This window comes from Streptomyces sp. NPDC059897 (assembly GCF_042730865.1).
In the GTDB taxonomy this organism is placed as follows: Bacteria; Actinomycetota; Actinomycetes; order Streptomycetales; family Streptomycetaceae; genus Streptomyces.
The window spans coordinates 336945-449080 of record NZ_JBHWKQ010000001.1 but is presented as its reverse complement, the minus strand read 5'-3'; the positions used below and the strand labels follow the sequence as shown (position 1 = coordinate 449080).

Here is a 112136-nt window from a genome sequence, read left to right as displayed (position 1 = left end):
CGCACGCCAGCCGAGGAGTTCGGCGAGCAGGCCGCCGGTGGTCGGGCCGAGCGCCTGCCCCGCCCCGTTCGCGGCCGCCCACAACGACAGTGCCCTGCCGCGCCGTTCCTCGCCGAGCACCTGCACGACGAGGACCATCACCACCGGCAGCACGGGCGCCGCCGAGAGGCCCTGGAGCATGCGGAACGCCACGAGCAGCGGCAGGTTCGGGGCGAGCGCCGCGCCCGCCGCGCCGAGGACCATCGAGGCCATCGACGCGCACAGCACCCGACGGTGCCCGAACCGGTCGCCCAGCCACCCGGACAGCGGCATCAGCGCGGCGAGTGTCACCGGAAACGCGGTCGCCACCAGCACACCCCGGCCGAGCGGCGCGTGCAGATCGGCCAGGATCGCCGTCATGGGGACGTTCACCACGGTGTTCGCCATCGTCGTGGTCAACGTCGCGGTGAGCAGGGGAAGCAGACCGAGGCGGGTGGCGATCATGCCCGGAGTGTGCCCGCGCACCCCCGCCGCGAGCCACGTGCAAGGTGCCCCCGATTCCGGTGCGCGGCAGGGCACTTCGCACATGCGCGGCAGGCGGGTCACCGGCCCGAAATCCCTCGGAAACGGGAGGTGTCACGGACCCGCACACTGCACAAATAATGTCGCCGACAATGTGCATCGTCCCCCTGTGGCCTGGCTGCCGGGGTCGTCAGCATGCCCGTCAACCACCCGACAACCAACGGACTTCGGCCCCGCAGCGCCGGGCGCCGGGTAGGGAGTGCGGACGTGGAACTCACTGCTGCGCACTGGACGTATCTCGCGGGGGTAGTAGTCATCATCGGCGTGATGATCGCGCGCCGGAACATCGTCGTCCCGGCCGTCCTCGCCACCTTCCTGACGGCCTGGGCCTACAGCGGCGACCTCGTCAAGGGACTCGCCTCGATCTTCACCGCGAGCCTGACGGCCGCCGGTGAACTCTTCTCCATCTTCCTCATCATCGCCATCATCACCGCGCTGCTCGGCGGCCTGCGCGCGATGGGCGCCGAGCAGCGCATGGTGCGGCCGTTCCGCGGGCTCATGCGGGGCGGCCGGGCCGCGTTCCTGACCATCGCCGCCGCCACGTACTTCATCAGTCTCTTCTTCTGGCCGACGCCCGCCGTGCCCCTCATCGGCGCGATCCTGCTGCCCGCCGCGATCCGTGCCGGGCTGCCCGCGATGACGGCAGGCGCGGTGATGGCCATCGCGGGGCAGGGCATGGCGCTCTCCAGTGACTACGTCATCCAGGTCGCGCCCGGTCTGTCGGCCAAGGCCGCCGGGGTGGGCACCGGCGCGGTCGCCGACCGGGCGATGGTGCTCTCGCTGATCACCGGCGCGGTGGCGCTGACGTACCTGTACCTGCGCGGGCGACGCTCCTTCGGGGTGGCCAGCGCCGAGCACGAACTGCGCTGGCTCGCCCAGAAGAACGGGCTCGACGAGGGCGCAGAGGTGCAGCTCGGCGGCTCGCCCGGGGCACGCGGCATCGGCAAGGGGGCCGCAGCCGCGGCCGCGACCCGCGCCGCCACCGACGGGGACACCGCCACGCAGGTACTCGAACCCGCGCCGGAGGTGTCCGCCGCGCCGCCGAAGCCCGAACCGGTGCGCCGCTCAAGGCTGTTCGCGGTGCTGGTCCCGGTCACCTTCGCCGCCATCGTCGGCTACATGCTCCTCGGCAAGTTCACGAACGTGGTCGGCGAGGTGCAGGGTGACGAGGCCGCCGGGCTCGTCGGCGGTGTCGCGATGCTGCTGCTGTTCGCGGCGGTCTTCAGCATCGACGGCAGCCACGGACTGACCACCGCCGCATCGCACGTCGTGGACGGCCTGGTGTTCGCGTTCAAGGCCATGGGCGTCGTCGTGCCCATCGCGGGCTTCTTCTTCCTGGGGAACGCCGAGTTCATCTCGCAGATCACGGGCGTGCACGAGGCCAAGCCGCCCGCGCTCCTCTTCGACCTGGTGGCCTCGGTCGACCAGCACATCCCCGACAACGGCTTCATGCTGTCGTTCGCCATCCTGGTCATCGGCATGATCACGGGCCTGGAGGGCTCAGGCTTCGCGGGACTGCCGCTCACCGGCTCGCTCGCGGGCGCGCTCGGCCCGGCCGCGCACACCGACCCGGCCACCCTTGCCGCCGTCGGCCAGATGGGCTCGGTGTGGACCGGCGGCGGCACCCTCATCGCCTGGTCCTCGCTGCTCGCCGTCGCCGGCGTGGCACGGGTGCCCGTGCAGGAACTCGTACGCCACTGCTTCCTGCCCGTGGTGGCGGGACTCGCGGCGGCGACGGCGCTCGCCACGGTGCTGTTCTGACGTACTAGGAGCCGTCCGGCACTGTGCACAGAGATCGCCGCGGGGCCTGTGCACAAACACCATCCACCCTTCAACTCGCCCCGCCTACTTTGGAGTCACCCGGAAAGCGGAAAGGACGCCGCAACATGACCGAGCTTCTCTCCAGGGACGAATTCCGCAGCGCTCTCGAAGACGCCATCAAGGGCCGCGAGGCCAAGAACGCCTCCTTCAGCAGGGCATGGGCGGACGGCGAACTCAAGCGGGAGCATTTCGCGCGCTGGGCCGAGAACCACTATCACTACGTCGGCCCCTTCGCCGACTATCTCGGCTACATCTACGGAAACACCCCGGACGAATTCACCGGCGCCAAGGACTTCACCCTCCAGAACATGTACGAGGAGGAGATCGCGGACATCCGCCACACCGACCTCCTCATCCGCTTCGCCGAGGCCTGCGGCACCACCCGCGAGCGCGTCGAGGACCCGTCGAACATGAACGCGGTCACCCGCGGGCTCCAGTCCTGGTGCTACGCCGTGGCGATGCGCGAGCACTTCGTCGTCGCCACCGCCGCGCTCGTCGTCGGCCTCGAATCGCAGGTGCCGAGCATCTACAAGAAGCAGATCATTCCGCTGCGCGGGTCCTACGGATTCACCGAGGACGAGATCGAGTTCTTCGAACTCCACATCACCTCCGATGTCGTGCACGGCGAACGCGGCTACCAGATCGTGCTCGACCACGCCGACACCCCGCAATTGCAGCAGCGCTGCCTGCAATTCGTGCGCTGGGGCGCCGAGATGCGCTTCGCGTACACCAAGGCGCTGTACGACACGTACGTCAGCCCGGACCTGGAGCGGACCGCCGCGGCGTAGCGCGAGGCCGAAAGGGGGCGGCCGGAGCCGCCCCCTTTCGTACCCCGCGGACCCGGACGAACAGAAAAGCAAACAACAGGGAGGGAGCCCATGTCCGACTGGGTGGACGTCGCCGAATTCGCCGATCTCAGCAGGCGCCGCAAGAAACTCGTGACCGTCGGCGACACCCGTATCGCCCTCTTCCACGACGCCGGCGAGGTCTACGCGTTCGCCGATGCCTGCGTGCACAAGGGCAAAGCCCTTTCCCGCGGCACCGTGCTCAACGGCCGCCTCATCTGCCCCGGCCACCAGTGGGCCTTCGACCTGCGCACCGGACAAGCGGACGACCGGGACGAGTGCCAGCCCGGCTATCCGGTACGGGTGGTGGACGGCCGGGTCCAGGTCGACGCGGAGTCCCTCACCGCCGCCGCGGCCCTGCCCGTACAGGAGTGAGCCCCATGCCCGAGCAGTCCGAGACACCCCGCAGCGTGGCCGTCGTCGGCGCCGGCCAGAGCGCCGCCGTCGCCGCCCGCACCCTGCGTCGCCGCGGCTTCACCGGAACCATCACGCTGATCGGCGACGAACCGTACGCCCCCTACCAGCGCCCGCCGCTCAGCAAGGAACTCCTCGACGGCTCGCAGACACCCGAGGACGCCGAGCTGCTCTCCGAGGCCTGGTGTCAGGACAACGACATCGCGCTCCGGCTCGGCGCCGAGGCCCGCCGCATCGACACCACGGCCCGCGCCGTGGAGCTCGCCGACGGCACTCGCGTCCCCGCCGACCGCGTGCTCCTCGCCACCGGGGCCCGCGCCCGCAGGCTGCCGGGCATACCGGAGGACGACGACGAGCGGATCGTGCACCTGCGGGGCATGACGGACGCGCTGCGCCTGCGCGAGCTCCTGCGGCCCGGCGGGCGTGTCGTGATCGTCGGCGCCGGGTTCGTCGGTTCCGAGGTCGCCTCCACGGCGCTCGCCCGGGGTGTCACCCCGGTCGTCCTGGAGCAGGCGCAGGTGCCGCTGGCGGGCGTGCTCGGACCCCGGCTCGGCTCGTTCTGCGCGGACGTGCAGCGCACCAGCGGGGTCGAGCTGCACACCGGCGAGACCGTGAGCACGGTCCGTACGACACCGGACGCCGTCGTGGTCACCACCACGAGCGGTCTCGAGGTGGCGGGCGACGCCGTCGTCGTCGCGGTCGGCGCGCTCCCCAACACGGAGGTGGCCCGCGCCTCGGGCCTGTCCGTCTCCAACGGCGTCCTCGTCGACGAGCACTGCCGCACCAGCGTGCCCGGCGTGTACGCGGCCGGTGACGTCGCCAACCACAAGCACCCGCTGTACGGCCGGTGGGTGCGCGTCGAGCACTTCGACAACGCCAACAAACAGGCGATGGCCGCGGCGAAGAACATCCTGGGCCACAGCGTCGTGCACGACGACCCGCACTGGTTCTGGTCCGACCAGTTCGGCCTCAATCTCCAGCACTGCGGAGACCCGCACGGCTGGGACCGGCTGGTGGTCCGCGGCTCGCTCGACGAGCGCGACTTCATCGCCTTCTACCTGGCCGACGGCGTCCTTCGGGCGGCCTTCGCCGCCGAGCGCGGGGGCGACGTGTACGCGGCGAAGGAACTCGTCGCACGCGGCGCCCGCCCCGACCCCGACCTCCTCGCCGACGAGGACACGGACCTGACGGACCTGATGGAACTCATGGAACGCACGGAGCTCGCGGAGCCGGTCGGCGACGCGGCCGGGACAAGGGGGAACTGACGGTGGAGACGGAACTCGAATACGTGAAGGTGGCCCGCTCGGGACAGGTCCCCGAGGGTGTCGTGCGCCGCTTCTTCGTCGGCGACCTCGAACTCGCGGTGTCCCGCTTCGAGGGCGATGTCTACGTGAGCGCCAACTACTGCACCCACCTCGCCTGCCACCTGTCCGCCGGCAAGGTCACCGAGGACGGCCTGCTCTGCTCCTGCCACGGCAGCGTCTTCGACTTCACCACCGGTGAGCCGCTGTCACCGCCCGCGGTGAAGCCGATCAAGGTCTATCCGGCGCGGGAGGAGAACGGCGAGATCCTCGTGGGAGGCCTGTGACCGAAGCGGAATCGGGCCGCCACGCTCGGTGAGCGGACGGCCCGTCAGGCCCCGTCGTCCACATGATGGACGACCCAACTGGCCGCCACGCGCTGAAACTTGGTGCGCGACACCACGCCCTATGTCGCAAATGTTCACATTTGGGCATTTAATGTGACGGGAGACGTCACCCCACGCGTCGCTCCCAGCACATCAGAACGGGCGTCCCACGGATGAAAATCAGCTTTCTGCTCTTCAACGCCTACGGTATCGGCGGCACCATCCGCTCCACGATGAACCTCGCGGGCGCACTCGCGGCGGCGGGCCACGAAGTGGAGATCGCATCGGTCGTGCGATCCAGGGAACACCCCGCGTTGAAGCCCGCACCCGGAGTGAGGATCCTTCCGCTCGTCGAGGCGCGTCGCGGCTCCACCGGTTTCGACCCGGAACACGATCCGGCGGCCTCCCCCTCGCGCCTCTACCTCCGCGCCGACGGCCCGTACGCCCACTGCAGCACCCTCACTGACCGACGGGTCGTCGAGTGGCTGCGAGGAACCGACGCCGACGTGATCGTCGGGACCCGGCCGGGCATCAACATCATGCTTGCCGAGCACGGCCCCCGCCGGGCCCTGCGCATCGGGCAGGAGCACCTGACGCACAGCATGCACAAGCCGGCCATACAGGCGGCGCAGGACGAGGCCATCTCCGCCCTCGACGCCTTCACCACCGTCTCCTACGCCGACGCCGAGTCCTACCGCGACGCCCTGCCCGGCGTCGACACCGAGATCCGCTGCATCCCCAACGGCATCCCCGTGCCGGACGTCGCCCCGTCGACCGGGCGCAACAAGGTGGTCGTGGCCGCGGGCCGCCTCATCCATGTGAAGAACTACTCCCTGCTCATCGAAGCCTTCGGCCACGTCGTGGCCAAGCGCCCCGACTGGTCGCTGCGGCTGTACGGCCGGGGCCGCCTCGCGGGACGGCTGCGCGCGCAGGTCATGGCGGCGGGCCTGAGCAATCACGTACGGCTCATGGGCGCCGTCGCCCCCATCGAGCCCGAGTGGGCGAAGGGCTCCATCGCGGCGGTCTCCTCGAACGCCGAGTCCTTCGGCATGACCCTCGTCGAGGCCATGCACGCGGGCCTGCCCGTGGTCGCCACCGACTGCCCGTACGGCCCCGGCGAGATCATCGACGACGGCCGTGACGGATACCTGGTGCAGCCCGGCGACCCGAAGGAGTTCGCCGCCGCGCTGCTCGACCTGATCGAGGACGACGAGCGGCGCCACGCGATGGCCGAGGCGGCACGTGCGAAGGCACTCACCTTCACTCCGCGGACGGCGGCCGAACGGTTCCTTGCCCTCGTGTCGGAGCTGGGCGGCCCCGGAGCCCTCGACGTGCCGGTGACACCGGCGCCCGTGCGTCGCCCTGTACGCAGCGTGGTGCGCGCACGCGCCGGTGCCGTCGTCCGCCCTGCCGTGCTCGCCTCCCTGCGCACCCCCGTCCTCGCCCCCGCCGTGCGCACCCTGATGCCTCGCCGCGTCAAGCGTCTCACCCGTGTCCCCGGCTTCCACCCCAGCGCCCGTACACGGGTCACCGCCGACGGCGACATCGTGGTGGACATCGCCGGTGTGCACGCCTCCCGCGCCGCGCTCGTCCTGAAGCAGGGCGACGAGGAGCTGCGACTGCCACTGCGCCCGGAGCCGGAATTCCTGCGCGCCCGCATCGGCCGGGACCAGGCGCTCGGCGAAGGGGAGTGGGGCGTGTACGTCGAGCGCACGGACGACGGCGTACGTCGCCGGGCCGACTCCGTGACCGTGGAGAGCGCCGAACTGGTGCCACGGGCACCGGAGTTGACGGGCGGCCGGGTGGTCTCCCGCATCCCCTTCGCCGCGGACCGGGGACAACTCGCCGTACGGGCCTGGTCCCGCCCCGCACACCTCGAGATCGGCACCGTGGACACGGCGGGGCCCGCCCTCATCGTGGAGGGCCGCACCTTCGGGCGGCAGCTGGGCGACGACACCGTGGTGGTGGCATCGCGGCGCGGCGAGCACACCGCCACCTTCGAGTCGGAGGAGGTCGTGGTCTCCGGCGACCACGTGTGGTTCTCGGTGCCGCACGCCGATTTCGCCGAGCGGTGCGCCGCCACCGGCGAGGACCGCGAGCTCTGGGACCTGCACCTGCTCGACGGCGGCGCCCGGATCCCGGTCGGCCGCATCGGCGGGGACGTCGCCCGGCGCAAGGGGACCGACATCATGCCCCCGGCCCTGCACGAGGGAGCCGGGGGAAAGCAGGTGCGGATCGGCCCCTACTTCACCGGTGGCAACAACCTGGCGGTGACGGTCCGCGAGGTGATTCCGGCGAGGGCCGATCAGCCCCACGTGGCGGTGAACGCGCAGGGCTCGCGCAGGGACGTGAGTGTGGGCGGCTGACGGGGGCTGTGCGAGTACGGCCCCCGTGCGTCGACATCAACGGGGCACGCCGGCCCGCGGCAGCGGTGCGTCCTTACCGGAGCCGTCGGGTGCGGTACCCGTCGGCTCCGGCAGCGTCCGGAACAGCAGCCAGCTCAGCAGCGGCATCAGGATGAGCGGGGTCAGGGCCGTGCGCAGCGACGTCTGGTCGGCGACCGCGCCGATGAGGGGGCTCGCCAGGCCGCCGATGCTCACCGTGAGACCGAGCGTGATGCCGCTCGCCGTGCCGACCCGCGAGGGGAGGTAGTCCTGCCCGAGGGTGACTTGCAGCGAGAACGGCACGTACAGGCCGGCCGAGGTGAGCGCGAGGAAGGCGTAGAGCACCGGGCCCGGCACCCACACCACGCCCGCCACCGACGCGGCCGTCAGCAGGTACGACCAGCGCGACACGGTGACCCGGTCCCAGCGGCCCGCGAGGGCGCCGCCCAAGACGCTGCCGACCGCGCCGCCCACGTAGAGCACGAACAACGCCGCCGTGCCCGCCGCCTCGCTGCCGCCCATGCGCTGCGTCGCGTACAGGGAGACGAAGGTGCTCAGGCCGGTGAAGACGATGGAGCGGCACACCACCGCGAGCGACAGGCGGACGAACGCCGGAACGTCGTCCCTGGCGGGGGCCTGCGTGGTGGCGGACGAGGTGTTCTCGCGGTGGCCCAGCGCGCGCAGCACCGGCAGGCAGATCGCGGCGCCGGCCGCCGCGGGCAGCACCAGCAGGGGAGTGAACCGCAGCCCGCCCGCGGCGACCGCGGCGGCGACCAGGAGCGGGGCCAGCGCGAAACCGACGTTGCCGCCGAGCGAGAACCAGGCCATCGCGCTGTGGCTGCCGCGGCTCGCGAGCCGGGCCACCCGCGCCGACTCCGGGTGGTAGGCGGCCACCCCGATCCCGGACACCGCGACGACGGCGAGCGTGACCGCGTACGAATCGCTCACGCCGCTCAGCGCGATGCCCACGCCCGCCAGCAGGGTGCTCACCGGCAGCAGCCACGGCATCGCCCGACGGTCCGTGAGCAGGCCGAAGACCGGCTGGGCCACCGACGAAAGGAGCGAGGCCGCGAGGACGATGCCGGACACGGCGGCGTAGCTGTAGGCGCGTTCGGCGACGAAGTACGGCACGAGCGAGGCGACGGCGCCCTGGTAGACGTCCACGCAGGCGTGCCCGACAGAAAGCAGAGGAATGGAGGTGTTCTTTCGCACCGGGCCATCGTCGCGAGCGGGCCAGCTGTCCCGCTTCCGATAACCTGCCAGACAATGCCGAAGAACCGCCACGCCGTCCGGCACACCCCCGTGGCTCCCACGTACACGAGACACATGCCGCACGGCGCCGAGATCGACGCGCACCGGCACGACGACCACCAGATCGTCTACGCGGGCCGGGGCGTCGTCGCCGTCACCACCGACGCCGGGTCGTGGGTCGCGCCCGGCACGCGTGCCCTGTGGGTCCCCGCCGACACCGTGCACGCCCATCAGGCCCACGGCAACGTGGAGTTGCACTTCGTGGGCCTGCCCGCGACCGAGAACCCGCTCGGCCTCGACACCCCGGCCGTGCTCGCCGTCGGCCCGCTGCTGCGCGAGCTGATCGTCGAGTACACGCGCACGCCCGAGGCCGAAGGCCCCCAACAGGCGCGGCTGCGTGCGGTGTTGCTCGACCAGCTCAAGCTGTCACCGCAGCAGCCGCTGCACCTGCCGACACCGACCGATCCCCTGCTCCGCTCGGTGTGCGACCTCCTGCACGCGGACCCGGCCGACCGCCGCACGCTGACCGAACTCGGCCGGGAGGTCGGAGCGTCCGACCGCACCCTGTCCCGGCTCTTCCGCGCCGACCTCGGCATGACGTTCCCGCAGTGGCGCACCCAACTGCGCCTGCACCACGCGCTGATCCTGCTCGCGGACCGCACACCGGTGACGACGGTGGCGAACCTGTGCGGCTGGTCGTCGACTAGTGCGTTCATCGATGTGTTCCGGCGCGCGTTCGGACACACGCCGGGTTCGCACGCGCCGCGTGCGCATGGGGGCCCGTCAGGGCCGTAGCGCGTCCGAGATCGACTTGACGCCTCCGTGGGCGGTGAGCCCTCCGTCGACCGGGATCTCGGCGCCGGTGATGAACGAGGCCGCGTCCGAAAGCAGGAACATCACGAGCGGGGCGATCTCCTCGACACCACCGGTGCGGCCGAGTGGTGTCTCGCGGAGGTTCGCCTCGCGGAACGTGGGCGCCGCGGACGCCGTCATCTCCGTCTCGATGTAGCCGGGGTGGACGGTGTTGACCCGGATGCCGAGCGGGCCGAGTTCCAGGGCGGCGGCCTGCGAGAGCCCGCGAAGGCCCCATTTGCTGGCCGTGTACGCCACCGGATAGTGCGCCGTCAGCGCGGCCGACGAGCCCACGTTGACGATCGCGGACCCCGGTGGCATCAACGGACTCAGGTGCTGCATGCCCAGGAGCGGCCCGGTGACATTCACCGTGTGCACGCGCTCGAAGTCCTCGGGCCGTACGTCCCCGAGCCGGGCACGCCAGGTGATGCCCGCGTTGTTGACCAGCCCGTGCACCTCCCCGTAGGTGTCACGGAGTTCGGCCGCGAGGGTCGCCCAGGCCTTCGGGTCGGTGACATCGAGGGCGCGGCAGCCCGGGCCCTCCTGGATGTCGGTCGCGACGACCCGGGCGCCCGCGGAGGCGAGCGCCGCCACCTCGGCGGCGCCCTGCCCCTGTGCCGCGCCGGTGACCACAACCACCTTGCCGGCGAGGCCGGATGGCGACGTGGACCCGGTCACGGGCGCTCCCGCGAGCGGCGGCGCCCGGTCGGCAGCGGGAGCGGCGCGGCGCCGGCGACCACGGTGTTCGTGACGGTGCCGATGCCCTCCACGGTCAGCGAGACGGTGTCGCCGGGCTTCAGCGGCGGCGGTGTCTGCTCACCCCGTACGCCCCAGAGTTCGGCGAGGCAGCCGCCGTTGCCGCAGGTGCCGGAGCCGAGGAGGTCACCGGGGACCACGCGGGTGCCGCGCGAGGCGTATGCCACCATCTCCTCGAAGGTCCAGCTCATGTTGGACAGCAGGTCCTTGCCGACGACCTCCCCGTTGACCTCGGCGGTGAGGGAAAGCCGCAGCAGGCCCTCCTCGTCGCGGTACGGGTCGAGTTCGTCGGCGGTCACCAGGTACGGGCCGAGCGTGGTCGCGGTGTCCTTGCCCTTGCAGGGGCCGAGGCCGACCTTCATCTCGGCGGACTGGAGGTCGCGGGCGGACCAGTCGTTGAACACCGTGTAGCCGATGATGTGGTCGCGGGCCTGCTCGGGGGTGAGGTCGCGGCCCTCGCGGCCGATGACGGCGCCCACCTCCAGCTCGAAGTCGAGCACCGCCGAGCCGGGCGGCATCGGGATGTCGTCGCCCGGCCCGTACACGGCATGCGGGTTGGAGAAGTAGAACGTCGGCGCCGCGTACCACTGCTCGGGCACCCCCGACACCCCGTCGACGGAGCGGCGCACCCCCTCGACGTGCTCCTCAAACGTGACGAAGTCCCGTAGGGAGGGCGGCTGGAGAGGTGCGTGGAGCCGGACGTCGGAGACGTGCGGGCCGGGTGGTGTGTCGAGGGCCGCCTGCCCGAGGGCCAGCAGGTCGGGCAGTCCGGAACCCGCCGTGATGACCTCCGTCAGAGACCGGGTGCCGGGAAGCGGGTGCAGGGTGCCGTCGTCCGCGACGGCGGCGACATGTGTCTCGTGTTCGTACGTGTAGGTGGCGAAGCGCATGGGGACTCCTGGGGGCGGTGCGGGCGGCTCAGACCGGCGGGGCGACGAACACACCGCGGTCGGGGTCGTTGAACGACTCCTTGGCGATCAGCTCGTTCATCGCGTTGGCCGTGCCCCACTGGTCGGTGACCTCGGGCTGCGAGAAGTCGTAGACGTGCGGGTGCCAGGTGTCCTCGTCGAGCTCCTCCAGCTCCGTCGTGTACTCGACGGTGTTGCCGTGCGGGTCCAGGAAGTACGTGAACGTGTTGTCACCGGCCATGTGCCGGCCGGGGCCCCAGATCTTCTTGAAGCCCGCCCGCATGACACGTCCCGAGCCGCGCATGTACTCGTCCAGGCCGCGCATCTCGAACGACACATGGTGCAGCGCGGTGTGCGGGCCCTGCGCGATCGCCATCGAGTGGTGCTGGTTGGAGATCCGCATGAAGTGCATGACCTCGCCCATGTGCGGCGACGACAGGGTGTCGGACAGGGCGAAGCCGAGGTGGCGCTCGTACCACTCCCGGGTCCTGTTCAGGTCGGGCGAGTTGAGGACGACGTGGGAGAGCTTGACCGGGATGGCCTCCTTCTCCTCGATCTTGCGGTGCTGTCGCACCTCGACGTCCGTGGAGACCTCGATGGTGCGCCCGTCGACGTCGAAGAAGCGGAAGCCGTAGCCGCCGCCGGGAGTGTCGACCTTGCCGGGCTGGGAGATCAACTGAACGCCACCAGCAAGGAGTTGCTCGGCGAGCGTGTCGACGTCGGCCGGGTTCGCCGCCCCGTACGAGACGAGGTCGAGGCGCTTCTCCTCCGCCTTGCGGAGCCGGACGACATACTGCTCCGGGGAGCCCTCGGCGGCCAGGAAAGAGATGCCGGAGTCCTCGGCGACCTTGGTGAGGCCCCAGACGCCGGAGTAGAAGTCGAGCTGCTTGTCGTAGTCGGGTACGGCCAGGTCGACATGGCGGAGGTGGGTGAGCAGGCGGGTCATGGCTGATCAGTCCTTCCGGAGGAGGGCGGCGGCGGTGCCGCCCCGGATGGCGTCGAAGTCGACGGTGGGCAGCCCGGCGGCGCGCAGGGCGCCGAGCGGGTCCTCGCTGCCCATGTCGAAGGGGTAGTCGGAGCCGAGCAGCACCCGGTCGGGCCCGGCCGCGCGCACCAACTCCCGCAGTACGTACGGGTCGTGGACGAGTGAGTCGAAGTACAGGCGCCGCAGGTAGCTGCTCGGGCGCTGGTCGCAGCCCGCCGAGGCGTCCGCGCGCGCCGCCCACGCGTGGTCGGCGCGGCCGATGTGCGTGGGCAGGTAGCCGCCGCCGTGCGCCGCGACGATCCGCAGGCCGGGGTGGCGGTCGAGGACGCCGGAGAAGATGAGGTGGGAGAGGGCGACCGCGTTCTCGGTCGGCTGGCCCACGCTGTTGGACAGGTACCACTGGTCGAGCCGCTCGTCGAGCGTGCAGCCGAACGGGTGCAGGAACAGCAGCGCCCCCGTCTCGGCGGCCCGCGCCCACAGCGGCTCGTACGCGGGGTCGGAGAGTTCGCGTCCCGGGGCGTGGCTGGACAGCTCGACGCCCAGGAGCCCGGAGGCCAGGGCGTGGTCGAGTGCTTCGACCGCGAGATCGGGGTGCTGGAGTGGCACAAGTCCGAGGCCGCGCAGTCGGGTTGGGGACTTCGCGCAGTGCGCGGCCACCGACTCGTGCGCAAGGCGGTACACCTTCTCGGCGGTCTCCGCCCCGGCCCAGTAGTGGTAGTGCGAAGGCGACGGGCTGACCAGCTGGATGTCCACGCCCTGCTCGTCCATGACGGAGAGGCGGGCGGTGACATCGGTGAGCCGGGCGAACCGCTCGCGGATCATGGCACCGCTCACGGCGAGCGCGTCCGGGCCGTTGCGGCGGGCTTCCAGCTCCCGCGCCTGCTCCAACCCCGGCTCACCGGAGACGAGTTGCTCGATTTCCGGAAGCAGGATGTGGGCGTGCACATCGATGGTGGGGTGTGGTGTCGTCGGTGTCGTCACGGCAGCTCCCGCAGCATGGTCATGGTGCGGCCCATCAGGCCGGGCACGTCGGCGTCGCGGACCCCGTCGAGCTGCCACTGGCCGAGCTGGACGGACGCCTCCACCACGGGCCGCACGCGAGTGATGCGTCGCTCGTAGTACGCCTGGAAGAGCGCGTCGTCCCAGGTGTCGGAGGCGGTCAGCATCTGGGTGAGCACCCAGGCGTCCTCCATGGACAGGGCCGCGCCCTGGGCGAGGGTCGGCGGGCAGCAGTGGGCGGCGTCGCCGACCAGCACGACGCGGCCGCGGTGCCAGGAGCCCTCGACCAGCATCCGGTCGAACCACGTGTAGTTGACCTGCGCCGGGTCGGTGATGTGCGCGGTGATCTCCGGCCAGTGGCCGCCGTAGGCCGAGGCCAGGCGGCGCATCTCGTCCGCGTAGGAGTCCGCCGGGATCGTCGCGCGGTCGCGGTTGGCCTCCACGACGTACGCGTAGATCGTGGACTCGCTTGTCGGGCAGTAGCCCGCGATGTACGCGGGGCCGCCGTACGCGAGGTCGGTGCGGGTCAGCGCGGCCGGGCGCGGGGTGGCGACCCGCCAGATGGCCATGCCGGTGGGCTCGGGCCGGTCCGTGATGCCGATGGCGGCGCGGGTCGCGGAACCCAGACCGTCGGCGGCGATCACGAGGTCGTAGCGGTGCGTGCTGCCGTCGGTGAGGCGGACGGTGACTCCGTCCGCGTCCTGGTCGAGAGTCTCGGCGCGGACGCCGAGCCGCACGGTGGCGCCGCTCGCGCGCACCGCGTCGATGAGGATGCCCTGCAACTGCGGGCGCTGCATGCCGACGGTCGCGGGCAGCTCGTCGCCGCCGGTGCGCAGGTCCTCGGCGACGTGCAGGACGGTGCCGTCGGGGGCGGTGATGCCGACCGCGCCGAATCCGTACCCGGACTTCTCCACCTGGTCCCACACGCCCAGCTCGCGCAGCACACGCAGCGCGTTGCCCTGGAGGGTGATGCCGGACCCCGCGGTGGCGTTCCAGTCGTCCTTCGCCTCGATCAGGTCGACCGCGATCCCGGCGCGGCGCAGCAGGATCGTCGCCGCGTTGCCGGCCGCGCCGCCACCGATGACGAGGACGGTACGGGGTGTGCTCATAGGGGAACTCCTCTGTTCCTCAAGGCCGTTGAGGCTCACTTGACGGCGACGGGATTGACCGGGGAGCCCACAGCGCCGGTGATCGGCAGCGGCGGGGCGGCCAGCCAGAACTCGTACACACCGTCGCGCACGCAGTCCTCCGCGAGCGCGTCCAGGTCCCACATCTCGCCGATCAGCAGCCCCATGTTGGGGATCGCGACCTGGTGCAGCGGCTGGAAGGCGTGCTCGAACTCGTTGGGCCGCACCTCGAAGCCCCAGGTGTCCGTGGCGATCGCCGCGATCTCCGTACGGTGCAGCCAGCCCGCCGAGGTGAACGACAGGCCGGGCGCCGGGCCGCCCGCGTACTCGCCCCAGCCCTCGCGGCGGGCGCGGGCGAGCCGCCCGGTGCGCACGACCACGATGTCGCCCCGGCCGACCGCCACACCATGCGCCTCGGCGGTCGCGGCCAAGTGGTCCTCGGTGATGGCGAAGCCGTCGGGCAGTTCGCCGTCCTCGCCGACGACACGGCCCACGTCCAGCAGGACGCCACGCCCCGCGACGTGTGCGGCCATGTGCTCGATGCCGGTCACCAGGTCGCCGTCGGAGGTGACGGTGCGGGCCGCGTCGCGGCCGTTCCACGCCTTGCCGTGGTCGAAGATGTGGCCCAGTCCGTCCCACTGCGTGGAGCACTGGAGCGGCATCGCGATGACGTCGTCGGCGCCGCCCATCCCGTGCGGAAAGCCCTGGTTGGCGAGCGCGGCATCGGTGCCGGTGTCGAGCATGGTGTGCACCGGGTTGGTGCGCCTCCGCCAGCCCTTCTGCGGGCCGTCCATGTCGAAGCGCTGCGACAGCGAGAAGCTGGCACCGCGCCGCACGAGCGCCGCACCCTCGCGCCGCTTGGCCTCGTCGAGGAAGTTGAGCGTGCCGAGCACGTCGTCCTCGCCCCAACGCCCCCAGTTCGAGTACGACTTGGCTGCCTCGGCGATCGCGCCCTCGGGGTCGTTCCTGTCCAGGGTCACCGCGCCACCTCCGCGACGCAGTGGGTGCGCTGGGCGCCGAGGCCTGTGATGGAGCCGTCCATCACGTCGCCGTCGCGCAGCAGCCGCCCCCAGTGCATGCCATTACCGGCGGGCGATCCCGTCAACACCAGGTCACCCGGCCGGAGTTCGACGCACTGCGAGGCGTAGGACACCATGCGGGCCACGTTGAAGATCATGTCCTTGGTGGACTCGTTCTGCATGGTCTCGCCGTTCAGCTTCAGGGTGAGCTGAAGATCCGAGGTGTCACCGACGGAGGACGCCGGCACGATCCACGGCCCCAGCGGGGTGAACCCGGGCGCGTTCTTGCTGCGCAGCCAGTCCGTGCCGATCTGCGGCATGTCGCGGCGGAAGACCGTGGCACGGTCCGTGAGGTCGTTGGCGATCGTGTACCCGGCGACGTACTCCAGGGCCTCCTCGACCGACACCCGGTGCGCGGGTCGGCCGACGACGGCCGCCAACTCCAGCTCCCAGTCCGGCTTCTCGGCCCAGGCGGGCAGCGTGACCTCGTCGTACGGGCCGGTGATCGCGCCCGGCAGGCCGATGAACACGTACGGCAGGTCGTCGGCGGCCCGGCGGTCCATGATCTCCGCGGCCTCGGCGCGCCGCTCGTCCTCGGGGCGCTCGTCGCCCGGGGCCTTGTGCGCGACGTGCAGATCGATGACGTGCTGCCGGTAGTTGGCACCCGACTGCAGCACCTGGCGGGGCGCGATCGGGGCGTGCACCCGGAACGCGTCGACAGTGGGCCTGTCCGCCGGGGCCCCGGCCGCGAGGGCGGCGAAGCGCGGCTCCAACTCCTGCCACCGGTCGAGGACTTCGAGCATGGTGAGGCGGGTGTCGTCGAGCGCGGCGCGCAGATCGACGACCGCGCCGTCGCTGCGGACAAGGGCCGGGAACACGGGGCGTTCGGCGTCGGACAGCGTCCCCAGGGCGTAGGGACCGGCGAAGAGCGGGGCAGCTGCTTCAGATTTCACAGGTATGTCCTCCAGACGGCGTCAGGTCCAATCTCACCCCTCCACCCCCGATCAGGGAAATAGATTGTGTGAATGCCTTGCATCCACCCGACGGATGCCCGTCGTAGAGTGGCCGCAGCCGCCGTCGAGCCCCCTAGGACCCGCCGTGAACCTGTCCCGCCTGGACCTCAACCTCGTCGTCGCCCTCCGCGCCCTCCTCGAGGAACGCAACGTGACACGGGCAGGCCAGCGCGTCGGCCTCAGCCAGCCCGCCATGAGCGCGGCCCTGTCCCGGCTGCGCCGCCACTTCGGCGACGAACTCCTCGCCCGCAACGGCGGCCAGTACGAACTCACCGCCCTCGGCCAGGTCCTCCTCGAGCGCACCTCGACCGCGTACGACCTCCTGGAACGCCTCTTCAGCAGCCAGGCCGACTTCGACCCCGCCACCGAGAGCCGCACGTTCACGCTGATGGCCTCCGACTACGCCGTCGCCGTCTTCGGCACCGCCCTCGCCCGCCGCATCCACACCGAGGCGCCGCACGTCAGGCTCCGCTTCACCCGGACACCGCCCACCGTCGTCGAGGACCTCGGTGTGCTGCTCAGCACCACGGACGGGCTGCTGATGCCGCACGGCGTCGTCAGCGACATGCCACGCACCGACCTGTTCGCCGACGAGTGGGTGTTCCTGGTGGCCGACAGCAACGACGAGGTCGGCGAGCGCCTCACCCTGGACGACCTCTCGCGGTTGCCCTGGGTCACGTACCAGCGCACCTACGACGCCCCGGCCGTACGCCAGTTGGGCATGCTCGGCATCGAACCCCGCGTGGAGGTCTCCGTCGACCACTTCGCGATGCTGCCCTTCCTGGTCGCGGGCACCGACCGCATCGCGCTCGTCCAGCGCCGCCTCGCCGAACTGCTTGGCTCGGCGGCCCCGGTCCGCATCATGGCACCGCCCTACGAGTCGGTGCCGCTCCAGGAAGCCCTGTGGTGGCACCCCGTGCACACGCACGACCCGACGCACATCTGGCTCAGGGAGGTGGCCGAGGAGATCGGTGCGGAGGTCGCCTCTTGACGATGATGGCCGGGTGAGGACATGGCTACGGGCATCGGGACGCCCTGCCCGTCCGCGTCCGGCCCGCCGCCTGAGGGAGCGGAGAGGTCACTGCCGTGGCGCCGACGCCAGCTCGTCCCGCAGCAGCGCGGCCTCGCCGACCTGGCCCGTGCGATACGCGGCCCGAGCCACCAAGTGGGCCGCGACCGCGCTGGTCAGGAGTTGGAAGAAGGCGACCAGCGCGAGCGTGCCCAGGTCGACGCCCGAGCGCAGACGCAGGGCGACGCCCGCAACCAGCAGCAGCATGCCGAGGGTCTGCGGATTGGTCGCGGCGTGGCTGCGGGTCAGCACGTCGGGCAGCCGCAGCATGCCGATGACGCCGGTCAGACAGACCGCCGCGCCGAGGAACAGCAGCGCGGACCCGGCGAGATCGGTGACGTCGTGCCAGTTCACGGGCGCTCCTTGGGGCCTTGGTTCTTCTTGAGGGAGATGGCGCCGGACCTCGGCCGGATGCCCGGCCGGTCACGTGCCGCGATGAAGCGGGCGATGGCCACGGAACTCGTGAAGCCGAGGAAGGCGATCACCAACATGATCGACAGGTAGTAACTGGTGCGTGTGATGGCGGCGTTGACCCCGATCCCGGCGATGATGAGCACCGCCGCGATGTCGACCGACACGGCCCGGTCCAGCATCGAGGGTCCCCGCCAGATCCGCACCAGCAGCAGCGCGCCGGCCAGGACGATCAGCACCAGCGCGCCGTTGAGCAGGATGTCGTTGGCCAGCTTCATGCGTCGGGCGGCCTTTCCTCGGAAGTCTCGGGACCGCGAGGTGTCTCCGGCGGCTCGGAATCCGTGAGCCGCGCGATCTCCTCGCGCGTTCCGAAGGCCCGTACGACGAGGGTCTCCAGGCGCCGCACGTCGGCGCGGGCCCGGTCCACCGCCCGCGGGTCGTCGGCGTGCACGACGTGCAGGAACAGGGTGGCGGTGGAGCCGTTGACCTCCACGAGCGCGCCGCCGGGGACGCTGGACACGGCGACGGCGGTCGCCGCGATCATCAGGTCGGTGCGGCAGCGCAGCGGGACCGCGATCACGGCGGCGGGCCCCGGCTTTCCGCGCAGTGTCTGCCAGGTCACGGTGACCGTGGACGAGGTCATGTCGTACAGGAGGTAGCCGGCGAGCCGGACGATGCCGACCGGGCGCAGCCGCAGGTCGAGTTCGACGGCGGGCAGCGGGAAGACCAGGCAGAGCAGGACCGCGACGACGACGCCGCTGATGACGTTGCCCCAGCTGAGGCCGGTCCACAGCAGCGTCCAGATGACCGTGAGCCAGGCGATCAGCGGCAGGTCGATGCGGCGCCAACGGGTCCTGTGTCCGGAGGAGTTCACTGGTCGAGCACCGCCTCTACGTAGGGCGTACGGGCGAGGAGTTCGGCGGCCGAGCGGTCGGCGAGGCCGGTCAGCGGGGTGGCCAGCAGGGTGTAGGAGAGGCCGAGGGCGACCGCGGCGGCCGTCGCAGCGGTCATGACGCGGGGGACCCGCATGGTGGTGCGTACGCTCACGGCGGTCGCCACCGCGCCGCCGCCACCGCTGTCCTCCGGCGCCGAGTCGGGATCGTCGCTCTCCTCCAGCACGTCGTCCTCGGACGGCGGCTGGGCGGGGGCGGCCCGCCAGAACACCAGGTTCCACACCTTCGCCATCACGTACAGCGTCAGCAGGCTCGTCACGGCGGCCGCGGCGAGCAGTGTGTACGACCACGCGCCGCCGGCCGCCGCGCCCGCCCGCATCAGGCCCAGCTTGCCGAGGAACCCGGACAGGGGTGGGATCCCGGCGAGGTTCATGGCGGGCACGAACCAGAGCGCGGCGAGCAGTGGCGCCGAGCGCATGGTGCCGCCGAGGCGGGTCAACTCCGTTGTGCCGTAGCGCTTTTCGAGCAGTCCTGCTGCCAGGAACAGGGTCGTCTGTACGGTGATGTGGTGCGCCGTGTAGACGATGGCGCCGCCGATGCCGCCCGGGGTGCCGAGCGCGAGCCCGTACAGCATGAAGCCGATGTGGCTGACGAGGGTGAAGGACAGCAGACGCTTGAGGTCGGTCTGGGCGACCGCGCCGAGAATGCCGATGATCATCGAGGCGAACGCCACCGCCATCAGCGCTCCCGAGAGCCGGTTGCCCGGGAAGAACAACGTGTCCGCGCGGATCATCGAGTACACGCCGACCTTGGTGAGAAGGCCGGCGAACACGGCCGTCACCGGTGCGGGCGCCGTCGGGTACGAGTCGGGCAGCCACGCCGCGACGGGGAACGCCGCCGCCTTCACCCCGAACACCGTGAGCAGCAGCACCTCCGCCAACGTGCTCACCCCCAGCGGGAGTTCGGGCATCCGCTGGGCGAGCTGCGCGAAGTTGACGGTGCCCACCGCCGCGTAGGTCACGGCGATCCCGCACAGGAACACCAGGGACGAGACGAGGGAGACGACGACGTACGTCGATCCGGCGCGCACCCGTGGCTCCGTGGCGCCCACCGTGAGCAGCACGAAGCTGGCCATCAGCATGATCTCGAAGCCGACGTAGAGGTTCACGAGGTCGCCCGCGAGGAAGGTGAGCGACACCCCGGCGACCAGGACCAGGTACGCCGGGTGGAACACGGCGATCGGTGCCCGCTCCTCGCGGTCGGCCATGCCCTGGCTCATCGCGTAGATCAGGACGATGAAGGTGACGGCGCCCGACACCAGGAGCATCAGCGCGGCGAGCCGGTCGGCGACCAGGGTGACACCGAGCGGCGGCCCGAAGTCGCCGAGGTGCACGACGAGCGGGCCCGTGCGGTCGGCCTCGACGAGCAGGACGACATCGACCGCGACGACCGCCGCGAGCACCCCGACGGTGATGAGCCGGTGCAGCCAGCGCAGCCGCGGCCCGATGAACAGGGTCAGCCCGCACACCACCAGGGGCAGCACGACGGGCAGCGGGACGAGGGAGTTCACCGGGTCTCCTCCGGGCGGGTCTCGGTGGGATCGGCCGGGTCGGCGGGGCTCGACCCCGGCGGGTCCGCGCCGAGCACGTCGTCCCACAGGTCGCCGTCCGCGTCCCGGGCACGCGCCTGGTAGGCGCGGTCGGCGCGCAGCCTGCGGCGCTGCTCGCGGCGTTCGTCCCGCCAGGCGCTCGGGCCCTCGCCGCGGTGGATCTCGCGCAGCTCGGCCCGCTCGGCGGCGATCTCCGCGCGCAGCACGACCCGCCGGTCCGCGACGTCGTCCGGCACGAAGTCCGAACCGGTCAGCTGGCTGCTGCGGTACGCCATCGCCAGCACGAACGCCGTGGTGGCGAGGGTGATGACGACGGCGGTGAGGATGATGGCCTGCGGCAGCGGATCGGTGATCCTGGCCGCGTCGACGCCCGGGTAGAGCAGCGGTGGGAACCCGGCCGCGCCCGTCGAGGCGAGGACGAAGAGATTGACGCCGTTGCCGCACACGATGATGCCGACCAGGACCCGGGTGAGGCTGCGCGTGTGGATGAGGATCCCGCCTGCGCTGGTCAGCACGACCGCGCAGACCAGCAGGGTGAGACTGACGGTCACGAGTTCTGGGCCTCCCCGGCGAGCGCGAGACTCGCCCTGTACTCGGTCTGCTGGTCGATCTTCGAGCCGAGCGCCCGGACGACGTCCAGGACCACCCCGAGGACCAGCAGGTACACCCCGAGGTCGAAGATGACGGCGGTGCCCGCGTGCCAGTCGCCGATCAGCGGCAGGTGTCCGTGCCAGGTCCAGCCGTGCAGCACCGTGCCGTCGGCGAGCCCGCCGAGTGCGACCGTCGTCGAAAGGGTCAGGCCGAGCCCGGTGAAGAAGCCCGGATGGACCGGCGCCGCGACCGTCAACTCGTGCCGCCCGCCCGCCAGATAACGGATCGTCAGCGCGACCCCGGCGACGAGCCCGCCGACGAATCCGCCGCCCGGCAGGTTCTCCGCGCACAGCAGCAGGTACACCGACAGCATCAGGATCGGGTGGAACACGAGCCGGGCGACCACCTCGAAGACGACCGAGCGGTGTTCCGGCGCGAGGGTGTCACCGGCCACCAGCCAGCTGCGTTCCGGCGCGCCCTGCTGGTACTTGGCGGGCACCTTCAGCTTCGAGGTGGCCAGCGACCAGGCGGTCACCCCGCCCGGCAGCCGGGGCGGCGGCGCGGTCGCCCGGCCCTGGCGCCGGTGCACGTACAGCAGGCTGGTGACACCGAGGACGGCGACGGCGAGGACGGCCGACTCGCCCATGGTGTCCCAGGCCCGGAAGTCCACGAGGATCGTCGCGACGACGTCCTTGAGGCCGTGGTGTGCCGTCTCCTCGATGTGCGCCGCGCCCGCGGGCTCGGCGGTGCGCGCACCCGTCGCGAGCCACACCGCGCACGCCACCGCCACGCTGCTGCCGAGCGCGAGCAGCATGCTCACACCCCAGCGCCAGGTCCGCTGCGTGTCACCGAAGAACACCGGGAGGCGCCGCAGAACGAGGACGAGCACCACGGTCGACACCGTCTCCACGCCGAACTGGGTGAGCGCCAGGTCGGGCGCGCCCTGCACGACGTACAGGAGCGCCGTGCCGTACCCGGTCAGGCCCGCGAGCACCGCCGCCTTCATGCGCCGCTGCACCACCAGACACATCAGTGCGCACGCACAGGTCAGCGCGCCGACGCCCGCCTGCATCGGGTGGTCCCACAGGCGCGGTGCGGGTGTGCCGTGCCAGGGCCGGTCGGTGGCGAGGACAGCGATCAGCCCGACGAACATGACACCAAGGACGGTCGCCACGTACGAGGGCAGCGAGCCCTTCTGGACCGCGCCGGTGATCTGGAGGGCGGAGCGTTCGAGGCCGAGGACGGTGCGGCCGAACGCCTCGTCCGCCTTCGGCCAGGCGAACCGCCGCCCGAGCCCCACCACCGGCTCCCGCGCCAGGAACAGCACCGCGCCGCCCGCCCACGCGAGCACGGACAGGCCGAGCGCCGTGCCGAATCCGTGCCAGAGCGCCAGGTGGTAGGGGTGTGCGGGGACCGGGTACTGCTTCGCGTACTGCTCGAAGAGGTGTGACGTCCAGTCGATGCCCGGACCGAGCACCAGCCCGGCGAGGGCGAGCAGCGCGGGCGGCGCGAGGAAGGCGACGCCGACGCGGTGCACGGGGGTGTCGGCGACCCCGGGCTTGCGCGCGAACGCGCCCCACAGGAAGCGCAGGGTGTACGCGGTGGTGAGCGCGGAGCCGACGACGATGCAGGCGAGTACCCACCGGTCGCCCACACTGCCGTGCAGCAGCGCGTCGAACGCGGCCTCCTTCGCGGCGAACCCGAGCAGCGGCGGCAGCGCCGCCATCGACGCGCCCGCGAGGACGGCGGTGCCCGCCACCCACGGGAGCCGCCGCCCCACCCCCGAGAGCCGTCTCAGGTCACGGGTGCCACTCGCGTGGTCGACGATCCCCGTCACGAGGAACAGCGGCGCCTTGAACAGCGCGTGCCCGAGCAGCATCGCGATGGCGGCGAGCGCGGCGTTGTACGAACCGGCGCCCGCGAGCACCACGAGGAAGCCGAGCTGGCTGACGGTCCCGTAGGCGAGCACCAGTTTGAGGTCGTTCAGCCGCAGCGCGCGCCACCCGCCGAGCAGCATCGTCAGCGCGCCCAGGGTGAGGAGCACGGGCCGCCACGGCGCGACATCGGCGAACGCGGGAGCGAATCGCGCCACCAGATACACGCCCGCCTTCACCATCGCGGCGGCGTGCAGATAGGCGCTGACGGGGGTGGGCGCCGCCATCGCGTTCGGCAGCCACATGCTCAGGGGCCAGATCGCCGACTTGGCGAGCGCCCCGCACAGGATCAGGGCGAGCGCGGCCGACAGGGTGCCGCTCGCGGCGGGCGGCGACTGGAGGATGTGCGAGATCCGGTACGTGCCCGCCAGGTGACCCAGCATCAGGAATCCGACGAACATCGCGAGCCCGCCGACCGAGGTCACCGTCAGCGCCTGCAGCGCGCAGCGGCGGCTGGCGCGTTTCTCGCTGTCGTAGCCGATGAGCAGGAACGACAGGACGGTGGTGAGTTCCCAGAACAGGTAGAGCGTCATGAGGTCGTCGGCCAGGACGAGCCCGAGCATCGCGCCCGCGAACGCGAGGAGGTTGCCGCCGAACGAGCCCAACTGCCGGGCGCCGCCGTCGAAGTAGCGCACGCAGTACAGCAGCACGAGCGCCCCGATGCCGGCCGCGAGCAGCACCATGACCAGGGACAGCGCGTCGAGCCTGAACGCGATCTCGACGTCGTAGTCCCTGATCCACCACCAGGCCTCCTCGCTCGCCCCGCCGCCGCTCACCTCGCCCCAGCGGGACAGCGCCCACCCGAGGGCGGCGGCCGGCGGCAGCGCGAGCAGCACGAACGCGCGGGACCCCACCCGGTGGATCAGCGGGGCAGCGCAGAGCGCGACGACGAAGTGTGCGAGGACCAGTGCGGTCATACACGATACATATCGGGTGAAAAGGCGTACGCCGGGTGGGGCGCGCCGGGGGAGCCCCACCCGGTCCGTTACGGGGCGGGGCGCCGTGCTTCGTCAGTGCCGACCGGCCCCGTCAGGCTTGAGGCGTACGGGGAGGGAGGTGTGCCCGTTGCTGATCAGCGTCGGCGACGGCGCCAGGTCCGTCACGGGGACGGCGAGCTCGATGCCGGGGAACCGGTCGAACAGCATGCGCAGGGCGGTCTCGACCTCCAGGCGGGCGAGCGGGGCGCCGAGGCAGAAGTGCACACCATGGCCGAACGCGAGGTGTTCCTTGGAGGGGCGGGTGGCGTCGAACGCGTCGGCGGTGTCGCCGTGCAGCGAGGGGTGCCGGTTGGCGGCGGCGTACGAGGCGAGGATCGCGTCACCGGTCCTGATCACCTGGCCGTCCGGGAGCGGGACGTCCTGGAGCGCGTAGCGCAGCGGGAGGTGCTTGACCGCGGGTTCGTGGCGCAGGGTCTCCTCGACGATGTCGTGCCAGGTGCAGCGGCCGGTCCTGACATGGGCGAGCTGGGCCGGGTCGGAGAGCAGCGAGGTGACGGCCTGGTCGATGACGTTGACGGTCGTCTCGTAACCGGCGCTGATCATCAGCAGCAGCGTGTCGCGCAGTTCGACGTCGGACAGCTTGCCGCCGTCGCCCTCCTCGTCGCGGGTCGCGATGAGCAGCGACGTCATGTCGTCCCCCGGCCGGGCCCGCTTGGACGCGATGAGCTCGTCCAGGAGGTCGTAGACGGCGGCCGTGTTCTTCGCGGCCTCCTCGGCGGAGAGCGTGGTGGCGAACACCCGGTCCACCAGCGTGCGGAACTGCTCCCGGTGCTCCTCCGGCACCCCCATCAGACGGCTGACCACGGCGATCGGCAGCGGGTAGGCCAGACGCTCGCGCAGGTCGACGACCGTGCCGGCGGGGAGGGCGTCGAGCGCGTCGAGGATGCCGGTGACGAGCGTTTCGATGTCCGCCTGTAAGGCCGTGACGCGGCGGGCCGAGAAGGCGGGGGCGATCATGCGGCGCAGGCGGCGGTGATCGCTGCCGTACGCGGTGAACATGTTGTCGACGGCCACCCACAGCGCGAGTGGCCAGGTCGCGAGCGCGTCGGCGAATCCAGGCCAGTGGGCGCGGGCGTTCTTGGAGATGTGCGGGCTGGTGAGGAGTTCCTTGAGGAGCGCGGGGTCGGAGACGGACCAGGCGGTGACACCGAGCAGGTCGACGCGGCTGGCGGGGCCGCGGGCGCGCAGGGCGCGGTGTTCGGCGTGGTGGTCGGAGGCGGTGGGGTCGAGGGTGAGGACCGGTTCGTCGGCCATGGCTGCTCCTTGGTGGGGAGGGTTCGCCACTGAGCCTCCTGCCGGGGCGTCGGCGCGTCCAGGGGTGCTTCTCGGCCATGCGGGGGCTGGTTGCGAGAGCCGTTCCTACGCCTCGGGGCTCCGCCCCGGACCCCGCTGCTCAAGCGCCGCAGGGGCTTGATTGGCTCAGTCGGCGCCGGGGCTCGAAGGTGGTGTCCGGCGCTGGGGCTCGAAGGGCCGCCGATGCCGGGATGCCACCGACACCCATGGCGACCACCACAGGCTTGGACATGGACTTCCTCCTCGCTGACCGGATATTGCACTGCATTACGCTGCCAACGTGACGAACCCCTCCGAGCCCGACCGGGCCCGCCCGGCCAACCAAGGCCGGCGGGTCGCCGCCCGCAATCGCGCCGCCCTCATCGCCGCCGCCCGCGAGGTCTTCGCGGAGCAGGGGCTGAACGCGCCGCTGTCGACGGTCGCGCGCCGGGCCGGCGTCGGGCAGGGGAGCCTGTACCGGCACTTCGCCGACCGGATGGCCCTGGCCTCGGCGGTGCTCGACGAGAACGTGCGGCAGATCGAGACGGCCGCCGCCGAGCCGGACGCCACCCTCACGTCCGTGCTCGGCGTCGTCACCTGGCACATCACCCGCTCCACCGCCTTCGTCGACCTGCTGCGCGTACGCGGGGCCGACGAGCAGGGCCGGGAGCTGTCGGCGCGGGTGCGCGGCGTGCTCGACGGGTGCACGTCCGCCGGGCGCGGGCGGTCCGCCGACGAGTTGATGCTCGCCATCGCGATGGTCTCCGGCGCGGTCGCGGGCCCCACTCTCGCCGAGCGCGAGCGGCTGGCACTCGCGGCCTGGGGGCTGCTTGGCGTCGAGGTGGGGCCGCTGCGGTCCGTCGACCTGGCGGAGGGCTGAGCGTCAGCCGCCGTCGCCGGCGGAGGGCCGGGCGTCAGCCGCCGTTGGACAGGCGGATGCCCTTGGCCAGCGCGTCGAACTCGTAGACGTACCCGCCCTGCGGCCCGCTGACCGTCATGTACGCGGCCCGGCCGCCCGGCGTGATCGCGACATTCGTCGCCGACTGCAGGCCCTTGGCCTCCTTCGCGGGCACCTCCACCGTGCCGAGACGTTCGCCGTACTTGCTGAAGACCGCCATGGCGGGCCGGCCGTGCAGCGCCTGGTAGAGGTTGCCCTCGGCGTCCACGGCGATGGAGTCCGTCTGCGCGACGCCGCCGTCGACGTGGATGGCCTCGTGCTGAGTGGTCACCGTGGTCTTGTCGGCGTCGAGCAGCAGATACGAGACGGTGTCCGTGGCCAGCTCGCTGATCCACAGGCCCTTCTGCTCGGGGTCGAACATCACACCGTTGGGGTGCGCGAGCTTGTCGGCGAGGATGGTGGTCTTCTCGCCGTCGCGGTCGATGCGCACGATGCGGCCCTCGGCCTCGCCCGTCTTCATGCCGTGCAGATCGCTGACGTAGAGATTGCCGTCGTCGTCGAACGCGATGTCGTCGGGGTTCATCGGGGACCCGTCGACCTTGCCGGAGAAGAACGTCCGCGGGTCCGAGCCGTCCTGCGCGATGCTGACGATGTCGCCCGACTGGTACTCCGTCAGATGCACGCGGCCGTCGTGCGGGCTGATCTGCGCGGAGGTGTAGGCGCCGGTCTTGTCCGTGTAGACGCCCTTGTGGTCACCGGTCTTCACGTCGACGGAGATCACCTTGGGCTCGCCGGGAGGGGCGGTGACGTCGACGAGTCGCAGGTCACCGTCCTTGGCGAGGACCGGCCCTTCGAGGAGTGTCATGCCGGTGGCTTGGTGCGGGGTGGTGACGTGGGAGAGCTGGGTGGCGCGGATGGTGTGTCCCTCGCCGGAGGCGGGGTGGGCGTCGGAGGAGGCGCCGGCCTTCTCGGTGCCGCAGCCGGTGAGGGCGAGGAGGCCGAGGGCGGCGACAGCGGCGAGCGTGTGCGTTCTGGCGGGCATGTGGGGTGCACCTTCCGTACGGGGATGGGGGGGGCAGGTCCGGGTACTTCAGGCCACCGACCAGCCCCCGTCCGACGGCAGCACGACCCCGTTGAGGTTCACCGCGTCGCGGCTGAGCAGGAACGTGACGGACGCCGCCAGTTCCTCCGCCATCGCGAGACCGGGGATCGCCACCCGCATCTTCGCGGTGCGCGCCGAACCGTAGGGCGCGCCCGCCGGTACCTGAATACCGGTGGCGACGGCGCCCGGCGCGACCGCGTTGACCTGAACTCCCGTACCCGCGTACTGGTACGCCGAGGACTTCGTCAGCCCGACGAGGGCGTGCTTCGACGTCGTGTACGCGGCGCCGGCCGCCGAGCCGCGCAGCGCCGCCTCGGACACGATGTTCACGATCCGGCCGCCGCCCGCCGCGAGCATGCCCGGTACGACGGCGCGCATCAGGTACATGGGTCCGTCGACGTTGATGCGCATGACGCGCTGCCAGATCTTGTCGTCGACCTCGTGCACGGCGGCGTCGTCGTCCATCACGCCCGCGACGTTCGCCAGCGCGTCGACGCGCCCGCCCGCGGCGGCGAGCACGGTGTCGGCGGCCGTGGGCTCGGTGATGTCCGCGGTGACCGGCACGAGCGCCTCGCCCAACTCCGCTGCCACGTCGGCCAGTTTGTCGCCCGACACGTCGACGGCGACGACCCGACCGCCCTCGCGCACGACGCGCGAGGCGACGGCCCGGCCGATGCCGGAGGCGGCGCCGGTGACGATGACGGTCTGGCCGGCGAACCGTCCGGAGGTGAGCTGCTCGGTCCACGGCTCGGGGGTGCCGATCTCGATGCCCGGCTCCGTCGCGGCGGTGGCGGCCGGGGCCGGGGGAGCGGTGGGCAGACCCTCCGGTATCTCACCGGTCCGGGCGGCGGTGACCAGCACATCCACCAGTTCCGAGGGGAACTTCCCGCCGGACATCTTCACGAGCTGCTCCAACGGCAGACCGAGCGCGGGGGCCAGGGCCTCCTCGCTCTGCCCCTGCGAGGCGAGCATGCCGCGCAGGATCTGTCCGGCGGCCGGATCGGCGAGCCAGTCGCGCAGCGGGGAGGCGGGGGTGAGGTTCGACATCGAGGGCCTTTCGCGTCGGGTCACGTCGGGGTCGGGCCGCACCCGCCCCCTACCGGACAATGTTGTCCGGTTGTTGGGTTACGGTACCCGTGACGGTCCGGAAGTCCCAGCGAGGGCGTCCCTCCGCCGCATGCCCCCCCCACGAGAGGAAGCCGTCGCATGACCCTGCCGAAGTGCGCCACGCCCCCCACCCCGCAGGAGACGGCGGAGCTGCGCGAGCGCTACCGCGCTGAACGCGAGCGCCGTGTCCGCCCCGACGCCACGGCCCAATACCGTTCCACGACCGCCGAGTTCGGCTACTTCGCCGCCGACCCGTACGCGGGCGAGATCCCTGAGCGCGAGCCGCTGCGCGACACGGTGGACGTCGCGATCGTCGGCGGCGGGTTCGGCGGCATCCTGGCGGGCGCGCGGATGCGGCAGCAGGGCGTGGCGAAGGTTCGGGTGGTCGAGCAGGGCGGCGACTTCGGCGGCACCTGGTACTGGAACCGCTATCCCGGCATCCACTGCGACATCGAGGCACACGTCTACCTGCCGATGCTGGACGAGACCGGCTACGTACCCGAGTGGAAGTACGCGCCGGGCGACGAGATCCGACGCCACGCGGTGCGCATGGCCGAGCACTTCGACCTGTACGAGAACGCCCTCTTCTCGACGGCGGTCACCGCCCTGACGTGGGACGAGTCCGCCCACCAGTGGCTCGTCGCAACCGACCGCGGCGACGCGTTCCACGCCACGTACGTCGTCACCGCGACCGGCACCCTCTCCGAGCCCAAGCTGCCCGGCATCCCCGGCATCGAGGACTTCAAGGGCCACACCTTCCACACCTCGCGCTGGGACTACGGCTACACCGGCGGCGGCCCCGAGGGCGGCATGACGGGCCTCGCGGACAAGCGCGTCGGCGTCGTCGGCACGGGCGCCACGGGCGTTCAGGCCATCCCCAAACTGGCCGAGGACGCCGGCCAGTTGTACGTCTTCCAGCGCACGCCGTCCGCCGTCGACACGCGCGGTCAGCGCCGCATGACCCCGCAGGACGTCGGGGCGGACAGGCCGGGCTGGGCGGGCGAACGCCGCGAGAACTTCCTGCGGATCGTCTCGGGAGAGGACGCGGACCGCGACCTGGTGGCCGACCGCTGGACGGAATCAGCGGCCCTCCTCGAAAAGCTCCTCCCGAGCTTCCGTCGCGACGGCGAACCGGACTTCGAGGCGGCGTACGAGGCCGCCGACCACGCCACGATGAACCAGATCCGCGACCGCGTCGCCGCGGAGGTCACCGACCCGGCCACCGCCGAGGCCCTCAAGCCCTGGTACCGCTACGCCTGCAAACGCCCTACGTTCTCCGACCTGTACCTCCCCGCCTTCAACCGCGAGAACGTGACACTCGTCGACACGGCGGACACCCACGGCATCGAGCGGATGACGGAACGCGGGGTGGTCGTCGGCGGCGTCGAGTACGAGATCGACTGCCTGATCTTCGCGACGGGCTTCTCGGTCGGCGTCTCCGGCGTCACATCCGGCAAACTCCCGGTAACAGGCCGCAACGGCCTCCAACTCCTCTCCACCCTGGCCGAGTTCGGCCCCCGCACCCTCCACGGCTTCACGACCCCCGGCTTCCCCAACCTGATCCAACTGGGCCCGATGCAGAACTCCTCCAGCGTCAACTTCAGCCACATCCTGGACGAACAGGCCATCCACGCCGCGGCGTTGGTCGCAGCCGCCGAGCGCGACGACGCACTCCTGGAACCATCCTCGGAAGCGGTCGCCGCCTGGCGCGCAACGTGCTCCCATGGCGCCCCCGACCACGAGTGGTTCCACGCGGAATGCACCCCCGGCTACTACAACCGCGAGGGCCGCGGCCGCCCGAACGGCCCGAACGCGTACCCGCATGGCGCGGTGGCCTTCCACGAACTGCTGCGGAAGTGGCGGGAGGAGAGGGTGGGGGAGGTGCTGCGGAAGAAGGGGTGAGGCAACGCTCGCGGTCTGCCTTGCGGCGGCTGCTGGGCGGTGCTTTTTCTCGTCTACTGCCGCCGGCCGTCAGAGCATCTCCCGCATGGCCTCGATGACCTCCTGGAGGGTGGGGCGTTCGGCGGGCTTGTAGGCGAGCATCTGCTCGACCAGCTCGCCGAACGCCCCCTCGATGTTCACTGGTCTCCGGTTTCCCTCGACGACGGCCCGGCGCTGTTCGTCCCTGGGAGCGTCGTCGGGGTAGATGACGGCACGCCGTTGCCGGGCAGCCATCAGCAGGCTCGCACCGAGGCCGTAGACATCGCTCGCCTGGGTCGGTGATGCCTGCCCTTCTTCGAGTACCTGTCTCGACAGTTCGGGAGCCTCGTAGTGGACGAGGCAGCCCCGGTGCGGAAAGTCGACCTCCTCGGGGAGGGGCTTGCCCTGAGCAAGGGCAAGGTCGATGAGGTGGGTGCGCCAGGGGCCGATCAGGAAGTGCATCGGCTGTACGTCGCCGTGCGCCCAGCCTTCAGCGTGGAGGCGTGCGAGAGCGCTGGCGCACTCCAGTGCCGTCACCACGCTGGGCGCCGAGCCGTCCACGCGATGCCTCTCCCAGAGCTGTTGCAGATCGGGTCCCTCGTGCCACGGCTGGATGCACCATGTACCCCTCTCCCACCTACCAGTGGGCACCGGGGCGCCGAGGTGTTGGAGGACGGCCGCTTCCCGTCCGGGCGCGAGCGCGGTCCATGGCTGGCCAGAATGTTCGTCGGTCGCAGCGATCGGGTACCCCAGCTTGACCGCGTAGCGAGCCATGTCGGTCCGGACGTCCCACAGTGTCGAGCCGCGCCGGTTGGCGACGCGTGCGGCCTCGACGATGGGAGGGAGCGAGTTCGTGATCTGGTCGGGAAGCTGCACGGAGGTGCGGTCCTTTTCAGATGCCGTAGTCGCGACCGTCGTCCGAGTCGCACTGGGCAAAATCCTCGCCGTCGGCGGTCCACAGTTCATCGAATACGCGGAATCCGGCGGCCTTCATGGCGGGGGCGGGGGCTGCGACCTATGGCCGAGGGCGAGGGCCTGTCGCGGTCGGACCTCTAGCCGCACATCGCAGTGCGTGACCAAGGTCCGCGACGTGGGGGACATCTACCGCGTACCGCCGGGAAACGCTCTGGTCCTGGCGGCAATTGGCGGAGGTCACCGCCCCGATGAGGCCAGTAGGGTGGGCTCATGCCGAAGCGTGAACCGTTCATGATCGACGGAGTCACTTACGAGCGGGATTCAGCTCTGGGAGAGGGCGGGTCAGCCGTGGTGTGGAAGGCCCGCCGTAAGCCCGACGGCCAGGTGTTCGCAGTCAAACGGATCGAGAAGGACCGAGACGCGGACTCCGCCCGAAACAAGCGTTTCAAGCAGGAGATCGAGTACGGGCAGACATCGAGCCATCCGAACGTCGTGAGTATCCACGCGCGCTCAGAGGACGCGAACTTCTTCTACTACGTCATGGACTTCTACCCGATGACGCTGCGAAACGTGATCAACGTCGAAACCGAAGCTGACGTGCTTCTCGACTACGTGCGCCAGCTCTGCGATGCGCTCGCGTACGTGCACGGCGACGGCATAGTGCATCGCGACCTCAAACCTGAGAATGTCCTCGTCGACCCTGACGCGCGTCGGCTCGTGCTGGCCGACTTCGGTATCGCGCATTTCAAGGACTCCTTGCTCACGAAGCGCGGGGACCTCTTAGTGAACCGGAACTACCTTGCTCCCGAGCAGATGGTGAGGAACAACGCCCTCAGTATCGGGAAACCGGCGGACATCTTTGCGCTCGGTCTCGTCATCACCGAGATGTTCACGAAGCAGAACGCCCGAGGGCGACGACACGCACTTGTGCGCGACCGCTACCCCTTCCTGGCGGACCTCGACCTGATCATTGAACAGATGCTGCTCCAGGACGAGGCGCAGCGGCTCCGCATCGACACCGTACGCGGCCTGTTTCGGGTAACCCTTCACCGGCGCGACTCGACAATCGAGGATATCTCCGATGATCTGCGCCCCGACGAAGCGTCCGCAGACGGCTCGTCCGGCGAGATCGAGCGGATCCTCGGCCGTGCCGCGAGAGACGTTCTGTCTGCGAAGCACGTCTTCGAGCGGGTCGCCGACAGAGAGCTCGACCGGTTCAATCTCAACTATCACTGCGAGGTTGCGTACCGGGTGAGCACGGAGCTGTTCAATACATGTGCTCAAGCCGTTGTATATGCCTTGTGCAAGGCGAAGTTCGACTATGAGAGCGCCAGGCCGTGGGACGAGTACGACGACGCTCTCGTGGTGTCGGCCGCCAAGCCGGGACTCCAACGCGATCTGGAGACGATTCTGGCTGATTTCCCCCTCCCTCGGTCTTCGCGCTGGGGCGGTCTGCCACGGCGGTCGGCTCACTTGTTCCGGTTCTGCAAGGACTACCACTGCGAAGAGCTACTGACGAGCATCCGCGAATCTGTCTACGGTGAAGGCAGTCGTTCACTGCGGGCGAATCTGATCAACGCGCCGATCCTCTGGATCACCCGCTGGCTGCGTAGGTATCTGAACACCGATTACCTGGAGTTCGACAGAACAGTTCGGGAGGACATCGGTTTCGAGCGCCACCTCTCGGTGCTCTGGGACGAGACGCTTCCGCTGGATTCGACCCGAGAAGCGGTGGGAGCGGATCTGTTGACCGAGCCGCTCAACGCCGGCGCCATTGCGGGCACACTGCAGGCACTTGAAGCGAAATGGGATGTCTCCGTGGGAGAGCTCGTAGACGGTGGGTACTCGGTCATATTCCGGTCACGCAAGACGTACCGCTGCTTCCGTGACGAGGCACTCGACCTCGCAGAACCGGGCTCAGTATTCGAAGGCGACGTCCTCAATCTACTCCGCCCCGAGGTGGAGTTCGACGACCTCGTCGCACTCACATGGGATCGGGACTTTGACGTGGCCATCACGCTCGGGAAGGTCCTCGGCACCCTCACGCGCTAGTGTCCTGAGTCCAAAGTTCGAGGGCGGTCATAAGCGGACGGCGTCTGGCGTTGGTATTGCGGTCGAGCATCGTGCTGGCGTGTGCGGAGGGTCGGTCGAACGCGGAGGCCCGATCGATCTGGGTGTCTCGCGGGAGACGGTGCGCAAGAGCCGGGCCCGATTTCTTGGCGAATCGGCTGGCCGGCCGCACCCCAAAGGCGAGGCTCGGAGCTGTGTGAGCCTGGCGAGATTATGGTTATGGACCCATGAGCCACGAATCCAATGAGGCCCCGGCAGAGAGCACGCGCGTCACCACGGTGACCGACGGCGTCGCAGAGGTCTTTACCTGGGAAGAAGGCGCACGGATTGAGGTTCGGAACCTCGGGAGCACGGTGGTCGTCGAGGCGAATGCAGAGGGCCGCAGGACATTGGCCGGCCACCTGCTCGCCCTCGCGAAGAACGGCGTACCCGACGGGAGCCACCTTCACTTGGAGGACGGCAACGGCCTTGCGGAAGGCTCCGTTGAACTGGTTCTGGAGCGGTGTGACGATGAGGCATGAGGACGCTCCCGGGGGCGGTGGTGTCGACCCTGCCCTGTTGAAGCCGCCCGTCGAATGCGTGTCGAAGCGGACTGGATCCGCTGATGCCGCCGCGCGAACAGGATGGTCAAAGCCCCAGATAGCCGGAATGATCCAGGCGCCTTCTAGGTGCTTGTACTTCGAGTCGGCATCAGCCTTAGCGATCACTCGCAACGCAATCCCCGCAGCCGTGGTCCGTCACGCCAGACGCAACGAGGCCCGCGAACTGCCATCCGTCGAGGTAGACCGCGTCAGCTAAGGTGTCGGCCGGGCCGTCCCTGGGCCGTCCGAGGCTGCTCAGCGACGGCCAACGACGACAAGCAGGGACAGATCAACTACGGCCTCTGTACCGGCTCCAGATCCGCTCGGAACGAATGGTGGTCCGAGTACTCGCTCGGATGCACCGCATGGTCGTGCGCCTCGAAGCCGCGCAGGAAGATGTAGTCGAACTTGCTGTGCCAGTCCGTGGTTGTCTCGCAGGCCGCACCGGCCCTCGGGTGGCACTCGGGGGATGCGTCCTTCGCCAGGGACCACATCGGGGCCAGCTCGGGAGCCTCCGGCGTCGCGTTGAAGTCGCCCAGGGCGATGGTGCGTTCGTGGCGGGCGAACGCCTTGGCGAAGAAGGTGAGCTGCTTTTCGCGGAACGGTGCTTGTTGGCGTTGTGCGAGGTGGGTGTTGAAGACGCGGACCGGGCGGTCGCCCACCGTGGTCGTCACCGCCAGGTAGCCGCGGTCCTCGGAGCCGCCGTCCGGGTACTCCACGGTGTCGGCGTCGGTCATCGGTGTTGCGGAGAGGATCGCTTGGCCGTAGCCGCCCGCCCGCCACGGGAGGCCTCCGCAGCGGCTCCAGTTGCGCAGGACCGAGCCGTACTCGACGTGGTAGGTCAGGCCGTAGAAGGTCCTTAGGTAGGCGCGGATTTCCTCGACGTCGCGGACGCAGGCCTCCTGGAGGCCGATGACCTGTGGCGCGTACGTCGCGATGTCCGCCGCCCGGCCGAGGTTCTGGCTGCTGCCGCAGGGGTTGCAGATGTTCCACGTCATGACGCGGTTCGGGACGATGTCCTTCGCGGCGCCGACAGGGAGGGGGATGGGTTCGGAGACGAGGGCGCCGCTGGGCGTGCTCGGGCCGATGAGTGCCACGCAGATCGCCGCCGTGGCCACTGCCGACCACCGTTTGCCCCGTCCGAACACCGGCACCGCACCTCCTCAGGGTGATCCTGTCATCGCACCGTCGTCGTCTGGAGCAGTTCGCGGGCCATTTCCCGCGCGGGCGCCTCGGTTTGTTGGGCGATGCGGTGGAACGTCTCCTGGGCGCGGCGCGCCGGCCAGTCGTGCGGGAGGTGGCAGGACGGCAGCCGGGGGTCGGCCCGGATCGTGTCGAGCCACTCGCTGACGAGCCGCAGACGGGCGCCGAGGGGGTCGGCGGACCCCGCACCCGCCTGACCGCTTGGGCCGTCGCTCCACCGCTCCTCGAACGAGCGGTAGCGGGCCGCGATGCTCTCCAGGTCCCAGGTGTCGCGGATCATCTCCTCGATGTCCGTGGCCACCCCGGCCTCCCCGTGGAAGACCTTGACGTTCTTGGCGAGGTCGAGCTCCGCGACCACCGCCGATACGTCGACCTGCCCCGGCGCGATCCACAACCCGCTGTACAGAGCGCCGAACCCGGACCAGGCGAGGCGCGAACGCAGCTCGTGGCGCTGACGCTTCCAGGCGTCGGGGAGGGAGAAGGCGAGCAGCGTCCAGGTGCCGTCCCAGTCGTCGTTGACCGCGCCCTGCTTCCAGACGCGGGCACCCCCGTCGTACAGCACCCGCTTCGCCTGCTCGGTCAGGCCGAAGTGCATGCGGCGGCCCTCGCGCCGGCGCTCCAGCAGGCCCCGGTTGACCATCCGCGTCAGCGTCGAACGCACCGCCTGTTCGCCGACGCCGACCCGGCCGAGCACCTCGATGATGCTGCCCGAGTACACGTACAGGTCCCCTGCCTCCAGCACGTGGTTGCCGAAGAAGGCGAGCAGGAGCGACTGCGGGCGGGGTTGTGAGATGTCCGCCGCGCCGCTGGTCGGGTCGTCATCGATGCCGGTGTCCTCCACGGCGCCAAGACTACGGGCGCCCACCGACAACGCGGCGGGCGCCCGTCCCGGATCACCGTCCATCGGCGGGATGCGCACGGTCGTACGGCCGGAGATACTCGGTGGGGTGGTAGGGGGCGTAGCGCGCAGGGTCGGTGGGGTTTGCCTTCGCAGCAAGGGAGTTGAGGGAGGCCGCGTCCGTGCCGTGCCACGCCCCGGAAGCGATGCGGTCCTCCAGGGTGTGCAGCGCGGCGAGCTGTTCCGCTGCACTGAACGTGCAGTGCCCGGCGTTGTCGGTGTAGGCCTGCCGCAGCAGGGAGGAGGAGCCGGCGGCGGTGACGGCGCGGCGCAGTGCGCTCTCCGTCTGTACGGGGACGAGCGGGTCGCCGGTGGTGTGCACGTCGAACTGGGGCTTGGTGAGCTTGCCGGTGAACGTGCTGGTGCGGCGCATCCAGGACACTGCGTCCGGGTCGGCGGTGATGCGCGGGGCGCGGTCGAGGGCGGCGAGGTCGCCGCGCAGGGAGAGGCCCGCCTCGCGGTACAGCTCGCCGACCTCCTTGCGCACGGAGGACCGGGCGAGCAGCCGGGCGTAGTCGACGCCGGTGTTCCAGGAGGTGTTGCCGCCAGAGTGTGCCTCGGAGTCCTGGCGCCGGTTGAACGCGGCCACCTTCAGGAGGCCCTTGACGGCCGTGTACTGGTTGGCCTGTTGGGCGTTCCAGTCGTCCGGCGCGGGGCGTGCCTGCGACTCCTGGTTCCAGCCGGGGATGTTGTGCAGGGCGGCGGCGAGCGCGATCCGGGCGCGCCCGGTGGGGGAGGCCTGTGCCTTGTCGACGGCGGCGACCATGGTGTCCGCCGCGCGCGTGGCCGTCTGCTGGTCCGGCAGGTCGACCAGGGGGACGTCGGAGCCCGGCGCGAGGAGGGTCTTGAGGGCGAAGACGGGGTCGAGCGTGTTGTTCCAGTTGGCGACGCCGCCGTGGACCAGGCCGCACAGGGAGAGCGAGCCGTCGATGCGCCCGGGGTGCCGTTCCGCGATCGCGGTGGTGACCATCCCGCCGTAACTGCGGCCCCAGGCGACGGTGCGCCGGGCCGCGCCGAACCGCTCCGTGAACGCCGACAGGGTGGCGAGCTGGTCGTTGACCGCGCCCGGCATCGACCAGCCCGTGGTGGCGTACGAGGAGCCGATCAGGGCGTAACCCTGCTTCAGGAGAAGGGACTTGGTGGCGTCGTCCGGGGCGTTCTCGGCCGGGTTGGGCGCGCCGACGTCGTTGTAGCCGTGGCTGAAGAGCAGGACCGTGCCGTTCCAGGTGGCGGGTACGTCCATCACGTACGCGGCGCCGGAGGGCAGGGCGCCCTCCACGTGCCCGGTGTCGGGGGAGGCCGCCAGGGCGGCCGGGGCAGGCAGCGCGGTGGCGGCCAGGGCGAGGGCCGCGGCGCAGGCGATACGTGTCCGGGAACCGGGTGTCCTCATGCGGAGGCCTCCTTGGCGGGCGCGGCGGGGGCGGCGGGCGCGGCGGGGTTGGTGGGCTGATCCGTGGTGTGCGTGAGCGCGTCCTTGCCGGTCTCGCGGACGAACCACAGCGAGACCGCGGTGATCAGCGAACCGCCGCACATCAGCAGGGCGATGGGTGTGCCGTTGCCGCTGCCTGCCACGAGAGCGCCCGCGATCATCGGGGAGAAGCCCGCGCCGATCAGAGTGGCGCCCTGGTAGCCGAGCGAGGCGCCGGTGTAGCGCACGCGCGTGCCGAACATTTCGCTGAACAGGGCGCCCAGGGGGCCGTACATCATCGACTGCGCGATGCCGTGTCCCAGTACCACGGCCAGGATCAGCAGGCCGGGCGAGCCGGAGTCCACGAGTGCGAGGACGGGGAAGGCGAGCGCCGCCGAGAGCAGTGCTCCGGCGAGGACGACCGGGCGGCGGCCGATCCGGTCCGAGAGCACGGAGGCGCAGGGCAGCACCACCAGCGCGACTGACGAGGACACCGTGAGCGCGGTGAGCGCCTGCGGGCGCGCGTAGCCGATGCCGGTGGCGTAGGAGATCAGGTAACTGGTCAGCAGGGACTGCGTGGTGAAGGCCCCGATGCCGACGCAGCACGCCAGCAGGACGGGGCGCGGTCGGCGCAGCACGTCCAGGATCGGCAGCCGCGCCGTGCCGCGCTCCTGCTTCACCTCGGCGAACAGCGGGCTCTCGACGACCTTCAGCCGTACGAAGAGGCCGACACCGAGCAGCACCACACTCAACAGGAACGGCACCCGCCAGCCCCATTGCATGAACTCTTCTTTAGGAAGCGTGACGACAAGGGCGACCACGGCAGCGGACAGCAGGGAGCCGAGCGGCGCCCCCAACTGCGTGAAACTGGACCACAGTCCGCGCCGCCGCGCCCCCGCGTGCTCGACCACCATGAGCGTCGCGCCGCCCCACTCGCCGCCGATGGCGATGCCCTGCACGACGCGCAGGGTGATCAGCAGCAGCGGCGCCCAGACACCTACGGTGTCGTACGTCGGCAGCAGCCCGATGAGGAAGCTGGCGCCGCCCATCAGGCCCATCGTGAGCAGCAGCATCGACTTGCGGCCGAGCCGGTCGCCGAAGTGCCCGAAGACGATGCCGCCGAGCGGGCGGGCGACGTATCCGGCGGCGAAGGTGCCGAACGCGGCGATGGTGCCGACGGCCGGGTCGGCGCCGGGGAAGAACAGCTCACCGAAGGCGACGGCGGCGACGGTGCCGTAGACGAGGAAGTCGTAGAACTCGACGGCGGTCCCGAGCAGCCCGGAGAGGGCAACTCGTCTTAGTTGCTTGGTGCGTTGGGACATCGCGGGCTCCCTGGGGCGGGGGAAGGGTGCCCGTGAATGTATGCGTGTTGGTTACTGCGGTCAATAAAGTGCACAACATCGGGGATGGGTGGGCCGGTGAGTCGGTGAGTCGGTGAGTCGGTGCGTCGCCGGCCCGGCGGGTCAGTGGGTCAGTCCGGCAGCGGGCGGTTCGTGACCACGTTCTTCATCACGAGCGTGGAGTTGAGGCGCTGCACCCCCGGAAGGCGCGCGAGCTGCTGGTCGTAGAGCTGCTGAAAGGCGGTCAGGTCGGCGGCGGCCACCCGCAGCAGATAGTCCGGGTCGCCGAACAGGCGCTGCGCCTGGAGCACATGCGGCACCGCGGCGACCGCCTCCTCGAACGAGGCGACCGTGTCCCGGTCCTCCCAGCCCAGGGTGACGAAGACCAGCGCCTCGAAGTCCAGGCCGAGGGCGGAGGGGTCCACGACGGCGCGGTAGCCGCGGATCGCCCCCGAACGCTCCAGGTCACGCAGCCGGCGGTGGCACGGCGAGACGCTCAGCTTCACGCGGGCGGCCAGCTCGGTGATGGTGAGACGGCCGTCCATCTGCAGCTCGGTAAGAATTTTCCGGTCCATGGCGTCCATGGGGAAGATTCTCCCTCATGTCTGCCGGTAGTGGAGAAAAGAAGGGAACACCTTCGGGCGGATTCCGCCTAGCCTTCCTCGCGTACAACTGCACGTGAGAGGGATCGGCAACACATGGACACGACCACGCTGGCGGCATTTCTGGCGGTGGACCTTCTGCTGGTGTTCACACCGGGCGCGGACTGGGCCTACGCGATCTCGGCCGGACTGCGGGACCGCTCGGTCGTCCCGGCGGTGGCCGGGCTGATAACCGGCTACGTGGGATACACGCTGCTCGCCGTCGCGGGCCTGGCGGTGCTGGTGGCGAGTTCGGCGACCCTGCTCACGGTGCTGACCGTCGCCGGGGCCGGCTACCTGGTGTGGCTCGGCTGCAATGTGTTGCGGCAGCCCGCCGTGCTGACCGCCGACGAAGAGCCCGTCGGTGCCTCCCGCCGCCAGGTCATGCTCAAAGGCATCGGTATCAGCGGCCTCAACCCCAAGGCGCTGCTGCTGTACCTGTCCCTCTTCCCCCAGTTCATCCACCCGGCGACGGGCTGGCCCGTGGCCGTGCAGACCGGCGTGCTCGGCACCCTCCACATGACCGCCTGCGCGGTCGTCTACCTCGGCGTCGGCGTGCTGGCCCGCACCGTACTGAAGACGCGGCCCACGGCGGCGCGGGCAGTGACACGGGTGTCCGGCGTCATGATGATCGCGATCGGTGGTTTCCTGTTGGCGGAGCAGTTGGCGTAGGTGGACTGCCAGTTGCCCGGCTGCCCAGTTACCCAGTTGCCCTGTTGCAACCGGAGTGCGAGGAGTGCGCGTGAACGAGGTGTCCGCCTTCACCACCGACCGGCTGGCCATGGTGCCGCTGCGCGTCGAGCACGCCGAAGAGACCCGGACATCGCATGGCTCGGGGAGCAGGGGATCGGCGCGTTCGTCGCGTACATCCGCCCCGACCACCACGCCTCCGCCGCCGTCGCCACCGCCTGCGGGCTGACGCCCACGGACGAGTGGCACGACGGCGAGGTCAAGTGGGGGCTCAGCGGAAGGCCGGAAGCCCCGTCAGGGTCTTGCCGATGACCAGCGAGTGGACCTCGCTCGTGCCCTCATAAGTCAGCACCGACTCGAGGTTGTTGGCGTGGCGCAGCACCGGGTATTCGAGGGTGATGCCGTTCGCGCCGAGGATCGTGCGGCACTCGCGGGCGATCTTGATGGCCTCGCGCACGTTGTTGAGCTTGCCGACGCTGATCTGCTCCGGCGTGCCGCGGCCCTCGTCCTTGAGGCGGCCGAGGCGCAGCGCGAGCAGCATGCCCTTGTCGAGTTCGAGGGTCATGTCGGCGAGCTTCTGCTGGGTGAGCTGGTACGAGGCCAGGGGACGCTCGAACACCGTGCGGTCACCGGCGTAGGAGATCGCCGCCTCCAGGCAGTCGCGGGCGGCGCCGATCGCGCCGAACACGATGCCGAAGCGGGCCTCGTTGAGGCAGCCGAGCGGGCCCGACAGGCCGCGCGCGTTCGGCAGCATCGCGTCGGCGGGCAGGCGGACGTCCTCCAGGACCAGCTCGCTGGTGACGCTGGCTCGCAGGGACAGCTTGCGCTTGATCTCCGGCGCCGAGAAGCCGGGGGTGTCGGTCGGCACGACGAAGCCGCGCACACCCTCCTCGGTGCGGGCCCAGACGACGGCGACGTCCGCCACCGAACCGTTGGTGATCCACATCTTGGTGCCGTTGAGGACCCAGTCCGCGCCGTCGCGCTTGGCGTTCGTACGCATCGAGCCGGGGTCGGAACCCGCGTCGGGCTCGGTCAGGCCGAAGCAGCCGATCTTCTCGCCCGCCGCCATGCCCGGCAGCCACTGCTGCTTCTGCTCCTCGGAGCCGTACTTCCAGATCGCGTACATCGCGAGCGAACCCTGTACGGAGACGAGGCTGCGCAGGCCCGAGTCGACCGCCTCCAGCTCCATGCAGGCGAGCCCGTACGAGACGGCGCTGGTGCCCGCGCAGCCGTAGCCCTCCAGGTGCATGCCGAGGACGCCGAGGCCGCCCAGTTCACGGGCGAGCTCGCGGGCGGGGATGGCGCCGGCCTCGAACCACTCGGCCACCTTCGGGCGCAGCTCGCGCTCGCCCATGGTGCGCACGGTGTCGCGGATGGCGCGCTCCTCGTCGCTCAGCATGCCGTCGATGTCGACAAGGTCGAAGGGGTGGAGGTGAGTTGAGGACGAGGGCGAGGACGACGGCATCGCGGGCTCCTTGGCTGCTGACAAGTGCATGAGGTGACGCTAGGGTGCGGATATTGCGGATATCGGATTTTGGATCCAACTTCTTCGAGTCCTCGGATCGTAGCCGCACGCCCACCGCTTGCCAAGATTCCACAAGGTTCCACAAGGAGAGCCGTATGCCGGCCACAAGGCCCGTCGCCCAGGGAGCCCTCGCGGGGCTCGTCGTCGCCGACTTCGGCCGTGTCCTCGCGGCCCCGTATCTGACGATGCTCCTCGCCGACCTCGGCGCGGAGGTCATCAAGGTCGAGCGCCCGGGAGCCGGTGACGAGACCCGTTCCTGGGGCCCGCCGTTCGCCGACGGCGAGGCCACCTACTTCCTCGGCGTCAACCGCAACAAGCGCTCCGTCGCCCTCGACCTCACCGAGGACTCCGGCCGCGAGGCCGCCCGCGCCATCGCCGCCCGCGCGGACGTCCTCGTGGAGAACTTCCGGCCCGGCACCATGGACAAGCTCGGCCTCGGCTACGAGGAGCTGAGCACGCTCAACCCGGGCCTCGTGTACTGCTCGGTCACCGGGTTCGGCACGGCCGAGGGAGCCGCGCTGCCCGGCTACGACCTCCTCGTACAGGCCATGGGCGGACTGATGAGCGTCACCGGGGAGCCGGGCGGCCAGGGCACCAAGGCCGGCGTCGCGCTCGTCGACGTCATCACGGGGATGCACGCGGGCCTCGGCGTCATGGCCGCGCTGCGCCACCGCGAGCGCACCGGCGAGGGGCAGAAGGTCGAGGTCTCCCTGCTCACCTCGCTGCTCTCCGCGCTCACCAACCAGGCCTCCGCCCATGTGGCCGGGGGAGTGGTGCCCCGCGCGATGGGCAACAAGCACCCCAGCATCGCCCCGTACGAGGTGGTGGACGCCAAGGACCGGCCGCTGGCGCTCGCCGTCGGCAACGACCGGCAGTTCGGCGCGCTGTGCGCCGAGTTGGGGGTGCCCGCGCTCGCCGAAGACCCGCGCTTCGCGAGCAACACCGCGCGCGTGGCGCACCGCGACGAACTCCTCGCCGAACTCACCGAACGCCTCCGCGAGCGCGGCGCCGACGAGTGGTTCGAGACACTGACAGCCGTCGGCGTGCCCTGCGGCCCGATCAACGACCTCGGCGAGGCCTTCGCCTTCGCGGAACGCCTCGGCCTCGACCCCCGCGTGCACATCGACGACCCGAACCGCGAGGCCCCGGCCGCGCAGGTCGCCAATCCGATCCGGCTGAGCGCGGCCCCCGCCGCGTATGTCACGGCTCCGCCGCGGCTCGGGGAGCACACCGAGCAGATCCTCGCCGAGCTGGGGCTGTCGGGGAATTCCGCCGCAGGTGAAGCGGGCGATGTCAGTGACGCTCCGTAGGATGGGCGGCGTTCACCACGTGCTGCCGACGACGCCCGGCAGAGAGGACAAGGAGCCGTCATGACCACGCCCGCGAGCAGGCGGCGGCCCCCCACGGCGCAGCAGTTCGTCCTCGAGGAGCTGCGCCGCGCCATCACCAGCGGTGAGATCAGACCGGGCATGCCGATCCGGCAGGACGCCCTCGCCGAACAGCTCGGCGTGAGCCGGGTGCCGTTGCGCGAGGCGCTCAAGACGCTGGAGGGCCAGTCCCTCGTCGTGCACCACGCGCACCGCGGCTACTTCGTCGCCGAGCTGTCCCTGGCCGAGCTGCGCGAGGTGTACCGCATCCGGGAGATCCTGGAGGCCGAGGCCGTACGCGAGGCGATGCGCGCGGGCGGCGCCGTCCTCGACGCCCTGGAGGAAGCCCAGGGGGAGGTGGAGGCGCAGGCCGCGGCGGCCGACGTGGCGGCGATGGCGGCGGCCAACCGCCGCTTCCACTTCGTCCTCTTCGAGGCCTCCGGAATGACCCGCCTGGTGCGCCTCATCGCCACCCTCTGGGACGCCACCGACGCCTACCGCTCCCTCTACTACGCGGACTCGATCAGCCGCGAGCACGTCCTCGTCGAACACCGGGCGGTGCTCGACGCGCTGCGCGAGGGCCGCACGGAGGACGCGGTACGGCTGCTCGACGGACACCGGGAGCACGCGGTGGCGGCGCTGGAGGGGCTGCTCGGCGAGGGGGCGGGCGCGTAATTCGGTGGAGACGCGGAACCGGAGCGCCTACGGTGGCCGGGTTCACGACCCATACGTTCCGAACGATCAAACGAGGTGTGCTTGATGACGGTCCGAGCTACGACTGCCGACTCCGGTCGACTGTCCTTCGCGGAAGCCCTGACCTCATCGAACGTAAGGAACACCCCTCGTGGATCTGCCACGCATCTTCACCATTCGCGAAAGTAGCCACCGCATCCACAACCCGTTCACCCCGGGCAAGCTCGCCGCCCTGGGACGGGCGCTGCACCTGGCGCCCGGCACCCGCGTGCTCGACCTCGCCAGCGGTTCGGGCGAGATGCTGTGCACCTGGGCCCGCGACCATCAGGTCACCGGGACTGGAGTGGACATCAGCACGGTGTTCACCGAGGAGGCCCGCGCCCGCGCCGCCGAACTCGGTGTCGCCGACCGGATCTCCTTCGTCCACGGCGACGCCTCCGGGTACGTCGCGGACGAGCCGGTCGATCTCGCCTCGTGCGTCGGGGCGACCTGGATCGGGAACGGGGTGGCCGGCACCGTCGACCTCCTCGCCCGGAGCCTGCGCCCCGGCGGCCTGATGCTCATCGGCGAGCCGTACTGGCGCCGGGAGGTGCCGGACGAGGAGACCGCCAAGGCCTGCCACGCCACCAGCAAGACGGACTTCCTGCTGCTGCCGGAACTCATCGAGAGCTTCGGCGACCTCGGGTACGACGTCGTGGAAATGGTGCTGGCCGACCAGGACAGCTGGGACCGGTACCAGGCGGCGCAGTGGCTCAACATGCGCCGCTGGCTCGACGAGAACCCCGGTGACGAGCTGGCCGCCGAGGTACGGGCCGAGCTCACCACCGAGCCCGCCCGCTACACGCGCTACCAGCGCGAATATCTCGGGTGGGGAGTCTTCGCGCTGATGGCGCGCTGACGCACGTACGAGAGAACACGTACGAGAGAACACGTACGAGAGAACACGTACGAGAGAACACGTACGAGAGCGGGCCCGGGGAACACGCTCCCCGGGCCCGCTTTCCTCGTGCTGACTGTCCTACGGAGTCAGCACACGCTGTCCGACGGCTTCGGGTTGCCGAGGCCGAACAGCGGGCGCAGCCGCAGACCGGCCCAGGTGCCGAGGATGGCGACGGCGCCCCAGATCCAGCCGTGCAGCGAGCCGGAGACGATGCCCGCGAGGTACGCGCCGATGTTGCAGCCGCCCGCGAGGCGCGCGCCGATGCCCATCAGGATGCCGCCGAGGACCGCGGCGACGGCCGTACGGGCGGGGATGCCGCGATGCAGCTTCCACACGCCGCCCGCCGCTGCGGCGACCGCCGCGCCGACCATGATGCCGATGTCGGTGAGGCTCGTCTTGTCGGCGAGGACCGGGCCCGCCAACTGCTCGGCGCTGCCGGGCTGCTGCCAGAACGCCCACGTCTCGGGGGACCCGCCGAGCGCGCCCACGACCTTCGAGCCCCACAGCGAGAACGCGCTGGTCACGCCCCAGGCGCCACCGGACACGAGCAGCACGCCCGCGCCGAGCACCGCGAGGACGACCGCGCCCGCCGCCAGCGGCCAGGAGCCGCGGACCGTACGCAGCAGCGCGCCCTTCGCCGACGGCGGCGTGCCGACGGGCGGGGGGTTGCGGCGGGCCTGCACGGTGCGCGCGACGAACCAGATGGCGGCGAGGGCGACGATGGTGATTGCCCAGGAGCCGAACCAGCCGACGTGGTCGGACAGCAGGTACGGGTCGAGCGCCGGCAGATCGCCCCAGAGTCCGAACTGCCAGGCGGCGAGGGTGGAACCGACGATGAACCCGAAGAGGGTGAGGACGATCGAGGTCTGGCCCGAGCCGACGGCGAACAGCGTTCCGGAGGCGCAGGCGCCGCCGAGCTGCATGCCGACCGCGAACACGAACGACCCGACGATGAGCCCGATGCCGATCGGCCCCGCGCTCGGCGCGGGCACCGAACCGAACAGTCCGGTGCCGGTGCCGATGATCAGCGCGAAGAGCGTCGCCGTGCTGCCGAGCAGCAGGGTGTGCGCCCGCAGCCCGGTGCCATTGCCGACGGCCACGAGCTGCCGCCAGGCGGAGGTGAACCCGAACCGCGAGTGGAACAGCGCGAATCCGAGCCCGAGGCCGAGCAGCAGCAGGACGCCGGGCTTGGCGCCGTGCTGCACGAACACGTAGGCGGCGAGCGCCGCGCCGATGACACCGGAGCCGACGAGCGGCCCCCACCGGGTGGGCGGCGCGGCCTCGGCGACCGGGGCGGGCGAGGAGGTCGGGGACGGGGTGAGCAGGGCGGCGCGCGGCGGCGCCCCGGCGGGGGGAGCGGTGGTCACGGCAGATCTCCGGCAGGTGGAGTGGGAGTTGTTCGGGCGCGGTGGGAGAACGTCAGCGACGACAGAGCGCGTCGTCGACACTCCACGTCGTGGCCGCGAAGAGCGCGAGAGCCAGGTGCCGAGCGGGTCCGAACATGTGCGCCACTTTAGGCCGCGCATCGGGATTCGTGAGACGGCGTCTCACATCGCGAGCGCAGACATGTCCAGGTTTTGGCGGTGCGTGCCGGTGGCTGTCGCGGTCCTCGCCGGTCACCGAGGCTGTGCTCGCCGGTCACTGTCGCGGTGCGCGCCGGTCAGAGAGGCCGTGCGGCAAGGAAATACCGGACGTCGGCCGCCAGGGACGCCATCTGCTCTCCCGCCTCCAGCACGGTGGTCACCGAGGCGCTCCAACCGCCGCTGCCCCACGGCCGAGGCCGCACTGTCCAGGTCAGCGCGACGTGGCCACCGGGCCGAAAGGTGGCTGACACCATGAGGGCACGCTCGTCGTTCTGCCACACCCGTGCGTCGCTCCACCCCCGGAAGTCCGTGGCGAGCTCTTCCAGGAAGGCGACCAGATCGCTGTCCCAGACCCAGGCGACGACCTCGTCGTTCCGGGCGGACAGGCCGGGAGCTTCCAGTTCGACGGCGTAGTGCACCGAGTCCTGGTCGAAGCTGAAGCGGTCGCTGAAGCGCACACTCACCGTCAGGTCGTCCCGGCAGCGGATCGTCAGGCCGGACTCGTCGTCGGTACCGGCATCCGGGATGGTCATGGGAGGAACGCTAGGTGCGCGGCAGGGCCCGCGTCACGCCGGATACGCGTGCGTCTGCGTCGCCTTCACCGTTGCCCATATCTCCGCCCCGAGGTGCAGGCCCAGCTCCGCCGCTGCCACGGTCGTGAGGTCCGCGGCCAGCGGAAGCTCGCCGGACAGGGCCGCGCGGATCTGGTCACCGTGTGTCTCCATGCCGCTCACCTCGCAGCGCCACAGGTTGCGGGCGCTGGAACCCGTGGGCCGCTCGCGGTGCAGCGTCACCGCGCTCGGCGGGAACGCGACGAAGACCGGGCCGTCCAGGTGCTCCGTCGTCGTGATCGCGGGACCTGAGTCGTCCACGTGGACGGTGTGGCCCTCCGCCCGGCCCCGGTACAGGTTCAGGCCGACGAGTTGCGCGATGTAGTCCGTGCGCGGGCGGCGTGCGACGTCCGACGGTGCGCCCTCCTGGACGACGCTGCCGTGCTCGATGACGACGAGCCGGTCCGCCAGCACCATCGCGTCCAGCGGGTCGTGCGTGACCAGGACCGCGACCGCCTCGAACTCGGCCAGGTGGTGGCGGAGTTGGGCCCTTACGTCGAGGCGGGTGCGAGCGTCGAGTGCGGCGAGCGGCTCGTCGAGGAGCAGTAGCCGCGGCCGCGTGGCGAGGGCGCGGGCGAGTGCCACGCGCTGGGCCTGGCCGCCGGACAGGCGACGCGGCTTCGCCCCGGCGTGCTCGGCGAGCCCCATCCGGTCGAGCCAGGCCTGCGCCCGCGTACGGGACTCGGCCTTCGTGGCGCCCTGGCAGCGCGGCCCGAACGCCACGTTGTCGAGCGCGGTCAGGTGCGGGAACAGGAGGTAGTCCTGGAACACCACGCCCACCGGGCGGGACTCGGGCGGCGTGCCGTCGAGCGCAGCCCCGTCCAGCGTCAGGTGCCCGGCGTCCAGCGGCGTCAGGCCCGCCAGGGCGCGCAGCGCCGTCGTCTTCCCGGCCCCGTTCGGGCCGAGCAGCGCGACGACCTCACCGGGTTCGGCGGTGAGTGCGACGTCGAGCCGGAAGTCGCCGCGGTCGACGACGAGCCGCGCGTCGAGCCCGGCCCCCGCCACGTCCTCGGGCGCCACCGTCTTCTGAAGGTCGGTCATGAGGCGGTCATCCAACGGTCGCGCAGGCCCGCCAGGACCGTGATCGACACGGCCAGCAGCACCAGGCTGAGGGAGATCGCCGCCGCCGGATCGCTCTGCATGGCGAGATAGACGGCGAGCGGCATGGTCTGGGTGCGGCCGGGGAAGTTGCCGGCAAAGGTGATCGTCGCCCCGAACTCGCCGAGCGCCCGCGCCCACGCGAGCACCGCGCCGGCCGCGATACCGGGCGCGATCAGCGGCAGCGTCACCCGCCGGAACGCGGTGAACCGGGAGGCACCGAGCGTCGTGGCCGCCTCCTCGTAGCGCGGATCGGCCGCCCGCAGCGTGCCCTCGACGCTGATCACGAGGAACGGCATCGCCACGAACGCCTCCGCGATCACGACCCCCGTCGTGGTGAACGGCAGCGTGATCCCGAACCAGGAGTCGAGGTACTGGCCGACGACACCGTTCCTGCCGAGTGCCGTGAGCAGCGCGACGCCGCCCACCACGGGCGGCAGCACCAGCGGCAGCGTCACCAACGCCCGTACGAGACCGCGCCCCGGGAACTCCGTGCGTGCCAGCAGCCACGCCAGCGGCACCCCGAGCACCAGACTCACCAGCGTCGCCAACGTGGCGCACACCAGCGACAGTTGGAGCGCCTGCCACACCTCGGGACTGGTCAACTGCTCGGGCAGCTGCGCCCACGGGGCCCGTACGAGCAGTGCGATCAGCGGCACCACCAGGAACGCCAGGCCCACGAGCGCGGGTACGAGCAGCGGCAGCGGAGGGACGCGGCCACGGCGCCGCCGCGACCCACCCTCCACGGTGTCCTTGTCCTGTGCCGCCACTGTCACGGCTTCAGGAACCCGGCGTCGGTCAGCGCCCTCTGCCCGTCCGCGGACTTGACCAGCTCGATGAACGCCTTGCCCGCCGCGGCGTTCGGTGCCTTCTTCAGCGGGGCGATCGGGTAGTCGTTGATGGCGTCCTCGGACTCGGGGAATTCCACGCCTTCCACCTTGTCACCCGCCGCGTGCACATCGGTCTTGTACACGACCGCCGCGTCCGCCTCCTTCAGCTCCACCTTCGTCAGGGCGCTCTTCACGTCCTGCTCGTACGAGACCGGGGTGAGGTTCAGCTTGCTCGCGCTGAGGGCCGTCTGAGCGGCGGCGCCGCACGGCACCTCCTTCGCGCACAGCACGACCTTCTGGCCGGGCTTCGTCAGGTCCTTCAGCGACGACACCTTGTGCGGGTTGCCGGGGAGGGTGGCGATCTCCAGCTGGTTGCGGACGAAGGTGCTCGGCTCGCCCTCGGCGTCACCCGCGTCGGTCACCGTCTTCATCGTCTTGGGGCTCGCGGCCGCGAACACATCGGCGGGCGCGCCGCCGGTGATGCCCGCGGCGAGGCTGTCGCTGCCGCCGAAGTTGAAGGTGACCTTGGTGCCGGGGTGCTCCTTCTCGAACTGCTTGCCCAGCTTCGTGAAGCTCTCCTTGAGGGAGGCGGCGGCGAACACGTTCACCGTCCCGGAGAGCTTCTTGCCGCTGGACGAGTCCGCGGCGGACGAGCCGGAGCCGGACGATCCGCAGGCGCTCAGCGTCAGCACCGCCGCCGTCCCGATGCCGGTCACCTGCAGCACGCGGCGGGTCGTGGTCCTGCGCGCGGAACGGGTTGTCACGGTTCAGCTCCCCTGCTGTGTCCTGGAACGCTTACGGCGACCATACTGCCGCATCTGCCAGGCAGGAGTCCCCTGTGGGTTCGCATGATCCCGGCTGGTGGGCGGTATGGGTGCGCATGTGCGTTCGTACGGGAACGGTGCGGCGCGGGGCGGCACGACAGGGCACGGCGCGGCGCGGCACGGGGAGGGTCAGGTGCGGTCGATATGGACATTCGTCGACTTCACGCGGGCCGTGGCCTCCATGCCGACCTCAAGGCCCAGCTCCTCCACCGCCTCCCGCGTGAGCAGCGAGACCAGCCGGTGCGGACCGGCCTGGATCTCCACCTGGGCGGCGACGTCGCCGAGCTTCACGGCGGTGACGATGCCGGGGAACGCGTTGCGCACGGAGGTGTACGAGGGGTGGTCGTCGGCGTCGTCGCCCGCGGCCAGCTCCACGGAGAACGCGGCGAGGTCCTTGCCCTGGACGACCCGGCGCCCGCTCGCGTCGCGCTCCGTGGTGATCCGCCCGGCGTCCGCCCACCGCCTCGCGGTGTCGGCGCTGACGCCGAGCAGCCGTGCGGCCTGGCCGATTGTGTAGGACTGCATGCGGCAAAGATTAACTTCGGCCGCTGCGCGGAGATCGCTCGGCGCACCTGCCCACAAGGCCGCGGTGCCCCGCCTACATGCGCGCGAACAGCTCCTCCAGCGGCGCGGGCACGCACCCGGCGTCGCACGCCGCCTCCGTCAGCAGCCGCCCGTAACGGATCTTGCGGCCTGCCTTGGTGCCCATGAAGCGGCGCAGCCGGCGGTGCGGGGTCCAGTCCCGCTGGGCGGGCTGGCGGGCGAAGGTCTGCCAGGGGGACCACCCGCCGGCCTCCCGGATCAGCTCCTCGACGCGTACGACGCCGAGCGCGCGGATGAACTCGTCCTCAAGGTCCGCGACGCACACGAAGACGGTGTCCATGGCCGCGTCCGTGGCCGTGCCCGTGCCCGTGCCCGTGCCCGTGCCCGTGGCCGTGTCCGTGCCCGTGGCTGTGTCCGTGATCAGCGCCCGGTCGTAGTACCGCCGTTCGCGCTCGTCGCACAGCCCGGTCAGCCGCAGCCCCAGCCCCTCCGGCCCGAGCAGCCGGGCGTACCGGCCGACGTTCATCGCGCCACCCATGGACACGACGCACACACCCTCCGCCGCGAGGTCGCGCCCGCGCCGCTCGGCGAGCGCGTCAACCGCTGCGGCGTCGCTCAGCCCTTCGAGGAGCACCGCGCCGCGCACCCGCAGCCGCCCGGCCAGCGCGCGCACCGGCTCGCCGGGACCACCCGCGGCCCACGCGCCGACCGCCTCGTGGAACGCCTTCATGCCCGCCGTGTCCGTCGTCTCCGTCACGCGCTCAATCCTCCGATGGAAGGGCCGGGAGCCCAACCGAGTATCACGGCGGGGAGGAATCTCGGTCGAACCGCTCCCGCGCCGCACGACGCCGGCACTAGCCTCGAAGTCCGTTCAAAGCGCCTATGTGTGCCATGGGCACATTCCACGGGTCGTTTCTCCAGGCACGTACCGCGACCCGCACAAATCCAACGCCAGTCCACGCAAGCTCGCACAACCCCATATAAGGCGACCCCCAGGGACCCGCATGGACGCCACACCTCCAGGACCCCGTCTCTTCGAGCGCGACCTCGAAATGGCCGCCGCGACCCGGGCGTTGGACGCGCTGTGCGGTGCGCGGCGCACCGGCGGTGTCGTCGTCTACCGGGGTGAGGCGGGCGTAGGGAAGACCGCGCTGCTCACCCGGATCGCGGACGCCGCCCGCACCCGCTGCACGGTGTACGTGGCCCGGTCCGGCGAAGCCACCACGCATCAGCCGTTCCACATGGTGCGGCACCTCCTCGGCCCCGCGCTCGGCCCGGCCACGTCACAAACCGGTCCCGCTCTCGACGTCGCGGGGCCCGCCCTCGGCCTCACCGCACCCGGCGCCCGCCCCGCCGACCCGCAAGGCGTCCGCGACGCGCTCGACACCCTCCTCGCCGAACTGGCCCGCGAGCGGATCGCCGCCCCGGACGGCCCGAAGCCCCTCGTGCTGCTCGCCGACGACGCCCACTGGGCCGACGGCGAGAGCCTCACGTGGCTCGCCTCGCTGGCGCCGCGCCTCGCCGGACTGCCGGTCCTGCTCGTCGTCGCGCACCGCCCCGAAGAACTCGCGGACACCTCGCGCGAGGCCGCGGGGAACCTCGCCGCGCTCGCCCGCGCCGCCCGCCTGCACGTCACCCTCCAGTCCCTCACCCAGGAGGCCACCGGCGACCTGGTGCGGGGTGTGCTGGGCGACGCGGCCGACGACGTGTTCTGTCGCGAGGTGTGGGCGGTGACCACCGGGAACCCGTACGAGGCCGTGGAGTTGCTCGCCAAGTGCAGCGCGAGCGGCCTCGCTCCGACGCAGGACGCCGCGCCCGTGCTGCGCGCCTTCGGCACCACGGCGCGCGGCGGCGGCATCGTGGCCCGGCTCGGCGAACTCGACGCGGACTGCAACCGGTTGGCGTGGGCCGCGGCCGTCCTCGGCACCGACATCACGTTCGCCTCGGCGGCCGGTCTCGCGGGCCTGCCGCCGGAGCGGGCCACCCTCTGCGTACAACTGCTGCGCGAGGCCCGCATCCTGGCCCCCGACGGGGCGCCGGGCGGCCCGCGCCCGCCCGCCTTCGGCGAGGTCCTCGACCCCTCCGAGCCGCTCGACTTCCAGCACCCCCTCGTCGGCACCGCCGTCTACCGCGGCATCCCGACCGCCACCCGCACCGCCCTGCACGGCCAGGCCGCCTGGACGCTGACCCGGCGCGGCCACGGGCCCGCGGCGATCTCCCGGCACCTCCTGGAGGTGCACCCCGACGACGACCACGAGGCGGTCCGCCTGCTGCGCGAGGCCGCCGCCGAACACCTCGCGGTCGGCGCCCCCGAAGCGGCCCGCCGCTGCCTGGAGCGCGCCCTGCGCGAACCGCCGTCCGTCGTCAACCGCGCCCAAGTGCTCTACGAACTCGGCTGCGCCTGCCTCCTCTCCTCGCCCGCCACCACCGTCAAGCACCTGCGCGCGGCCCTCCAACTGCCCGGCCTCACCCAGCAGTTGCGCATCGACGCCACCCTGCGCCTCGCCCAGGCCCTCGCCCACGGCAACGACATGCGGGACGCCGCGCGCTGCGTCGCCGACGCGGCCGCCGCCACCCCGGCCGGAACCCAGCAACTGCGGCTGCTGGCCGCCCGGTTCATGTACGAGGCGTTCCTCGCCGAGGAGGACGACGGGCCCGCACGCTCCGAGCAACTCGTCCTGCTCGCCGACGCGTTGCCGGGCGCGGACAACGCCGAGCGCGCCCTGCTGACCCTGCGCGCCTTCGACGCGATGCTGCGCGGCGAGCCCGCCGACCACATCTCGGACCTGTGCGACCGCGTCCTCGTCGACGGCCGGCTCCCGCCCGGACTCGGCTGGACCGACACCGAATGGGGCTTCGAGATCCCCGCCCTGCTCGGCATCACGCTCGCCTACATCGACCGGCTGCACGACGCGGAGGGCCTGTTCAGCGAGGCGTTGCGGACCTTCGAGCTGGGTGGCTGGAGCGGCGCCCACCTGGCGTTCGCGCACATCCTGTGCGGAGCCGTAGAGCGCAGGCGGGGCCGCCTCGTGGAGGCCGAGGCGTACCTGCGCGAGGGCCTGCGGCTCGCGGGGCGGATCGGCGACCGGGCCACCGTCCAGTGGGACGCGCTCTGCCTACTGATCGACACACTTCTCGCCCGCGGCCACGTCGACAAGGCCCAGCAGCTCGCCGACGACCACGGGTTCTGCCCGCCCTACCCGGACGCCCTGATCCTCCCCGACGTCCGCTCGGTCCGCGGCCGCCTGCTGCGCGCGCTCGGCCGCGCCAAGGACGCCAGGGCCGAACTCGAGGGCACGGCCGCCTCGACGACGAAGCGTGGCCGCCACAACGTGCAGTGGGCGCCCTGGCCCTACGATCTCGCGGACCTGGTCGCCGACGACGACCCCGACCGCGCCGCCGCCCTGCTTGCCGACGCGCGCCACTGCGCGCGCGTGCTCGGCACCCACAGCGCCGTCGGTGAGTCCCTGCGCCGCGCCGCCGCGTCGACCCCACCGGAACAGGCCCGCGCCCTGCTCACGGAGGCGGTCCGGGAACTCGCCGCGTCCCCGGCGGCGTACGAGGAGGCCGCCGCGCGCCTCGACCTGGCCGAAGCCACAGCCGACCCCAACCAGGCCCGCCGCGCCCTCACCCTGGCGGAAACCTGCGGCGCGGCCGGCTTGGCGGAACGGGCGCGGATGCTGCTGGGGGCGATCTAGTGCCGCATCAGGCAATGCTCCTCCCGAGCCCCGGACCACGCGGCCAAGAGGGGGCTCATGGAGCTCAGTTCGGGGCTGCCGCCGTGATGTGGCTCAGCACGCACAGCCAGCGGCCGTTCCGGTTCACGAACACATCGGTCGTCCACTCGTCGGCGTCGAAGCGTTGGCCCTTGTAGTGGGCCGTGTTCGTCATCCGCCCTGTGAAGACCGCGGTATCGCCGTACACCCGGATCCTCGGCGGGCTGATGCTGGTCATGGCCGAGTGGGTCAACTCCCCAGAGTCGACGAGCGACAGAAACTGCTCCTTGGCGGAGACGCCCGACTCGGAAACGATGACCCATTCATCGGCCATGAAGCTACCGATCCGGGAGGCATCGTTGGAGACGATGGCATCCGCCCAGCCCTTCGCGAGGGCGATGAGCCGGGTGTGGACAGGGTCGACCTCTGAGCACTTCCGGGGTCTGCCAGCGCTGTCGCCCATCGTTCGAATCTAACAGGGAATGCCGGCTCCCACTGTCTGCCGACAGGGCGAACGTTGCCTGATAAGGCACTGCGGGGTCTCGGGCCGCCCGAGGGTGACATGGGTTCAGTTCATGTGTCTGTCGAACCAGTCGAGCAGCTGCTCGGGGTGTTCGGGGAAGTAGGTGTAGCCGGACCAGCGGGCGGTGCTGCCCTCGATCCAGAACAGCTTCTTGTCGGCGACGGGGATCGCGTCGAAGATCGCCTGTACGTCCTCGGGCCGGGTGAGTACGTCGTCGCGGACCTGGGTGATGAAGGTGGGCACCTGGCAGCTTTTCGCGTACTCGATGGGCGACACCTGGTCGATGGTGCAGCTGGTGATCAGCTGGAACGCCCGGTCGAAGTCGTCGATCCGGTCCGCGATGCCCATCGCGGCGAGGGCCTGTCCCGCCATCACGCGCAGGGAGACCGGCTGCGGGGTGACCAGGCAGCGGACGTCCTCGAAGAGTTCGGGGTGGCGGGCCATCGCGACATAGGTGGAGTTGCCGCCCATGCAGCGGCTGAGCAGACCGAGCGTCATGCCGGCGGTGTCGGGCCGGGACTTGACGTACTTGAGCGAGCCGGCGACGTCACGGGACTCGAACAGGCCCCAGGTGAAGAGCTCGCCGTTGGCGGCACCGCTGTGGCCGTGGTTGCGGGCGTCGTAGGTCAGGATGTTGTAGCCCGCGTCGTGCAGGGCCTTGTACTCCGGCAGGAAGTTGACCTCGAAGTCGTTGCCGCCGGGAACCATCTGGCTCCACGGCTCCAGGTGCGAGGGGAAGCCGTAGCGGTTCATCGGCAGCGGATGGTTGGCGACGATGAGCCTGTCCGAGCCGGGGGCGGGGATCCACCACGCCTCCAGTGGGGTGCCGTCCAGGGACGGGAAGGTGACGTCCTCGTAGGCCATCCCGTACTCGTCCGGGGTGTGCAGGAGCGGTGCCCGGACCGGGTGGGTGAACATCCCGCCGACCAGTCCGTCGATCATTTCCGAGGTGTCGGCCATGACAGTCTCACCTTCACTTTCTCCCTCATGGCGAAATCGCCCGATATACCCCTCCCTCACAAGGAACCTAGCGTCCGGACTCGGGGGAAGCCACTGTCCAAGGGTGTACTGGCATTACACCCCTGCGTGGCTCTTCCGTACCCCGCTCCACCAGGTGAATCCCCCTAACCTGGCTCCCGTGGACCATGCAGCCGAGACCCGGGCGTTCCTGACCTCCCGCCGCGCCGGAATCAGCCCCCAGGAGGCGGGACTGCCCGCCCCCGGCCCCCGACGGGTACCGGGGCTGCGGCGCGCCGAGGTCGCCCGGCTCGCCGGGATCAGCGTCGAGTACTACGCCCGGCTGGAGCGCGGCAACCTGTCCGGGGTGTCGGACCAGGTCCTGGACGCCCTTGCCCGGGTGCTGCGGCTGAGCAAGCACGACCGCACCCATCTGGAGCGCCTCGCCCGCGCTGCCGGGGCGGGACACCGGCGCCGGCGCGGTCCGGCTCCCGCTGCCACGGTGCGGCCGAATGTTCAACACCTTCTGGACTCCATGACCGGCCCGGCCTTCGTCGTGAACGGCTGCGGTGACGTGCTGGCCGCCAACGCCGTGGGCCGCGTCCTCTACGCCCCCATGATCGAGTCCGCAGGGGGTGGCACCCCCAACCACGCCCGGTTCACTTTCCTCGACCCCCGCTCCCACCAGTTCTGGGGCGACTGGGAGAGCGCGGCAGACAACCTCGTCGCCCTCCTGCACGCCCAGGTCGGCCGCGACCCGTACGACAAGGCCCTTACCGATCTCATCGCGGACCTGACCACCCGCAGCCAGGCGTTCCGCACCCGCTGGGCCGGCCACGGCATCCTCCAGTTCCACCAAGGCGCCAAGGTCATCCGTCATCCCGATGCCGGCCTTCTCCACCTCTCCTACGAAACACTCGACCTGCCCGGCGACGATCTGATCCTCTTCACCTACGGCGCCGAGCCCGGCAGCGAATCCGAAGACGCCCTGCGCATCCTGGCCGGCCGTGCCGCGGATCAGTGCTGAGAGGCATCATGCGGAGCTGATCGGGCTGGTCAGGGCCGGGGCATCCGTGTGTCACGGCCGTCCGGTCGACTCGCGGATCGGCAATCCAGGGCACCCATCAGTAGCCGATCGGATGACATGCCCGCCCCGATACCGCCCATAGCGTCGAGGACATGAACATCACTCGCATCTCCCGCCGTCCCGCTCTCACCGCGTCCGCCATCGCGATCGCCGTGTCCGCCCTGGTCCCCGTCTCGGCCATGGCCGCCGAGGCACCTGCCGCACCGGCACCCGCATCGGCGTCCGCGGCGCAGAAGGACGCGACCCCGTCCGACCTGCTCGCCTCGACCCCGTGGAAGACCACCAGCGCCGTCGACCAGGACGGCAACCGCGTCGCCCTCGACGACCCGGCCGTGTCGAACTTCGTGGGCTGGGCGTACTTCGACGCCGACGGCACGTACACCATGTACAACCTCGACGACAGCCCGAAGATGAACGGTGACTGGACCGTCAACGCCGACGGCTCCGAGCGCTGGATCAACTCGAAGGACGCGGACGGCGACGTGCTCTTCGAGCGCACCGTTCCGATCACCCAGCTCGACAAGAACACGTTCACCTACCGCGTCGTCCCGAACGCCGACGAGCCCAACGTGTACTACGACATCGTGCACACCAAGACCAACCACGCCGAGCCCGGCACCGACGACCGCGGCCCCGGCGCGAACGGCAACCAGGGTGGCAACGGCGAGTACCACTTCAACAACGGCAACGCCCGCTGATCGCGATCCGCCGGAGCGGTTCGGCCCCCCGTCGCCAACGGGGGGCCGAACCGCTCCGGCGCGTCACCCGGTGACCGGCTCCGTCAAATGCCGCCACGTACGCACCAGTTGGCTGAACTCCTTCACCTGCACGAGCACGTGCTCCCGCGCCGCCTCCTCCGCCCGGTCCGCCGCGCCGGAGGCAATCGCGTCGGCGATCGCCCGGTGCTCCGCCAAGGACCGCCGCATCCGGTCCGGCACCCGCAACTGCAGCCGCCGGTACGGCTGGAGGGCCCGCTTGAGGGCGTGGGCCTGCTGCCGCAGATACTCGTTGCCGCACGAGTCGTAGACGACGCCGTGGAAGCGGGCGTTGGCGTAGTAGTACGGGTCGGCGTCGCCCGCGTGCGCGTGCTCCTCGCACTCCTTCAGAGCGTCCTCCAGCTCGGCGAGCGCCTCCCGCTCGATGCGCCGCGCCGAGAGCCGCGCCGCCATCCCCTCCAGCTCGGCCATGACCTCGAAGCGCTCGGCCAGCTCGGACACGCTCAGCTCGGTCACGTACGTGCCCTGCTTCGGGCGGATCTGCACGAGCCCGGACCGCTCGAGCGCCTGCAACGCCTCGCGCACCGGCGTGCGCGAGCAGCCGAATTCGCGCTCCAGCTCCGCCGGGTCCAGGCGCTCGCCCGGCCGGTACCGGCCGTCCACGACCGCGTTCTCCAGGGCATCACGCACGCGCCTGGCCTCAGGGACTCGAGCCATCTCCACCTCCGATTGCCCAGATTATCGGCCTGCTCCAGGGGGTAGCGCCGGTGCTTCCCGTCATCTACGGTGCGCTTGTTATATACATCACGGTCAATGATGCATATCAAGCCTGTGCGGCCCGATGGACGGACGGCTGGACGGCCGGATGCCCCGACCGCCGGATGGCATGTGGGGAAACGTGGAGAGAGGAGCGGCGATGGACCGGCACGACGGCTGGCTGCTGTCCGACCTGTACCGGGCTCTCGGGGAGCGGCGCACCGGCCGCCCGGAGCCCGATGCCCCGCTCGACCAGTTGCTCGCGGCCTGCGAGGTCCTGATGAGCGACGTCGGCGAGGCCTCCATGCGCGCCGTCGCGGCCCGCGCCCTCGCCGCGTACGACGCGCTCGACGACGCGGGCAGGATCGCCTTCTTCGCCCACATCACCAAGACCTACGACGCAGACGCCGACCAGGTCCGTGCCGCCTACCGCCGCTGGGAGGAGGCCCGCGCCGCCGGCTCCCAGGGCGAGGCGGAGCTCGTCGGCCTCTTCGACGTCGTCGAACCGGCCCGCCAGCAGCTCCTGCGCCGCATGAACCACGCGCCCGACGCCACCCTCGCCCTGGTCCACATGCGTGCCGACCTGCGCCGCCTGCTGCCCGCCCACCCCGAACTGCGGCCCCTGGATCACGACTTCCTCCACCTGCTGACGTCCTGGTTCAACCGCGGCTTCCTGCGCATGCAGGAGGTCACCGTGGACTCGCCGCCGGAGCTGCACCACCATCTGCTGCGCGGCGAGCGGGTGCACCCGATGGCGAACGAGGCCGAACTGCGGCGCCGCATCGAGCCCGAGGACCGCCGCGTCTACGCCTTCTTCCACCCGGCCACCGGCGACGTACCCCTGATCTTCGTGGAGGTCGCCCTCGTCCGCGGGTTGCCCGACAGCATTGCCCCGCTGCTGGAACCCGGCCCCGTGCTCAGCCCCGCGCAGGCGGACACGGCGGCGCTCTACTCCATCAACAACGCGCTCGACGGCCTCGCCGGAGTCTCCTTCGGCAGCTTCCTCATCAAGCAGGTCATCGAGCAGGTCGGCGAACAGCTCCCGCACCTGACACAGTTCGCGACGCTGTCACCGATCCCCGGATTCCGGGCGTGGCTGGAGGGTCAGGCAGAGCGCGATCCCGAACTCGCCGCTCTGGCTGCGGAGTTGAGCGCCCCGGACGCCGCCGCCGAGGGCGGCACGGCCGACCGCATCCGCCCCCGCCTCCTCCCGGTCCTCGCCCGCTACATCACCTCCGAGCGGCGCCCCGACGGCCGTCCTCTCGACCCGGTCGCCCGCTTCCACCTCGGAAACGGCGCCGCCGCCTGGCAGTTGGACTGGCCCGCCAACGCCTCACCCGACGCCTGGCGCCAGTCCTACGGCGCAATGATCAACTACCGCTACGAACCGGACCAGTTGGAGCGCCGCCACGAGGACTTCGTGCGCCGCGGCTCCGTCGCGGTCGGCGGCCCGCTGGCGACCGGCAACACCCTCAAGAAAGGAACCACCTCGATGACCACCCCGACAGGCACGCGCGAGAGCGATCCGGCGGCACCCTTCCGCACCATCCACCGGTCCTTCGCCGCGCAGGTGGAACTCCGCCCGGACAAGGCGCTCTTCGAGCTGCCCGGCGGGCGGTCCGTGACCTACCGCGAGACCGCGGACCTCGTGCGGCGCATCGCCGCGCGCCTCGTCGCCGACGGTGTCACCCCCGGCGACCGTGTCGCCATGCAGGTCGACAAGTCGGTCGAGGCCATCGCCCTCTACCTGGCGACGCTGCAGATCGGTGGTGTGTTCCTGCCGCTCAACACGGCCTACACCGGCGCCGAGATCGACTATTTCATCGGCGACGCCGAGCCCCGCGTCCTCGTCTGCCCGCCCGAGCGCCGCGCCGACCACGCCCACCGCGAGGGCCCGAACCTCGTCGTCGAGACCCTCGGCGTCGCGGGCGACGGCAGCCTCCTCGAAGGCGACGCCCACCACGACGACGTACACGAGTCGACAGCCGACGACCCGGCGGCCATCCTCTACACCTCCGGCACCACCGGCCGCTCCAAGGGTGCGATCCTGACCCACCAGAACCTGGCGTCCAACTGCGAAGCCCTCCTGGGCAGTTGGCAGTTCACGTCCGAGGACCGGCTGATCCACGCCCTGCCGATCTTCCACGTGCACGGCCTCTTCGTCGCCGCCAACATGGTGCTCGCCTCGGGCGCCTCCATGTTCTACCTGCCGAAGTTCGACGCCGACACCATCGCGGAGCTGTTGCCGCGCGCCACCGTGCTCATGGGCGTGCCCACCTTCTACACGCGGCTCCTCAAGCACGAGAAGGTCACCCCGGAGACCTGCGCGTCCATGCGCCTGTTCGTCTCCGGCTCGGCGCCGCTGCTGGCCAGCGACCACGAGGCGTTCGAGGCCCGTACCGGACACGCCATCCTCGAGCGCTACGGCATGACCGAGACCGGCATGAACACCACCAACCCGTACGAGGGCGGCCCCCGCAAGCCCGGCACCGTCGGCAAGGCGCTGCCCGGCACGGAGATCCGCGTGGTCGACGCCGAGACCGGAAAGCCGCTGCCCGACGGGGAGGTCGGCAGCGTCGAGGTCCGCGGCCCCAACGTCTTCGCCGGCTACTGGCAGATGCCCGAGAAGACCGCCTCCGAGTTCCGCGAGGACGGCTTCTTCATCACCGGCGACCTCGGACTCATCGACGAGGACGGCTACCTCTGCATCTCCGGGCGCGGCAAGGACCTGATCATCTCGGGCGGCTTCAACGTCTACCCCAAGGAGATCGAGAGCCTCCTCGACGCCCACCCCGCGGTCCTCGAATCCGCCGTGATCGGCGTCCCGCACCCGGACTTCGGCGAGACGGTCGTCGCCGTGGTCGTCGCCGCGCCCGGCCAGGAGCCGCAGGAGCGGGAGCTCATCGACGCCATCTCCGCCGACCTCGCCCGCTTCAAGCACCCGCGCGCCGTACGCGTCGTGGAGTCGCTGCCCCGCAATGTCATGGGCAAGGTCCAGAAGGCTGAACTCCGCAAGAGGTACGCGGACTTGTTCACGACGTCCTGACCCTCACCCACCCTCCCCATTCCTCGTTCCCCCCCCCACGTGCTCGCTTACTTACTTCCCGGTCTCTCAATGTGGAGAAGACGATGGTCCTCTATGGAGTGGCAGCGCTGGCGGTGTGCATGCTCACGGGCACGCTCGTCGGTGAATACCTGGGCGAGGCGCTCGGCGTCGACGCCAATGTCGGCGGCGTCGGCTTCGCCATGATCATGCTCGTGTTCGCGACCCACTGGCTGCGCCAGAAGGGGAAGTTCCCCGAGGCCAGCGAACAGGGCGTGCTCTTCTGGAGCGCGATGTACATCCCCATCGTGATCGCGATGGCGTCGACGCAGAACGTGTACAAGGGCGTCACCGGCGGCCCGATGGCCTTGCTGGCCGGGCTGCTCGCGCTCGTCGCGGGTTTCGCCCTGGTGCCGGTGATCGCGCGGATCGGAGGGCGCGGGGAACCGCTCCCGGACCCGGACGAAGCTCCCGCATCCGAGGTCGGCGCCGCCACCGCGAAGCAGGGGGTCTGACGTGGATACGTTCGTCTCCGTCTGCAAGGACAACGGACTCATAGTCGCCTTCGCCCTGGTCGGCACGTTGATGCTGGTCTCGGCCTGGGTGTCCAAGAAACTGACCCGAGGGCGGCTCCAGGGCTCCGCCATCGCCATCGTGCTCGGCCTCGCGCTCGCCTACTGGGGCGGCTCGGCGACCGGGGGAGAGGCGGGCGTCGCCGACATCGCCGCGCTCTCCGGGATGAGCCTGATGGGCGGGGCGATGCTCCGTGACTTCGCGATCGTCTCCACCGCGTACGGCGTCGACCTGAAGGAGATCAAGGGCGCGGGCCCCGCCGGGGCGCTCTCGATTCTGCTGGGCGTCGTCGTCTCCTTCGTCGCGGGCGCGCTCGTCGCCGCGCTCTTCGGCTACCGGGACGCGGCCTCGCTCGCGACCATCGGCGCGGGCGCGGCCACGTACATCGTGGGTCCCGTCACGGGCACCGCGGTGGGCGCGAGTTCGGACGTGATCGCGCTGTCGGTCGCCGCGGGTCTGGTCAAGTCCGTGGTGGTGATGGTGGGTACGCCGTTCGCCGCGCGGCTGATCGGCCTGAACAACGCCAAGTCGGCGATGGCCTTCGGCGGCCTGCTCGGCACCACGTCCGGCGTCGCCGGCGGCCTCGCGGCCACCGACAAGCGCCTCGTCCCGTACGGGGCGATGACCGCGACCTTCTACACGGGCGTCGGCTGCCTCCTGGGCCCTTCGCTCTTCTACGTGTCGCTGAGAGCGCTCGTCGGCGGGTGACGGCTCCCTGCCCAAAGGCTTCGGGATTTGCCTAAAGGGTTTAGCTAGGTGCACACTCGACATAGGTAATGGCGAGTGGGTGCAAGGGGAGGTCGTACGGACATGGCGCGCGTCGGACTCACCACGGAGCGGCTCGCGCGGGCCGGGGCCGAGCTCGCGGACGAGGTCGGCTTCGAGCATGTGACCGTCTCCGCGCTGGCCCGCCAGTTCGACGTGAAGGTCGCGAGCCTGTACTCGCACGTCAAGAACTCGCACGACCTGAAGACGCGGATCGCCCTGATCGCCCTCCAGGAGATGGCCGACCGGGCCGCCGACGCCCTCGCGGGACGGTCCGGGAAGGACGCGCTCGTCGCGCTCGGCAACGTCTTCCGGGACTACGCCCGCGAGCACCCCGGCCGCTACGCCGCCGGCCAGTACCGGCTCGACCCGGAGACGGCGGCGGCGAGCGCGGGTGTGCGGCACGCGCAGATGACGCGCGCGGTGCTGCGCGGCTACGACCTCACCGAACCCGACCAGACCCACGCCGTCCGGCTCCTGGGCAGCGTCTTCCACGGCTACGTGAGCCTGGAGGCGGCGGGCGGCTTCAGCCACAGCGCACCCGACTCGGACGAGAGCTGGGCGCGGTCCCTGGACGCGCTCGACGCGACCCTGCGGAACTGGCCCGCGAAGCCCTGACCGCCACGCGGCCCGCGCACGCGCACCCGTTCCCCACCCCGACGAACAGGTTTGGGCACCACCATGAATCACCCCGGCACTCCCGCGTCCGCCAGCGACCCGACGGCCGTGGACGTACCCATCACCGACGACCTCGTCCGCGGTGCGATCGACATCGAACGCACCGCGCGCGGCGGCCTCCTGCCCCACCGCCTCCCGGCCCGGGCCCGCGCCCAGAACCGGGACGGCCAGCTGGCCATGGCCGAGTCGCAGCCCGCGGGCGTCCGCCTCGCGTTCCGCACTCGCGCCACGGTCATCGAACTCGACACGGTGCCGACCAAGCGCGCCTACGTAGGCGTGCCGCCGCGCCCCGACGGCCTCTACGACCTGCTGGTCGACGGGACGCTCGCCGCGCAGGGGAGTGTGACCGGCGGAGACACCCTCACCATCGACATGTCGGCGGGCACCTTCGAGCACACGGCCGGACAGCCCGGCACCGTCCGCTTCGAGGGCCTGCCGGGAGACGCCAAGACCGTCGAGATCTGGCTGCCGCACAACGAGACGACCGAACTCGTCGCCCTGCGCGCCGACGCCCCGGTCGAGCCGGTCCCGGCGTCCGGCCGCAAGGTGTGGCTGCACCACGGCAGCTCCATCAGCCACGGCTCCGACGCCGCGAGCCCGACCGAGACCTGGCCCGCGCTCGCCGCGTCCCTCGGCGGCGTCGAGCTGGTCAACCTGGGGTTCGGCGGCGGCGCCCTGCTCGACCCGTTCACCGCGCGCACCCTGCGCGACACCCCGGCCGACGTGATCAGCGTCAAGATGGGGATCAACATCGTCAATGCGGACCTGATGCGCATGCGGGCCTTCACCCCCGCCGTGCACGGCTTCCTCGACACCATCCGCGAGGGGCACCCGGACACCCCGCTCCTCGTCGTCTCGCCGATCCTGTGCCCGATCCACGAGAAGACGCCCGGGCCCGGCGCCCCCGACTTCAGCAGCATCGCCACCGGTCAGCTGCGCTTCGTCGCCATGGGCGACCCGGCGGAGACGGCCCAGGGCAAGCTCACCCTCGAAACCATCCGCGAGGAACTGGCCCGCATCGTCGCCCAGCGCGCGGCCGACGACCCGCACCTGCACTACCTCGACGGCCGTGAGCTGTACGGCGAGAAGGACCACGAGGAGCTCCCGCTGCCCGACTCGCTGCACCCCGACGCGGAGGCCCACCGCCGCATCGGCGAGCGCTTCGCGGACCTGGGAATCGGCCCCCTGATCGATCACCCGAATGGGCGGGTTACCATTTGAGCGCCGCCTAGCTCGAAAGAGACGCACGTGACTGTCAACGACGACTCGTTCACCAACTGGAAGCACCGCGAGGAGACCGCGGAGGCAATGATCCCGATCATCGGGAAGCTGCACCGCGAGCGGGACGTGAACGTCCTGCTGCACAGCCGCTCCTTGGTGAACAAGTCGGTGGTCAGCCTGCTCAAGGCCCACCGATTCGCCCGCCAGATCGCCGGCGAGGAGCTCTCGGTCACCGAGACGATGCCCTTCCTGAAGGCTCTCGCCGAGCTCGACCTCGGGCCCTCCCAGATCGACCTCGGCATCCTCGCCATGACGTACAAGACCGACGACCGGGGCTTGAGCGTCGAGGAGTTCACCGCCGAGGCCGTCGCCGGTGCCACCGGAGCCCTGAAGCTGGAGCGCGGTGAGGGCCGCGATGTCGTCCTCTACGGCTTCGGCCGCATCGGCCGCCTCGTCGCCCGCCTGCTCATCGAGAAGGCGGGGTCCGGCAACGGCCTGCGCCTGCGCGCCATCGTGGTGCGCGGCGGCGGTGAGCAGGACCTCGTGAAGCGTGCCTCGCTGCTGCGCCGCGACTCGATCCACGGCCAGTTCCAGGGCACGATCACCGTTGACGAGGCGAACAGCACGATCAACGCCAACGGCAACGCGATCAAGGTGATCTACGCCAACGACCCGTCGGAGATCGACTACACGGCGTACGGCATCAAGGACGCCATCCTGATCGACAACACCGGCAAGTGGCGCGACCGCGCGGGCCTCTCCGAGCACCTGCGTCCCGGTATCGACAAGGTCGTCCTCACCGCGCCCGGCAAGGGTGACGTGCCGAACATCGTGCACGGCGTCAACCACGACACGATCAAGCCGGACGAGCAGATCCTGTCCTGCGCCTCCTGCACCACGAACGCGATCGTGCCGCCGCTCAAGGCGATGGCCGAGGAGTACGGCGTGGAGCGCGGTCACGTGGAGACCGTCCACTCGTTCACGAACGACCAGAACCTGCTGGACAACTACCACAAGGCCGACCGTCGCGGCCGCTCCGCGCCGCTCAACATGGTCATCACCGAGACGGGCGCCGCCTCCGCCGTCGCGAAGGCCCTGCCGGACCTCAAGGCGCCGATCACCGGCTCCTCGATCCGCGTGCCCGTCCCCGACGTCTCGATCGCGATCCTCAGCCTGCGGCTGGGCCGCGAGACCACTCGCGACGAGGTCCTCGACCACCTGCGCGACGTCTCGCTGAACTCGCCGCTGCGCCGCCAGATCGACTTCACGGACTCGCCGGACGCGGTCTCCAGCGACTTCCTCGGCTCGCGGCACGCCTCGATCGTCGACGCGGGCGCGACCAAGGTCGACGGCGACAACGCGATCCTCTACCTCTGGTACGACAACGAGTTCGGCTACTCGTGCCAGGTGATCCGCGTCGTCCAGCACGTCTCCGGCGTCGAGTACCCGACGTTCCCGGCGCCCACCGCCTGACGTACGGCACATGTCCCGAGGCCGGTCCCGCATCGTGCGGGGCCGGCCTCGCGGCACTTGACGGGATGATCAAGTGGGGCGCAGGATGGGGCACATGTTGACGTCTCGCACCCTCGCATCCGGAACGGCCCCCGTTCCGGACCGATGTGGTTGCGGGCGCAGCGGCTTGTAGCGGGCTTGTAGACCCCTCGCCGCCTGTCCCGTACGTCTCGTAGCAGTCGGCGCCCTGTCGCAGGGTGTCGGCCACCCACGTTCCGCACGTACGGATCTCTCTCACGTTCAGCGTGTTCAGCGCGTTCCCCCGTCACCGCGTGCCTGTGGAGGCTCCCCTTGTCCGTGACCGAAATGCCCCCTTCTCTCTCGCTGCGCCCCGCCCAGATTCCCGCCGACGGCCTCTACGAGGGGCGCCGCGTGCTGCGCCGCATGCCCGAGGACTGGCAGGACCGCCCCTACGAGCTGTTCGAGCTCGTCCCGCAGGGCGCCACCATCGGCGCCGAGATCCGCGGCCTCGACCTGAGCCGGCCGCTCTCCCCGGAGCTGCGCGAGGAGCTGAACCGGGCCCTGCTCGAATGGAAGGTCCTCTTCTTCCGCGGCCAGCACCTCACCAGCGAGAGCCAGCGCGACTTCGCCCGCAACTGGGGCGAGTTGGAGACCAATCCGCTCCTGGAGCGCGGCGACAGCGAGGACGTCGTCCGCTTCGACAAGGGCGCGGGCGGTGTCCCCAGCTACGAGAACGTGTGGCACACCGACGTCACCTTCCGCGAACGCCCCGCCCTCGGCGCCGTGCTGCAGCTGCGCGAGGTACCGCCGTTCGGCGGCGACACCATGTGGGCCGACATGGCGGCCGCGTACGACAACCTCTCGGACGAGGTGAAGGCGCGTATCGAGGGCGCCGAGGCCGAGCACGACTTCCTGCCCGGCTTCCGCCGCTTCTACGGTCCCGAACGGCTCGCCCAGTGGCAGGAGTTGTTCCCGCCGGTCACCCACCCCGTCGTGCGCCGCCACCCGGAGACCGGGCGCCGCATGCTCTTCGTGAACACGTCCTTCACCACCCGGATCCTCGGCATGGAGCGTGCCGAGAGCGACCGGCTGCTGCGGCTTCTGTACCAGCAGGCCCACGTGCCGGAGTTCCAGGTCCGGTTCCACTGGCAGCCGGGCGACATCGCCTTCTGGGACAACCGCGCCACCCAGCACTACGCGGTGGCCGACTACGGCGACGCCCGCCGGGTCGCCGAACGCGTCGCCATCGCGGGGGACCGGCCCTTCTAGGGAACTCTTCCGGTCCGGTGCGGGCGGCCCGAAATCCCTCTCGCCGGTGAGGTGTTGACCGGGTCGCCCCTCGATACTGGCCCCGCGGAGCCGACGCCGCTCCGCGCAGGGACCAGGCCACGAGGAGCCGCACCATGCGTCTGCCGCGCCGCACCAGCCCGTACCTCGTCGACGGGGCGCTGGCCGCCCTCGTCCTGTTCGCCGTCTCCCTGCAGTTCCTGTTCCCCGACGAGGGCGACGACCCACTGTCCTGGCAGGGCTTCCTGCTGGGCGCGGGCACGGCAGTGCCTCTGGTGTGGCGCAGGCGCGCGCCGATCCTGTGCGCTAGCGCGATCTCGTGCGCCACCCCGGCCATGGCGCTGTACCACGCGCCGCCGCCCGACGTCGTCTACGGCGGGCTCGTCGTGCTCTTCACGCTGGCGGCCTACGCGGAGCCCGCGCCGCGCCGCCTCATGCTCGTCGGCTGGGTGATCGGCGCCTCGGCGACGATGTCCATGAAGGAGCACGCCGCACCCTTCGAGTACGCCTTCCACCTGCTCAGCCTCCTCAGCGCCTACGGATTCGGGCTCCTCGCCCGCACCCAGCGCGCGTACACCGCCGCCCTGGAGGAGCGCGCCCGCGCCCTGGAACGGGAGCGCGAGATCGACCGGGACCGCGCCGTCACCAGCGAACGCGCCCGGATCGCCCGCGACATGCACGACGTGGTCGGCCACGCGGTCAGCCTGATGGTCGTCCAGGCCGAGGCGGGCCCCGTCGTCGTGCGCAGCAACCCCGCGCGCGCCGAGGCGGCGTTCGACGCGATAGCGGGCGCCGGCCGCGAGGCGATGCAGCAACTCCGCCTGATCCTGGGCGTGTTGACGGACCCGGGAAACGGCACGGGCGGCCTGGAGGCCCCCGTCCCCGGCCTCGCCCGCCTCCCCGACCTGATCCGCCAGGTGTCCGCGACCACCGGCGTGGCCGTGACCCTGCACACCACGGGCCACCCCCGCCCCATCGGCGCCGAAACGGAGACCGCCGCGTACCGCATCGTCCAGGAAGCACTGACCAACACGGTCAAGCACGCGTACGCTGCCCGGGCGGACGTACAACTCGACTGGGGGGACACGGAGTTGGCGATCACCGTGACGGACGACGGAACCGGCGGCGCGCACGCGGCCGGTGCCGGACGTGGCCTCGTCGGCATCGAGGAACGCGCCGCGGCCTGCGGCGGCAGCGCGCACAGCGGCCCTGGCCCGCACGGCGGATTCCGGGTGAGTGCCCGACTGCCCGCGACGGCCCGGCAGGCCGCCGAAAGGGCGCCATGAGCATCCGCGTCGTGGTCGCCGACGACCAGGAACTGGTGCGCAGCGGCTTCACCATGATCCTCGACGCGCAGCCCGACATCGAGGTGGTCGCCGAGGCGGCCGACGGTGCCGAGGCCGTCACCGCCGTGCGCCGCCACGCCCCGGACGTCCTCCTCCTCGACATCCGCATGCCGCACATGGACGGCATCGAAGCGGCGCGCCGCGTCTGCGAACAGTCCAGCTGCCGGGTCGTCATGCTGACGACGTTCGACCTCGACGAGTACGTCTACGAGGCCCTGTACGCGGGCGCGTCCGGCTTCCTCCTGAAAGACGTCCGCCGCGACGACCTCGTGCACGCGGTCCGCGTCGTGGCGGCGGGCGACTCCCTCCTCGCGCCGTCCGTGACCCGCCGCCTCGTCGCCGACGTCACCCGCCGAAGGCCCAAGTCCCCGCAGCTGCCCACCCTTTCGGCCCTCACGGCCCGCGAGACGGAAACCCTGCGCCACCTCGCCCGCGGCCTCACCAACGCGGAGATCGCCGCGACCCTCCACGTCAGCGAACACACCGTCAAGACCCACGTCAGCAACGTCCTGAGCAAACTCCACCTGCGCGACCGCGTCCAGGCGGTCATCTGTGCGTACGAGTCGGGGTTGGTGGCGCCGGGATAGGTGGTTCCGATCAGCTCAACCCCTGTGTTTTCTCACCGTGGTTGAGGCTGAACGGTGGGGTGTTGGTCTGAAGAAGCCGGTCGAAATAGTCGCGGGCGAACCGGGCGAAGTCGAGCACCTGCGGGTGCGGGTCGCCGGCGGGCCAGGCGAGGGCGACCTCCACCCGCGGAGAGTCCTCGATCGCCACGTAGGCCACGTCGGGGGCCTGGTGGTTGTACGTGGTGGCTTCCGCGGTCACGCCCACCGCATCGCCGACGGAGATCCGGGTCAGCCATTCGTCGGTGTTCGCCACGCTGATCGTGCGCGGGGCGCGGCCGGTGTGGTCCCACAGGTGGTCGGTCACCGTGGGCGCGGTCGAGCAGACGGCGAGGGGTCCTTCGGCCAGTTCGGGCAGCGTGACGGTGTTCCTCCCCGCCCGTGGGTCGTCCGTGGCGATCGCCGCCACCAGCCGCTCCGTGAACAGGGTGGCCACCGCGAGGTCGGGCTGAGGTTCCGGCAACGGTGACGTCCTGCGGACGAGGGCCGCGTCGATGGCACCGCGCCGGAGGGCCTCCAACGGGTCGCGCGGGCGGCTGAGTTCGACCGCTCCGGCCCGGGCCCGCCGCCACTCCTGGAGCAGCGGGACCGTGTGACGGCCGAAGCCGGCCCAGGCCCAGCCGAGCCGCAGTGGGGCCTCCGCCCGGCCCAGATCGTCCAGCGCGCTGGTGAGCGAGGCGAGCAGGTCGCGCGCGGTCGCGGAGAAGCGGCGCCCGGCCGGAGTGAAGGACATCTCCCGAGTCGTCCGCTCGACCAACCGCACGCCGGTGATCTCTTCAAGCTGTGTGATCGTCCGCGACAGGGTCGGCTGCGTCGTGCCCAGTACGGCCGCGGCGGTCGTGAACGTGTCGGATTCGGCCAGGGCGACCAGGGCGCGCAGATGTCGCAGCTCCACATCCATACGCCCAGCGTATAACAGGTGGTGCGTCGGCGTATTTCCCTCCCGAGCACGCCGGAATCTAGCTTCGGGGCATGCGAATCGTTCTCGTAGGTGCAGCAGGAAAAGCAGGCCGGGCCGTCCACGAGCTGATGGGCGCGCGGGGCCACGACATCGTCACCGTCGGCCGGACGTCCGGGGACGTCCGGTGCGACATCTCCGACCAGGAGCAGCTGGCACGGATGTGGGAGCGGGTCGGGCAGGTCGACGCCGTCGTCTCGGCGGCCGGGGACGTGCCCTACGCGCCGCTCGGCGAACTCCGTTCCGAGGACTTCGAGTCGGCCTGGCGGCAGAAGGCGCTCGCGCAGATCGACCTCGTCCGCACCGGCCTGGGCCATGTGTCCGAACGCGGCTCGTTCACGCTGATCAGCGGGATCCCCTCGCGCGACCCGGTCGTGTCCGGGGCCGCCGCGGCGACCGTCAACGGCGCCGTCGAGGCGTTCGTCCGCGCGGCGGCGATCGAGATCGCCCCGCGGCGGATCAACGTGATCAGCCCGTCGGTGTTCACCGAGAGCCTGGACGACTTCGGCGACTTCTTCCCCGGCTTCGCCCCGGTCGGCCTGGCCGATGTCGCGCGCGGATTCCAGAAGGCGATCGAGGGCGCGGCCACCGGAGAGGTCGTCGCGCTCCCATGACCGCATCCCGCCGCGTGGCGATGGCGGCCTTCACCGCACTGGGGCTGGTCTGGGGCGTGAACTTCGTGTTCATGCACCTGGCCGCGCCGTTCATCAGCCCCGCGCAGACGACACTGCTGCGCGTGGCGTTCGGTGTCGTGCCCATTCTGGTCTTCGCCCTGGTCACGCGGTCCCTGGCGTGGCGGCACCTGCGGCACGTCCCGCATTTCGCCGTGCAAGCGGTGCTGGCCACGGGCTTCTACTACTACGCCTACGCGGCCGGCACGTACCGCCTCGACAGCGGCATCGCGGGTGCGCTGAGCGGATCGATCCCGCTGTTCGCCTCCGTCGCCGCCGTCCTGGTGTTCCGCACGGAGCCGTTCACCGCACGCAAGGCGATCGGCGTGGCCGCAGGGGCGGTCGGCGTGGTGACGCTGGCCCGCCCCTGGGCCGCCGACGAGATCGACACCGCCGGGCTCGCGTGGATGCTGCTCGGCTCCGCCGGCCTGGGGGCCTCGTTCGGCTACACGCGCCGGTTCATCAGCCCGCTGGGCATCCCCGCGGCGGCCTCGGCGACGTACCAGATGCTCCTCGCGACACTCGGCCTTGCCCTGGTCACCGACCTGCACGGGATCACCGCCATCGCCCGGGACCCGGCCGCGCTGACCGGCGTCGCCCTCGGGCTCGGCGTCATCGGCACCGGATTCGCCTTCGTCTGCTACTACGTCGCCGTGGCCGGACTCGGCGCCCTGACCGCGTCGACCGCGACGTACATCCCACCCGTGGTGGCCCTGGCCATCGGCGTCGGCCTGCTCGGCGAACCACTCCACGCCACCACGGTCGTCGCGATCGCCCTCATCCTGTGCGCCGCCGTCCTCACGCAGGCAGTGTGCGGCGGGCGCCCGTCGGCCGGCCCTCACCCGCGCGACCCATGCCGCCCGCCCCGCCTCCCTCCCGCGCGGGAGCCGTGAACCGTTCGCACCGGCGATCCGCCGCACCCCGTGCGCGGCGACGCTGACGGTGACCCATCGGAACCCTCCGAGGAGGCGCCGTGCTCAGCGCACTCGCCCGGGCGGCGACCCGCCGCCCCCGTACCGTGATCCTCACCTGGATCGCCCTGATCGTGCTCGGTTTCGGGCTCGGCACCGGTGTCTTCGGCCGGCTCTCCGACTCGGTCCCCGACGTGCCGGGCACCGAGTCCGACCGCACCGCCGAACTCCTCGACGACATCGACCCGCGCGGCGAATCCCTCAGCGCCGTCGTCGAGGCGCCGCGCGTCGCCGATCCCGCGCTGCGCGGGCACGTCGAAGAGGCCGTCACCGACCTGCGGCGCGTTCCTGGCGTCGCCGCCGTTCCCGACCCGTACGCCACCAAGGGCCTGGCCTCCGAGGACGGCCGCGCGCTCATCGTGTCCGTCACCCTGAAGGGCGGCCTCGACGACGACGCGGAGGAGGGGACCGTCGACGCCGTCGCGGAACGTGTCAAGGAGATCGATGGTGCCGACGTGTACGTCAGTGGTGGGCCGCTGCTCGGCCGGCAGCTCGGTGAACGGGCCCAAGAGGACGTCCAGCGTGCCGAGTTGATATCCTTGCCCGTGGTGCTCGGACTGCTTCTGCTGATCTTCGGTGGGCTGCGTGCGGCCGGTCTTCCGCTGCTCGTCGCGGTGAGCGGTGTGGCGGGCGCGTTCCTCGCCCTGTTCGGGTTCAGCCAGGTCACCGAGATCTCCGTGTACGTGAACCAGGTGACGACCATGCTCGGGCTCGGCCTCGCCGTGGACTACGCGCTGCTGATGGTGATGCGGTTCCGGGAGGAACGCCGGACGAGCGCGGACGTCGTCGAGGCCGTGCACCGCACCGTCGAACGCGCGGGCCGCACCATCCTCTTCTCCGGGCTCACCGTCGCCGTCAGCCTCAGCGGACTGCTCGTCTTCCCGAGCCCGTTCCTGCGCAGCATGGGCCTGGCCGTGGCCGCCGTCGTGGTCGTCGACATGCTCGCCGCGCTGACGCTGCTGCCCGCCCTGCTCACCCGGTTCGGCGGCCGCATCGCCCCGTCCAAGCCGCGCGCATCCGGCGAGGAGGGCCGCGTCTTCGCCCGCCTCGCCCGGTTCTCGGCCCGCCGCCCCATCGCCGTGACGACGGTCAGCGTCCTCGCCCTGCTCACCCTCGCGCTCCCGGTCGCGAACCTGCGCATCGACATCGGCGACGCCCGCCAACTCCCCGCCTCCACCGAGGCCCGACAGCTGTACGACACCGTGAACGCGCACTACCCGGCAGGGGTCGGCGTCGACCCGATCGTGGTCGTGGCACGCCCCGGAACCGACCCCGCCTTCGAGACCCGCGTCAAGGCGCTGGACGGCGTCGCGTCGTCCGAGACACAGACCCTCGACGACGGAACCCGCGTCCTGCACGTCACCCCGGCAGGCTCGGTCGACGGGGACACGGCCACTCAACTCGTTGAACAAGTACGGGAGTTGCGCGGTGGCGATCCGGTGAGTGTGGCGGGTGTCGCCGCCCGGCTCGTCGACTTCCGGCAGATGCTCGCCGACCGCGCCCCCTGGGCCGCGCTCACCGTCCTCGCCGGCATCCTGGCCCTGCTCTTCGCCTACACCGGCTCGCTCCTCATCCCGCTGCGCACCGTCCTCACCACCCTGCTCAGCCTGGGCGCCGCACTCGGCGTGGTGGTCCTCGTCTTCCAGGACGGACACGCCGCGTCCTGGCTCGGCGGAGAGGGCCTCGGCGCGCTCAGCCTGACCGCGCCCCCGCTCATCGTCGCCATCGCCTTCGGGCTCGCCATGGACTACGAGCTGTTCATCCTCGCCCGGATGCGCGAGGCCTGGCGCGCGACAGGGGACGCGCAGGAAGCGGTCGTGACCGGGCTGCGCCGCTCGGGCCGCGTCGTGAGCTGCGCGGCACTGCTCCTGGCCGTCGTCTTCGGCGCCTTCATGACGGGAGGCTTCGCCCCCATCCTGGAGATTGGCCTCGGCCTCACCCTGGCGGTCGTGATCGACGCGACGATCGTACGGATGCTGCTCGTGCCCGCGAGCATGGCGCTGCTGGGCAAGCGCGCATGGTGGGCGCCGCGCCCGCTGCGCAGGCTGCACGAGCGGATCGACGTACGGGAGGAGGACGAGGCCCCGGCGGAACCCTTGGCGGCGCCGCGACAGTAGTTGCGTAGTGCTGACGGCGGGGGCGGTGCGCCCGTGCCCTCGCCGAACCGTGATCGTTGGGCGGGGCATGCACACCACCACGAAGCGCCTTGCCGCCGCTCTCTTCCTGGCCGCCTCAGCGGCGTCCCTCGCCACTCCTGCCGTGGCTGGTGACGCCGCTGACGGCGGCTTGGGCATGGCGAGCCCGGACGCGATCCCCGCGGAGGAGTCCTTGACCGCTCCTGCCTCCGCCGACAACGCCTCCGACGCGGACCCGGGTCTCGACCCCGCAAAGATTCTGACGACCGGCACCATCAGTTCGCAGGGGGCGCCGACCGACTTTCTGGGCTGACGCCGCCGCCTCACCGGACGGTGGGGACATGAGGGAGCCCCGTCGCGACGGGGGAGACACGACGGGGCCCAAGAAGGCGGGTGCCCCGATACGGGGTGGGTATGCGCGGTCGGCTCCGATCCGCGCCACGTCGTAGGCCACGAGGGCCCCGGACAACACGGTCCGGGGCCCTCGTATGACGTCAGGCGGTCGCGCGTCGCGTCAGACGACGGCGATCGACCGGCCCGCCCACTCCGGCGCGGGCTCCGTCAGCTCGGTGAAGCGGTCGCGGATCGCGGCCGGGAACTCGGCCGCCTTCCCCGCCTCCTGGTCGACGTGGATCGCGAGCAGCTCGGTGGTCGCCACCGGAGCCGCGTTCGGGGCGGGCTCGCCCGCCTCGTCGTCGACGACGAACATCTCGTGCGTGAAGCGCGCCTTCTTCGACGCGACGCCCAACACCCGTGTACGGATGGCGAGATGGGCGCTCTCGGGGACGTCACGCAGATAGCGGATGTGGGACTCGACCGTGTAGAGCGAGCAGTGGGTGGACTCCCGGTACGTCGAGTCCAGGCCCGTCTCGATCATCATGGCGTCGGTGGCGTGCCCGAAGGCGAGGACGTAGAACGCCTCGCTCATGTGACCGTTGTAGTCGATCCACTCGGGACGGACCGTGCGGTGCAGAAGCGGCAGGGCGGTGGTTGCGGTACTCATCGCGGGTCCGCCTTCCCGCTGCCGCTCTTGTTCAACCTGCCTGTGGCACGCAGCACATCGATGACGCCCTGGTCGCGCTCGGCGACGAGCTCGGCGATGGAACGGCCGTCCGCGGCGACATCGCAGCCCGCGACCACCGAGTCGTACAGCTGCTTGTCCAGCTCCGGGGCCTCCAGTCGCGTCCACGGCGACTTCAGGGACGGACCGAAGTGGTCCAGCATGTGCGCCATGCCGCCCTCGCCGCCCGCGAGCGCGAACGTCAGCATCGGGCCCATGAACGCCCAGCGCAGACCGGGGCCCTCGGTGATCGAGTCGTCGATCTCCTTCACCGTCGCCTCGCCGTTGGCGACCATGTGCAGCGCCTCGCGCCACAGGGCCTCCTGGAGCCGGTTGGCGATGAAGCCCGGCACCTCGCGGTCCATGGAGATGACCGACTTGCCCGCGACCTCGTAGAAGCGGGACGCCCAGGCGCTGGCGTCGGCGTCGGTCTTCTCGCCGCCGACGACCTCGACCAGCGGGATCAGGTACGGCGGGTTGAACGGGTGGCCGACGACCAGGCGCGCGGGGTTCGCGGCAGTGGTCTGCATGTCGGTCATCGGGTAGCCGGAGGTCGACGAGGCGATGACGACGCCCTCCGGGGCCGCGGCGTCGAGCCGGGACAGCAGGTCGCGCTTGAGGTCGAGGTCCTCGGGGGCGCTCTCCTGCACGAACTCGGCGTCGGCGACGGCCTCTTCGAGCGTCGGGGCGACCGTGAGGCGGTCGCGGGAGGCGCCGTCGGCGAGGCCCATCTCGGTGAGGGCGGGCCAGGCGGCGTCGACCAGGCGGCGCAGCTTCTGCTCGGCGTCCGGGGCGGGGTCCCAGGCCTTCACGTCGTAGCCGCGTGCGAGGAAGTGGGCGACCCAGCCGCCGCCGATGACGCCGGCTCCGACGCAGGCGACCCGGCGGACGTCCTCGGGAGCGGTGAGGGGGGAGGTCATGAGGGTGATGTTGCCTTCCGGTGATGCGGGTGGGGGAGCGGGGCGCGGAGCTTCAGGAACGCGGCTTGAGGCCGAGCATCGCGCGGGCCTCGTCCGGCGTCGCGACGCGCGAGCCGAGGGACTCCGTGATGGTCACGGCGCGCTCGACGAGCTGCGCGTTGGTCGCCTTGTTGCCCTTGCCGAGGTAGAGGTTGTCCTCCAGGCCGACGCGGGCGTGCCCGCCGAGCAGGATCGACTGCGCCACCCACGGCATCTGCATGCGGCCGAGCGCGAAGCTGGCGAACTGGGCGCCCTCCGGCAGCATGTTGACCATCGACTGGAGCACGCCCGGGTCGGCCGGGGCGCCCCACGGGATGCCCATGCACAGCTGGAACACGGTCGGGTCGTCGAGCAGGCCCTCGGCGAGGAGCTGCTTGGCGAACCACAGCTGGCCGGTGTCGAAGATCTCCAGCTCGGGCCGCACACCGAGCTCCTGGATGCGCTTGGCGCCCTGGCGCAGCATGTCGGGCGTCGACACGTACAGGTTCGAGCCGTCGCCGAAGTTCAGCGAGCCGCAGTCGAGCGTGCAGATGTCGGGCAGCAGCTCCTCGACGTGCGGCAGCCGGTCGAGGCCGCTGACGAGGTCGGTGCCGGGCAGGTGGTTGAGCGGCTCGTTCGGGTCGATCACCAGGTCGCCGCCCATGCCGGCGGTCAGGTTGATGACGACGTCGGTGCCGGTCTCCTTGATCCGCTCGACGACCTCGCGGTACAGCTTCGTGTCGCGCGAGGGGTCACCGGTCTCGGGGTCCCGTACGTGGATGTGCACGACGGCGGCACCCGCGTCGGCCGCCTCGACGGCGTTCTTGGCGATCTGCTCCGGGGTGACGGGCACGTGCGGGCTGCGGCGCACGGTGTTGCCGGCGCCGGTGAGAGCGGCGGTGATGATGACGTTTTCGTTGGGCATAGGGGGACCTCCCATGTGTTTCGAACGGCTGGGCAATTGAGGCAGCGGGGTCCGGGGCAGAGCCCCGCGGCGTCGGCTACGGGTTCGCGATCACGCTGTCCACGTAAGAAGTCAGCGCCGCGTGCATCGCATCCGCGGCCGACCCGAACGACTCCCGGCTCACCGACAGGACCTGCGTGGCAAGCCCGTCGATCAGCGCGGTCAGCGCGAACGCAGCCGCCCCGGGGTCGACGGACGAGCGGAACACGCCCTGGTCGACACCACGACGCAGAACGTCCGCGACGGTCTCCCGCCACTGCCGGTAGTACTCGGTGTGCAGCCGCCCCACCGTCGTGGAGCGCGCGGCCTCGGCCCACAGGTCGAGCCACACCTTCCACTGGCGCCGCTGCTGGTCGGTGCGCGGCGTCTGCAGCTCGATGAGCTGGCGCAGCTCCGCCGCCGCGTCGTCCGCCTCCGCGAGGTGGGCGGCGCGGCGCGCGGTGTCCTCGTCCATGCACCAGCGCACGGAGGCCTCCAGGAGGTCCGCGCGGCCGGGGAAGTGGTAGTGGATCGCGGCGGTGCTGGTGGCGCAGGCGCGGGCGATGTCGGAGACCCGCACCGCGTGGAAGCCGTTCTCGGCGACGAGCCGGACCGTCTCCTGGACGATCTGCAGCGGCCGACCGCCCTCCACGGGCGCCGGTGCCTCGACCTCGGCCTCCTGGGGCCGCGCGCCGAGCAGCCAGCCCGGGTCGACGCGCGCCTCGTCGGCGATCCGTGCCAGCTCGGCCACCGTGAAACGGCGGGTGCCGCTCAGGGAGCGGGAGAGCTTCGACGGATCCATGACGATGCGGCGCGCGAACTCGCGCTGGCTGACACCGGCCGCCGTGATGACCTCACGGACGCGGGCGGCGGTGTCGGCAGGGGTTGCCTCGTTGCTGGATTCCACGGGGCACGACCCTAACCATGCGTTGAGAAGAACACAACACGGGCGACCTGTTTCCTGGGATAACCCTGGCCATTGAGCCTCTGACTTGCTCATCAGTCACCACCGCAACAGGCCGCAACGACAAGTCGGCGCCCAGGCGCCCCAGTGACCGCAAAACCCCTCAGTGACCCCATCGGCCCCCGGTGATCCCCCAGTGACTCCGAGTACGACCGCACGCCCCGCTCGATTACCCCGCCCCACCCCCGGATGCCTTAACGTGTGGCCGTGGACAGTCAGGGTGAGCGGGCGGTTCGGCTGCGCCTGACCGGGGCCGCGGCCCTCGCCGCAGTATCGGGAGTGGTGGGCGCGTGGGCGTACGCGCGCAGCGGCGCGTCCGCGGGCGACCTCGTCCGGGATCTCGCGGTGGGCTGGGCGTACGCGGTCGCCGGCATCCTCGCCTGGCGGCGCAGGCCCGCCAACCACACCGGGCGCCTGATGGTGCTCGAAGGCATCACCTGGTTCCTCGGCAACCTCCAGGGCACCGCGGTGCCCGCGCTCTTCGCCTTCGGCGCCTGGTGGGAGGCGCTGAACATGGCGGTCCTCCTGCACCTCATCCTGTCGTTCCCCGAAGGCCGCCTCACCACCGTCCTCACGCGCCGCCTGGTCCAGGCCGCGTACGGGCTCGTCGCCATCGGCGGACTCGTGCGCACGCTCCTGTTCGACCCGGCGGCCCATGGCGGGGCGACGTACCTGGACTGCCGCGACTGCGGGCCGAACCTGCTGCACGTGCCCGCCTGGGACGGGCTCTTCGGCCCGTTCGACGCCGTCTACCACGCGGCGGGCTGGGTCCTCTCGGTCGTCGCCGCCGTCGCGATCGTGCTGCGCTGGCGGAACGCGTCCGCCGCCCGCAGGCGTGCCCTGCTGCCCGCCTGGATCGGCATCGGCGTCGCCACCGTGTTCCTCATGTGGGACATGCTGTTCTACGTAGTGCCCTGGTTCGGCGGCGTCGGCTCGGTGCCCGAACAGGCCGTCTACCTGCTGTCCGACCTCGCCCAGGTCGCCGTCCCCTTCGCCTTCCTCGCCGGACTGCTGCGCATGCGTCTGCAGCGCGCCGAGGTCAGCGGGCTCGTCATCGACATCGGCACCGACTCCGACCCGGCGCGCCTTCGCGAGGCGCTGGAGCGCGTCCTCGGCGACCCGACGCTGCGGCTCGGCCTGTGGGACGAGCGGCGCGGCGGCTACGTCGACGGCTCCGGCCGCGAGGTCGGCGCGGGCGGCTCGGGCGGCCGGACCCCGGTCGCCGCCGCCGACGGCCGCCCGCTCGCCCTGCTCCGCCACGACCCGGCGCTCGACGAGGACCCCGAACTCCTGCAGTCCGTGGCGGCCGCCCTGCGCCTCGCCCTGGAGAACGTCTGGCTGCGCACGCGCGCGAAGGACGTCGCCACCCGCATCGTGCAGGCCGCCGACGCCGAGCGCGGTCGCCTGGAGCGCGATCTGCACGACGGCGCGCAGACCCGCCTCGTCTTCGCCCTGATGTCCGTGCGGCGTGTGCAGAAGGGCCTCGCCGACCACCCGGACTCGACGCTGCGCGAGGCCGCCGACGAGGCGGAGACCAGCGTGCGGCAGGCCATCGCCGAACTCCGCGGCATCGCGCACGGCATCCACCCCGCCGTCCTCACCCGCGAGGGACTCGCCGCCGCGCTGAACGAGCTGGCGGAGGAGGCCACCGTGCCGGTCGTCGTCGCGGCCGAGTCCCGCCGCTACGACCCGCTCGTGGAGTCCACCGCGTACTTCACCGTCTGCGAGGCCCTCACCAACGCGGCCAAGCACGCCGGGGCCAGGGCCGTCAGCGTCTCCGCCCGGCACCAGGACGGGCGGCTCGTGGTGGAGACCGTGGACGACGGCGTCGGCGGCGTCGACCTCGCGCGCGGCACCGGGCTGCGCGGCCTCGCCGACCGGCTCGCAGCCGTCGACGGCGTACTGCACATCGACAGCCCCGCTGGGGGCGGAACCAGAATCAGGGCGGAGCTTCCGTGCGGGTGATCGTCGCCGAGGACTCGGCACTCCTTCGGCTGGGGATCGTACGGCTGCTGACCGACGAGGGAGTCGACGTCGTCGCCGAGTGCGCGGACACCGCGCCGCTGCTCGCCCTGGTCGCCGAGCACGCCCCGGACGCCGTACTGCTCGACATCCGTATGCCGCCCACCCATACCGACGAGGGCCTGGTCGCGGCGGCTGCCGTGCGTTCGGCGCACCCGGACGTCGGTGTGCTGCTGCTGTCCCAGTACGTGGAGACGACCGCGAGCGTGCGCTCGCTCGCCCAGCGGCCCGAGGGCTTCGGGTATCTCCTCAAGGATCGCGTCGCCGATGCGGAGGAGCTGTGCGGGGCGCTGAAGCGGGTGGCCGCGGGGGAGACCGTCGTCGATCCGAGCGTGGTCGCCCGCCTCATGAACGTGCCGCGCCCGCCGGGGCCGCTCGACGAACTCACCGGCCGCGAGCGCGATGTGCTCGCGCTGATGGCCGAGGGGCGCTCCAACGAGGCCATCGCGAACAAGCTGGTCATCGGCGGCAAGACGGTCGAGACGCACGTCCGCAACGTCTTCGCCAAGCTGAGCCTGGAGTCGGACCCCGCCGAGCACCGCCGCGTGATGGCGGTGCTGCGCTTCCTGCGCGGCTGATCCGCGCCTGCCCCCCTCGGGCGGAAGAGATTCCGGCTACCCGCTCCGGCGGACGACGCGCTACCCCCGTAGCCCCCGTACTTCCCCCGTGCGTCGTCCGCGGAGCGGTGCCGGACCTCCACAGTAGGCGGGCCGACCGGGGCGGACATCAGGGCCAGCCCTGAGATCCGGAAGTGACCCAGGGCACATACCGTCCGGTAGGGGTACGGGCGTAGAGTCCCACCAGGAGGGCAAAACTAGCGCCGCTAATTTAGTTGATCCGGTGCTGGGGCGCCCTTCCGACCTGGTCCACCGCCGCACCAGCAGTCAGTACGGAACGGAGCGCTACCCGATGGCCACTCTCTCGCTCGCCGCGATCCTCGCCGACAACGCCCGCCGGCACCCCGACAAGACAGCCCTCGTCGCGGGCGAACTGCGCAGCACCTTCGCCGAGCTGTGGCTCCAGGTCCGCAAGCAGGCCGCCGCCCTCACCGGCCTCGGCGTCCGCTCCGGCGACAAGATCGCGCTCATGGCGCCCAACACCGCCGAGTTCCCGCGCGCCTACTACGCGGCCATCGCGGCCGGCGCCGCCGTCGTCCCGGTCCATCTGCTCCTGTCGGCGCCCGAGGTCGAGCACGTCCTCAAGGACAGCGGCTCGACGCTTCTGCTGTGCCACCCGGCGCAGTTGGAGACCGGCCGGGCGGCAGCCGACGCCGTCGGCATCCGTACCGTCGCCCTCGGCGACGACGGCGAGCTGGAGAAGCTCACGCACGACGCCGAGCCCGTCGCCACGTACGCCACTCGCGACGCCGACGACCCGGCCGTCGTCTTCTACACGAGCGGCACCACCGGCGTCCCCAAGGGCGCCGTGCTCAGCCACTTCAACCTCGTGATGAACGCGACGGTGGAGGCCTTCGACTGCAACGAGCACAGCCCGAACGACATCGTCCTCGGCGCCCTGCCGCTCTTCCACGCCTTTGGCCAGACCGCCTCCATGCACGCCACCTGGCGCGCCGGCAAGACCCTCGTCCTGATGCCGCGCTTCGACGCCGCCAAGGCCGTCGAGCTGATGGTCCGCGAGGGCGTCACCGTCTTCCAGGGCGTGCCCACCATGTACGTGCATCTGCTCACGGCGGCCGAACAGGCGGACACGCTGCCGAAGTTGAGGGTCGCCGTCTCCGGCGGCGCCTCGCTGCCCGTCGCCGTCCTCGAACGCTTCCAGGAGCTCTTCGGCGCCCCCGTCCACGAGGGCTACGGGCTGAGCGAGACCTCGCCCGTCGCCGCCGTCAACCAGCCCTGGTACGGCGCCAAGGCGGGCACCATCGGCCACTCCATCTGGGGCGTCGACGTCGAGGTCGCCCGCGCCGAACTCGACGACCGCATCGAACTCCTCCCCACCGGCGAGCTCGGCGAGATCGTGGTCCGCGGCCACTGCGTCTTCTCCGGCTACCTGGGCCGTCCCGAACCAGACCGCGGAGGCCCTCGTCGACGGCTGGTTCCGCACCGGCGACCTCGGCACCAAGGACGAGGACGGCTACCTCCGCATCGTCGACCGCAAGAAGGACATCATCATCCGCGGCGGCTACAACGTCTATCCGCGCGAGGTCGAGGAGGTGCTCATGCACCACCCCGGCATCGACCATGTAGCCGTCATCGGCCTGCCCGACGACGTGCACGGCGAGGAGGTGTGCGCCGTCGTCGTAGCCAAGCCCGACGCCTCGCTGGACGCCGCCGAACTCACCGCGTGGGCCAAGGAGAACCTCGGCAAGCACAAGTACCCGCGCCGCGTGGAATTCACCGACCAACTGCCGCTCGGCCCGAGCATGAAGGTCCTCAAGCGCGAGCTGCGGGAGACGTACGCGGGCTGAGGGGGGGGAGGGGCTGCGTAACCCGTATCACCATGTGGCACCCCTGACGCCCGACAGGTAGTTGCGTCTAGCATCTGTTCTCGCCATGCACGACATATTCGGGATCACCCCCTGGGAGTTCTCCGCTCTGGCCGCCGCGGCCATGGTGGTGGGGTTCTCCAAGACCGCCGTCAGCGGCGCCAATACGGTCAGCCTCGCGGTCTTCGCCGCGATCCTGCCCGCGCGCGAGTCCACCGGGGTGCTGCTCCCCATCCTGATCTGCGGCGACATCCTCGCCGTGCTCACCTACAGGCGGCACGCCCACTGGCCCACCCTGTGGCGCCTGTTCCCGGCCGTCGGCGCGGGCGTCGTCCTCGGCACCGTCTTCCTCGGCTTCGCGGGGGACGGGGCCGTACGGATGTCGATCGGCGTGATCCTGCTCGTCATGGCGGGGGTGACGCTCTGGCGCCGCAAGCAGGCGGCCGCCGCCGAGGCCGAGTCGACGCAGAGCCGCGCGGCCCGCGTGAAGGCGGGCTCGTACGGGGTGCTCGGCGGCTTCACCACCATGGTCGCCAACGCGGGCGGCCCCGTGATGTCCATGTATCTGCTGTCGGCGGGCTTCAAGAAGCTCGGCTTCCTGGGCACCTCCGCGTGGTTCTTCCTCATCGTGAACTCCGCGAAGGTGCCGTTCAGCGTGGGCCTCGGCCTCATCGACGGCCGCTCGCTGCTCCTGGACGCCGCGCTCGCCGTGTTCGTCATCCCGGGCGCCATCATCGGCAAGGCGTGCGTGAACCGCATCAACCAGCGCCTCTTCGAGCAACTCGTCATCGCGGCGACGGTGTTGGGCGGCCTCCAACTCCTGCTGAACTGACGCCCTCTTGCTGAACTGACGGTGGCGGACCGCCCCTCCACCGTCTCTCTACATGGGTACGAGGGTGCGCTCCGAGCCGGAACCGCTCGTCGAACCGGTCGCCATGTCCTCGGCCAGCAGCCGCTTCGCGATCGAGTCGACCGCGGCGCGCAGCTCCGCGTCCGCGGGTCGGCCGACGTCCGCCTCGACCTTCGCGCTCAGCCAGTCGCCCCAGGCGTTGTTGATGACCGCCGACTCCCGGTGCCCCGCCTCGGTGTGCGAGAAGTACGTGCCCGTACGCGTCAGATAGCCCTCGTCGACCATCCGCTGGAACACCGGCACCAGCACCTCGGGCGGCAGCCTGCGGCGCGCCGCGATCATGCCGAGGCTGGCGTGGCCGACCATCCGCGTGAAGAAGTCCACCTGCATGACGGCCCACGCGCCCGCGACGTCGAGCCGGGTCTCGGACTTCTCCAGGATGTGCCGCGCGGTGTTGAGGTCCGTCTCCTTCACCAGGTTCGCCACGGCCCGCTCCAGGACATGCGCCGAAGCCCCGGTCGACGGCTGCGCGAAGCCCTCACCCATGTCGGAGGAGCCGGCACGCGCGGTGTCGCGCAGCTCCACCTGCTTGAGGAACAGAGCGACCAGGAACCCGATGACCGCCACCGGCACTGTGCACAGGAACACCGTGTGCAGGGAGTCCGCGTACCCGTTGACGATGGGTTCGCGGGCCGCCTCCGGCAGGCTGTGCAACCCCTGCGGGCTCTGCGCGGCCTTGGCGAGAGCTTCTGGCGAGATCCCGGTTCCGGCCCGTGCCGCCTCCGCGACGCCCTGCTTCAGGTTTGGCTCCAGACTGTTGGCGTAGATCGTGCCGAACACGGCGGTGCCGAACGAGCTGCCCAGCGTGCGGAAGAAGGTGACACCGGAGGTGGCGGTGCCCAACTCTGCATAATCGACCGTGTTCTGCACGGCGATCGTCAACACCTGCATGCACAGGCCGATGCCGAGCCCGAGCACGAACATGTACAGGGATTCGAGCCACGTACTCGTCGTTCTGCCCATCAGGGACAGCAGATACAGGCCGAGCGCCATCACCAGGGCGCCCACGATCGGGAAGATCCGGTACTGCCCGGTCTTGCTGACCACGTTGCCGGAGAAGATGGACGCGATCAACAGACCGATCACCATGGGCAAGGTGCGTACACCCGAGATGGTGGCCGAGTCCCCGTCCACGTACTGCAGATACGTCGGCAGGAACGTCATCGCGCCGAGCATCGCGAAGCCCACGATGAAGCTGAGGATGGAGCAGACCGTGAACACGGGGTTGCGGAACAGATGCATCGGCAGCATCGGTTCCTTGGCGCGCGTCTCCACCCAGCAGAACAGCCCGAGCGCGACGAGGCCGCCGACGAAGAGCCCGATGATGACGCCCGATCCCCACGCGTACTCGTTGCCGCCCCAACTGGTGCCCAGGATCAGGGCGCTCGCCCCGACCGCGACGAGCGCGATGCCCAGATAGTCGATGATCGGCCTCGCCGCCGACTTCACCACCGGGATCGTCCTGGCCGCCGCGATCACGACGACGATCGCGATCGGTACGTTGACGTAGAACGCCCAGCGCCACGTCAGGTGGTCCGTGAAGAGGCCGCCGAGCAGCGGCCCGATGACGGTCGAGACACCGAACACGGCGCCGATCGCACCCTGGTACTTGCCGCGCTCGCGCAGCGGAATGACGTCCGCGATGAGCGCCATCGCCGTCACCATCAGGCCGCCGGCGCCGATGCCCTGCAATGCCCGCCAGGCGATGAGCAGCGACATGTTCGTGGACAGGCCGCACAGGAACGAACCGGTGATGAAGATGATCGCCGAGAGCTGAAAGACGATCTTGCGCCCGAACATGTCGCCGAACTTGCCGACGAGGACCGTGGCGACCGTCTCCGCGAGCAGATAGGCCGTCACGACCCATGACATGTGCGCCGCGCCGCCCAGGTCCGAGACGATCGTCGGAAGCGCCGTACCGACGATCGTCTGGTCCAGGGCGGCCAGCAGCATGCCGAGCATGATCGTCCCGAAGACGACATTGCGGCGGCGTCTGTCGAGGACCGGTGGAGCCGTCTCGGCGGCCGGCGGCGGGGCTGCTTCTTCGGTGGTCGTCACCTTCGCAGGGTCACATCGGGGCCCGGACGGCGCATGCGGGTGGGGGCCGGACCGGTGACGTGCGGTTTTGGGGGCGGACGGGGTGTGCGTGCCGGGGCGGAGGGGCGTGTGCGGCTTGTGGTGGAGGGAAGCGTGCGCGGCCCGGCGCCCCGCGTCAGGTGAGGCGCGGCGCCTCGCGTCAGGTGAGGCGCGGCGCGACGGCGGCGGCATCCACGGGTTCGGCGGCCCGCTCCACCTCATCGGCCAGCGCACGCGCCCAGCCCACCAGCGCCACCGTGTCGAGGCCCGCCGGCGCGACGCCCTGCCATGCCGCGATGCCCTCCGCGCCCCGACGCAGCAGGCGGGCGCCCCCGGTTGCGTTCCCACGCGCAGCGTGCGTGAGCCCCACGGCGGTCTGCGCGAGGGACCGCCACAGCTCGCGCTCGCTCTCCGGCCCGGACTTCCACGCGTCCTCGAACACCTCGTGGGCGTGGAACGGCCGCCCGGCATCCAGCAGCGCCTGCGCCTCCGCGACGCTCTCCGCGGCCGTCCGCACGACCCCTTCAGGCTGCCGCTCGACACCGGGCGTGCCGTAGGGGAGTGGCCGCCCGAGCCCGTCACGGGGCCGGGCATTGCGCGCCCGTCCCTCCTGGTCACGGTCCCGTTCACCGTTGCGCGAAGTGCTCATGCCCCGATTCTCGCGCAGCCGCCCGCGAGCCCGCAGATCCGGTTTCAAACCACCCCTGAGCTTGGGGTATTGTTCTTCTTGTCGCCGCCGACGGGACGGAGAACACCGGGCCGAAGGCAGTGGACATCGGGACGTGGCGCAGCTTGGTAGCGCACTTGACTGGGGGTCAAGGGGTCGCAGGTTCAAATCCTGTCGTCCCGACAGTTCGAACGATCGAACGTCGCAGGTGAAGGGCCGTTTTCGAACGGCCCTTTTCTTGTGTTCGGGGGAGGTTGGGGGGCGGGTCGCTCCCACGTGTTCCCAGATCGCTGGTCATGGGGCATCGCGTCAGCGTGGTGCCCCTTCTGTTTCCGCCGCCGCGCCGGCCCATCGGCACGACGCGAATGCCTGGACTGCGCAGTCCAGTTGGCGCCGACCGTCAGCTGAGGCGCTGATTGTCCACGGGCAGCGGGGCGGGGCACCGCAGCGCTCGGCGTCAGGGGCGGGCGGCAGCCATGAAGTCGGCTCCGGCGGCGACGGCGAGGTCCGGGCCCAGTGCGGCGGCCGGGGTGAGAGCGCCGGGGCGCCCCTTGCCTGCGGCGAGCCGGAGCGCGGTCTGCGCGGCTACGGCGGAGGTGAAGTCCATGGCGTCGCCGGCCCGCAACCAGCCTTCGCGGACGGTGCCGTCGGGCCAGGTGATGACGGCGTGGCCCCAGGTGTGGGGGCGCGGGCGTGGAGCGGCCTTGGCCTTGATCCGGGACATCCGGCCGATCGCGAAGGACCGCACGGCCCGGACCCGCAGCATTGCCGACAGCAGCGGCAGGGCTGTTCGCACGGCGCGCGAGGCGGGAACGAGGCCGGACGTCGCCGACACCGACGGGGCTCCACTGACGCGGTGCGCTGCGACGAGTTCACCGGAGGGGACGCCGACCGATGACATGCGCTCCCCGTCGGGCAGGGTCAGGGGATGGACCTCCCCGCCGAGGCGGGTCTTGACCATTCGGCCGCCTTCGTAGCGGCGGCCTCCCGTCGCGAGGCTGTCCACGATGCTGGCGGCGAGGGCGGCGCCGAGCACTCCTTCCTCGACGGCGACCGAGGCGAGGGCGTCCACCCGGACGTGGCTCGGTACAGGACGGTTCTCGCACAGGCGGGCCACGATCGCCTCGGTTCCGGCGACGCCGAATCCCGCGCCGGTCACCAGGGTGCTTCCCGCGGCGGTGGCCTCGTCGTGCAGGGCGAACAGGCGGTGGAACGCGGTCGGGTCGTTGGCCTGGTCGAGGTAGTGGCCGCCCGGCATGCAGGCGCGGGCGAGCGGGACGGCGCTCTCGGCGTAGTCGCCGATGGTGTTGATGACCACGGCTGGCCGCTGTCGGGTGATCTCGGCTGCCATGGTGTTCGTCCCCGACGCGACGACGATCTTCGCGTCGGCGTCGATGCCGAGGTCGGCGGCGGTCGTGCGCAGTCGGCCGGCGTCGCGACCGACCAGGACGGGAACGGTCCCCGCCGCCACTATGCGCGCCGCGACGGCCCGGCCGACCCGACCGGTGGCCCCCAGAATCCAGATCTCGCTCCGTGTCATGACTCATCCGCCTCCCATGATGTCTCACTGTGTCATCGCCACGCTAACAGCGATGACACAGTGAGACATGCCTGTGGGTAGGATGCGGGCATGGCACGTTGGGACCCAGGAGCTCCGGAACGCCTGCGCCAGGCGGCACTGGACCTGTTCGGCGAGCACGGCTACGACGCCGTGACGGTGACGCAGATCGCGGAGCGGGCGGGGCTGACCCGCCGGACCTTCCACCGGTACTTCCCGGACAAGCGGGAGATCCTTTTCGCCGGCTCCGAGCGGCTGCCACGCGCCGTGGCCGAGGCCGTCATCGCTGCCGATCCCGAGTGCGGGCCGCTGCGGGCGGCGCTGTCGGGCCTGCGCGAGGTCGGCTCTCAGGTCACTGCGACGGTCGCCGATTCCGGGCGGCGCAGAGCGATCATCGAGTCCAGTGCGGAGCTGCAGGAACGCGAGCGCAGCAAGTTGGCCGCGGTGACCGCCGCACTGCAAGACGCCCTCGAGCAGCGCGGGATCGCGCCCACCGAGGCGCACCTGGCCGCACGGGTGGCCTCAATCGTCTCCGAGGAGACTTTCGGCCGCTGGACCGACGGCGAGGGCCCCTTCCTCAGGTGTTTCGACGCCGCCGAGGCCGCGCTCAACGCGGTGCTGGCCGGGGACATGTGAGCCGAAGCCGTCGCCACCAGGTCATCATGAACGGGCCGAGCCATCGGCCCGACAAGCGGCCGAAGGCGACAGTTGGCAAGCCGACTGAGCCGGCCATCAAGTAGTACCGCTGAGGCCAGGCTGGGAAGTTACGTGACTCGGCCTGGGCAGATCGGCCATGCCGACGCCACTTCACTCAGGAGACGAGCCGACGATAGATCTGCCGTGACCCGCCCTCCGGCCCTGGTTCTGCAGCCTCAGCGGGAGTGAAGCCCAGCGACTCATAGAAGACGCGAGCTCCGCTGGAAACAGCACCTGGATGGTCGGCTCCGAAGGTGACCACTTCGATGGTGCCTGGCCCCCGCACGAACCTGCGTGACGCGTCGTCCATCAGCGCGCGACCGACGCCGCTGCCGCGTCCCTCTTCCGAAACCACCAGCCAATTGATGTGAAAGACAGGCGCCTTCGCGCCGAACAGCAACCCGCCGAGAACTCCTCGTCCCGCAGAGACGGCGATGAGCGCCGTCGACCGACGAATGTGATCTTTCACGGCGTCATGGAAGCCAGGCTCCTCGACCATCGGGCCGAACCAGTGCTCGACCTGGGCAGCCAGGGCAAGGAAGCTCGGGAAATCACGGTCTTGCGCGGGTCTGACGATCACCCAAGCAGTCTGGCAGGCGAGGCCAGGGGGCCGGGCCATGGCCATGTGCGTTGCCGCTTTGCGAGTTCCCACTGAGCCTCGACCTGCATAGGGGCTGGTTCGGGACCATGCGGCCTCCGGGAAAGGGGCACTCGATGACGCCAAGGGGGCACCTGGAATTGACGAGTGCCCGCCATACGGCGGTCTGCCGGTGTAACGTCTTGCTCAGCTGTCATGGATCCGAAGTACTGGTCGCCCGTGAGTACGAGCTCACGGGCGTTCTGCTGTTCAGAGTCTCGGAGGACCAGGACGATCACCTCCGGCTCCCGCACAAGGCGGGACCGTTTTCGAGTCTCTTGGAGGACAACATGGCCACCGGAACCGTGAAGTGGTTCAACGCGGAAAAGGGCTTCGGCTTCATCGAGCAGGACGGCGGAGGCCCCGACGTCTTCGCCCACTACTCCAACATCAACGCCTCGGGCTTCCGTGAGCTCCAGGAGGGCCAGAAGGTCAACTTCGACGTCACTCAGGGGCAGAAGGGCCCGCAGGCGGAGAACATCACCCCCGCCTGAGCCCGCAGTTCCTCGATGCCCGCCCCGGGCTTGGCCGGGGCGGGCATCGCGCGTCGTAGTCTGTGATCCGCTTTCTGGCCGGTGATCGGGCCTGCTGCTGGTCTGGCAGCCCTCGCCGGGCCAGTGGAGCGACAACCCCATGCTTGTGTCGGGCCCGGCCTGCCGAGGCCGGCAGCGTGGTCGCAAAATCATGCGGGCCCGGAGGGCCGCGTACGTCCTCTGACGATGGGACAGATCCCGGTCACGCCGACGATCTCCGCGAGGACGGCGCCGACGACCGTGACCCAGGCCGCGCCGATGTATCGCGAGCAGAGGGCTGCGGGAATTGATCACGGGGTTCGAGCGCTGCGAGGCCGTAGGAGTGTGGCGGCCGTAGCCGCGCGCGAACGAGCCCTCCACCTGATTCGGTCGTGGGCTTCGTCGTGCCCTTCGTGCCACGCCGCGGGGCCCGGCTTAGGATCCGGTTCGTGGCAATCGAACTCCCGGAAGACCTGATCAGCCTCCAGCGCGCAGCCGACGACGAGGGCAAGAAGCTGGAGCACCTCGACGCCGACGAGCGCGAGAAGCAGCGTGAGGTCTGGTTCGAGGCGGCTGCGAAGGCCCGGGCCGCGGCCACCGAGTTCGCGCAGGAGAACGACCTCGACCGGCACGACGTCGAAAAGCAGCTGCGACAGGTCACCCGGCACCCGCAGTCGCCGCAGGAGTAGGCGGCCACTCCCGCCGCGCAGTGCGAGTACTGGCGGCGCCGCCTGCAGCCGCGTGGCGCAGGGAAAGGCTGTGCGGCCGGGAGATGAGTTCGCGAGCCCGGAACGGTCTACCCCAGTAGTCAGCGGATCAGACGGCTCACCGCGAAGGCGACGGAAGGCCGCCACCAGGAGGACGGCACAGTGACCGAACATTTGGGCAAAGTGACCTGCGATCTCTCGATCTCCGTCGACGGGTACTCGGCCGGGCTCAACCAGGCCGAGGAGCGCCCGTTCGGCGACGACGCCGGCGATGGCTGGGGCGACAGGTTGCACGCCTGGATGTTCGAAACCCCGGAGCAGCGACAGGCTGAGCTCGACCGGTTGACGTTGGCCGGCGCCTTCATCATGGGGCGCAACATGTTCGGCCCCGTACGCGGCGAATGGGATCGACAGTGGAAGGGATGGTGGGGCGACAATCCGCCGTATCACGCACCGGTCTTCGTGCTCACGCACCACCCGCGCGACCCACAACCGATGGACGGCGGCACCACCTTCCACTTCGTCACCGACGGCATTGACTCCGCGCTGCGGCAGGCGCGCGAGGCGGCCGGGGGCCGCAATGTGTCGATCCACGGGGGTGCGACCACCATCAACCAGTACCTCGCCGCAGGCTTGATCGACGAGCTGCGGCTGCACATTGTGCCGTTCACGCTCGGCGCCGGTACGCGACTGTTCGCGGGCGTGCCGTCACTGAATCTTGAACAGGTGGAGTCGCGGGCAGGGAACTCGGTCACACACGTGACCTATCGCGTGCTGCCCTGAGCGAAGGGCGATGCCACTCACAACTACCGCTGCTCGCGGGACGACACCCGTGCGGTGTCGGTGGCCAGCAGGCAGGCCGCGAGCTCGCGTTCGGGCTCACGGCCGGCGCGTACGTCGGCGAGGAGGCCCATCAGCTCGTGCGCGTCGTCGAGAGTGAGCATGGGGAGCAGCAGCGAGGGCCAGGGCGCGAACATCGTGTCGGCGTCGGCGGACGTGTGCTGCTAACGGTGCCGCGTCAACCCAGTTCACGGAGGCAACACCCGGCCACCTGAAGGGGCTTGAGGTGGTATGAGCCCGTCGCCCGTGTGAACGCCGCAGGCGCCCGGGCCCCGCGCCGCAACTGCGGCCCCGCAACGGCACCGTCCGATCCCGCAGCCTTGGGTTCGGGCTCTGGAGCATCGGGGGCTCTGGCCGGCCGCGGCCCGGACGTCCGACCGTGACCGCCGCCGGGCGCGGGGGTCGCGTCAGCGGCGGGGAAGCCGGCCCACGCGGAGAGAGCGAAGCCGTCGCCGTCACGGCGGACCTCGGCGCCCCCTCGTGTCCCGGCCAGTGGGCCGGGACGATGATCTCGCGCAGTTCGGTGGAGCGTGAGAGGTGGGCGCGACGGCTCTTGGCCGCGAGCTGGAGGTCGTCGCAGAAGCAGCTGTTCCAGTTGGGCTCAAGGACTTGGGACGGGGCTGTGCAGCATGTCCCGGAGAAGACGGCACGGTCGGTGCCCGAGCGCGGAGTGAGGACGGGCGAACCGGGGGCGTGGCCCGGCGCGGCCTCCAACAGCAGGTTGCCGTCGATGCGGTGGGTGCCCTCCCGCAGCACTGCCTGTCCGGCGAGGTGGATGGGGGCGATGCTGTCGTTGAACACGAGCGTGCTGTCCTGCCGGCGGAGGCGTTCGTGTTCGTCGCGTGGCGCCCGACTGCGGTGGGCGCTGTCGGGGCCTTGGGAAAGGTGGGAGCCCATGCGCCGTCGCGCGACCCCGCGTTCCAGCCGACGTGCGTGTACAGGATGCGTGCGTTGACCATGAATCGACGCTTCGGGTGCGATGTCAGCCTCGCCCACTAGGACGATCTTGCCCTCACTGCGCAGGACCCAGGTCGGGATGTGGCAGCGGTAGGCGTCCTCGGCAGGGGTTCAGGGATCCGACGCCAGCCACTGCTGATTGCGCCGCCGAGTCTCCTTGTCGCTGTCCGGAGCGAGGAAGCGGGCGGTGCGGCTGGTGCCGGCCCAATGCACACAGGGATGTAGGCGAAGCTTCGCGTCCAAATCTCGGAGCAGACGTCCACCGTTTGGACAGTTGGCTACGTCGCTGAGACGCTCCGTGCCCTGTCGCATTCAAGCTGGCAGATTCCCACTCGGGCCGGCAGATTCTCTGCACCGTGGGCGCGAACGGCAACTGTCCAATCCAGCAGCTCTGATCGACCCCGCGCCCAGCTCGGGAGTCGAGACTCCTGCGAACGTCCTCGACGCGGTGCTGCCGCCTCTCGCTCGAAGATCACCGCCCACGGCTGCCCTCAGGCTCGGACGGCGGCGAACTCCATGCCGGAGACGGCACCTGGATCGCTGATCATCATGCGGGCCTCGCGAGCGGCGAGTGTGACGCCGTTCGACGATTCGAACCCGGCCTGCTGGTGAGCGCGCTGATAGCGACTGATCGATGCCCGCATGATGACGCCCGTGCTGAGCCCGAGGAGAACGACGACAGCGAGCGACCCCAGCGTCAAGAACCCGGCATCGATGCCGGCCCAGGTCGACACGATCCCGGCCACGAGCCCTGCGAGGGCCACGTAGGCCAGGTAGAGGAGGACCCTGGACCTTCGCTCGCCGGAGGAGCTGGCACGCTGCAGCTCCTCCTCCATGGCGTCGAGCTGCTCGATCCTCGGCGTCCGCGTCGTCGCAAACTGCTGGAACAGCTGTTCGTGTTCCGCGCTGCCCCGGGACCGCTGCTTGATCACCGTTCCATCTGCGGCAATATGCCACTGGATCGTCCAGGGCTTCTTCTGTTCCACGCTTCACACCGCCTTGTCAGCAAGCGACGGCCTTCACCTCGCCACGTCGGCGACGATGCTACTTCTTCCTGGCACGCCCCGGTCCGCTTCCGGTCAGCGCCTCTTGTCCGCGGCCGGGTGGCCCCGAACCGCCGTGCGCGATCAGGGCCTTGGTCGGTCACGCGACTTCGAGGCCGTCGGCCGTAGGGTCTCCGTCGCGCATGCCGGGGAGCACGAAGCCGTGGTCCTCGTCCCACGGAACGTCGAAGTCGTCCAGGTGCACGCGCCATTGCGTTCCCGGCAGGGCACGGCGCACCTCGGTCAGGGCGTCCAGTGTGTGCTCGATGACCGGCAGGACCCGTTCGAGGTCGAGGGGCATCTTGGTGGACCCGGCCAGGACCTCATCCGGCTCACGGCGGCCGCCGTAGAGGAACAGGCCCTCCTCGTCCTGGAACGGAAAGGAAGCTGCGCGGCTGGCGACGATGTGCTCGACCGCGGCCGCTTCGAGCTCGGTCAACTCCGTCGGCCGGCCTGCCCAGTAGTAGAGAGAGACGCTCATGGCCCGAGCGTACTGAGCAGCACCGTCGGTGTGCCCGGCTGTCAGTGCCAGCTGATACACCGATGATCACGAACGACGGCCTCCCACCCGTCCCTCATCCGTCCGACTTCGCCCCGAGGCTGGGACCCGATGCGGTCGACCTCTGGATCAGGGAGCAGGAGAACACCCTGGCCGGGACCTTCCTCGCCGAAGGGAGAGCGGAGCTTCCCGCCGAGAACTACGCGACATGGCGGGCGGCAGGCACAAATGGGGCCGGGAATCGGTCCGTGCTACGGCCTCTTGCCGCCCGTCTTCACGAGTTCGCGGGAGATGGCGTCTTCGTCCTGACCACGCACCGTCTCTTCCAGACTGGGGTCATCCCGTGGCGAGAACTGCTCACCCTTGGCGAAGTCGTCCTCGTTCAGCACCCGGCCGCACCACTCCCCTCGCCCCACCACATGCTCGTCGAACGGCACGGCGGCACCCTCTCCGAGGACGACCCACTGCCCGGCGTCCCAGCGCAGGGCAAGGACGTATGCGTGACCGGTCTCCAGCCGAGGTGCGTCCGGAGCCGTGCGCTTGACCCGATTGCCGTTCCGGTACATCGACCAGCCGGGGGCGGTCATGTCGAAGGCGCTCCCCATCTCGTGCCGGGGGGTGTCAGCGGACCACAGCACCTTCTCCTTCCGGAGCGTCACCGACCGGTCCACCGTGTACCGCACTGATCCCTTGTCGAAGTCCTTCCGGTTGATCTCCCGCTCGGAGGTCGGCAGGGCCACCACCACGTGGTCCGCACTCGTCTTCCAGTCCGCCGCGGTCTGCGACGCGTACGGGTCATTGGCCAGGCCGCAGCCGACCACGGTGCGCAGCCCTTCCCGGCCGATCAGCACGCTTGCGGTGATTCCGGCGAGCGCCAGCATCGCCACCGCGAGTTTCCCGGACTGCTCGGACTGCCGTGGACGGACCATGAACATCGACTCAATGCCCCCGTTCTCGAACAGCGATGTGCTATTCGGTTCGTATATGCATTGATCACTTTTCTCGTCGGTTGGTTCCGTGACGGTTTCTGCTGTGAGGGGCATGCGGGAACGTGTCCGTGCGGAGCAGCAGGGCTCCGCGCCCGTTCCGGACCACACGGCGCCCGCGAAAGGGACTCGCGGATCGCCCCGCACCTGCAGAAGGCCGGGGGAGTGGAGCACTGTCCGCGCGGCGTCCTGCGCGCCTACCGGGAGACGCCGGCCGCCTCGGAGGCTCCGGTGCATCGGCCCAAGGGCAGCGGCGACATGGTGCCCCGCGACCAGCTGCACGCCCGGACCGGTGAGTTGCTCGACGCGGACCCCGCGCTGACGCTCGCGAGGCTCGCCGGCGAACTGGGCACCGCCAACTCGACGGCCACCCGATCCTTGCCCGTGTACGCGGGGAGCGGATCGCCGACCTGTGCGTCGGCGAGGAGGGCCTGGCGCCGGAGCAGGCCGCGGGGTGCTTGGGATACCCGGTTGCTGTGCGCCTGGCCGCGGTCGCGTACGCGCGGACCGTGCTGCGTGGGCGCCGGCTGCGCCCGTACGGCCAGGACGTCGCGGACGCGCTCGTCGCCGAGGGCTTGGCCGAGCAGCAGGATGTGGTCGTAGTGCACGTGACGGACGGAGTGGCGGCCGCGGCCGTGGTCCTCTCCTCGGACGCCCCGGCGCCGGCGGGGCTGGTGTGGGGTGAGCGCGGTGGGGCTGGCGTACGTCCACGAGCCGGCGCCATCCGATCGAACGTGAGACGGGCCGGCCGCCTTCAGAAGGTGGAGGTCGTACAGCCTTTGACCTGGTAGGGAGGTTAAAGAGCAAGCTCAGACAGATACGGAGGCGCGGCTCAACAGGAGCGCACCACCACGGCCGCCCACGGCATGCCGCACGGATTCTGTGTTGGGCCCTGCATTCGGACGAACCGGTAGAGCTTGTGCTTGTCACAGACCCGTGTCCGTGACAGATCCAGGCAGGGATCGTTGTTGAACTCAAGTGCCTGAGCCGATCCGGACCCCATGAAGACGGCGATACCGGCGACGCCGGTCGCGAAGGCAAGACCGATCTTGCGCATTGTTCTCCCTAATGTTTCGCAGCGTGCCAAATGGAGCGTTCTCCCCCGTGATGTTCCCCCTCGGCCGCTGGGTTGCGCCTGTGGGCCCGCCGTCGCAGGTAGTGCATCGCTCGTAGAGAAGGCGTCAGGCGTACAGTAAGCCCACCCCACGGCCTTTGCCGGTCAACTCCCCGCCGAACAACCGAAATGCAAGGGCCTGACCTGAGCGGGCCGTTCGGAGTACACACGCCCCAGGGGGATCGCGTGCGTTGTCAGTGGGGAGTGGCACCGAACGTGATACGGAGCGCATGATGAACCGCGGCGAGCTGGTTGCCGAGCTGGCGAAGCGGGCCGACGTGACCCAGAAGGACGCCGATGCTGTTCTCGGGGCGTTCGCCGCCGCGGTCGGCGACGTTGTCGCCAAGGGCGACGAGAAGGTCACCCTCCCCGGCTTTCTGACCTTCGAGCGCACCCACCGCGCCGAGCGTGAGAGCCGCAACCCGTCCACGGGTGAGGCGATCGTGATCCCCGCCGCGTACAGCGTGAAGGTGGCCGCGGGCTCCAAGCTCAAGGAAGCCGCCGAGGGCTAGGACGTCATTTCACTTGGCCAGTCTGCGGTGACATATGAGGGTTGCGGCGATGGCGGTGAAGGCCAGGAGGTGTTCCGGCTTGCGCTCGTAGCGACGGTGCAGACGGAGCCCCCTGTCTGGATCACGCGAGAAGGGCTGGTCACCCAAAGCGGAACGAACCAGTTCGCCTCGGACTCCGTCATGGTCATGAATGGTCGGGAGCCGCGCCCGGAGTTCGAACTCCCCATGCGTCAGCGGTACCCGGTGAGACGGAGCGCGCACGCTCCAGGAGGAGTGCACTGATGCCTATCAGCAGCTCGGGCCGGCGCAGCGCCGTCATGTCGACGCGGTCGTGGTGGCTGCCGTGGTGCTCGGGCATGGTTATGGTCGTGGCCGCGCTGACGGCCGGCTGTACAGCGCAGGGCGGTGGCGGGCAGGCCGAAGGGGTATGTGCGATCGCTGCCAAGTACGAGGGCCGCACCTACACGCAGGTGGCCAACGTCGACTTCACCGTTGGCCACGCACTCGGCCCTGCCGAGTTCCCGCCCTGCCATGACACACCAAACGACGGCGATGCCGCAGGGCCCGAACCGACCACGGCCTATGCCGTCGACGGCTTGAATCCACGTATCGCGATTGCGATTCGGTACACCTCGGACGAGGTCGTTCTCCTTGCCGTCCAACCCGGTGGCAGCCTGCCTCCGGAGGTCAAGACCCGCACACGAGGCTAGAGTTGGGGGAGGGTGTGGACCAGAGGGAGATGCCTGCGACGTGGGGTCCGGCCAGGTAGATGGTGGCGCGGTCTTTTCGTGGTGGGTCGCGACGCCGCGCCATTGCTTGAGGGGTTGATGGGAATGCACGACGCCTTCCTTGACCGGGACCGCTTCCACATCGAGCTCCTGTGGGCCAACCATCATCACTGAGTCGCGCAGGAGATGCCGACCCCGGTCGTCTCCGGACGCTTCGCCCTCGCCCGGGTGGTGGTCTTGGTGGTCACCGCTGCCGGCATCGCGCTCGCCCTGCTCCACCCGCACGTCGGCGTGCACGTGCCGTACTGGCGGACGGCGACGTGCGTCGTGCTGGGTGGTGCGCTGATCCTCTTCGGGCGACGGATGCGGCGTGCGCCGTCCTCGGTGGCGACACGCAAGCGGCACCCCGCGGGAAGTGCTCTCAGCGGCCGCATTTGAGTACGGCGCCGTCCTCCTCGACCCGATGTGGCTGACGGTCGTGTCGCTGCTGGCGGGGGTGGACTGGGACGAGTTCGGCTGGCTCCGCGAGTCGGCCGTCGTGTCGGCGTCCGCCCTGTCCAAGCAGGTCAGCACACTGGAGGCGGAGGGGTACGTCGAGGTCAAGAAGGGGTACGTCGGCCAGCGGCCGCGCACCTGGGTGAGCCTGAGCGATGCGGGCCGGGGTGCGCTGGAGGGCCATGTCGCCGCCCTGCAACAGGTCGTCGAGACATCCCGCCGCCTCTCGGACGACGCCGGAAGCTGACGGCGGACGGCCTGGAAGCTCTGATGGCACACTTTCGATCTGTCACACCGGCGCGAGGGGCGTCCGGGGGCAGGGGAGGTGGGGCCGGTGCGCGGGCGGGTGCATGACGTGGTCTGGGGGACGGTGCGGGTGGTGTTGGCCGTCGTGCTGCTGGGGGCGGCGTGGCAGCTGGCACGGAGCGCGGAGCGTGCCCGCTCCGCCGACCTCGACTTCCCACGCCTGGCGATCCACGACACCCAAGGGCGGGACACCGGCAGGCTGAAGGTGTGCGGGGACCGGTACCAGGAGCCGTTCTGCATGCGGGCGGAGCAAGTGGCAGTGGACGAGGTACTGCTGAAGCTGAACAAGAAGACCGGGGCCCGCTACCAGTTCGAGTTCGGCCGGACCGGCGGGCGCACGCTGGCCATCAAACTGGACATCGACGGCGCCGACCGGGACGTGGTCGAAGCCGCCGACGGTCGCGGAAGGGCAACCCTGTTCTGGTGGCGCGATTCGGTGCGGCTGCTGGAGGCGTCGGTGGGCGGTGAGGAGCTGACGCTGCGCACAGCGCACTACCCGGGCCGGGAGTTCGTGCTCCCCGCCGCATTCGGGGCGGCCCTCGCCGGGCTGGGGGCGGCGTTCCTGTGGTCGGGGCTGTGGCGGATGGTGCGTGGTGGCGTGTCCCGGTTGAACTGGCCGTGGCAGACGGTGGTGCCAGGGGTGACCTTCACCATGGCAGGGCTGGGCGGGACCCTCGGCGCGTTGTTCGCGGAGGACCGACCCTGGACGATGGCGTGGACCGGGGGTGCCGTGGGTGCGCTGAGCGCGGTGGGCATGGCCTGCTGGGCTCACCGGTTGATGCGGCGCAGGCTGCCGACACTGGTGCGGATGGATCCCATCGTGCCGGTGGTGGAGCGCCGCTTCCAGGGCATCGTGTGGGGTCCGGGCCCGTGGCAGCTGCTGTCGATGGGGTGGCTGCGGACCGGGCCGCAGGGACTTGCCGCCGCATCCGGACCGGCAGTGGGCACCGGCAGCTTCGGGTTGCGGCTCTTCCCCGGCACTCTGCGCCTGGTTCGGGTGCGGCCACCGCACCGTGACGACCCGCTGCGGCTGCGGGTCGGCCGCTACGGGCGTACGGACGGGGCGGAGGAGGCGCAATTCGGGCTCGTCGCCGAGTGCGAGGCACTGGACGGACCGGTGCCCGGCGCGCGCATACTGATCGGCGCGGGCAGCGAGGACCTGCCGCACGTGCTCGGCGCCCTGTCTGCTGCCACTCCGTCCCCGCTTTCCCCGCCTTCCGCCTAGCTGGCGACGCCCGGGGCCGTCGTGGGTCCCAGGGACGTCCCGGCAACTCGGCCGGATGTCAGTGGCGTTGGTTAGTGTGTACGCAGTTGACGAGACCCTGAAAGGCATGGTGCATCGGTGCGGACGGCGAACCGTCGAGGTGCGGCGGCAGAGTACCCATAGGGGCGCCTGGCCGGCGCTCTCCTGTGGCGACGCCCATCGGGCGGCGACGTCGTGACACGGCCCCGGCAGCGGGACGACTCCTGCCCCGGTCTCCGTGGACCGGTCTCCGTGACGGCGTTCTGTCGATGCCATGGAGGGCCTTACTTGTCCGCAACCACTTCCACCTTCGACCACCGCGTGCACCACGTAGTGGTGGTCGCTCCGATCTCCGTCAACGTCGGGCTCACCTCCGGGATCGGTCTTGCCGTGGGGTGTCTTCTTCAGGCCACCCGGTGGTCCGGAGCGTGACCAAGCCGGGAGTCCGGGGTTGAGCAGGCGATGTCCCGTCGTCGTCGAAACAGGGAGAACTCCCAGATGCACATCCGCTCCGCCACCGGCGCCCTCCTCCTGGCCCTGGCCGCCTCCGTCGCCTGCGCCACCCCGGCTCCGGCCGCCGACCCCGAGCCGGGCACCGGCACGGTCGTCCTGTCCAACGAGGCGTACGACAGCCTTGTCCGCGCCGATGAGGACGAGCAGGAGCTGATCCTGACGAACCCGTCCTACCGCGAGGCATGGCTCTTCTGCCTCGGCTCCACGGAACCCAGCCACGTGGAACGGAACGCATGGGGGCAGGGGTACGTGTGCATTCCGGACGGCGCGGTGCAGTAACCGCGCCGTCCCGCTGACGGACACCGTGGGGGTAGTTCCACCTCCGGCCGACCGATGTCCACCCGGAGGTCCACCCATGGGTCCAGGTGGTCGAGGCATTGCCGCAGCAGTCTTATGGGCATGACTACGACCGAGTGGATCACAGACATCGCTCTCCTCCTTGTCGTCTTCCGGCAGCTGCGGGAGGGCCGTCTGGACTGGCGGACCTTCCTCATCCCGCTGGGGATCGTGGCCTTCGTGGCCCACCAGTACCTCGAATCCGTACCGACCGGAGGCAACGACCTGGTGCTGATCGGCACCCTGGTGGCCACGGGCGCCGCACTCGGCATCGCCGGCGGCGTCTACACCAGGGTCCGGGTCTCCGGGGAGCACGTCCTGATCAAGGCCGGCGCGGTCTCGGCGGCGCTCTGGGTGATCGGCATGGGCGCGCGCATGGGATTCCAGCTGTGGACCGAGCACGGCGGCGGCGACTACGTCGCCCGCTTCAGCATCACCCACCACATCACCAGCGACCAGGCGTGGGTCGCCGCGTTCGTCCTCATGGCCCTCACCGAGGTCGTCACCCGGCTGGCCACCATCTTCGTACGCAGCCGCATGGCGGCCGGGCGGCCGACGCCGGAGACGCATCATGCCCTGAGCGTCGATCACAGCGCCTGATCGTGGGCTATCGTCGCGCCGTGCCAGTACCTGAGAGCCGTCCGGACCCCGCGCCCGCCCCGGGGTCCGGGCACCCGGCGGTTCCCCGCAGAGATCCCAGGCTGCACTGGGCCGTCACGCTCGTGGTGATCGCCAGCGGCTTCCTGACGGTCCGTCCCCTCGGCCTCAGCGGCCGGGGCCTCGCGGTCGCCGCGCTCCTCGTGCTGTGCTCGGCGGCGCTGCTGGTCCGTCAGCTGCCCGAAGCCAGGTTCTCCCCGCGCCTCGTCCTCGTAGGGATGTCACTGGGTGTCGTCGCGTCCGCCGCGTTGATCGGGGTCAGTCGCACCGGCTCCAGCTATCTGTTCGCCTACTTCCTCGTCGGCCACATCGGCTACCGCTTCCCGCTCAAGTGGTCCCTCCCGCTGGCCGCGTCCAGCAGTCTCCTGTGCGCCGTGGTGCTCCACTTCCACTTCGGCCCGGGACACCACCAGTTGGCATGGGGCCTGGGACTCACGACGGGCCTTCCTGTGGTGGCGGGCATCCTCAGCCGGAGCAAGCAGCGCGCGCTGGAGGCGGTGATCGTCGCGGCCGAGTCCTCCGAGCGTGCCGCACGAGCCGAGGCCCGAACCGCCGCGCTGACCGAGCGCAGCCGGATCGCCCGAGACGTGCACGACGTGCTGGCGCACTCGCTGGCGGGGATCAACATGCAACTGGAGCTCGCCGACGCGCTGCTGGACACCGGCGACCTGGACAAGGTCCGCGAGGCCAACCACAAGGCGCACAGCATGGTCAAGGAGAGCCTCAAGCAGGCGCAGTGGACGGTGCACGCGCTGCGCGAGGACGCACTGCCGCTGGTCGCGACCCTGACCGCGATGCTGGAGTCGTCCGGCCACCGGGATGCGCTCACGGTCATCGGCCCCGTCCGGCCGCTCTCGGCGCGCGGCACCCAGAATCTGCTGCGGATCGTGCAGGAGGCCCTGACCAACGCCGGGCGGCACGCCCCGGGCGCGACCGTCGCGGTGCGGCTGACGTTCGCGGAGGCGTCGACGACACTGACGGTCCGCAACGGGCCGGCCACCCGTGAAGTGACCGCGGGACTCGGTAGCGGGATGGGACTGATCGGGATGCGCGAACGGGTCGCCCTGCTGGATGGCACCCTGACAGCGGGACCGGTGCCGGAAGGACCGGACGCAGGCGGCTGGCAGGTGGAGGCAGTGATCCCGGATGAGAGTATTCCCCGATGAGAGTGTCCCCCGATGAGTGAACAGGCCGATCAGCAGAGCCGGTTGAGAGTGATCGTCGCCGACGACCAGGCCGCCGTCCGTGAGCCTCTGGCCGCGGTGCTCGCCCTGTCCGAGGACATCGACGTGATCTTGGCCGCGGCCAATGGCACCGAAGTGCTGGCCGCGGTGGCGGCCGGGCCGGTCGACGTGGTGCTGATGGATCTGCGGATGCCTCGGATGGACGGCATCGAGGCCACCCGCAGGCTGAGCGAGGAACACCCCGGTGTGGCGGTGGTCGTGCTGACCACCTTCGCCGACGACGACTCCATCCTGGCCGCCCTGAGCGCCGGAGCCCGCGGGTACCTGACCAAGAACGCCGGGCGGCAGGACATCCTCCGGGCGATCCGCGCGGCCGCCGCCGGTCAGTCCGTCCTCGACCGCGAGGTCCAGGACCGGCTCCTGGCCACGGTACGCACCACCGCACCGGCCGCCACCCAGTCGCTGCCCGCGGACATCACACCGCGCGAGCGCGAGGTCCTGACGCTCATTGGCCAGGGCCTGCCCAATCGAGCCATCGCCGAGAAGCTGTTCATCAGTGAGGCCACGGTCAAGACCCACATCAACAACCTGTTCGCCAAGGCCGACATTCGCGACCGCGCCGACGCCGTCCGCCGCGCCATCGCCGCGGGTCTGGCCTGACACGCCTGTGCGGAGGGCCACGCCACAGGTCCGACCCGGGGCCCGCCGACACTGGCGGGCCTGTGCGTGCCGATGAGTACGACCTTGCAGGTCAGGAAGCATGTTGGCACTTGTGGAGCACGCCGTCGAGGCGGTCGTATCGGCGTATGTTCAGTTCGGCGATTTGGTCGGGGTCGGTGATCGGTTCCGGTACCGCCCGTAGTGCGGGGTCTGCCGGTGCAGCGCGGTGTCGGGCTGGATGAGCCGGTGAAGGTGGCGCAGGAGCTGGCGTGGGAGAGAGTGAGGTGGCGAGGCCAGGAATGCCCGGTCCTCGGGCCTGAACTTTGCTCGTTCGGGACCGAGTTGCCTCTGTAGGACGGGTGATCTGGTGGCGGAGGGCCAGGGTCTTGGCGTTTTTGTCATGGTCGCTCGCGGGGGCAGGCGCGGCGTGGCGAAGACGTTGGCCACGGTCAGGTAGGCGAGTCGGAGCAGAACGGCCGATCGTCATGCCGTGCCGGTGAACGGCGGCCGTGGGCCGGGTGGTCTGCGTGGACGGGGTTTCCGGCAGGCGCAAGGACGGCGCCAAGCTCGACAAGGGCCTGGTGGAGCGCATCCCGACCCCGATGGCGGCATGGCACGCAGATACCGGCCCCCTGGGCCTGGACCGGCTCCGGGGCGACCGGGCGGTCGACCTCGAGGGCGGCGCGCCTCGTCGGGGCGGCAGGGTGGACGGGCGAGTCGACCCGTCATGTGCTGGTTCTGCTCAGCGAGTTCAACAGAAGCATCGAACAGCTGGAAGGGCTCCCCCTGGCCCGCTCGGGGCGGACGCGAAGAGCTGGCGATCAGCCGCCCGGCAACTGGGGAGCGTCGACGCCGCCCTGGCGATCACTCCGCGGTGGAACGGTCGCGCGACCGTGTCGAGTGGTCCCGGTCCCATGCGAGACCTTCGAGCTGCTCGATCCCGTGGTTGAACTCGATCATCAGCGTGAGGAACTGCTGAGTGCGTTCGTCGCTCCAGCCCGCCGCTTCGATCAGCCGGGCGGCGCCCGTTCGGCTGATCGCCCGGTCCGCCTCCAGTCGCTCCAGGCCCAGCGGGGTGGGGCGGAAGGTGCGTGCGCCGCCCTTTGTCGTGGCGTCGATCCGCTCGACGAGCCCTTGCTTGAGCATGGCGCCGACCTGTCGGTTGATGGTGGACACGTCGGCCTGGAAGGTGTGGGCCAGTTCCTTGAGGGTGAGGGGCTCGCCCGATTCCAGGCGGGTCAGCAGTACGTAGGCAGAGCGGTCGAGACTCTGGCCGATGCGCGGGCCGCGTGCCGCGATGAAGTGCCGGGACAGGAGGGTCAGCTCCCGTTCCAGATCTCCCAGGCGGCGTTCCTGCTCGCTCGGCTCGATCATGGGTGCGGCATTCCTTTCCTCGCGTTCCGGCCTCATGGGGCCGGGAGTACGGTGTACGAGTTAGTGTGTATGTAACATACACATCGTAGCGCCTGGCTGGTCCTGCCCGCAGGCCGTGCCCGTGCTCGATGCGGGGGCCTCGACCCTTCCGCGCCCGGGGCGCCGCGCTTCCAGACACTCGGAAGGAATGTCGTCATGAGCTTTCCCACCCTGCAGGGCAAGACGGCCCTGGTCACCGGCGGAGCCTCCGGAATCGGCGGTGCCATCACCAAGCTGTTCGTCGCGCGCGGTGCCCGCGTGGTCGTCGTCGACCTCCAGGAGGAGGCGGGGGAGGCGATGGCGAAGGAGCTGGGGGATGCCGTGGTCTTCCTGAGAGGCGACGTCTCCGACCGCAAGGTCGCCGACACCGCCGTGGCCACCGCGGTGGAGCGCTTCGGCTCCCTGGAGGTGCTGGTGAACAACGCGAGCGTGTCCCGGCAGAAGCCGTTCGAGGATCAGACGGACGACGACTGGGACCTGGCGATGGGCACCGGCCTGTACGCGACCCGCAACTTCATGCTCGCCGCCCTGCCGGAACTCAGGAAGACCGGCAACGCCAGCGTCATCAACTTCGGCTCCGGCGCGGGCCTGAACGGCCAGCCCAACCAGGCCTCCTACGCGGCGGCCAAGGAAGCGATCCGCGGCCTGAGCCGGGTGGCTGCCAACGAGTGGGCGCCGTTCAACATCCGGGTCAACGTGGTCTGCCCGATGGCACTGACGTCAGGCGTGGCCGCCTGGGCCGAGGCGCGCCCGGAGCAGTACGCCCAGTCCGCGGCCTCGGTGCCGCTGGGCCGCTTCGGCGACCCCGACCGCGACGTCGCACCGATCGTCGCCTTCCTGGCCGGCGACGACGCGCAGTACATGACAGGGCAGACCGTCATGGCCGACGGTGGCGCCGTGAAGCTCCGCTGAGGCCGCTGTCGACACCCACCCCGTCCGCGTACACACCGAACCACCAATGAGGAGACCGACATGGGAACCATCGCCGTCACCGGAGCCGCCTCCGGTATGGGGGCCTCCATCGCCGCCCGGCTGACCGAACAGGGGCACCGGGTCATCGGGGTCGACCTGCGCGGCACCGACGTGGCGGCCGACCTGGGCACCGCGGAGGGGCGTCGCGCCGCCGCGGTCGAGGTCACCAGGCTCGCCGACGGGCAGTTGGACGGCCTGGTGCCGTTCGCGGGGATCTCCGGTGGCGCGAACCGGCCGGCGAGCCTGCTGGTGTCCGTCAACTACTACGGAGCCATCAGCCTGTTGGAGGAGCTGCGCCCGGCCCTGGCCGCCGCGGGGGAGTCCTCCGTCGTCCTCGCCTCCTCCAACTCGACGACCACTCAACCCGGCTGGAACCCGAAGCTCGCCGAGGCGTGTCTCGCGGGCGACGAAGAGGCGGCGTGCACCCTCGCCGACTCCCTGGCCGACGAGGGCGGCGTGCTCACCTACCCGGCCACCAAGGCGGCGATCGCCTACTACATGCGTACCCGTGCCGCCGACTACATCGCGGACGGCATCCGTCTCAACGCGATAGCGCCGGGATTCATCGACACCCCGATGACCCGGGCCGGGCGCCAGGACCCGAAGATCGCGGCGGGGATCGAGGCATTCTTGAAGTCCGTCCCCGCGGGGCGGGCGGGTACCCCGGAGGAGGTCATGGAGCTCGTGCTCTTCCTCCTGTCTGCCAAGTCCGCCTACTGCGTGGGTACGTTGATGTACTGCGACGGAGGCATCGACGCGCATCTGCGCGGCCTGGATTGGCCGAAGGTGTGGACACCGCAGGGCTGAGCGTGGACCCGGTCCCGGTCCGGCTGCCGCTCCTGCCCGGGCCCGCGACTCCGGCAGGATCCGTCAGAAGGACTCTAGGCCGGGAGGCCCAGGCTCTCGGTGAGCCGTCGGCGGTGCCGGGCCGGTGTTCCGAAGAGCTGGGAGGACCCGTGCGCCCGCTTGAAGTAGCGGTGCGCGTCGTGTTCCCAGGTGATGCCGATGCCGCCGTGCAGCTGGATCATCTCGCCCGCCACCGCCGAAAAGGCCTCGGAGCACGCGGACTTGGCGACCGACGCGTACCTGCCGAAGTCCGGTGAGTGCGCTGCCGCGAAGGCCGCGCCCAGGGCTGCCGACCGCGCCGACTCCACCAGTACGTAGGCATCCGCCAGCCGGTGCTTGACGGCCTGGAAGGAGCCTATGGGCCGGCCGAACTGGATGCGCTCCATCGCGTACGCGACCGTCAGCTCAAGGCACCTGTGGGCGGCGCCGACCTGCTCGGCCGCCAGGGCGGCGCAAGCGAGGTCCAGTGCGCGCTCCAGTGCCCCGGCCGCATCGCCGTCCGTACCGACGAGCCGCCCCTCGGCCCCCTCGAACCGCCAGTGCGCCAGGGGGCGGGTCCGGTCCAACGTCACGTGGGTCTCGATCTGTGCGCCCGGTTGCCGCGGGGGCACCTCGAAGAGTGCGGCGCCGCGGTCGGTGCGGGCGGTCACGAGCAGCACATCGGCCTCGGCGCCGTCGAGCACATGTTGTTTGACGCCATTCAGCCGCCAGGTTCCGCCGGTGCCCGGCGTGGCCCGGGTGTCGGTGTGCTCCGGGTTCCAGGAGCCGTTCTCCGCCCAGGCCAGGGACGCGACGGTGCTGCCGCCGGCGATGCCGGGCAGCAGCCGCGCGCAGGCGTCGTCGTCCCCGGTGGCGAGTACGGCCTGCGCGGCGAGTACGGCCGAGCCCAGAAGGGGGGCGGGGCTCAGGGCCCGGCCCAGCTCCTCCATCACCACATGGACTTCGACTGCCCCGCACCCGGCTCCCGCGTACCGCTCCGGCACGGCGAGCGCGGCGACGCCGATCTGCTCGGTCAGCGGCCGCCAGGCGTCCGCGCCCTCGTGCCGGACCAGCAACGACCGGACGGCGGACCGCAGTTCCTCGTGCTCGCGCGTCAGTCTCATGTCCTGAGCGGCGGACATCCGCACCTCCTCGCCTAACAAGTGTTTGGTAGGTTAGCGTACGTTCATGACCAGCGTCGAGGAGTTCCGTGCCGAGGTCCGCAGCTGGCTGCGGACCAATCTCACCGGCGAGTTCACCGCCCTGCGAGGGCGCGGCGGGCCCGGCCGCGAGCACGAGGTGCTCGCCGAACGGCTCGCCTGGGAGCGCCATATGGCCGCCGCCGGCTGGACCTGCGTGGGCTGGCCGCTGGAGTACGGAGGTCGCGGTGCCACCCTCGAACAACAGGTCGCCTTCCACGAGGAGTACGCCCTCGCCGACGCCCCTGCACGGGTCAACCACATCGGCGAACAGCTCCTCGGCCCGACGCTCATCGCCTTCGGAACCCCAGAACAGCGCGCCCGGTTCCTGCCGCCCATCGTGAAGGCCGAAGAGCTGTGGTGTCAGGGCTACAGCGAGCCGGACGCCGGATCGGACCTGGCGAATGTCCGCACCAGGGCCGAACGCGACGGCGAGGCATGGACGGTGACGGGACAGAAGATCTGGACCTCGCTCGCCCGCGAGTCCGACTGGTGCTTCGTGATCGCCCGCACCGAACCCGGGTCCGTTCGCCACCAGGGACTGTCCTGTCTCCTGGTCCCGCTCGACCAGCCGGGCGTGGACATCCGGCCCATCACTCAGCTGACCGGCACCAGCGAGTTCAATGAGGTCTTCTTCGACCGGGCCCGCACCGCCGCCTCGAACATCGTCGGCGCGCCCGGCGAGGGCTGGAAGGTCGCCATGGCCACGCTCGGCTTCGAGCGCGGCGTGTCCACCCTCGGCCAGCAGGTCGGATTCCGCCGGGAGTTGGAGTCCCTGATCGAGCTCGCCCGCCACAACGGCAGTGCCGATGACCCACTGATCCGCGACCGGATCGCCCGCGCCTGGGTGGGCCTGGAGACCATCCGGTTCAACGCGCTGCGCATGCTGGACGGAGCCGCCGCCGGTGCCCCCGGCCCCGAGGCGTCCATTGGAAAGATCTACTGGGCCACCTGGCATCGCGAACTCGGCGAACTCGCCATGGACGTGTGCGGAGCCGACGGGATGCTCGCCGCCGGCGAACCCTACGACCTCGACGACTGGCAGCGGCTGTTCCTGTTCTCCCGGTCCGACACCATCTACGCCGGCTCGAACGAGATCCAGCGCAACATCATCGCCGAGCGCGTGCTCGGGCTGCCCCGGGAGGCCCGCCCGTGATCGCGTCCGGCGGCACTCTGCTCCGGGCCTCCCGGTGAGTGGGACACCTCACGCCGTGGACTGAGCCGGGCCGTAACTTCCCCTCACCCCCTATGGCTCCGCCCAGCAGCGCCATGCGGCGATCCGCCCCCGCGGCCGGATCCCGGGCCGGTGCCGCTCTGCGGTTGTCCGAGCGTGAGGAGAATGCAGTGGCCGACAGGTGGGACGCCGTCGCGACGGCGTCCGCTACAGCGGGCGGCGAGGTGAGCGCCCGCGAGGTGGCCGAGGCCGCCATCGCCCGTATCGAGAAGCTCAACGGCGAACTCAACGCCGTCATCCACACCCGGTTCGACGCGGCGCTCGCAGAGGTGGACGCAGGACTGCCCGAGGGCCCGCTGCGCGGCGTGCCGGTTCTCGTCAAGGACCTCGGCATGGACGTCGCAGGACTGCCGGCCACCGGCGGCAGCAGACTCTTCGCCGATGTCACCACCGACCGCGACAGCGAACTCGTGAAGCGCTACCGACGTGCCGGCATGGTCGTCCTCGGCACCACCAACACCCCCGAACTGGGCCTCAACGCCAGCACCGAACCGACGCTGTACGGCCCGACCCGCAACCCCTGGGGCAAGGAGCACTCTCCCGGCGGTTCGAGCGGCGGTTCGGCCGTCGCCGTGAGCACCGGAATGGTGCCCGTCGCGCACGCCAGCGACGGCGGCGGCTCGATCCGCATCCCCGCCGCGGCCTGTGGGCTCTTCGGCCTCAAACCCGCACGCGGCCGGGTCTCGCCCGCGCCCCGCCCCACCACCCTGTCCGGACTGGTCTCCGGCCACCACGCCGTGACCCGCACGGTGCGCGACAGCGCGCTGCTGCTCGACATCGCCGCAGGGCCGCTCCTCGGTGACGCCTACGCGGCGCCCGGCGCGGCCGAATCGTTCGCCGCCTGCGCGCGGCGCGACCCGGGGCGGCTGCGGATCGGGCTGGTCACCTCCCTGCCGGGCGGCCCCGAGGTGCACGCGGAGCCGCTGCGCGCCGTCCTCGACGCCGCACGGGTCTGCGAGGAACTGGGTCACCTGGTCGTCGAGGTCGCGGCCCCCTACCGGCCCGCGGAGGTCGGAGCCGCCTCGGCCACGCTCATGGGCGCCGACGTGGTGGCGCAGATCGACGCCCGCCTTGAACAGCTCGGCCGGCCACTCGCCGACGACGACATCGAACCTCTCACCCGGGTGATCTACGAGCACGCCCACACGCTCACCGGCGCGGACGTCAGCCGCGCGCTGCGGCGGGCGCAGGAGATCGGCTGGCAGGTCGGCGCCGCGTTCGAGGCGTGCGACGTGCTGCTGACCCCGACGCTCGCCCGGCCCACGCCCCTGCTCGGCGTCCTCGACACGCGTCGGCCGGAGACGATCTACGAACACGCCGCCGTGCAGTCGGCCTTCACCAGCGTCCACAACGTCACCGGCATGCCGGCGATGTCCGTCCCTTTCGGGTACGACGGCGACGGGCTCCCGCTCGGGGTCCAGTTCGCCACCGTCAAGGGCGAGGGGTTGCTCCTCTCCCTGGCCGCACAGCTGGAGCGGGCCGCTCCCTGGGACCTCAACGCGCCTCCCGGCACGGACATCTGACGTTTCATCAGTTTTGTCCCGTGGGCCCCATGTGCCACGCCCTTACGCCCCCACCGCGCCTGTCGCATCGGTCGCACCTTGCACCCGTACCCCGCATCCCGCACTCGGACAAAGGATCACGATGGCAGACAACGTCACCCCGCGCCCCGCGGTGGTCTCCAAAGGGAGGGCGGTGGCCGTGCTCGTCCTGGTCATCCTCCTCTCGGAGGCCGCCACCTTCGAGATCACGATGGTCTACCCGGCGATGCCGGACCTGGCCCGTGAGTTCCAGACGCTGAACATCGCCTGGGCCGCCTCGATCGTCACGCTCGCCGGAGCCACCGTCATGCCGCTGGTGGGCAAGGCCGCGGACAAGTGGGGCAAGAAACGGGTCATTCTCCTGCTCGGCCTCGTCTTCCTCGCGGGCAGCGTGATCTGCGCGCTCGCGTCCTCCTTCGCCATGCTGCTGGTGGGGCGGGCCCTCCAGGGCTGCATCGTCGGAATCGTCAACCTCTCGTACAGCCTGGTGCGCGACATCATGCGGCGCGACTTCGTGCCCATCGCCCTGGGCGCCGTGGTGACAGGGGTCGGCATGGCGGCCCTCGTCGGCCCCTTCCTCGCGGGCTGGCTCATCGACCTGCACGGCCCCGCGGGCGTCTTCTGGTTCCTCGCGCTCTACGCGGTGGTCCTGCTGCCGCTCTATGCCTTCGTCATCCCCGAGAGCACGGTGCGCGTCAACCGTCCCGTCGACTATGTCGGAACGGTCCTGCTCGGTCCGGGCATCGGTGTGCTGCTGCTCGGCATCACCCAGGGCGGCAACTGGGGATGGACGGCCGGTTCCACACTCGTCTGCCTGATCCTCGGCGTCGCCATGCTGATCGGTTTCGCGGCCTGGGAGCGAGTCTGCAGCCATCCGCTGGTCTCGCTCGACGTGCTGCTGGGCCGCCGGTTCGGTCCCACCGTGCTGGCCGTCGCGTGCGTGTCGTACATGATGAACGCGCATGCGCTGATCAGCCCCACCATGCTCCGGACGCCGGAAGGTATTCCGGGCCTCAGTTACGGCGCCGGACTCAGCGCCACGGAACTCGCCGTGTGGACCTGCCCGTTGGGGATCGTGGCGATGTTCGTGGGCCCTCTCGGTGGCTATCTGACGACGAAGATCGGCGCTCGCAATGTCCTCCTCGTCAGTGCCGCGTGCTTCCTCCTGGTCATGGCCCTGGGCTCCCGCCTGTTCACCGTGCAGTGGCAGATCGGTCTGGTGGCCCTGGTCGCCGGCTGCGCCAACGGCTTCCTGCACTCCTCCAACGCCAACCTGCTCCAGGATTCCCTGCCCGCCTCGCAGAACGCGGTGGGCAACTCGATCGCCGGCATGACCACGCTGCTGGCCGCCGGCATCGCCACGTCGCTCACCGGCGTGGTCATGTCAGGACACGTGCTGAAGGTCGACGCGGCCACCAGCTCCGTGGTCTACGCGGACAGCGCGCTCACCCACGCGTACGCGTACGCGGCGGCGGTGGGCGCCGTCGGCATGGTGGTGGCCCTGCTGATGAAGCACGGACGCGCCCCCGCGCGCGGCGGTCTGATCGAACCGGCGGAGGAGCTCCCGCCGGCCGACGACGTGCGGGTGCCCGCGAGCGGGGCGGCGGGTTGAGCCGAGCGCTGGTGCCGACGGGCCCGTGTCGCCCGGCCGCTCCGTCGAGGAGCGGTTGGACGGCACGGGCCCGTCGGGCGGCCACCTACGTCTCCCGATCGCCCGGTGGACGCAGCACGCCGAAGTCGCCCAGCTGGATCGTCATGTTGAACTTCCGCGCGCACAGCAGCCATTGACCTTCCGAGCGCACCCAGCGGTCGTCGTACTCGCCACAGCACTCGAAGAAGTGGCCGGTCCACGGGCCCGCGCCCTGGTGGTACACGCGGGCGTACGTCAGGGATCGGGCGTGGTCGCCGTCGACAGTGACCCGGTGGTTGCCGAGGAGGTGCTGGGTGGGGCCGCAGCCGCCGAGATGGTTCCGGACGACGGCGAGGATGTTCCGCACGCCGGAGGCGCCGTAGCCGGTCGCGTCCGTAGTGAAGGCGGCGCCGACGCCCGCCCAGTCCCGGGTGTCGAGCGCCGATGCGAGCCGCGCGAGGGCCTCGGCGATGAGCCGGTGGTCGTCGGCGCCCTGTCGCACCGTGTCCGCGGTCATGCCCCGTCCACCACCCCGGAGGCGAGCAGTTCCGGGGACTCCGTACGGCCGTCCAGGACCCGGTTCGTACGGACGCTCACGCGCCAGCCTTCGGGGCGCCGGCGCAGCCGCCAGTGGTTGGCCGTGGCCCGGCGCAGGGTGAACGCGCTCGTATCCGGATCGCGGACGACCATGGTGGTGTAGCAGACCGCGTCGGCCTCGTCCCCGCACACGCGGACGCGCGGAGCGCCCACGACATGGGCGCACCCCTGGCCGATCCAACGCTGGTGGTTGGGGGAGCGGACCATGGCCGCGATCTCCGTGCGCCCGGTCATCAGCAGCTCGTCGACGTCGTAGACGCCGTCCTCCTCCCACAGCGCGGCCACGGCCTCGGCCTGTCCGCTGTCGACCAACGGACCGTAGGAGAGGATCAGGGATGTGATGGCGGCCTCGTCCTCGAGCCGGGACAGCCGCCGCTCCACGCGGGACAGGGTCTCCTGGCTGTCGGCGAGGGCCTGCAGGAGGTCTATGTCCGGAAGGGGATGGGGCTGCTCGGTGTCACTCAACGGTCTTTCCCTTCGGTCGGGTTGAGGGAACGTCAGAGATTGCGGGACAGGGCGTACAGGGTGTCCAGCTGCTCGCAGTAGTGCTCCGCCGACCGCGCCGAGACGGAGGCGGACAGCAGCGTGGCCCCCGCGTCGCGCAGCCGGGTCAGGGCGGCGGCCGTGTCCTTCGGCGCCCCGGCCGGATCCAGGGGGCGGCCGGGGGAGAGGACGACCTCGAAGCCGTCCGGCAGTTCGGTCCCGGCGAGCATCGCGCGCAGCCGGTCGGGCGCGATGCCGAAGGGCACCCAGCCGTCCGCCAGCGCGACGGCCCGCCGCAGCGAGCGCGGGGTCCGGCCGCCGACCCACAGCGGGACGCGGTCCTGGACGGCGTGCGGTTCGACGACGAAGTCCTGGAAGGAGTAGTGCTCTCCCCGGTACTCCGGCACCCGC

At 70.8% G+C, this 112136-nt stretch carries 109 protein-coding genes, 1 tRNA gene and 2 pseudogenes (2 of these 112 cut by a window edge); 56 read left to right on the top strand and 56 right to left on the bottom strand.

The features are described from left to right. Positions 1–483, bottom strand: partial view of an MFS transporter gene (locus ACFV9W_RS02155; RefSeq protein ID WP_385754574.1) — the 5' end (the start) only. 942 nt of this gene lie to the left of the window's left edge; 483 of the gene's 1425 nt are visible here — the first part of the coding sequence; its start codon is at positions 481–483; its stop codon lies beyond the left edge, outside the window. A 285-nt stretch (positions 484–768) separates the two neighbouring features. On the opposite strand from ACFV9W_RS02155, the gene ACFV9W_RS02150 reads away from it, so the two are divergent. The 6 genes from ACFV9W_RS02150 (at position 769) to ACFV9W_RS02125 (ending at position 7634) form a co-directional block, all read left to right on the top strand. Further along, the gene (locus ACFV9W_RS02150) at positions 769–2322 is read left to right on the top strand and encodes a hypothetical protein (RefSeq protein WP_385754571.1); all 1554 of its coding nucleotides are present in this window, start codon (positions 769–771) and stop codon (positions 2320–2322) included. Positions 2323–2447: 125 nt separating this feature from the next. Then, on the top strand, positions 2448–3170 hold the full coding sequence (locus tag ACFV9W_RS02145) for a TenA family transcriptional regulator (protein WP_385754568.1): 723 nt from the start codon (positions 2448–2450) through the stop codon (positions 3168–3170). A 90-nt stretch (positions 3171–3260) separates the two neighbouring features. After that, on the top strand, positions 3261–3602 hold the full coding sequence (locus ACFV9W_RS02140) for a Rieske (2Fe-2S) protein (RefSeq protein WP_385754565.1): 342 nt from the start codon (positions 3261–3263) through the stop codon (positions 3600–3602). A gap of 5 nt (positions 3603–3607) precedes the next feature. Then, the gene (locus ACFV9W_RS02135) at positions 3608–4906 is read left to right on the top strand and encodes an NAD(P)/FAD-dependent oxidoreductase (RefSeq protein WP_385754563.1); all 1299 of its coding nucleotides are present in this window, start codon (positions 3608–3610) and stop codon (positions 4904–4906) included. Positions 4907–4908: 2 nt separating this feature from the next. Then, the gene (locus ACFV9W_RS02130) at positions 4909–5229 is read left to right on the top strand and encodes a Rieske (2Fe-2S) protein (protein WP_385754562.1); all 321 of its coding nucleotides are present in this window, start codon (positions 4909–4911) and stop codon (positions 5227–5229) included. A gap of 212 nt (positions 5230–5441) precedes the next feature. After that, positions 5442–7634, top strand: a complete 2193-nt coding sequence (locus ACFV9W_RS02125) for a glycosyltransferase (RefSeq protein ID WP_385754560.1) — start codon at positions 5442–5444, stop codon at positions 7632–7634. A gap of 36 nt (positions 7635–7670) precedes the next feature. Here ACFV9W_RS02125 and ACFV9W_RS02120 read toward each other — a convergent pair whose 3' ends face one another. Next, positions 7671–8864: an MFS transporter gene (locus tag ACFV9W_RS02120; RefSeq protein ID WP_385754558.1), complete on the bottom strand. Its 1194-nt coding sequence runs from the start codon at positions 8862–8864 to the stop codon at positions 7671–7673. A 54-nt stretch (positions 8865–8918) separates the two neighbouring features. Between ACFV9W_RS02120 and ACFV9W_RS02115 the strand changes: the two genes are divergently transcribed. Then, on the top strand, positions 8919–9698 hold the full coding sequence (locus ACFV9W_RS02115; protein WP_385754556.1) for an AraC family transcriptional regulator: 780 nt from the start codon (positions 8919–8921) through the stop codon (positions 9696–9698). Here ACFV9W_RS02115 and ACFV9W_RS02110 read toward each other — a convergent pair. From ACFV9W_RS02110 to ACFV9W_RS02080, 7 genes are read right to left on the bottom strand one after another with little or no spacing between them, the layout of a single operon-like run. Next, positions 9687–10433 (bottom strand): SDR family NAD(P)-dependent oxidoreductase, encoded by a 747-nt coding sequence (locus ACFV9W_RS02110; protein ID WP_385754554.1) that lies wholly within the window; start codon positions 10431–10433, stop codon positions 9687–9689. The two genes, ACFV9W_RS02115 and ACFV9W_RS02110, sit on opposite strands and share 12 nt — an antisense overlap. Further along, positions 10430–11401 carry a fumarylacetoacetate hydrolase family protein gene (locus tag ACFV9W_RS02105; RefSeq protein ID WP_385754552.1) on the bottom strand — a complete coding sequence of 324 codons (972 nt, stop codon included), beginning with the start codon at positions 11399–11401 and terminating at the stop codon, positions 10430–10432. The genes ACFV9W_RS02110 and ACFV9W_RS02105 overlap by 4 nt, the downstream gene beginning before the upstream one ends. A gap of 28 nt (positions 11402–11429) precedes the next feature. Then, positions 11430–12365, bottom strand: a complete 936-nt coding sequence (locus ACFV9W_RS02100) for a VOC family protein (protein WP_385754549.1) — start codon at positions 12363–12365, stop codon at positions 11430–11432. 6 nt (positions 12366–12371) lie between these two features. After that, positions 12372–13385, bottom strand: a complete 1014-nt coding sequence (locus ACFV9W_RS02095; RefSeq protein WP_385754547.1) for an amidohydrolase family protein — start codon at positions 13383–13385, stop codon at positions 12372–12374. Further along, a complete protein-coding gene (locus tag ACFV9W_RS02090) occupies positions 13382–14512 on the bottom strand; it encodes an FAD-dependent oxidoreductase (protein ID WP_385754544.1) in 1131 nt (376 codons plus the stop codon). Before ACFV9W_RS02090 ends, ACFV9W_RS02095 begins: the two co-directional genes overlap by 4 nt. A gap of 35 nt (positions 14513–14547) precedes the next feature. After that, positions 14548–15510: a cyclase family protein gene (locus ACFV9W_RS02085; RefSeq protein WP_385754541.1), complete on the bottom strand. Its 963-nt coding sequence runs from the start codon at positions 15508–15510 to the stop codon at positions 14548–14550. After that, positions 15507–16508: a fumarylacetoacetate hydrolase family protein gene (locus tag ACFV9W_RS02080; RefSeq protein ID WP_385754904.1), complete on the bottom strand. Its 1002-nt coding sequence runs from the start codon at positions 16506–16508 to the stop codon at positions 15507–15509. The genes ACFV9W_RS02085 and ACFV9W_RS02080 overlap by 4 nt, the downstream gene beginning before the upstream one ends. A 139-nt stretch (positions 16509–16647) precedes the next feature. Between ACFV9W_RS02080 and ACFV9W_RS02075 the strand changes: the two genes are divergently transcribed. Continuing rightward, positions 16648–17553, top strand: coding sequence for a LysR family transcriptional regulator (locus tag ACFV9W_RS02075; protein WP_385754538.1), 906 nt, complete (start codon positions 16648–16650; stop codon positions 17551–17553). Positions 17554–17640: 87 nt separating this feature from the next. On the opposite strand, the gene mnhG is transcribed toward ACFV9W_RS02075, so the two are convergent. The 7 genes from mnhG to ACFV9W_RS02040 all read right to left on the bottom strand — a co-directional run bounded on the left by mnhG (position 17641) and on the right by ACFV9W_RS02040 (position 25321). Beyond that, positions 17641–17985, bottom strand: coding sequence for a monovalent cation/H(+) antiporter subunit G (gene mnhG, locus ACFV9W_RS02070; protein ID WP_385754535.1), 345 nt, complete (start codon positions 17983–17985; stop codon positions 17641–17643). Next, positions 17982–18320, bottom strand: coding sequence for a monovalent cation/H+ antiporter complex subunit F (locus ACFV9W_RS02065; RefSeq protein WP_385754532.1), 339 nt, complete (start codon positions 18318–18320; stop codon positions 17982–17984). Before ACFV9W_RS02065 ends, mnhG begins: the two co-directional genes overlap by 4 nt. Next, positions 18317–18916: a Na+/H+ antiporter subunit E gene (locus tag ACFV9W_RS02060; RefSeq protein ID WP_385754529.1), complete on the bottom strand. Its 600-nt coding sequence runs from the start codon at positions 18914–18916 to the stop codon at positions 18317–18319. Before ACFV9W_RS02060 ends, ACFV9W_RS02065 begins: the two co-directional genes overlap by 4 nt. Continuing rightward, positions 18913–20505 carry a Na+/H+ antiporter subunit D gene (locus tag ACFV9W_RS02055; protein ID WP_385754526.1) on the bottom strand — a complete coding sequence of 531 codons (1593 nt, stop codon included), beginning with the start codon at positions 20503–20505 and terminating at the stop codon, positions 18913–18915. The genes ACFV9W_RS02060 and ACFV9W_RS02055 overlap by 4 nt, the downstream gene beginning before the upstream one ends. Then, on the bottom strand, positions 20502–21095 hold the full coding sequence (locus ACFV9W_RS02050; protein WP_385754522.1) for a Na(+)/H(+) antiporter subunit C: 594 nt from the start codon (positions 21093–21095) through the stop codon (positions 20502–20504). Before ACFV9W_RS02050 ends, ACFV9W_RS02055 begins: the two co-directional genes overlap by 4 nt. Continuing rightward, on the bottom strand, positions 21092–23986 hold the full coding sequence (locus ACFV9W_RS02045) for a Na+/H+ antiporter subunit A (protein WP_385754519.1): 2895 nt from the start codon (positions 23984–23986) through the stop codon (positions 21092–21094). Before ACFV9W_RS02045 ends, ACFV9W_RS02050 begins: the two co-directional genes overlap by 4 nt. Before the next feature lie 93 nt (positions 23987–24079). Next, positions 24080–25321: a cytochrome P450 gene (locus tag ACFV9W_RS02040; protein WP_385754516.1), complete on the bottom strand. Its 1242-nt coding sequence runs from the start codon at positions 25319–25321 to the stop codon at positions 24080–24082. A 319-nt stretch (positions 25322–25640) separates the two neighbouring features. Between ACFV9W_RS02040 and ACFV9W_RS02035 the strand changes: the two genes are divergently transcribed. After that, positions 25641–26219, top strand: coding sequence for a TetR family transcriptional regulator (locus tag ACFV9W_RS02035; protein WP_385754513.1), 579 nt, complete (start codon positions 25641–25643; stop codon positions 26217–26219). Positions 26220–26253: 34 nt separating this feature from the next. Here the strand turns inward: ACFV9W_RS02035 and ACFV9W_RS02030 are convergent, their stop codons facing one another. Further along, positions 26254–27279: an SMP-30/gluconolactonase/LRE family protein gene (locus tag ACFV9W_RS02030; RefSeq protein WP_385754510.1), complete on the bottom strand. Its 1026-nt coding sequence runs from the start codon at positions 27277–27279 to the stop codon at positions 26254–26256. A 48-nt stretch (positions 27280–27327) separates the two neighbouring features. Continuing rightward, positions 27328–28386: an SDR family NAD(P)-dependent oxidoreductase gene (locus ACFV9W_RS02025; protein WP_385754508.1), complete on the bottom strand. Its 1059-nt coding sequence runs from the start codon at positions 28384–28386 to the stop codon at positions 27328–27330. A 159-nt stretch (positions 28387–28545) separates the two neighbouring features. On the opposite strand from ACFV9W_RS02025, the gene ACFV9W_RS02020 reads away from it, so the two are divergent. Beyond that, a complete protein-coding gene (locus ACFV9W_RS02020; RefSeq protein ID WP_385754507.1) occupies positions 28546–30348 on the top strand; it encodes a flavin-containing monooxygenase in 1803 nt (600 codons plus the stop codon). Positions 30349–30417: 69 nt separating this feature from the next. Here ACFV9W_RS02020 and ACFV9W_RS02015 read toward each other — a convergent pair whose 3' ends face one another. Beyond that, positions 30418–31242 (bottom strand): protein kinase, encoded by an 825-nt coding sequence (locus ACFV9W_RS02015; RefSeq protein WP_385754504.1) that lies wholly within the window; start codon positions 31240–31242, stop codon positions 30418–30420. 309 nt (positions 31243–31551) lie between these two features. On the opposite strand from ACFV9W_RS02015, the gene ACFV9W_RS02010 reads away from it, so the two are divergent. Together ACFV9W_RS02010 and ACFV9W_RS02005 are read left to right on the top strand one after the other, a co-directional pair. Beyond that, complete coding sequence (locus ACFV9W_RS02010) at positions 31552–33333, top strand: serine/threonine-protein kinase (protein ID WP_385754503.1); 1782 nt, start codon at positions 31552–31554, stop codon at positions 33331–33333. A gap of 245 nt (positions 33334–33578) precedes the next feature. After that, positions 33579–33872 (top strand): hypothetical protein, encoded by a 294-nt coding sequence (locus ACFV9W_RS02005; RefSeq protein ID WP_385754502.1) that lies wholly within the window; start codon positions 33579–33581, stop codon positions 33870–33872. Positions 33873–34225: 353 nt separating this feature from the next. On the opposite strand, the gene ACFV9W_RS02000 is transcribed toward ACFV9W_RS02005, so the two are convergent. The 5 genes from ACFV9W_RS02000 to ACFV9W_RS01980 all read right to left on the bottom strand — a co-directional run bounded on the left by ACFV9W_RS02000 (position 34226) and on the right by ACFV9W_RS01980 (position 39365). Further along, positions 34226–35080: an endonuclease/exonuclease/phosphatase family protein gene (locus ACFV9W_RS02000; protein ID WP_385754902.1), complete on the bottom strand. Its 855-nt coding sequence runs from the start codon at positions 35078–35080 to the stop codon at positions 34226–34228. A gap of 29 nt (positions 35081–35109) precedes the next feature. Next, positions 35110–35976: a PaaX family transcriptional regulator C-terminal domain-containing protein gene (locus ACFV9W_RS01995; RefSeq protein WP_385754499.1), complete on the bottom strand. Its 867-nt coding sequence runs from the start codon at positions 35974–35976 to the stop codon at positions 35110–35112. A gap of 52 nt (positions 35977–36028) precedes the next feature. Beyond that, positions 36029–37423: an alpha/beta hydrolase family protein gene (locus ACFV9W_RS01990; protein WP_385754497.1), complete on the bottom strand. Its 1395-nt coding sequence runs from the start codon at positions 37421–37423 to the stop codon at positions 36029–36031. After that, positions 37420–38763, bottom strand: a complete 1344-nt coding sequence (locus ACFV9W_RS01985; protein WP_385754495.1) for an MFS transporter — start codon at positions 38761–38763, stop codon at positions 37420–37422. The genes ACFV9W_RS01990 and ACFV9W_RS01985 overlap by 4 nt, the downstream gene beginning before the upstream one ends. Before the next feature lie 149 nt (positions 38764–38912). Continuing rightward, on the bottom strand, positions 38913–39365 hold the full coding sequence (locus tag ACFV9W_RS01980) for an Lrp/AsnC family transcriptional regulator (RefSeq protein ID WP_385754492.1): 453 nt from the start codon (positions 39363–39365) through the stop codon (positions 38913–38915). A gap of 114 nt (positions 39366–39479) precedes the next feature. Here ACFV9W_RS01980 and ACFV9W_RS01975 point away from each other — a divergent pair, with 114 nt between their 5' ends. Then, complete coding sequence (locus tag ACFV9W_RS01975; protein ID WP_385754489.1) at positions 39480–40094, top strand: LysE family translocator; 615 nt, start codon at positions 39480–39482, stop codon at positions 40092–40094. Between the two features lie 289 nt (positions 40095–40383). Here ACFV9W_RS01975 and ACFV9W_RS01970 read toward each other — a convergent pair whose 3' ends face one another. Next, a complete protein-coding gene (locus tag ACFV9W_RS01970; RefSeq protein WP_385754900.1) occupies positions 40384–41577 on the bottom strand; it encodes an acyl-CoA dehydrogenase family protein in 1194 nt (397 codons plus the stop codon). Between the two features lie 155 nt (positions 41578–41732). Here ACFV9W_RS01970 and ACFV9W_RS01965 point away from each other — a divergent pair, with 155 nt between their 5' ends. The 3 genes from ACFV9W_RS01965 to ACFV9W_RS01955 all read left to right on the top strand — a co-directional run bounded on the left by ACFV9W_RS01965 (position 41733) and on the right by ACFV9W_RS01955 (position 44595). Further along, entirely contained in the window at positions 41733–42947 is a 1215-nt protein-coding gene (locus ACFV9W_RS01965; protein ID WP_385754488.1) for a CaiB/BaiF CoA transferase family protein, read from the top strand. Between the two features lie 60 nt (positions 42948–43007). Beyond that, positions 43008–43679, top strand: coding sequence for a GntR family transcriptional regulator (locus ACFV9W_RS01960; RefSeq protein ID WP_385754486.1), 672 nt, complete (start codon positions 43008–43010; stop codon positions 43677–43679). Positions 43680–43848: 169 nt separating this feature from the next. Beyond that, complete coding sequence (locus ACFV9W_RS01955) at positions 43849–44595, top strand: SAM-dependent methyltransferase (RefSeq protein ID WP_385754485.1); 747 nt, start codon at positions 43849–43851, stop codon at positions 44593–44595. Positions 44596–44723: 128 nt separating this feature from the next. Here ACFV9W_RS01955 and ACFV9W_RS01950 read toward each other — a convergent pair whose 3' ends face one another. The 7 genes from ACFV9W_RS01950 to ACFV9W_RS01920 all read right to left on the bottom strand — a co-directional run bounded on the left by ACFV9W_RS01950 (position 44724) and on the right by ACFV9W_RS01920 (position 50856). After that, entirely contained in the window at positions 44724–46004 is a 1281-nt protein-coding gene (locus tag ACFV9W_RS01950; protein WP_385754483.1) for a YeeE/YedE family protein, read from the bottom strand. Between the two features lie 293 nt (positions 46005–46297). Next, a complete protein-coding gene (locus ACFV9W_RS01945) occupies positions 46298–46753 on the bottom strand; it encodes a DUF6228 family protein (protein ID WP_385754480.1) in 456 nt (151 codons plus the stop codon). 33 nt (positions 46754–46786) lie between these two features. Next, entirely contained in the window at positions 46787–47872 is a 1086-nt protein-coding gene (locus tag ACFV9W_RS01940) for an ABC transporter ATP-binding protein (RefSeq protein WP_385754478.1), read from the bottom strand. Continuing rightward, a complete protein-coding gene (modB, locus tag ACFV9W_RS01935) occupies positions 47869–48705 on the bottom strand; it encodes a molybdate ABC transporter permease subunit (RefSeq protein ID WP_385754475.1) in 837 nt (278 codons plus the stop codon). The genes ACFV9W_RS01940 and modB overlap by 4 nt, the downstream gene beginning before the upstream one ends. After that, positions 48702–49523 carry a molybdate ABC transporter substrate-binding protein gene (gene modA, locus ACFV9W_RS01930; protein WP_385754472.1) on the bottom strand — a complete coding sequence of 274 codons (822 nt, stop codon included), beginning with the start codon at positions 49521–49523 and terminating at the stop codon, positions 48702–48704. The genes modB and modA overlap by 4 nt, the downstream gene beginning before the upstream one ends. A gap of 189 nt (positions 49524–49712) precedes the next feature. Further along, on the bottom strand, positions 49713–50108 hold the full coding sequence (locus ACFV9W_RS01925) for a molybdopterin-binding protein (protein WP_385754470.1): 396 nt from the start codon (positions 50106–50108) through the stop codon (positions 49713–49715). A gap of 73 nt (positions 50109–50181) precedes the next feature. After that, positions 50182–50856, bottom strand: coding sequence for a TOPRIM nucleotidyl transferase/hydrolase domain-containing protein (locus tag ACFV9W_RS01920; protein WP_385754898.1), 675 nt, complete (start codon positions 50854–50856; stop codon positions 50182–50184). A 274-nt stretch (positions 50857–51130) separates the two neighbouring features. Between ACFV9W_RS01920 and ACFV9W_RS01915 the strand changes: the two genes are divergently transcribed. Further along, entirely contained in the window at positions 51131–53824 is a 2694-nt protein-coding gene (locus ACFV9W_RS01915; RefSeq protein WP_385754467.1) for an ATP-binding protein, read from the top strand. Positions 53825–53888: 64 nt separating this feature from the next. Here ACFV9W_RS01915 and ACFV9W_RS01910 read toward each other — a convergent pair whose 3' ends face one another. Further along, positions 53889–54305 (bottom strand): nuclear transport factor 2 family protein, encoded by a 417-nt coding sequence (locus tag ACFV9W_RS01910; RefSeq protein ID WP_385754464.1) that lies wholly within the window; start codon positions 54303–54305, stop codon positions 53889–53891. 105 nt (positions 54306–54410) lie between these two features. Continuing rightward, the gene (locus tag ACFV9W_RS01905) at positions 54411–55325 is read right to left on the bottom strand and encodes an alpha/beta hydrolase family protein (protein WP_385754461.1); all 915 of its coding nucleotides are present in this window, start codon (positions 55323–55325) and stop codon (positions 54411–54413) included. Positions 55326–55503: 178 nt separating this feature from the next. Between ACFV9W_RS01905 and ACFV9W_RS01900 the strand changes: the two genes are divergently transcribed. Continuing rightward, entirely contained in the window at positions 55504–56349 is an 846-nt protein-coding gene (locus ACFV9W_RS01900; protein ID WP_385754458.1) for a helix-turn-helix domain-containing protein, read from the top strand. Between the two features lie 152 nt (positions 56350–56501). Next, complete coding sequence (locus tag ACFV9W_RS01895; protein ID WP_385754455.1) at positions 56502–57107, top strand: DUF4822 domain-containing protein; 606 nt, start codon at positions 56502–56504, stop codon at positions 57105–57107. Between the two features lie 63 nt (positions 57108–57170). Here the strand turns inward: ACFV9W_RS01895 and ACFV9W_RS01890 are convergent, their stop codons facing one another. Then, positions 57171–57842, bottom strand: a complete 672-nt coding sequence (locus tag ACFV9W_RS01890) for a GntR family transcriptional regulator (RefSeq protein WP_385754452.1) — start codon at positions 57840–57842, stop codon at positions 57171–57173. Between the two features lie 199 nt (positions 57843–58041). Between ACFV9W_RS01890 and ACFV9W_RS01885 the strand changes: the two genes are divergently transcribed. The 9 genes from ACFV9W_RS01885 (at position 58042) to ACFV9W_RS01845 (ending at position 68854) form a co-directional block, all read left to right on the top strand. Further along, entirely contained in the window at positions 58042–60927 is a 2886-nt protein-coding gene (locus ACFV9W_RS01885; RefSeq protein ID WP_385754449.1) for an AMP-binding protein, read from the top strand. An 83-nt stretch (positions 60928–61010) separates the two neighbouring features. Next, positions 61011–61439, top strand: a complete 429-nt coding sequence (gene madL, locus ACFV9W_RS01880) for a malonate transporter subunit MadL (RefSeq protein WP_385754446.1) — start codon at positions 61011–61013, stop codon at positions 61437–61439. A 1-nt stretch (position 61440) separates the two neighbouring features. Continuing rightward, positions 61441–62205 (top strand): malonate transporter subunit MadM, encoded by a 765-nt coding sequence (gene madM / locus ACFV9W_RS01875; protein ID WP_385754444.1) that lies wholly within the window; start codon positions 61441–61443, stop codon positions 62203–62205. A gap of 102 nt (positions 62206–62307) precedes the next feature. After that, positions 62308–62880, top strand: coding sequence for a TetR/AcrR family transcriptional regulator (locus tag ACFV9W_RS01870; RefSeq protein WP_385754441.1), 573 nt, complete (start codon positions 62308–62310; stop codon positions 62878–62880). A 63-nt stretch (positions 62881–62943) separates the two neighbouring features. Continuing rightward, entirely contained in the window at positions 62944–64161 is a 1218-nt protein-coding gene (locus ACFV9W_RS01865; RefSeq protein ID WP_385754439.1) for a GDSL-type esterase/lipase family protein, read from the top strand. 27 nt (positions 64162–64188) lie between these two features. Further along, the gene (locus ACFV9W_RS01860; protein ID WP_385754436.1) at positions 64189–65634 is read left to right on the top strand and encodes a glyceraldehyde-3-phosphate dehydrogenase; all 1446 of its coding nucleotides are present in this window, start codon (positions 64189–64191) and stop codon (positions 65632–65634) included. Positions 65635–65979: 345 nt separating this feature from the next. Then, positions 65980–66903, top strand: coding sequence for a TauD/TfdA dioxygenase family protein (locus ACFV9W_RS01855; protein WP_385754897.1), 924 nt, complete (start codon positions 65980–65982; stop codon positions 66901–66903). Between the two features lie 134 nt (positions 66904–67037). Then, positions 67038–68207, top strand: coding sequence for a sensor histidine kinase (locus ACFV9W_RS01850; protein WP_385754433.1), 1170 nt, complete (start codon positions 67038–67040; stop codon positions 68205–68207). Further along, on the top strand, positions 68204–68854 hold the full coding sequence (locus tag ACFV9W_RS01845) for a response regulator (protein WP_385754430.1): 651 nt from the start codon (positions 68204–68206) through the stop codon (positions 68852–68854). The genes ACFV9W_RS01850 and ACFV9W_RS01845 overlap by 4 nt, the downstream gene beginning before the upstream one ends. A gap of 10 nt (positions 68855–68864) precedes the next feature. On the opposite strand, the gene ACFV9W_RS01840 is transcribed toward ACFV9W_RS01845, so the two are convergent. Beyond that, positions 68865–69791, bottom strand: coding sequence for a LysR family transcriptional regulator (locus tag ACFV9W_RS01840; protein ID WP_385754428.1), 927 nt, complete (start codon positions 69789–69791; stop codon positions 68865–68867). A gap of 71 nt (positions 69792–69862) precedes the next feature. On the opposite strand from ACFV9W_RS01840, the gene ACFV9W_RS01835 reads away from it, so the two are divergent. From ACFV9W_RS01835 to ACFV9W_RS01820, 4 genes are all read left to right on the top strand, one after another. Next, positions 69863–70462, top strand: coding sequence for a short chain dehydrogenase (locus ACFV9W_RS01835; protein ID WP_385754425.1), 600 nt, complete (start codon positions 69863–69865; stop codon positions 70460–70462). Then, entirely contained in the window at positions 70459–71412 is a 954-nt protein-coding gene (locus ACFV9W_RS01830; protein ID WP_385754422.1) for a DMT family transporter, read from the top strand. The genes ACFV9W_RS01835 and ACFV9W_RS01830 overlap by 4 nt, the downstream gene beginning before the upstream one ends. A gap of 80 nt (positions 71413–71492) precedes the next feature. Beyond that, the gene (locus ACFV9W_RS01825; RefSeq protein ID WP_385754419.1) at positions 71493–73607 is read left to right on the top strand and encodes an MMPL family transporter; all 2115 of its coding nucleotides are present in this window, start codon (positions 71493–71495) and stop codon (positions 73605–73607) included. 67 nt (positions 73608–73674) lie between these two features. Beyond that, positions 73675–73938 (top strand): hypothetical protein, encoded by a 264-nt coding sequence (locus ACFV9W_RS01820; RefSeq protein ID WP_385754416.1) that lies wholly within the window; start codon positions 73675–73677, stop codon positions 73936–73938. Between the two features lie 201 nt (positions 73939–74139). On the opposite strand, the gene ACFV9W_RS01815 is transcribed toward ACFV9W_RS01820, so the two are convergent. From ACFV9W_RS01815 to ACFV9W_RS01800, 4 genes are all read right to left on the bottom strand, one after another. Next, positions 74140–74628, bottom strand: a complete 489-nt coding sequence (locus ACFV9W_RS01815; protein WP_385754413.1) for a thioesterase family protein — start codon at positions 74626–74628, stop codon at positions 74140–74142. Next, a complete protein-coding gene (locus tag ACFV9W_RS01810; RefSeq protein ID WP_385754410.1) occupies positions 74625–75605 on the bottom strand; it encodes a 3-hydroxyacyl-CoA dehydrogenase NAD-binding domain-containing protein in 981 nt (326 codons plus the stop codon). The genes ACFV9W_RS01815 and ACFV9W_RS01810 overlap by 4 nt, the downstream gene beginning before the upstream one ends. Before the next feature lie 52 nt (positions 75606–75657). Beyond that, positions 75658–76548, bottom strand: coding sequence for a 3-keto-5-aminohexanoate cleavage protein (locus tag ACFV9W_RS01805; RefSeq protein WP_385754407.1), 891 nt, complete (start codon positions 76546–76548; stop codon positions 75658–75660). Between the two features lie 76 nt (positions 76549–76624). Beyond that, on the bottom strand, positions 76625–77473 hold the full coding sequence (locus ACFV9W_RS01800; RefSeq protein WP_385754404.1) for a TetR family transcriptional regulator C-terminal domain-containing protein: 849 nt from the start codon (positions 77471–77473) through the stop codon (positions 76625–76627). Between the two features lie 264 nt (positions 77474–77737). Here ACFV9W_RS01800 and ACFV9W_RS01795 point away from each other — a divergent pair, with 264 nt between their 5' ends. The 4 genes and pseudogenes from ACFV9W_RS01795 to ACFV9W_RS01780 all read left to right on the top strand — a co-directional run bounded on the left by ACFV9W_RS01795 (position 77738) and on the right by ACFV9W_RS01780 (position 82827). Then, positions 77738–79495 carry a histidine kinase gene (locus tag ACFV9W_RS01795; protein WP_385754401.1) on the top strand — a complete coding sequence of 586 codons (1758 nt, stop codon included), beginning with the start codon at positions 77738–77740 and terminating at the stop codon, positions 79493–79495. Beyond that, positions 79486–80130, top strand: coding sequence for a LuxR C-terminal-related transcriptional regulator (locus ACFV9W_RS01790; protein ID WP_385754398.1), 645 nt, complete (start codon positions 79486–79488; stop codon positions 80128–80130). Before ACFV9W_RS01795 ends, ACFV9W_RS01790 begins: the two co-directional genes overlap by 10 nt. A gap of 331 nt (positions 80131–80461) precedes the next feature. After that, positions 80462–81977: pseudogene (locus ACFV9W_RS01785) on the top strand (long-chain fatty acid--CoA ligase). 85 nt (positions 81978–82062) lie between these two features. Beyond that, a complete protein-coding gene (locus ACFV9W_RS01780) occupies positions 82063–82827 on the top strand; it encodes a sulfite exporter TauE/SafE family protein (RefSeq protein ID WP_385754396.1) in 765 nt (254 codons plus the stop codon). A 48-nt stretch (positions 82828–82875) separates the two neighbouring features. Here ACFV9W_RS01780 and ACFV9W_RS01775 read toward each other — a convergent pair whose 3' ends face one another. Both ACFV9W_RS01775 and ACFV9W_RS01770 read right to left on the bottom strand, forming a co-directional pair. Next, a complete protein-coding gene (locus ACFV9W_RS01775) occupies positions 82876–84963 on the bottom strand; it encodes an MDR family MFS transporter (RefSeq protein WP_385754393.1) in 2088 nt (695 codons plus the stop codon). Positions 84964–85141: 178 nt separating this feature from the next. Continuing rightward, entirely contained in the window at positions 85142–85630 is a 489-nt protein-coding gene (locus tag ACFV9W_RS01770) for a DUF309 domain-containing protein (RefSeq protein WP_385754390.1), read from the bottom strand. 127 nt (positions 85631–85757) lie between these two features. On the opposite strand from ACFV9W_RS01770, the gene ACFV9W_RS01765 reads away from it, so the two are divergent. Next, positions 85758–85831, top strand: a tRNA-Pro gene (locus ACFV9W_RS01765). Between the two features lie 274 nt (positions 85832–86105). Here the strand turns inward: ACFV9W_RS01765 and ACFV9W_RS01760 are convergent. After that, entirely contained in the window at positions 86106–87188 is a 1083-nt protein-coding gene (locus ACFV9W_RS01760; RefSeq protein WP_385754387.1) for a saccharopine dehydrogenase NADP-binding domain-containing protein, read from the bottom strand. A gap of 90 nt (positions 87189–87278) precedes the next feature. On the opposite strand from ACFV9W_RS01760, the gene ACFV9W_RS01755 reads away from it, so the two are divergent. Next, positions 87279–87842 (top strand): TetR/AcrR family transcriptional regulator, encoded by a 564-nt coding sequence (locus ACFV9W_RS01755; protein ID WP_385754385.1) that lies wholly within the window; start codon positions 87279–87281, stop codon positions 87840–87842. Between the two features lie 175 nt (positions 87843–88017). On the opposite strand, the gene ACFV9W_RS01750 is transcribed toward ACFV9W_RS01755, so the two are convergent. Beyond that, complete coding sequence (locus tag ACFV9W_RS01750) at positions 88018–88482, bottom strand: GNAT family N-acetyltransferase (protein WP_385754382.1); 465 nt, start codon at positions 88480–88482, stop codon at positions 88018–88020. A gap of 347 nt (positions 88483–88829) precedes the next feature. Between ACFV9W_RS01750 and ACFV9W_RS01745 the strand changes: the two genes are divergently transcribed. From ACFV9W_RS01745 to ACFV9W_RS01735, 3 genes are all read left to right on the top strand, one after another. Beyond that, positions 88830–89033, top strand: coding sequence for a cold-shock protein (locus ACFV9W_RS01745; RefSeq protein WP_327350435.1), 204 nt, complete (start codon positions 88830–88832; stop codon positions 89031–89033). Positions 89034–89500: 467 nt separating this feature from the next. Continuing rightward, positions 89501–89740, top strand: a complete 240-nt coding sequence (locus tag ACFV9W_RS01740) for a hypothetical protein (protein WP_385754378.1) — start codon at positions 89501–89503, stop codon at positions 89738–89740. A gap of 180 nt (positions 89741–89920) precedes the next feature. Then, positions 89921–90541, top strand: a complete 621-nt coding sequence (locus tag ACFV9W_RS01735) for a dihydrofolate reductase family protein (RefSeq protein WP_385754376.1) — start codon at positions 89921–89923, stop codon at positions 90539–90541. Positions 90542–90564: 23 nt separating this feature from the next. On the opposite strand, the gene ACFV9W_RS01730 is transcribed toward ACFV9W_RS01735, so the two are convergent. The 6 genes from ACFV9W_RS01730 to ACFV9W_RS01705 form a co-directional block, all read right to left on the bottom strand. Next, entirely contained in the window at positions 90565–90735 is a 171-nt protein-coding gene (locus tag ACFV9W_RS01730; protein WP_385754373.1) for a hypothetical protein, read from the bottom strand. Positions 90736–92046: 1311 nt separating this feature from the next. After that, positions 92047–92541, bottom strand: a complete 495-nt coding sequence (locus ACFV9W_RS01725; protein ID WP_385754371.1) for a hypothetical protein — start codon at positions 92539–92541, stop codon at positions 92047–92049. 157 nt (positions 92542–92698) lie between these two features. Continuing rightward, a complete protein-coding gene (locus ACFV9W_RS01720) occupies positions 92699–93079 on the bottom strand; it encodes a hypothetical protein (protein WP_385754369.1) in 381 nt (126 codons plus the stop codon). 269 nt (positions 93080–93348) lie between these two features. Beyond that, the gene (locus tag ACFV9W_RS01715; RefSeq protein WP_385754367.1) at positions 93349–94026 is read right to left on the bottom strand and encodes a hypothetical protein; all 678 of its coding nucleotides are present in this window, start codon (positions 94024–94026) and stop codon (positions 93349–93351) included. Positions 94027–94280: 254 nt separating this feature from the next. Next, positions 94281–94691 (bottom strand): hypothetical protein, encoded by a 411-nt coding sequence (locus ACFV9W_RS01710; protein WP_385754365.1) that lies wholly within the window; start codon positions 94689–94691, stop codon positions 94281–94283. Between the two features lie 224 nt (positions 94692–94915). Next, the gene (locus tag ACFV9W_RS01705) at positions 94916–95140 is read right to left on the bottom strand and encodes a hypothetical protein (protein ID WP_385754362.1); all 225 of its coding nucleotides are present in this window, start codon (positions 95138–95140) and stop codon (positions 94916–94918) included. 290 nt (positions 95141–95430) lie between these two features. On the opposite strand from ACFV9W_RS01705, the gene ACFV9W_RS01700 reads away from it, so the two are divergent. After that, complete coding sequence (locus ACFV9W_RS01700) at positions 95431–95709, top strand: HU family DNA-binding protein (RefSeq protein ID WP_385754360.1); 279 nt, start codon at positions 95431–95433, stop codon at positions 95707–95709. A 9-nt stretch (positions 95710–95718) separates the two neighbouring features. Here ACFV9W_RS01700 and ACFV9W_RS01695 read toward each other — a convergent pair. Beyond that, positions 95719–95814, bottom strand: a pseudogene (locus tag ACFV9W_RS01695) (IS5/IS1182 family transposase); the annotation flags it as partial. Between the two features lie 176 nt (positions 95815–95990). Here ACFV9W_RS01695 and ACFV9W_RS01690 point away from each other — a divergent pair. The 9 genes from ACFV9W_RS01690 to ACFV9W_RS01650 all read left to right on the top strand — a co-directional run bounded on the left by ACFV9W_RS01690 (position 95991) and on the right by ACFV9W_RS01650 (position 101831). Then, positions 95991–96419 carry a DUF6281 family protein gene (locus ACFV9W_RS01690; RefSeq protein ID WP_385754357.1) on the top strand — a complete coding sequence of 143 codons (429 nt, stop codon included), beginning with the start codon at positions 95991–95993 and terminating at the stop codon, positions 96417–96419. Between the two features lie 204 nt (positions 96420–96623). Then, complete coding sequence (locus tag ACFV9W_RS01685; protein WP_385754356.1) at positions 96624–96875, top strand: hypothetical protein; 252 nt, start codon at positions 96624–96626, stop codon at positions 96873–96875. After that, positions 96853–97179 carry a transcriptional regulator gene (locus tag ACFV9W_RS01680; RefSeq protein WP_385754354.1) on the top strand — a complete coding sequence of 109 codons (327 nt, stop codon included), beginning with the start codon at positions 96853–96855 and terminating at the stop codon, positions 97177–97179. The genes ACFV9W_RS01685 and ACFV9W_RS01680 overlap by 23 nt, the downstream gene beginning before the upstream one ends. 87 nt (positions 97180–97266) lie before the next feature. Next, positions 97267–98463, top strand: coding sequence for a hypothetical protein (locus ACFV9W_RS01675; protein WP_385754351.1), 1197 nt, complete (start codon positions 97267–97269; stop codon positions 98461–98463). A gap of 306 nt (positions 98464–98769) precedes the next feature. Further along, a complete protein-coding gene (locus tag ACFV9W_RS01670) occupies positions 98770–98913 on the top strand; it encodes a hypothetical protein (protein ID WP_385754348.1) in 144 nt (47 codons plus the stop codon). A 66-nt stretch (positions 98914–98979) separates the two neighbouring features. Further along, positions 98980–99273 carry a hypothetical protein gene (locus ACFV9W_RS01665; protein WP_385754345.1) on the top strand — a complete coding sequence of 98 codons (294 nt, stop codon included), beginning with the start codon at positions 98980–98982 and terminating at the stop codon, positions 99271–99273. 120 nt (positions 99274–99393) lie between these two features. After that, positions 99394–99930, top strand: a complete 537-nt coding sequence (locus ACFV9W_RS01660) for a hypothetical protein (protein WP_385754342.1) — start codon at positions 99394–99396, stop codon at positions 99928–99930. Between the two features lie 101 nt (positions 99931–100031). Further along, complete coding sequence (locus tag ACFV9W_RS01655; RefSeq protein ID WP_385754895.1) at positions 100032–101153, top strand: sensor histidine kinase; 1122 nt, start codon at positions 100032–100034, stop codon at positions 101151–101153. A 12-nt stretch (positions 101154–101165) separates the two neighbouring features. After that, on the top strand, positions 101166–101831 hold the full coding sequence (locus tag ACFV9W_RS01650) for a response regulator (protein WP_385754340.1): 666 nt from the start codon (positions 101166–101168) through the stop codon (positions 101829–101831). 864 nt (positions 101832–102695) lie between these two features. On the opposite strand, the gene ACFV9W_RS01645 is transcribed toward ACFV9W_RS01650, so the two are convergent. Further along, on the bottom strand, positions 102696–103205 hold the full coding sequence (locus tag ACFV9W_RS01645; protein ID WP_385754338.1) for a MarR family winged helix-turn-helix transcriptional regulator: 510 nt from the start codon (positions 103203–103205) through the stop codon (positions 102696–102698). Positions 103206–103400: 195 nt separating this feature from the next. Here ACFV9W_RS01645 and ACFV9W_RS01640 point away from each other — a divergent pair, with 195 nt between their 5' ends. Beyond that, positions 103401–104156, top strand: a complete 756-nt coding sequence (locus ACFV9W_RS01640) for an SDR family NAD(P)-dependent oxidoreductase (RefSeq protein ID WP_385754336.1) — start codon at positions 103401–103403, stop codon at positions 104154–104156. 60 nt (positions 104157–104216) lie between these two features. Beyond that, entirely contained in the window at positions 104217–105023 is an 807-nt protein-coding gene (locus ACFV9W_RS01635; protein WP_385754334.1) for an SDR family oxidoreductase, read from the top strand. A 74-nt stretch (positions 105024–105097) separates the two neighbouring features. Here ACFV9W_RS01635 and ACFV9W_RS01630 read toward each other — a convergent pair whose 3' ends face one another. Beyond that, positions 105098–106183, bottom strand: a complete 1086-nt coding sequence (locus tag ACFV9W_RS01630) for an acyl-CoA dehydrogenase family protein (RefSeq protein WP_385754331.1) — start codon at positions 106181–106183, stop codon at positions 105098–105100. Between the two features lie 46 nt (positions 106184–106229). Here ACFV9W_RS01630 and ACFV9W_RS01625 point away from each other — a divergent pair, with 46 nt between their 5' ends. The 3 genes from ACFV9W_RS01625 (at position 106230) to ACFV9W_RS01615 (ending at position 110627) form a co-directional block, all read left to right on the top strand. Next, entirely contained in the window at positions 106230–107396 is a 1167-nt protein-coding gene (locus tag ACFV9W_RS01625; RefSeq protein WP_385754329.1) for an acyl-CoA dehydrogenase family protein, read from the top strand. Positions 107397–107584: 188 nt separating this feature from the next. Next, entirely contained in the window at positions 107585–108997 is a 1413-nt protein-coding gene (locus tag ACFV9W_RS01620) for an amidase (protein WP_385754326.1), read from the top strand. Between the two features lie 121 nt (positions 108998–109118). After that, entirely contained in the window at positions 109119–110627 is a 1509-nt protein-coding gene (locus ACFV9W_RS01615) for an MFS transporter (protein ID WP_385754324.1), read from the top strand. A gap of 85 nt (positions 110628–110712) precedes the next feature. Here the strand turns inward: ACFV9W_RS01615 and ACFV9W_RS01610 are convergent, their stop codons facing one another. The 3 genes in view from ACFV9W_RS01610 to ACFV9W_RS01600 are tightly spaced (at most 32 nt apart) and all read right to left on the bottom strand, a layout consistent with a single transcriptional unit that may run on beyond the window. Beyond that, the gene (locus ACFV9W_RS01610; protein WP_385754322.1) at positions 110713–111162 is read right to left on the bottom strand and encodes a nuclear transport factor 2 family protein; all 450 of its coding nucleotides are present in this window, start codon (positions 111160–111162) and stop codon (positions 110713–110715) included. Continuing rightward, a complete protein-coding gene (locus ACFV9W_RS01605; protein WP_385754319.1) occupies positions 111159–111707 on the bottom strand; it encodes a nuclear transport factor 2 family protein in 549 nt (182 codons plus the stop codon). Before ACFV9W_RS01605 ends, ACFV9W_RS01610 begins: the two co-directional genes overlap by 4 nt. A 32-nt stretch (positions 111708–111739) precedes the next feature. Beyond that, a protein-coding gene (locus ACFV9W_RS01600; RefSeq protein ID WP_385754317.1) for an LLM class F420-dependent oxidoreductase crosses the window boundary here: on the bottom strand, positions 111740–112136 show its 3' end. It continues 458 nt past the right edge of the window; 397 of the gene's 855 nt are visible here — the last part of the coding sequence; its start codon lies beyond the right edge, outside the window; it ends in the stop codon at positions 111740–111742.

Coding starts and splice junctions, on each gene's coding strand:
- ACFV9W_RS01650 (WP_385754340.1), top strand. CDS start 101,166: ATGAGTGAACAGGCCGATCAGCAGAGCCGGTTGAGAGTGATCGTCGCC.
- ACFV9W_RS01840 (WP_385754428.1), bottom strand. CDS start 69,791: ATGGATGTGGAGCTGCGACATCTGCGCGCCCTGGTCGCCCTGGCCGAA.
- ACFV9W_RS02025 (WP_385754508.1), bottom strand. CDS start 28,386: ATGTCGAACCTCACCCCCGCCTCCCCGCTGCGCGACTGGCTCGCCGAT.
- ACFV9W_RS01855 (WP_385754897.1), top strand. CDS start 65,980: ATGCCCCCTTCTCTCTCGCTGCGCCCCGCCCAGATTCCCGCCGACGGC.
- ACFV9W_RS01635 (WP_385754334.1), top strand. CDS start 104,217: ATGGGAACCATCGCCGTCACCGGAGCCGCCTCCGGTATGGGGGCCTCC.
- ACFV9W_RS01630 (WP_385754331.1), bottom strand. CDS start 106,183: ATGTCCGCCGCTCAGGACATGAGACTGACGCGCGAGCACGAGGAACTG.
- ACFV9W_RS01895 (WP_385754455.1), top strand. CDS start 56,502: ATGAACATCACTCGCATCTCCCGCCGTCCCGCTCTCACCGCGTCCGCC.
- ACFV9W_RS01705 (WP_385754362.1), bottom strand. CDS start 95,140: ATGCGCAAGATCGGTCTTGCCTTCGCGACCGGCGTCGCCGGTATCGCC.
- ACFV9W_RS01870 (WP_385754441.1), top strand. CDS start 62,308: ATGGCGCGCGTCGGACTCACCACGGAGCGGCTCGCGCGGGCCGGGGCC.
- ACFV9W_RS02040 (WP_385754516.1), bottom strand. CDS start 25,321: ATGGCCGACGAACCGGTCCTCACCCTCGACCCCACCGCCTCCGACCAC.
- ACFV9W_RS01925 (WP_385754470.1), bottom strand. CDS start 50,108: ATGCAGTCCTACACAATCGGCCAGGCCGCACGGCTGCTCGGCGTCAGC.
- ACFV9W_RS01625 (WP_385754329.1), top strand. CDS start 106,230: ATGACCAGCGTCGAGGAGTTCCGTGCCGAGGTCCGCAGCTGGCTGCGG.
- ACFV9W_RS01685 (WP_385754356.1), top strand. CDS start 96,624: ATGCCGACCCCGGTCGTCTCCGGACGCTTCGCCCTCGCCCGGGTGGTG.
- ACFV9W_RS01985 (WP_385754495.1), bottom strand. CDS start 38,763: ATGTCCCAACGCACCAAGCAACTAAGACGAGTTGCCCTCTCCGGGCTG.
- ACFV9W_RS02145 (WP_385754568.1), top strand. CDS start 2,448: ATGACCGAGCTTCTCTCCAGGGACGAATTCCGCAGCGCTCTCGAAGAC.
- ACFV9W_RS01980 (WP_385754492.1), bottom strand. CDS start 39,365: ATGGACGCCATGGACCGGAAAATTCTTACCGAGCTGCAGATGGACGGC.
- ACFV9W_RS01720 (WP_385754369.1), bottom strand. CDS start 93,079: ATGAGCGTCTCTCTCTACTACTGGGCAGGCCGGCCGACGGAGTTGACC.
- ACFV9W_RS01915 (WP_385754467.1), top strand. CDS start 51,131: ATGGACGCCACACCTCCAGGACCCCGTCTCTTCGAGCGCGACCTCGAA.
- ACFV9W_RS02105 (WP_385754552.1), bottom strand. CDS start 11,401: ATGCGCTTCGCCACCTACACGTACGAACACGAGACACATGTCGCCGCC.
- ACFV9W_RS01610 (WP_385754322.1), bottom strand. CDS start 111,162: ATGACCGCGGACACGGTGCGACAGGGCGCCGACGACCACCGGCTCATC.
- ACFV9W_RS02140 (WP_385754565.1), top strand. CDS start 3,261: ATGTCCGACTGGGTGGACGTCGCCGAATTCGCCGATCTCAGCAGGCGC.
- ACFV9W_RS01730 (WP_385754373.1), bottom strand. CDS start 90,735: ATGTTCGCGCCCTGGCCCTCGCTGCTGCTCCCCATGCTCACTCTCGAC.
- madL (WP_385754446.1), top strand. CDS start 61,011: ATGGTCCTCTATGGAGTGGCAGCGCTGGCGGTGTGCATGCTCACGGGC.
- ACFV9W_RS02020 (WP_385754507.1), top strand. CDS start 28,546: ATGACCCTGCCGAAGTGCGCCACGCCCCCCACCCCGCAGGAGACGGCG.
- ACFV9W_RS02010 (WP_385754503.1), top strand. CDS start 31,552: ATGCCGAAGCGTGAACCGTTCATGATCGACGGAGTCACTTACGAGCGG.
- ACFV9W_RS01645 (WP_385754338.1), bottom strand. CDS start 103,205: ATGATCGAGCCGAGCGAGCAGGAACGCCGCCTGGGAGATCTGGAACGG.
- ACFV9W_RS01665 (WP_385754345.1), top strand. CDS start 98,980: ATGCACATCCGCTCCGCCACCGGCGCCCTCCTCCTGGCCCTGGCCGCC.
- ACFV9W_RS01965 (WP_385754488.1), top strand. CDS start 41,733: ATGCCGGCCACAAGGCCCGTCGCCCAGGGAGCCCTCGCGGGGCTCGTC.
- ACFV9W_RS01975 (WP_385754489.1), top strand. CDS start 39,480: ATGGACACGACCACGCTGGCGGCATTTCTGGCGGTGGACCTTCTGCTG.
- ACFV9W_RS01660 (WP_385754342.1), top strand. CDS start 99,394: ATGACTACGACCGAGTGGATCACAGACATCGCTCTCCTCCTTGTCGTC.
- ACFV9W_RS01945 (WP_385754480.1), bottom strand. CDS start 46,753: ATGACCATCCCGGATGCCGGTACCGACGACGAGTCCGGCCTGACGATC.
- ACFV9W_RS01910 (WP_385754464.1), bottom strand. CDS start 54,305: ATGGGCGACAGCGCTGGCAGACCCCGGAAGTGCTCAGAGGTCGACCCT.
- ACFV9W_RS01905 (WP_385754461.1), bottom strand. CDS start 55,325: ATGGCCGACACCTCGGAAATGATCGACGGACTGGTCGGCGGGATGTTC.
- ACFV9W_RS02090 (WP_385754544.1), bottom strand. CDS start 14,512: ATGAGCACACCCCGTACCGTCCTCGTCATCGGTGGCGGCGCGGCCGGC.
- ACFV9W_RS01820 (WP_385754416.1), top strand. CDS start 73,675: ATGCACACCACCACGAAGCGCCTTGCCGCCGCTCTCTTCCTGGCCGCC.
- ACFV9W_RS01700 (WP_385754360.1), top strand. CDS start 95,431: ATGAACCGCGGCGAGCTGGTTGCCGAGCTGGCGAAGCGGGCCGACGTG.
- ACFV9W_RS01940 (WP_385754478.1), bottom strand. CDS start 47,872: ATGACCGACCTTCAGAAGACGGTGGCGCCCGAGGACGTGGCGGGGGCC.
- ACFV9W_RS02005 (WP_385754502.1), top strand. CDS start 33,579: ATGAGCCACGAATCCAATGAGGCCCCGGCAGAGAGCACGCGCGTCACC.
- ACFV9W_RS01885 (WP_385754449.1), top strand. CDS start 58,042: ATGGACCGGCACGACGGCTGGCTGCTGTCCGACCTGTACCGGGCTCTC.
- ACFV9W_RS01745 (WP_327350435.1), top strand. CDS start 88,830: ATGGCCACCGGAACCGTGAAGTGGTTCAACGCGGAAAAGGGCTTCGGC.
- ACFV9W_RS01865 (WP_385754439.1), top strand. CDS start 62,944: ATGAATCACCCCGGCACTCCCGCGTCCGCCAGCGACCCGACGGCCGTG.
- ACFV9W_RS01755 (WP_385754385.1), top strand. CDS start 87,279: ATGGCACGTTGGGACCCAGGAGCTCCGGAACGCCTGCGCCAGGCGGCA.
- ACFV9W_RS01615 (WP_385754324.1), top strand. CDS start 109,119: ATGGCAGACAACGTCACCCCGCGCCCCGCGGTGGTCTCCAAAGGGAGG.
- ACFV9W_RS02030 (WP_385754510.1), bottom strand. CDS start 27,279: ATGCCCGCCAGAACGCACACGCTCGCCGCTGTCGCCGCCCTCGGCCTC.
- ACFV9W_RS02100 (WP_385754549.1), bottom strand. CDS start 12,365: ATGACCCGCCTGCTCACCCACCTCCGCCATGTCGACCTGGCCGTACCC.
- ACFV9W_RS01970 (WP_385754900.1), bottom strand. CDS start 41,577: ATGCCGTCGTCCTCGCCCTCGTCCTCAACTCACCTCCACCCCTTCGAC.
- ACFV9W_RS01890 (WP_385754452.1), bottom strand. CDS start 57,842: ATGGCTCGAGTCCCTGAGGCCAGGCGCGTGCGTGATGCCCTGGAGAAC.
- ACFV9W_RS01990 (WP_385754497.1), bottom strand. CDS start 37,423: ATGAGGACACCCGGTTCCCGGACACGTATCGCCTGCGCCGCGGCCCTC.
- ACFV9W_RS02125 (WP_385754560.1), top strand. CDS start 5,442: ATGAAAATCAGCTTTCTGCTCTTCAACGCCTACGGTATCGGCGGCACC.
- ACFV9W_RS01780 (WP_385754396.1), top strand. CDS start 82,063: ATGCACGACATATTCGGGATCACCCCCTGGGAGTTCTCCGCTCTGGCC.
- ACFV9W_RS02135 (WP_385754563.1), top strand. CDS start 3,608: ATGCCCGAGCAGTCCGAGACACCCCGCAGCGTGGCCGTCGTCGGCGCC.
- ACFV9W_RS01835 (WP_385754425.1), top strand. CDS start 69,863: ATGCGAATCGTTCTCGTAGGTGCAGCAGGAAAAGCAGGCCGGGCCGTC.
- ACFV9W_RS02045 (WP_385754519.1), bottom strand. CDS start 23,986: ATGACCGCACTGGTCCTCGCACACTTCGTCGTCGCGCTCTGCGCTGCC.
- ACFV9W_RS01715 (WP_385754367.1), bottom strand. CDS start 94,026: ATGGTCCGTCCACGGCAGTCCGAGCAGTCCGGGAAACTCGCGGTGGCG.
- ACFV9W_RS01640 (WP_385754336.1), top strand. CDS start 103,401: ATGAGCTTTCCCACCCTGCAGGGCAAGACGGCCCTGGTCACCGGCGGA.
- ACFV9W_RS01845 (WP_385754430.1), top strand. CDS start 68,204: ATGAGCATCCGCGTCGTGGTCGCCGACGACCAGGAACTGGTGCGCAGC.
- ACFV9W_RS01805 (WP_385754407.1), bottom strand. CDS start 76,548: ATGCCCAACGAAAACGTCATCATCACCGCCGCTCTCACCGGCGCCGGC.
- ACFV9W_RS02065 (WP_385754532.1), bottom strand. CDS start 18,320: ATGAAGCTGGCCAACGACATCCTGCTCAACGGCGCGCTGGTGCTGATC.
- ACFV9W_RS01690 (WP_385754357.1), top strand. CDS start 95,991: ATGCCTATCAGCAGCTCGGGCCGGCGCAGCGCCGTCATGTCGACGCGG.
- ACFV9W_RS01960 (WP_385754486.1), top strand. CDS start 43,008: ATGACCACGCCCGCGAGCAGGCGGCGGCCCCCCACGGCGCAGCAGTTC.
- ACFV9W_RS01920 (WP_385754898.1), bottom strand. CDS start 50,856: ATGAAGGCGTTCCACGAGGCGGTCGGCGCGTGGGCCGCGGGTGGTCCC.
- ACFV9W_RS01760 (WP_385754387.1), bottom strand. CDS start 87,188: ATGACACGGAGCGAGATCTGGATTCTGGGGGCCACCGGTCGGGTCGGC.
- ACFV9W_RS01810 (WP_385754410.1), bottom strand. CDS start 75,605: ATGACCTCCCCCCTCACCGCTCCCGAGGACGTCCGCCGGGTCGCCTGC.
- ACFV9W_RS01850 (WP_385754433.1), top strand. CDS start 67,038: ATGCGTCTGCCGCGCCGCACCAGCCCGTACCTCGTCGACGGGGCGCTG.
- ACFV9W_RS01815 (WP_385754413.1), bottom strand. CDS start 74,628: ATGAGTACCGCAACCACCGCCCTGCCGCTTCTGCACCGCACGGTCCGT.
- ACFV9W_RS01830 (WP_385754422.1), top strand. CDS start 70,459: ATGACCGCATCCCGCCGCGTGGCGATGGCGGCCTTCACCGCACTGGGG.
- ACFV9W_RS02115 (WP_385754556.1), top strand. CDS start 8,919: ATGCCGAAGAACCGCCACGCCGTCCGGCACACCCCCGTGGCTCCCACG.
- ACFV9W_RS01770 (WP_385754390.1), bottom strand. CDS start 85,630: ATGAGCACTTCGCGCAACGGTGAACGGGACCGTGACCAGGAGGGACGG.